At 60.3% G+C, this 111,727-nt stretch carries 108 protein-coding genes and 1 tRNA gene (2 of these 109 running past the window's edge); 49 read left to right on the top strand and 60 right to left on the bottom strand.

Annotated elements, in window-relative coordinates; genetic code table 11:
* The 10 genes from AC3ISR_RS17285 to AC3ISR_RS17240 form a co-directional block, all read left to right on the top strand.
* Positions 1–264 carry the 3' portion of an SfnB family sulfur acquisition oxidoreductase gene (locus tag AC3ISR_RS17285; protein WP_192296591.1) on the top strand. 933 nt of this gene lie to the left of the window's left edge, so the window shows 264 of its 1,197 coding nt (coding positions 934–1,197); its start codon lies beyond the left edge, outside the window; the stop codon is at positions 262–264.
* A gap of 11 nt (positions 265–275) precedes the next feature.
* A complete protein-coding gene (locus AC3ISR_RS17280) occupies positions 276–602 on the top strand; it encodes an acyl-CoA dehydrogenase (RefSeq protein ID WP_192296590.1) in 327 nt (108 codons plus the stop codon).
* On the top strand, positions 602–1,981 hold the full coding sequence (locus tag AC3ISR_RS17275; protein WP_192296589.1) for an LLM class flavin-dependent oxidoreductase: 1,380 nt from the start codon (positions 602–604) through the stop codon (positions 1,979–1,981). Before AC3ISR_RS17280 ends, AC3ISR_RS17275 begins: the two co-directional genes overlap by 1 nt.
* A 180-nt stretch (positions 1,982–2,161) precedes the next feature.
* Entirely contained in the window at positions 2,162–3,061 is a 900-nt protein-coding gene (locus AC3ISR_RS17270; RefSeq protein WP_463983568.1) for an AMP-binding protein, read from the top strand.
* Complete coding sequence (locus tag AC3ISR_RS17265; RefSeq protein ID WP_489324387.1) at positions 3,058–3,816, top strand: ABC transporter ATP-binding protein; 759 nt, start codon at positions 3,058–3,060, stop codon at positions 3,814–3,816. Before AC3ISR_RS17270 ends, AC3ISR_RS17265 begins: the two co-directional genes overlap by 4 nt.
* An 11-nt stretch (positions 3,817–3,827) precedes the next feature.
* Entirely contained in the window at positions 3,828–4,709 is an 882-nt protein-coding gene (locus AC3ISR_RS17260) for a branched-chain amino acid ABC transporter permease (protein WP_489324386.1), read from the top strand.
* Positions 4,710–4,713: 4 nt separating this feature from the next.
* A complete protein-coding gene (locus tag AC3ISR_RS17255; RefSeq protein ID WP_226456400.1) occupies positions 4,714–5,763 on the top strand; it encodes a branched-chain amino acid ABC transporter permease in 1,050 nt (349 codons plus the stop codon).
* 19 nt (positions 5,764–5,782) lie between these two features.
* Positions 5,783–7,123 (top strand): ABC transporter substrate-binding protein, encoded by a 1,341-nt coding sequence (locus tag AC3ISR_RS17250; protein ID WP_463983571.1) that lies wholly within the window; start codon positions 5,783–5,785, stop codon positions 7,121–7,123.
* Between the two features lie 3 nt (positions 7,124–7,126).
* Positions 7,127–7,894: an ABC transporter ATP-binding protein gene (locus tag AC3ISR_RS17245; protein ID WP_192296583.1), complete on the top strand. Its 768-nt coding sequence runs from the start codon at positions 7,127–7,129 to the stop codon at positions 7,892–7,894.
* A 12-nt stretch (positions 7,895–7,906) separates the two neighbouring features.
* A complete protein-coding gene (locus AC3ISR_RS17240; RefSeq protein ID WP_463983572.1) occupies positions 7,907–9,304 on the top strand; it encodes an FAD/NAD(P)-binding protein in 1,398 nt (465 codons plus the stop codon).
* A gap of 132 nt (positions 9,305–9,436) precedes the next feature.
* On the opposite strand, the gene AC3ISR_RS17235 is transcribed toward AC3ISR_RS17240, so the two are convergent.
* From AC3ISR_RS17235 to AC3ISR_RS17220, 4 genes are read right to left on the bottom strand one after another with little or no spacing between them, the layout of a single operon-like run.
* A complete protein-coding gene (locus tag AC3ISR_RS17235; RefSeq protein ID WP_489324385.1) occupies positions 9,437–10,672 on the bottom strand; it encodes an efflux RND transporter periplasmic adaptor subunit in 1,236 nt (411 codons plus the stop codon).
* Positions 10,662–12,125 carry a TolC family protein gene (locus tag AC3ISR_RS17230; protein ID WP_192296580.1) on the bottom strand — a complete coding sequence of 488 codons (1,464 nt, stop codon included), beginning with the start codon at positions 12,123–12,125 and terminating at the stop codon, positions 10,662–10,664. The genes AC3ISR_RS17235 and AC3ISR_RS17230 overlap by 11 nt, the downstream gene beginning before the upstream one ends.
* Entirely contained in the window at positions 12,118–13,317 is a 1,200-nt protein-coding gene (locus tag AC3ISR_RS17225; RefSeq protein WP_192296579.1) for an ABC transporter permease, read from the bottom strand. Before AC3ISR_RS17225 ends, AC3ISR_RS17230 begins: the two co-directional genes overlap by 8 nt.
* Entirely contained in the window at positions 13,314–14,021 is a 708-nt protein-coding gene (locus AC3ISR_RS17220; protein ID WP_463983573.1) for an ABC transporter ATP-binding protein, read from the bottom strand. Before AC3ISR_RS17220 ends, AC3ISR_RS17225 begins: the two co-directional genes overlap by 4 nt.
* A gap of 357 nt (positions 14,022–14,378) precedes the next feature.
* Between AC3ISR_RS17220 and AC3ISR_RS17215 the strand changes: the two genes are divergently transcribed.
* Both AC3ISR_RS17215 and AC3ISR_RS17210 read left to right on the top strand, forming a co-directional pair.
* Positions 14,379–15,131 (top strand): TetR/AcrR family transcriptional regulator, encoded by a 753-nt coding sequence (locus tag AC3ISR_RS17215; RefSeq protein ID WP_192296577.1) that lies wholly within the window; start codon positions 14,379–14,381, stop codon positions 15,129–15,131.
* A gap of 288 nt (positions 15,132–15,419) precedes the next feature.
* Positions 15,420–18,824 (top strand): immunoglobulin-like domain-containing protein, encoded by a 3,405-nt coding sequence (locus AC3ISR_RS17210; RefSeq protein ID WP_463983574.1) that lies wholly within the window; start codon positions 15,420–15,422, stop codon positions 18,822–18,824.
* Positions 18,825–18,876: 52 nt separating this feature from the next.
* On the opposite strand, the gene AC3ISR_RS17205 is transcribed toward AC3ISR_RS17210, so the two are convergent.
* A complete protein-coding gene (locus AC3ISR_RS17205; protein ID WP_463983575.1) occupies positions 18,877–19,938 on the bottom strand; it encodes an FUSC family protein in 1,062 nt (353 codons plus the stop codon).
* A 166-nt stretch (positions 19,939–20,104) separates the two neighbouring features.
* Positions 20,105–21,721: an NADP-dependent glyceraldehyde-3-phosphate dehydrogenase gene (locus AC3ISR_RS17200; RefSeq protein ID WP_192296574.1), complete on the bottom strand. Its 1,617-nt coding sequence runs from the start codon at positions 21,719–21,721 to the stop codon at positions 20,105–20,107.
* A gap of 139 nt (positions 21,722–21,860) precedes the next feature.
* Here AC3ISR_RS17200 and AC3ISR_RS17195 point away from each other — a divergent pair, with 139 nt between their 5' ends.
* The 3 genes from AC3ISR_RS17195 (at position 21,861) to AC3ISR_RS17185 (ending at position 25,377) form a co-directional block, all read left to right on the top strand.
* Positions 21,861–22,721, top strand: a complete 861-nt coding sequence (locus tag AC3ISR_RS17195) for a Dyp-type peroxidase (protein ID WP_463983576.1) — start codon at positions 21,861–21,863, stop codon at positions 22,719–22,721.
* Positions 22,722–22,823: 102 nt separating this feature from the next.
* The gene (locus AC3ISR_RS17190; protein WP_192296572.1) at positions 22,824–24,191 is read left to right on the top strand and encodes an MFS transporter; all 1,368 of its coding nucleotides are present in this window, start codon (positions 22,824–22,826) and stop codon (positions 24,189–24,191) included.
* A 67-nt stretch (positions 24,192–24,258) separates the two neighbouring features.
* Positions 24,259–25,377, top strand: coding sequence for an MFS transporter (locus AC3ISR_RS17185; RefSeq protein ID WP_192296571.1), 1,119 nt, complete (start codon positions 24,259–24,261; stop codon positions 25,375–25,377).
* A 1-nt stretch (position 25,378) separates the two neighbouring features.
* On the opposite strand, the gene AC3ISR_RS17180 is transcribed toward AC3ISR_RS17185, so the two are convergent.
* Both AC3ISR_RS17180 and AC3ISR_RS17175 read right to left on the bottom strand, forming a co-directional pair.
* Positions 25,379–25,900, bottom strand: a complete 522-nt coding sequence (locus AC3ISR_RS17180; RefSeq protein ID WP_192296570.1) for a DUF3087 family protein — start codon at positions 25,898–25,900, stop codon at positions 25,379–25,381.
* A gap of 79 nt (positions 25,901–25,979) precedes the next feature.
* Complete coding sequence (locus tag AC3ISR_RS17175; protein ID WP_135288835.1) at positions 25,980–26,216, bottom strand: DUF6555 family protein; 237 nt, start codon at positions 26,214–26,216, stop codon at positions 25,980–25,982.
* Between the two features lie 120 nt (positions 26,217–26,336).
* On the opposite strand from AC3ISR_RS17175, the gene AC3ISR_RS17170 reads away from it, so the two are divergent.
* Positions 26,337–27,164 carry an arylamine N-acetyltransferase family protein gene (locus AC3ISR_RS17170; protein WP_192296569.1) on the top strand — a complete coding sequence of 276 codons (828 nt, stop codon included), beginning with the start codon at positions 26,337–26,339 and terminating at the stop codon, positions 27,162–27,164.
* 133 nt (positions 27,165–27,297) lie between these two features.
* Entirely contained in the window at positions 27,298–28,050 is a 753-nt protein-coding gene (locus AC3ISR_RS17165) for an outer membrane beta-barrel protein (RefSeq protein ID WP_192296568.1), read from the top strand.
* A gap of 398 nt (positions 28,051–28,448) precedes the next feature.
* Here AC3ISR_RS17165 and nuoN read toward each other — a convergent pair whose 3' ends face one another.
* The 21 genes from nuoN to AC3ISR_RS17060 form a co-directional block, all read right to left on the bottom strand.
* The gene (nuoN, locus tag AC3ISR_RS17160; protein ID WP_192296567.1) at positions 28,449–29,912 is read right to left on the bottom strand and encodes an NADH-quinone oxidoreductase subunit NuoN; all 1,464 of its coding nucleotides are present in this window, start codon (positions 29,910–29,912) and stop codon (positions 28,449–28,451) included.
* A gap of 7 nt (positions 29,913–29,919) precedes the next feature.
* Positions 29,920–31,452: an NADH-quinone oxidoreductase subunit M gene (gene nuoM / locus AC3ISR_RS17155; RefSeq protein ID WP_010209575.1), complete on the bottom strand. Its 1,533-nt coding sequence runs from the start codon at positions 31,450–31,452 to the stop codon at positions 29,920–29,922.
* A gap of 49 nt (positions 31,453–31,501) precedes the next feature.
* The gene (gene nuoL / locus AC3ISR_RS17150) at positions 31,502–33,355 is read right to left on the bottom strand and encodes an NADH-quinone oxidoreductase subunit L (protein ID WP_095015610.1); all 1,854 of its coding nucleotides are present in this window, start codon (positions 33,353–33,355) and stop codon (positions 31,502–31,504) included.
* Positions 33,352–33,660, bottom strand: coding sequence for an NADH-quinone oxidoreductase subunit NuoK (gene nuoK / locus AC3ISR_RS17145; RefSeq protein WP_003174727.1), 309 nt, complete (start codon positions 33,658–33,660; stop codon positions 33,352–33,354). The genes nuoL and nuoK overlap by 4 nt, the downstream gene beginning before the upstream one ends.
* 2 nt (positions 33,661–33,662) lie before the next feature.
* Positions 33,663–34,166, bottom strand: coding sequence for an NADH-quinone oxidoreductase subunit J (nuoJ, locus tag AC3ISR_RS17140; protein ID WP_017527176.1), 504 nt, complete (start codon positions 34,164–34,166; stop codon positions 33,663–33,665).
* Positions 34,167–34,175: 9 nt separating this feature from the next.
* Positions 34,176–34,724 (bottom strand): NADH-quinone oxidoreductase subunit NuoI, encoded by a 549-nt coding sequence (gene nuoI, locus AC3ISR_RS17135; protein WP_003174725.1) that lies wholly within the window; start codon positions 34,722–34,724, stop codon positions 34,176–34,178.
* Between the two features lie 11 nt (positions 34,725–34,735).
* A complete protein-coding gene (nuoH, locus tag AC3ISR_RS17130; protein WP_017137518.1) occupies positions 34,736–35,743 on the bottom strand; it encodes an NADH-quinone oxidoreductase subunit NuoH in 1,008 nt (335 codons plus the stop codon).
* A complete protein-coding gene (gene nuoG / locus AC3ISR_RS17125; RefSeq protein WP_463983577.1) occupies positions 35,740–38,454 on the bottom strand; it encodes an NADH-quinone oxidoreductase subunit NuoG in 2,715 nt (904 codons plus the stop codon). Before nuoG ends, nuoH begins: the two co-directional genes overlap by 4 nt.
* A gap of 134 nt (positions 38,455–38,588) precedes the next feature.
* Positions 38,589–39,944, bottom strand: coding sequence for an NADH-quinone oxidoreductase subunit NuoF (gene nuoF / locus AC3ISR_RS17120; protein WP_135307454.1), 1,356 nt, complete (start codon positions 39,942–39,944; stop codon positions 38,589–38,591).
* Positions 39,941–40,438, bottom strand: coding sequence for an NADH-quinone oxidoreductase subunit NuoE (nuoE, locus tag AC3ISR_RS17115; protein ID WP_192296565.1), 498 nt, complete (start codon positions 40,436–40,438; stop codon positions 39,941–39,943). The genes nuoF and nuoE overlap by 4 nt, the downstream gene beginning before the upstream one ends.
* A gap of 2 nt (positions 40,439–40,440) precedes the next feature.
* Complete coding sequence (gene nuoC / locus AC3ISR_RS17110; protein WP_192296564.1) at positions 40,441–42,225, bottom strand: NADH-quinone oxidoreductase subunit C/D; 1,785 nt, start codon at positions 42,223–42,225, stop codon at positions 40,441–40,443.
* Positions 42,226–42,298: 73 nt separating this feature from the next.
* Entirely contained in the window at positions 42,299–42,973 is a 675-nt protein-coding gene (locus tag AC3ISR_RS17105; protein WP_012724951.1) for a NuoB/complex I 20 kDa subunit family protein, read from the bottom strand.
* A gap of 10 nt (positions 42,974–42,983) precedes the next feature.
* A complete protein-coding gene (locus AC3ISR_RS17100) occupies positions 42,984–43,397 on the bottom strand; it encodes an NADH-quinone oxidoreductase subunit A (protein WP_003219575.1) in 414 nt (137 codons plus the stop codon).
* Between the two features lie 598 nt (positions 43,398–43,995).
* A complete protein-coding gene (gene aceA / locus AC3ISR_RS17095; protein ID WP_192296563.1) occupies positions 43,996–45,321 on the bottom strand; it encodes an isocitrate lyase in 1,326 nt (441 codons plus the stop codon).
* A 490-nt stretch (positions 45,322–45,811) separates the two neighbouring features.
* Entirely contained in the window at positions 45,812–46,546 is a 735-nt protein-coding gene (locus AC3ISR_RS17090; RefSeq protein WP_463983578.1) for a secretin N-terminal domain-containing protein, read from the bottom strand.
* Positions 46,547–46,778: 232 nt separating this feature from the next.
* Positions 46,779–47,201 (bottom strand): GNAT family N-acetyltransferase, encoded by a 423-nt coding sequence (locus AC3ISR_RS17085; RefSeq protein WP_192296561.1) that lies wholly within the window; start codon positions 47,199–47,201, stop codon positions 46,779–46,781.
* On the bottom strand, positions 47,194–48,360 hold the full coding sequence (locus AC3ISR_RS17080) for a ribosomal protein uL16 3-hydroxylase (RefSeq protein ID WP_463983579.1): 1,167 nt from the start codon (positions 48,358–48,360) through the stop codon (positions 47,194–47,196). The genes AC3ISR_RS17085 and AC3ISR_RS17080 overlap by 8 nt, the downstream gene beginning before the upstream one ends.
* Before the next feature lie 84 nt (positions 48,361–48,444).
* On the bottom strand, positions 48,445–49,815 hold the full coding sequence (purB, locus tag AC3ISR_RS17075; protein ID WP_463983580.1) for an adenylosuccinate lyase: 1,371 nt from the start codon (positions 49,813–49,815) through the stop codon (positions 48,445–48,447).
* Between the two features lie 125 nt (positions 49,816–49,940).
* Entirely contained in the window at positions 49,941–50,564 is a 624-nt protein-coding gene (gene hflD / locus AC3ISR_RS17070) for a high frequency lysogenization protein HflD (protein ID WP_176999529.1), read from the bottom strand.
* Positions 50,561–51,685, bottom strand: a complete 1,125-nt coding sequence (gene mnmA / locus AC3ISR_RS17065; protein WP_192296559.1) for a tRNA 2-thiouridine(34) synthase MnmA — start codon at positions 51,683–51,685, stop codon at positions 50,561–50,563. Before mnmA ends, hflD begins: the two co-directional genes overlap by 4 nt.
* 59 nt (positions 51,686–51,744) lie before the next feature.
* Positions 51,745–52,191, bottom strand: a complete 447-nt coding sequence (locus tag AC3ISR_RS17060; protein WP_463983581.1) for an NUDIX hydrolase — start codon at positions 52,189–52,191, stop codon at positions 51,745–51,747.
* A 221-nt stretch (positions 52,192–52,412) separates the two neighbouring features.
* On the opposite strand from AC3ISR_RS17060, the gene AC3ISR_RS17055 reads away from it, so the two are divergent.
* The 5 genes from AC3ISR_RS17055 to AC3ISR_RS17035 all read left to right on the top strand — a co-directional run bounded on the left by AC3ISR_RS17055 (position 52,413) and on the right by AC3ISR_RS17035 (position 57,935).
* Positions 52,413–53,309: a DMT family transporter gene (locus tag AC3ISR_RS17055; RefSeq protein WP_489324384.1), complete on the top strand. Its 897-nt coding sequence runs from the start codon at positions 52,413–52,415 to the stop codon at positions 53,307–53,309.
* Positions 53,310–53,347: 38 nt separating this feature from the next.
* Positions 53,348–53,773 carry a cupin domain-containing protein gene (locus AC3ISR_RS17050; protein WP_463983583.1) on the top strand — a complete coding sequence of 142 codons (426 nt, stop codon included), beginning with the start codon at positions 53,348–53,350 and terminating at the stop codon, positions 53,771–53,773.
* A complete protein-coding gene (locus tag AC3ISR_RS17045) occupies positions 53,770–55,293 on the top strand; it encodes an acyl CoA:acetate/3-ketoacid CoA transferase (RefSeq protein WP_463983584.1) in 1,524 nt (507 codons plus the stop codon). Before AC3ISR_RS17050 ends, AC3ISR_RS17045 begins: the two co-directional genes overlap by 4 nt.
* A 66-nt stretch (positions 55,294–55,359) precedes the next feature.
* Positions 55,360–56,916, top strand: coding sequence for an FAD/NAD(P)-binding protein (locus AC3ISR_RS17040; RefSeq protein WP_463983585.1), 1,557 nt, complete (start codon positions 55,360–55,362; stop codon positions 56,914–56,916).
* Positions 56,917–57,056: 140 nt separating this feature from the next.
* Positions 57,057–57,935 carry a LysR family transcriptional regulator gene (locus tag AC3ISR_RS17035; protein ID WP_268945320.1) on the top strand — a complete coding sequence of 293 codons (879 nt, stop codon included), beginning with the start codon at positions 57,057–57,059 and terminating at the stop codon, positions 57,933–57,935.
* A gap of 69 nt (positions 57,936–58,004) precedes the next feature.
* Here the strand turns inward: AC3ISR_RS17035 and AC3ISR_RS17030 are convergent, their stop codons facing one another.
* Positions 58,005–60,230 carry an NADP-dependent isocitrate dehydrogenase gene (locus AC3ISR_RS17030; protein WP_192296557.1) on the bottom strand — a complete coding sequence of 742 codons (2,226 nt, stop codon included), beginning with the start codon at positions 60,228–60,230 and terminating at the stop codon, positions 58,005–58,007.
* A gap of 493 nt (positions 60,231–60,723) precedes the next feature.
* On the opposite strand from AC3ISR_RS17030, the gene icd reads away from it, so the two are divergent.
* On the top strand, positions 60,724–61,980 hold the full coding sequence (gene icd / locus AC3ISR_RS17025) for an NADP-dependent isocitrate dehydrogenase (protein WP_192296556.1): 1,257 nt from the start codon (positions 60,724–60,726) through the stop codon (positions 61,978–61,980).
* A gap of 82 nt (positions 61,981–62,062) precedes the next feature.
* Here the strand turns inward: icd and cspD are convergent, their stop codons facing one another.
* The gene (gene cspD / locus AC3ISR_RS17020; RefSeq protein WP_305391087.1) at positions 62,063–62,335 is read right to left on the bottom strand and encodes a cold shock domain-containing protein CspD; all 273 of its coding nucleotides are present in this window, start codon (positions 62,333–62,335) and stop codon (positions 62,063–62,065) included.
* A 218-nt stretch (positions 62,336–62,553) separates the two neighbouring features.
* Between cspD and clpS the strand changes: the two genes are divergently transcribed.
* Together clpS and clpA are read left to right on the top strand one after the other, a co-directional pair.
* On the top strand, positions 62,554–62,922 hold the full coding sequence (gene clpS, locus AC3ISR_RS17015; RefSeq protein ID WP_005789091.1) for an ATP-dependent Clp protease adapter ClpS: 369 nt from the start codon (positions 62,554–62,556) through the stop codon (positions 62,920–62,922).
* A 29-nt stretch (positions 62,923–62,951) separates the two neighbouring features.
* Positions 62,952–65,222 carry an ATP-dependent Clp protease ATP-binding subunit ClpA gene (clpA, locus tag AC3ISR_RS17010; RefSeq protein WP_192296554.1) on the top strand — a complete coding sequence of 757 codons (2,271 nt, stop codon included), beginning with the start codon at positions 62,952–62,954 and terminating at the stop codon, positions 65,220–65,222.
* Between the two features lie 203 nt (positions 65,223–65,425).
* Here clpA and infA read toward each other — a convergent pair whose 3' ends face one another.
* The 3 genes from infA to aat all read right to left on the bottom strand — a co-directional run bounded on the left by infA (position 65,426) and on the right by aat (position 67,192).
* The gene (gene infA / locus AC3ISR_RS17005; protein ID WP_002553999.1) at positions 65,426–65,644 is read right to left on the bottom strand and encodes a translation initiation factor IF-1; all 219 of its coding nucleotides are present in this window, start codon (positions 65,642–65,644) and stop codon (positions 65,426–65,428) included.
* Positions 65,645–65,744: 100 nt separating this feature from the next.
* Positions 65,745–66,452, bottom strand: a complete 708-nt coding sequence (locus AC3ISR_RS17000; protein WP_192296553.1) for an arginyltransferase — start codon at positions 66,450–66,452, stop codon at positions 65,745–65,747.
* 56 nt (positions 66,453–66,508) lie between these two features.
* Positions 66,509–67,192 (bottom strand): leucyl/phenylalanyl-tRNA--protein transferase, encoded by a 684-nt coding sequence (gene aat, locus AC3ISR_RS16995; protein WP_192296552.1) that lies wholly within the window; start codon positions 67,190–67,192, stop codon positions 66,509–66,511.
* Positions 67,193–67,690: 498 nt separating this feature from the next.
* Here aat and AC3ISR_RS16990 point away from each other — a divergent pair, with 498 nt between their 5' ends.
* Genes AC3ISR_RS16990 through cysG form a run of 6 tightly spaced genes read left to right on the top strand, consistent with a single transcriptional unit; the run spans position 67,691 to position 75,193 of the window.
* Positions 67,691–70,099: a DNA translocase FtsK gene (locus AC3ISR_RS16990; protein ID WP_489324383.1), complete on the top strand. Its 2,409-nt coding sequence runs from the start codon at positions 67,691–67,693 to the stop codon at positions 70,097–70,099.
* A gap of 54 nt (positions 70,100–70,153) precedes the next feature.
* The gene (gene lolA / locus AC3ISR_RS16985; RefSeq protein ID WP_192296550.1) at positions 70,154–70,777 is read left to right on the top strand and encodes an outer membrane lipoprotein periplasmic chaperone LolA; all 624 of its coding nucleotides are present in this window, start codon (positions 70,154–70,156) and stop codon (positions 70,775–70,777) included.
* 27 nt (positions 70,778–70,804) lie between these two features.
* Entirely contained in the window at positions 70,805–72,127 is a 1,323-nt protein-coding gene (locus AC3ISR_RS16980; protein WP_192296549.1) for a replication-associated recombination protein A, read from the top strand.
* Positions 72,127–72,501, top strand: coding sequence for a fluoride efflux transporter CrcB (crcB, locus tag AC3ISR_RS16975; protein WP_065872076.1), 375 nt, complete (start codon positions 72,127–72,129; stop codon positions 72,499–72,501). The genes AC3ISR_RS16980 and crcB overlap by 1 nt, the downstream gene beginning before the upstream one ends.
* Positions 72,502–72,517: 16 nt before the next feature.
* The gene (gene serS / locus AC3ISR_RS16970) at positions 72,518–73,798 is read left to right on the top strand and encodes a serine--tRNA ligase (protein WP_192296548.1); all 1,281 of its coding nucleotides are present in this window, start codon (positions 72,518–72,520) and stop codon (positions 73,796–73,798) included.
* Positions 73,799–75,193: a siroheme synthase CysG gene (cysG, locus tag AC3ISR_RS16965; protein ID WP_192296547.1), complete on the top strand. Its 1,395-nt coding sequence runs from the start codon at positions 73,799–73,801 to the stop codon at positions 75,191–75,193.
* A gap of 104 nt (positions 75,194–75,297) precedes the next feature.
* On the opposite strand, the gene AC3ISR_RS16960 is transcribed toward cysG, so the two are convergent.
* The 6 genes from AC3ISR_RS16960 to tusD form a co-directional block, all read right to left on the bottom strand.
* Entirely contained in the window at positions 75,298–76,293 is a 996-nt protein-coding gene (locus AC3ISR_RS16960; protein WP_226456370.1) for a glutathione S-transferase family protein, read from the bottom strand.
* Between the two features lie 88 nt (positions 76,294–76,381).
* Complete coding sequence (locus AC3ISR_RS16955; RefSeq protein ID WP_463983589.1) at positions 76,382–77,383, bottom strand: glycosyl transferase family protein; 1,002 nt, start codon at positions 77,381–77,383, stop codon at positions 76,382–76,384.
* A complete protein-coding gene (locus tag AC3ISR_RS16950; RefSeq protein WP_192296544.1) occupies positions 77,380–77,715 on the bottom strand; it encodes a TusE/DsrC/DsvC family sulfur relay protein in 336 nt (111 codons plus the stop codon). The genes AC3ISR_RS16955 and AC3ISR_RS16950 overlap by 4 nt, the downstream gene beginning before the upstream one ends.
* Positions 77,712–77,990, bottom strand: a complete 279-nt coding sequence (gene tusB, locus AC3ISR_RS16945) for a sulfurtransferase complex subunit TusB (RefSeq protein ID WP_192296543.1) — start codon at positions 77,988–77,990, stop codon at positions 77,712–77,714. Before tusB ends, AC3ISR_RS16950 begins: the two co-directional genes overlap by 4 nt.
* Entirely contained in the window at positions 77,990–78,340 is a 351-nt protein-coding gene (tusC, locus tag AC3ISR_RS16940; protein ID WP_122489804.1) for a sulfurtransferase complex subunit TusC, read from the bottom strand. The genes tusB and tusC overlap by 1 nt, the downstream gene beginning before the upstream one ends.
* Position 78,341: 1 nt before the next feature.
* A complete protein-coding gene (gene tusD, locus AC3ISR_RS16935; protein WP_463983590.1) occupies positions 78,342–78,734 on the bottom strand; it encodes a sulfurtransferase complex subunit TusD in 393 nt (130 codons plus the stop codon).
* Between the two features lie 157 nt (positions 78,735–78,891).
* On the opposite strand from tusD, the gene AC3ISR_RS16930 reads away from it, so the two are divergent.
* On the top strand, positions 78,892–80,073 hold the full coding sequence (locus AC3ISR_RS16930) for a CaiB/BaiF CoA transferase family protein (RefSeq protein WP_489324382.1): 1,182 nt from the start codon (positions 78,892–78,894) through the stop codon (positions 80,071–80,073).
* Between the two features lie 96 nt (positions 80,074–80,169).
* Here AC3ISR_RS16930 and AC3ISR_RS16925 read toward each other — a convergent pair whose 3' ends face one another.
* Together AC3ISR_RS16925 and AC3ISR_RS16920 are read right to left on the bottom strand one after the other, a co-directional pair.
* Positions 80,170–80,664, bottom strand: coding sequence for a SprT family zinc-dependent metalloprotease (locus AC3ISR_RS16925; RefSeq protein ID WP_192296540.1), 495 nt, complete (start codon positions 80,662–80,664; stop codon positions 80,170–80,172).
* Between the two features lie 128 nt (positions 80,665–80,792).
* On the bottom strand, positions 80,793–81,395 hold the full coding sequence (locus AC3ISR_RS16920; RefSeq protein WP_463983592.1) for a Yip1 family protein: 603 nt from the start codon (positions 81,393–81,395) through the stop codon (positions 80,793–80,795).
* Between the two features lie 313 nt (positions 81,396–81,708).
* On the opposite strand from AC3ISR_RS16920, the gene ttcA reads away from it, so the two are divergent.
* Positions 81,709–82,533: a tRNA 2-thiocytidine(32) synthetase TtcA gene (ttcA, locus tag AC3ISR_RS16915; RefSeq protein ID WP_489324381.1), complete on the top strand. Its 825-nt coding sequence runs from the start codon at positions 81,709–81,711 to the stop codon at positions 82,531–82,533.
* A 67-nt stretch (positions 82,534–82,600) separates the two neighbouring features.
* Complete coding sequence (locus AC3ISR_RS16910) at positions 82,601–83,272, top strand: DNA-3-methyladenine glycosylase I (RefSeq protein ID WP_192296537.1); 672 nt, start codon at positions 82,601–82,603, stop codon at positions 83,270–83,272.
* Positions 83,273–83,287: 15 nt separating this feature from the next.
* On the opposite strand, the gene AC3ISR_RS16905 is transcribed toward AC3ISR_RS16910, so the two are convergent.
* Genes AC3ISR_RS16905 through arsC form a run of 3 tightly spaced genes read right to left on the bottom strand, consistent with a single transcriptional unit; the run spans position 83,288 to position 84,640 of the window.
* Positions 83,288–83,692, bottom strand: coding sequence for a DUF2069 domain-containing protein (locus tag AC3ISR_RS16905; RefSeq protein ID WP_192296536.1), 405 nt, complete (start codon positions 83,690–83,692; stop codon positions 83,288–83,290).
* On the bottom strand, positions 83,676–84,290 hold the full coding sequence (gene wrbA / locus AC3ISR_RS16900; protein WP_192296535.1) for an NAD(P)H:quinone oxidoreductase: 615 nt from the start codon (positions 84,288–84,290) through the stop codon (positions 83,676–83,678). Before wrbA ends, AC3ISR_RS16905 begins: the two co-directional genes overlap by 17 nt.
* Positions 84,287–84,640: an arsenate reductase (glutaredoxin) gene (gene arsC / locus AC3ISR_RS16895; RefSeq protein WP_192296534.1), complete on the bottom strand. Its 354-nt coding sequence runs from the start codon at positions 84,638–84,640 to the stop codon at positions 84,287–84,289. The genes wrbA and arsC overlap by 4 nt, the downstream gene beginning before the upstream one ends.
* Positions 84,641–84,755: 115 nt before the next feature.
* On the opposite strand from arsC, the gene AC3ISR_RS16890 reads away from it, so the two are divergent.
* Positions 84,756–85,217: a TlpA family protein disulfide reductase gene (locus tag AC3ISR_RS16890; RefSeq protein WP_192296533.1), complete on the top strand. Its 462-nt coding sequence runs from the start codon at positions 84,756–84,758 to the stop codon at positions 85,215–85,217.
* A 141-nt stretch (positions 85,218–85,358) separates the two neighbouring features.
* Here AC3ISR_RS16890 and AC3ISR_RS16885 read toward each other — a convergent pair whose 3' ends face one another.
* The 4 genes from AC3ISR_RS16885 to AC3ISR_RS16870 form a co-directional block, all read right to left on the bottom strand.
* Positions 85,359–85,763, bottom strand: a complete 405-nt coding sequence (locus tag AC3ISR_RS16885) for an META domain-containing protein (protein WP_192296532.1) — start codon at positions 85,761–85,763, stop codon at positions 85,359–85,361.
* A complete protein-coding gene (locus tag AC3ISR_RS16880) occupies positions 85,760–86,200 on the bottom strand; it encodes a hypothetical protein (RefSeq protein ID WP_192296531.1) in 441 nt (146 codons plus the stop codon). Before AC3ISR_RS16880 ends, AC3ISR_RS16885 begins: the two co-directional genes overlap by 4 nt.
* Before the next feature lie 71 nt (positions 86,201–86,271).
* Positions 86,272–87,261 carry a 2-hydroxyacid dehydrogenase gene (locus tag AC3ISR_RS16875; protein ID WP_192296530.1) on the bottom strand — a complete coding sequence of 330 codons (990 nt, stop codon included), beginning with the start codon at positions 87,259–87,261 and terminating at the stop codon, positions 86,272–86,274.
* A 101-nt stretch (positions 87,262–87,362) separates the two neighbouring features.
* Positions 87,363–90,116 (bottom strand): response regulator, encoded by a 2,754-nt coding sequence (locus tag AC3ISR_RS16870; RefSeq protein WP_463983594.1) that lies wholly within the window; start codon positions 90,114–90,116, stop codon positions 87,363–87,365.
* Positions 90,117–90,321: 205 nt separating this feature from the next.
* Here AC3ISR_RS16870 and AC3ISR_RS16865 point away from each other — a divergent pair, with 205 nt between their 5' ends.
* Positions 90,322–91,050, top strand: coding sequence for a response regulator transcription factor (locus AC3ISR_RS16865; protein WP_463983595.1), 729 nt, complete (start codon positions 90,322–90,324; stop codon positions 91,048–91,050).
* Positions 91,037–92,425 carry a sensor histidine kinase gene (locus AC3ISR_RS16860; protein WP_192296527.1) on the top strand — a complete coding sequence of 463 codons (1,389 nt, stop codon included), beginning with the start codon at positions 91,037–91,039 and terminating at the stop codon, positions 92,423–92,425. Before AC3ISR_RS16865 ends, AC3ISR_RS16860 begins: the two co-directional genes overlap by 14 nt.
* On the opposite strand, the gene AC3ISR_RS16855 is transcribed toward AC3ISR_RS16860, so the two are convergent.
* Entirely contained in the window at positions 92,411–92,926 is a 516-nt protein-coding gene (locus AC3ISR_RS16855) for a DUF2062 domain-containing protein (RefSeq protein WP_192296526.1), read from the bottom strand. The genes AC3ISR_RS16860 and AC3ISR_RS16855 overlap by 15 nt on opposite strands.
* Positions 92,927–93,061: 135 nt before the next feature.
* Here AC3ISR_RS16855 and AC3ISR_RS16850 point away from each other — a divergent pair, with 135 nt between their 5' ends.
* From AC3ISR_RS16850 to murB, 8 genes are read left to right on the top strand one after another with little or no spacing between them, the layout of a single operon-like run.
* Positions 93,062–95,314, top strand: coding sequence for a DNA internalization-related competence protein ComEC/Rec2 (locus AC3ISR_RS16850; protein ID WP_463983596.1), 2,253 nt, complete (start codon positions 93,062–93,064; stop codon positions 95,312–95,314).
* A 47-nt stretch (positions 95,315–95,361) separates the two neighbouring features.
* Positions 95,362–95,997: a MotA/TolQ/ExbB proton channel family protein gene (locus AC3ISR_RS16845; protein ID WP_463983597.1), complete on the top strand. Its 636-nt coding sequence runs from the start codon at positions 95,362–95,364 to the stop codon at positions 95,995–95,997.
* Positions 95,994–96,422 carry an ExbD/TolR family protein gene (locus AC3ISR_RS16840; RefSeq protein WP_192296524.1) on the top strand — a complete coding sequence of 143 codons (429 nt, stop codon included), beginning with the start codon at positions 95,994–95,996 and terminating at the stop codon, positions 96,420–96,422. Before AC3ISR_RS16845 ends, AC3ISR_RS16840 begins: the two co-directional genes overlap by 4 nt.
* Positions 96,422–97,432 (top strand): tetraacyldisaccharide 4'-kinase, encoded by a 1,011-nt coding sequence (lpxK, locus tag AC3ISR_RS16835; RefSeq protein ID WP_463983598.1) that lies wholly within the window; start codon positions 96,422–96,424, stop codon positions 97,430–97,432. The genes AC3ISR_RS16840 and lpxK overlap by 1 nt, the downstream gene beginning before the upstream one ends.
* A gap of 24 nt (positions 97,433–97,456) precedes the next feature.
* Positions 97,457–97,642, top strand: a complete 186-nt coding sequence (locus tag AC3ISR_RS16830) for a Trm112 family protein (protein ID WP_192296522.1) — start codon at positions 97,457–97,459, stop codon at positions 97,640–97,642.
* The gene (kdsB, locus tag AC3ISR_RS16825; protein WP_192296521.1) at positions 97,639–98,403 is read left to right on the top strand and encodes a 3-deoxy-manno-octulosonate cytidylyltransferase; all 765 of its coding nucleotides are present in this window, start codon (positions 97,639–97,641) and stop codon (positions 98,401–98,403) included. Before AC3ISR_RS16830 ends, kdsB begins: the two co-directional genes overlap by 4 nt.
* The gene (locus AC3ISR_RS16820; protein ID WP_463983599.1) at positions 98,403–98,867 is read left to right on the top strand and encodes a low molecular weight protein-tyrosine-phosphatase; all 465 of its coding nucleotides are present in this window, start codon (positions 98,403–98,405) and stop codon (positions 98,865–98,867) included. The genes kdsB and AC3ISR_RS16820 overlap by 1 nt, the downstream gene beginning before the upstream one ends.
* Positions 98,864–99,883, top strand: a complete 1,020-nt coding sequence (gene murB, locus AC3ISR_RS16815) for a UDP-N-acetylmuramate dehydrogenase (RefSeq protein ID WP_192296519.1) — start codon at positions 98,864–98,866, stop codon at positions 99,881–99,883. Before AC3ISR_RS16820 ends, murB begins: the two co-directional genes overlap by 4 nt.
* Positions 99,884–99,945: 62 nt before the next feature.
* Here murB and AC3ISR_RS16810 read toward each other — a convergent pair whose 3' ends face one another.
* A complete protein-coding gene (locus AC3ISR_RS16810) occupies positions 99,946–100,617 on the bottom strand; it encodes a Bax inhibitor-1/YccA family protein (protein ID WP_192296518.1) in 672 nt (223 codons plus the stop codon).
* 152 nt (positions 100,618–100,769) lie between these two features.
* On the opposite strand from AC3ISR_RS16810, the gene AC3ISR_RS16805 reads away from it, so the two are divergent.
* Positions 100,770–100,860, top strand: a tRNA-Ser gene (locus tag AC3ISR_RS16805).
* 78 nt (positions 100,861–100,938) lie between these two features.
* Here the strand turns inward: AC3ISR_RS16805 and AC3ISR_RS16800 are convergent.
* From AC3ISR_RS16800 to AC3ISR_RS16790, 3 genes are all read right to left on the bottom strand, one after another.
* Positions 100,939–101,136, bottom strand: a complete 198-nt coding sequence (locus AC3ISR_RS16800) for a hypothetical protein (protein ID WP_192297245.1) — start codon at positions 101,134–101,136, stop codon at positions 100,939–100,941.
* Positions 101,137–101,189: 53 nt separating this feature from the next.
* Positions 101,190–101,729, bottom strand: a complete 540-nt coding sequence (locus tag AC3ISR_RS16795) for a hypothetical protein (protein ID WP_463983600.1) — start codon at positions 101,727–101,729, stop codon at positions 101,190–101,192.
* Between the two features lie 138 nt (positions 101,730–101,867).
* Positions 101,868–102,635: an ArsR/SmtB family transcription factor gene (locus AC3ISR_RS16790; protein ID WP_463983601.1), complete on the bottom strand. Its 768-nt coding sequence runs from the start codon at positions 102,633–102,635 to the stop codon at positions 101,868–101,870.
* A gap of 74 nt (positions 102,636–102,709) precedes the next feature.
* On the opposite strand from AC3ISR_RS16790, the gene AC3ISR_RS16785 reads away from it, so the two are divergent.
* Positions 102,710–103,870: a cytochrome P450 gene (locus AC3ISR_RS16785; RefSeq protein WP_463983602.1), complete on the top strand. Its 1,161-nt coding sequence runs from the start codon at positions 102,710–102,712 to the stop codon at positions 103,868–103,870.
* A 57-nt stretch (positions 103,871–103,927) separates the two neighbouring features.
* Here the strand turns inward: AC3ISR_RS16785 and uraH are convergent, their stop codons facing one another.
* A complete protein-coding gene (uraH, locus tag AC3ISR_RS16780) occupies positions 103,928–104,338 on the bottom strand; it encodes a hydroxyisourate hydrolase (RefSeq protein WP_463983603.1) in 411 nt (136 codons plus the stop codon).
* Between the two features lie 10 nt (positions 104,339–104,348).
* A complete protein-coding gene (locus tag AC3ISR_RS16775; protein ID WP_192296467.1) occupies positions 104,349–104,852 on the bottom strand; it encodes a GlcG/HbpS family heme-binding protein in 504 nt (167 codons plus the stop codon).
* 147 nt (positions 104,853–104,999) lie between these two features.
* Between AC3ISR_RS16775 and AC3ISR_RS16770 the strand changes: the two genes are divergently transcribed.
* Complete coding sequence (locus AC3ISR_RS16770; protein ID WP_192296466.1) at positions 105,000–105,671, top strand: heavy metal response regulator transcription factor; 672 nt, start codon at positions 105,000–105,002, stop codon at positions 105,669–105,671.
* The gene (locus AC3ISR_RS16765; RefSeq protein WP_463983615.1) at positions 105,668–107,071 is read left to right on the top strand and encodes a heavy metal sensor histidine kinase; all 1,404 of its coding nucleotides are present in this window, start codon (positions 105,668–105,670) and stop codon (positions 107,069–107,071) included. The genes AC3ISR_RS16770 and AC3ISR_RS16765 overlap by 4 nt, the downstream gene beginning before the upstream one ends.
* 91 nt (positions 107,072–107,162) lie before the next feature.
* Here the strand turns inward: AC3ISR_RS16765 and AC3ISR_RS16760 are convergent, their stop codons facing one another.
* The 4 genes from AC3ISR_RS16760 to AC3ISR_RS16745 all read right to left on the bottom strand — a co-directional run.
* A complete protein-coding gene (locus tag AC3ISR_RS16760) occupies positions 107,163–109,127 on the bottom strand; it encodes an avidin/streptavidin family protein (protein WP_489324380.1) in 1,965 nt (654 codons plus the stop codon).
* A 142-nt stretch (positions 109,128–109,269) separates the two neighbouring features.
* Positions 109,270–110,613, bottom strand: coding sequence for an MFS transporter (locus AC3ISR_RS16755; RefSeq protein WP_192296464.1), 1,344 nt, complete (start codon positions 110,611–110,613; stop codon positions 109,270–109,272).
* A gap of 21 nt (positions 110,614–110,634) precedes the next feature.
* Positions 110,635–111,456 (bottom strand): aspartate/glutamate racemase family protein, encoded by an 822-nt coding sequence (locus tag AC3ISR_RS16750; protein WP_192296463.1) that lies wholly within the window; start codon positions 111,454–111,456, stop codon positions 110,635–110,637.
* Positions 111,457–111,489: 33 nt separating this feature from the next.
* A protein-coding gene (locus tag AC3ISR_RS16745) for a hypothetical protein (protein ID WP_463983605.1) crosses the window boundary here: on the bottom strand, positions 111,490–111,727 show its 3' end. It continues 653 nt past the right edge of the window; the window shows 238 of its 891 coding nt (coding positions 654–891); its start codon lies off the right edge, out of view; its stop codon occupies positions 111,490–111,492.

The following is a 111,727-nucleotide window of genomic DNA, read 5'->3' as shown; positions in this document are numbered from 1 at the left end:
GCCGAACCCAGCGAAGACAGCGTCGCCCACGCCTCGCTGGTCGTCGCCCAGGCCAAAGTGCTGTCCGCCGAAACCGCCTTGCTGGCCAGCAGCAAACTGTTCGAACTGGCCGGCACCCGCTCGGTCACTGGCAAGCACAACCTCGACCGCTTCTGGCGCAACGCCCGCACCCACACCCTGCACGACCCGGCCCGCTGGAAATACCACCTGATCGGCAACTTCGTGCTCAACGGCGTGAAACCTGCGCGCCACGCCTGGAACTGAGGAACTCACCCATGACCGCATTGAACCTTGCGCGCCAACTGCTGGACAGCACCCGCCGCCATGTCGAGAAAAGCGAAGACCCTTATGTGATCAGCCGCTTCGGCGACTTGCAGATCCGCGTGGACGTGGCTGCCGCCTTGCTGGAACGCGCCGAAACCCATCCCGGCCCGGTGGCGGCCACCGAAGCGCAGATCGCCGCCGCCGAAGCCTTGATCGCCGCGAGCAACGCCGAATTCGAACTCACCGGCCAACGCACCGCGCTGCCCTCGACCCTGGATGATCCGTTGCGCGCGAAGTACCAGATCGTCGGCAACTACCACCTCAACGGAGTGCTGTGATGTCCCGTGAAATCCGCTTGAATGCCTTCGACATGAACTGCGTCGGCCACCAGTCTCCCGGTTTGTGGGCGCACCCGCGTGACCGTTCGTGGCAGTACAAGGACCTGGAATACTGGACCGACCTGGCCAAGATCCTTGAGCGCGGCAAGTTCGACGGCCTGTTCATCGCCGACGTGCTGGGGATCTACGACGTGTACCAGGGCAACGGTGAAGCGGCGATCCGCCAGGCCACCCAAGTGCCGGTCAACGACCCCCTGTCGCTGATCGCGCCGATGGCCCTGGTCACTGAACACCTGGGGTTTGGCCTTACGGCCTCGCTGTCCTTTGAGCACCCGTATCCGTTTGCGCGGCGTCTCTCCACCCTCGATCACCTGACCAAGGGCCGTATCGGCTGGAACATCGTCACCTCCTACCTGGAAAGCGGCGCCAAGAACCTCGGCCAGAAAGCCCAGACCGAGCACGACGCCCGCTACGACTACGCCGAGGAATACCTGGAGGTTTGCTACAAACTCTGGGAAGGCAGTTGGGAGGAGGGTGCGGTGTTGCGCGACCGCGAGCGGCGGATCTTCAGCGACCCGAGCAAAATCCATGAGATCCGCCATGTCGGCAAACACTTCCAGGTGCCCGGCATTCACCTGTGCGAGCCGTCGCCGCAGCGCACGCCGGTGCTCTACCAGGCCGGTGCGTCCAGTCGCGGCAAGCAGTTTGCCGCCGAACAGGCCGAATGCGTATTTGTCGCTGCGCCGTCCAAGGTGCTGCTGAAAAAGACCGTCGCCGACATCCGCCGCCGTGCCGCAGAAGCCGGGCGTGATCCGAAGAAAATCCTGATCTTCAACTTGCAGACGGTGATCGTCGGCGAGACCGATGCCAAGGCCAAGGCCAAGTTCGACGAATACAAATCCTACGTCAGCTACGAAGGCGCGATGGCGCTGATCTCCGGCTGGACCGGTATCGACTTCAGCCAGTTCAAGCCGGATGAGCCGCTCAAGCACGTGCACACCAACGCCATTCAATCGGCGGTTGAAGCCTTCTCCACCGCCGACCCGAACAAGGTCTGGACGCCCAATGAACTGGCTGATTGGGTTGGCATTGGTGGCTTTGGCCCGTTGTTTGTCGGCGGCCCCGAGACCGTGGCGGACCTGTTGCAGGAGTGGGTGGAAGAGACCGATGTGGACGGCTTCAACCTGGCCTATGCGCTGACCCACGAAACCTTTATCGACGCCGTGGAGTTGCTGGTGCCGGAGTTGCAGAAGCGCGGTGTGTACAAGACCGAATATGCCCAGGGCACGCTGCGCGAAAAGCTGTTTGGCGACGGCGCGCGGTTGGGCGCCAACCACCCCGGCGCCAGCTACCGCGATCTCAAGGCCACCACCCTCTAACAGACACACCCCGATCCCTGTGGGAGCTGGCTTGCCTGCGATAGCGGTGGGTCAGCTACAAATGCATCGACTGACAGTCTGCCATCGCAGGCAAGCCAGCTCCCACAGTTGATCTTCATTGTTTGATCCATATCGGCCAGCGGACCACCGCACGCTTGACTACCAATAGGAGTAATCCCTATGAGCGTGCATGAACTAAAACGCCCGCTGGCCGTGGAATGGCCTGCCGAGCTGCTCGGCAACCTGCCCAAGGCCCTTGAACAACTGCAGCACTGGGCACAGATCACACCGCTGCATACGGCCTTGCGCCACAAGCGCCTGGGCCAGTGGCATGCGTGGCGCTGGATCGACGCGTTGCGCGATGTCGAGCGTCTGGCGGACGGCTTGCGCCAACAGGGCTTCAGCGAACAGTCGCGCCTGGCCTTGAGCGGCGCGTTCGAGCCGAACCTGTTGCTGCTGGCCCTGGCTGCCCAGTCCATCGGCGGGCAAGTCTTGACCCTGGCCGATGACCTGGAGCCCGACGCGGTGCAGCAACAGCTGTGGCGTATCCGTCCCACCCATGTGTATGCACCCGGTCGCCAGCAACGGCATTGGGCATCGTTCAATCCGCTGGACTTCGCGCAACTGCTCGGCCCGGTCGATCCGGCGCAACACCTCACGCGCTGGTGGCAACCCAGCGGTGAAACCGCGTTGTGGAGCGAAGAGGGCACCCATTGGCAGGGCGGCCTGACCGTGGTGCTGGAGCAATGGCTGAACAGTGGTCATGGCCTGGCTTTCCCGGAAAGCCTGGCCTCGGCGCAACGTGATCGGCGCGAAGTGGCGCCCACCGGCCTGTTGCTGTCTGCCACCTGCTTGCAACTGCTGGCCGATGAAATCGAAAGCCGCCTGGCGCCCCACGGCACCTGGCGTCGACGCTTGTGCGAGTGGGCCATCGCGCACCCGCAAAGCGGCCTGCGCCGGCTGCTGAAAAACCGCGTGCGCAAGCTGCTCGGTTTCCAGCGCCTGGCCTACATCTGGCAACCCCTCAAAGCCACCGCTTCGCCTACGTGGCTGGCTGAATTCAAACGGGACATCGCATGAGCCAAACCATTCTCCAGGTACGCGACATCTCGCTGTCGTTCAAAGGGGTCAAGGCGATCAATGCCTTGTCCTTTGACGTGCAGCGCGGTGAGATCTGCGCGTTGATCGGGCCCAACGGCGCGGGCAAGAGTTCGTTGCTCAATGTGCTCAACGGCGTGTATCGCTTCGATGCCGGCGAGATCGTCTTCGAAGACCGGCACTTTCACCGCATCGACCCATTGGGTGCGGCGCGCCGCGGCATTGGCCGCACCTTTCAGAACAACGCGCTGTTCAAGAAGATGAGCGTGCTCGACAACATCCTCACCGGCCTCTCGCGGCATATGCACAGCACGTTCATTGAGCAAGCCCTGGGCCTGCCCCGCGCACGCCGCGAGGCCGAAACGTTCCGCCGGCGCGCCCAGAGCATGCTCGAATTTCTCGAACTGCAAGCCCACCGCGATGTGCTGGTGGGCAACCTGTCCTACGGCCTGCAAAAGCGCGTGGAGTTGGGCCGGGCGCTGATCGCCGGGCCCAGTCTGTTGCTGCTCGACGAGCCCATGGCCGGCATGAACGCCGAGGAAAAACAGGAGATGGCACGTTTCGTCGCCGACGTTAACCGTGACCTGGGCACCACCGTGGTGTTGATCGAACACGACATCGGCGTGGTGATGGGCCTGTCCCACCACGTGGTGGTGCTCGACTACGGACGTAAGGTCGGCGACGGCACGCCCGCGCAAGTGCAAGCCAACCCCGAAGTGATCGCGGCCTACCTGTGAGCGGCGCACTGATGACGTTCTTCTTCGAAACCCTGCTCGGCGGCCTGCTCGCCGGCACCATGTACTCGCTGGTCGCCATCGGCTTTGTGCTGATCTACAAGGCCAGCGGCGTGTTCAACTTTGCCCAGGGCGCGATGCTGCTGTTCGCCGCGCTGACCTTCGTCAGCCTGCATGATCAGGGGGTGCCGTTTGCCCTGGCGTTGCTGCTCACGGTGATCGTGATGGGCCTCGGTGCGCTGCTGATCGAGCGCCTGGTGCTGCGGCCCTTGGTGAACCGTTCGCAGATCACCTTGTTCATGGCCACGCTCGGCCTCTCGTTCATCATCGAAGGCCTCGCCCAGGGCCTGATGGGCTCGCAGGTGCGCGCTCTGGATCTGGGCATCGACGATGTGCCGCTGTTCGTCGGCCCGCTGATGCTCAGCCAGTTTGACCTGATCGCGGCGGCGGTGGCGGTGGTGCTGGTGACGGTGTTGGCGCTGTTGTTCAACAAGACCCGCATCGGTGTGTCGTTGCGCGCGGTGGCGGATGACACCACGGCGGCGCTGTCCATCGGTATCAACCTCAACCGCATCTGGCAGATCGTCTGGGCCGTGGCCGGGGTGGTCGGGCTGGTCGCCGGGCTGTTGTGGGGCGCGCGCCAGGGCGTGCAGTTTTCGCTGTCGCTGGTGGTGCTCAAGGCCCTGCCGGTGCTGATCATCGGCGGCTTTACCTCGATTGGCGGGGCAATTGTCGGCGGGCTGATCGTCGGTGCCGCGGAGAACCTCGCCGAGGTGTATATCGGCCCGTTGATCGGCGGCGGCATCACGCCGTGGTTTGCCTACGTATTGGCCCTGGCCTTCCTGTATATCCGTCCCGCCGGCCTGTTCGGCGAGCGCGCCATCGAGCGAGTCTGAAACCATGTCGATTCCTGTTGCGCAACACTGCGCGCCGTTGGTGCTGATCCAGCGGCGCCTCCCTTGGGGCCTGATCGGCCTGTTGGCGCTGGCGTTTATCGTGGTGCCGTTGTGGGGCAATGACTACTGGCTGAACGCGATCCTGATTCCGTTCCTGGTGTTGTCGCTGGCCGGGCTTGGCCTGAACTTGCTGACCGGCTACACCGGGCAAACTTCGGTGGGCGCGGCGGGTTTCATGGCCGTCGGCGCGTTTGCCACCTATGGCTTTCTGCTGCGTCTGCCGGAACTGGGCTTGCCGGTGGCGCTGCTGGGCGGTGGGATTATCAGCGCGCTGGTCGGGCTGTTGTTCGGCCTGCCCAGCGCGCGGATCAAGGGCTTCTATTTGATGGTCACCACCTTGGCCGCGCAGTTTTTCCTGGAGTGGCTGTTCGTCAAATTCCCCTGGTTCTACAACTACGGGTCCTCCGGGACCATCTCCGCGCCAAAGCTTGCGCTGTTCGGCCATGACCTCAACACGCCGCTGGGCCGCTATCTGCTGACGCTGGTGACGGTGGTGGTGTTGACCTGGACCGCGATCAACCTGGTGCGCAGCCAGGTCGGACGCAACTGGATGGCGATCCGCGACATGGACACCGCCGCCGCCGTGGTGGGCATCCCGGTGGTGCGCTACAAGCGCCTGGCGTTTGCCGTCAGTTCGTTCTACCTCGGCATCGCCGGTGCGCTGTGGGCCTTTGCCTACCTGGGCACGGCGAGCGCCAGCAGTTTCGACATCAATCGCTCATTCCAGATCCTGTTCATCATCATTATCGGCGGCATGGGCAGCATCGCCGGCAACTTTGTCGGTGCGGCCTTTATCAGTTTGCTGCCGATTTTCCTCAGTCATGCCGGGCAGGCGCTGTTCGGCGGCGCGGTGGATGCGGGGCAGTTGCAGAACCTGCAAAAAATCATCTTTGGCGTGTTGATCATCGTGTTCCTGATCAAGGAACCCGAGGGCTTGATTCGCTTGTTGCACAACCTGCGTGACCGTGTGCGGCAGTGGCCGCTGCGCTTCTAACTTCCCAAGAGAATCCTTCATGCGTGCATCCTTGAAACGTTCTTTCGCCGGTGCTGCCTTTGCACTGGCGGCATTGGCCGGTGCTGTGCCCCAGGCCGTGGCGTCGGCCGATCAGCAATTTATTCCCCTGGCGACCTATCGCGTCGGCGCCTATGCGTCCAGCGGCGTGCAGGTGTGGGCCGGGATGATCGACTATCTGCGCTATATCAACGAGGTCGAAGGCGGTATCAACGGCGTCAAGCTGGTGTGGCAAGAGTGCGAGACCGAGTGGACGGCGGAGAAAGGCATCGAGTGCTACGAGCGCTTCAAGAACGGCCTGGATGGCGCGCCGGTGGCGGTGTACCAGCCCAACGGCGCACCGGCGGCGTATGCCCTGAGCGAGCGTGCGGAAGTGGACAAGATCCCGCTGATCACCCTCGGCTACGGGCGCACCGAGGCCACCGACGGCACGGTGTTCCCGTACAACTTCCCGGTGATGCTGACCTTTTACAGCGAGGCGTCGACGCTGGTGAACTACATTGCTCAGCGCGAGGGCGGCTTCGACAAACTCAAGGGCAAGAAGATCGCCACCGTCTACCACGACTCGGCCTATGGTCGCGAAACCCTCGGCCCGCTGAAGCTGCTCGCCGAGAAGTACGGCTTTGAAAATATCCAGATCCCGGTGGCCGACCCAGGCAACGAGCAATCGGCACAATGGCGCCAGGTGCGCCAGGCCAACCCGGACTGGGTGTTCCTGCGCACCTGGGGCGTCTCCACCCCGGTGGCGGTGAAGACTGCCGCACGCTTCGGCTTTCCGGTCGACCACATCATCGGCGACATCTGGGCCAGTTCCAGCGAAGACGTGTTACCCGCTGGCAGCTCAGCCAAAGGCTACCTGGCGCTGACGCCTTACCCGGCCGGTGCCGACTTCGAGATCCACAAACGCCTCAAGCAATACATCCTCGACAAGGGCCACAGCGACCTCAAGGACCTGAAAAACTTCGGCAGCGTCTACTACAACTCGGGCCTGGTGAACGCCGCCGTGGCGGTGGAAGCCATACGTACCGCCCAGGCCAAGTTCGGCAAGCGCCCGCTCAACGGCGAAGAAGGCCGCTGGGGCCTGGAGCACTTGAATATCGACGACGCTCGCCTCAAGGACATGGGCTACCTGGGCCTGATGCAAAACCTCAAGCTGTCGTGCCGTGACCACGAAGGCGGCGGTTCGGCGCGGGTACAGCAATGGGACGGCGCCAACTGGACGTTGGTCAGTGAATGGATCCCGGCCGACCGTGCACTGTTGCGGCCGTTGATCGACGAAAAATCCGCGGCCTTCGCCAAGGAAAAAGGCCTGACGCCGCGCACCTGCACCGGGGATGAATAAACCATGCACCAGCCCGCCGCTGCATCCGCCACCCCGTCGCTGCTGACGGTCAACGACATCGAAGTGATCTACGACGGTGCGATCCTGGCGGTGGCCGGGGTTTCGCTGCACGTGCCCAAGGGTGCTATCGTCGCCTTGCTCGGCGCCAATGGCGCAGGCAAGAGCACCACGCTCAAGGCGATTTCCGGCCTGGTGCGCGCCGAGCGCGCCGAAGTCAGCCGGGGGGTGATTGAGTACGCCGGCGCCGACCTGGCCGGTGTCGACCCCAGCCAGCGCGTGCGCCAAGGCATGGTTCACGTCCTGGAGGGCCGCCATGTGTTCGGCCAACTGAGCGTGGAAGACAACCTGCGCAGCGGCGGCTTTGTGCGGCGCCTGAGTCGCCAGGACATGGAACACGACCTGGAGCGTATCTACAGCTGGTTTCCCCGGCTCAAGACCAAGCGCCACACCCGCGCCGGGCTGACCTCCGGTGGCGAGCAGCAGATGGTCGCCATCGGCCGGGCGTTGATGACCCGTCCTACTTTGGTACTGCTCGACGAGCCGTCCATGGGTTTGGCGCCTATGATCGTGCAGGAGATTTTCGCGATCATCGCCCAGCTCAACCGCGAGCAGCAGGTGAGCTTCCTGATCGCCGAGCAGAACATCAACGTCGCGCTCACCTATGCGTCCCACGGTTACGTGCTGGATACTGGCCGCGTGGCCTTGAGTGGCAACGCGGCGCAGCTGCTGGCGCGAGGCGACTTGCACGACATTTATCTGGGTAAACAGTAAAGGCGAACAGGCATGACTGACTCCATCCGCAACGCCGATGTTTTGATCATCGGCGGCGGGCTAAGTGGCACGATGCTCGCGGTGCAACTACTGCGCCGGCCGGGCCAGCGGCGGATTCTGGTGATCGAACCGCGCGCCGAACTCGGCCGTGGCGAGGCCTACAGCGCAGTTGAGCTGGGCCACACGTTGAACGGCAACGCCGCGCGCATGAGCGTCGACCCGGACAACGCCGATGACCTGACCCAATGGCTCACCGACTACATCGGTGCCGGTGGCTGGCCGCAGGCGCACCAGCAGCGCGTGCCGATCAGCGAATTGTTCCCGCCACGCGGGATCTTTGGCTTGTATGCGCAGCAGCGGTTGGCGCAGGCCCAGGCGTTGTCGGCGTCGACGGTCGAGCATGTGCGCGGCGAAGTGGTCGACGTGCAAGTGGATGAAGCGGCGACGTTGTTGACCCTGGATAACGGCCAGCAACTGCGCGGCGCCTTTGCGGTGCTGGCCACCGGAATGTTTCCGGCGGCGCGTACGCCGCAGACCGAGTCCAGCGGTTTGAACGCGGCGGCGGTTGACCCATGGGACGTGAGTAGCATGACCCAGATTGACCCGCAGGCCACCGTGCTGATCATCGGCTCCGGGCTGACCATGGTCGACGCCGTGGTGTCCCTGGAACTGGCCGGGCATCGCGGGCCTATCGAGGTTTTTTCACGGCATGGGTTGTTGCCCCATGTGCGTCGGCAGCCGCCGGGCTGGGTGGATTTTCTCGCCGAAGACCCTAGCCTGCGCAGCCCTCGGCAACTGCTGCGCGAGGTGCGCCGCCAATGCCGGATCGCACAGGCCCAGGGCATCGATTGGCAAGCGCCGCTGGACACCGTGCGTGCGCATATCGGCCGGTTGTGGAGCCAGGCCAGTGAGCGGCAAAAGCGTCAGTTCGTGAGGCATGTGCGGCCGTGGTGGGAGAGTCATCACCACCGCTCACCGCCGTTGAGCGCGCAGTTGGTGGCGCGCTTGCATGAAGCGGGGCGCCTGCGTATTCAGGCGGCGTCGTACAAAGGCCTGGAGCCGTCGGTAGATGGCGTTTGCATTCGCGTGCGCTATCGCGGCGAGCAGGCAATCACTCGGGTTCGGGGGGCGGCGCTGATCAACTCCAGCGGCATCGAATATGACTGGCGCCGCGTGGCCCGGCCGCTGCCACAGCAATTGCTCAAGCGCGGCTTGATCCGGCCCGGGCCATTGGCGCTGGGGATTGCGGCAGATGCGGGTGGGGCGGTGGTGGACTCGCAAGGGCAAGTCAGCAGCCGTTTGTTCGCCATGGGCCCGCCGTTGCGGGGGCTGTGGTGGGAAAGCACGGCTGTCACCGACGTGGCACTCCAAGCCAAAGCCCTCGCCGCAAAACTGACCCCGACCTTGTAGTGAGCGGGCTTGCCCGCGCTGGGGGGCGAAGCCGCCCCAAAACGCTCCGCCGCGGTGTATCAGGAAGACCGAGGTGCCGGGATTTGGGGCGGCTTCGCCCCCCAGCGCGGGGCAAGCCCGCTCACTACAGGGTTATCTGGGGGTTTTGATAAAGCCGGGTTTTAGGCCGAAGACCTCGACCCCTTGCGCCGTCGCTTGCCCGGTCGTGACCTTGACCCGTTCCACCGGCTTGTCCATCGCCTCCCGGTATTCCACTTCACCGCCAACGAGCGCCTGCGCCGGCACCACGATCGCCTGTGCATTGTTGTAAGTGACAATGGTCAACCGCGCACTCATGCCCAATCGCACCCGCTGCAACTGCTGTGGCGTGAGCTTGGGAATCGACAAGCTCACCGCAAACTGCGCGCTGCCCTGGCTGTCACCGGCAATCGCCAAGCCGCTGACCACGCTGACCACGCCGTTGAGCCGTTCGCCATCAAACCCGTCGCCGAGCACCTCCACGGCCTGGCCCTGATGCAACCTGTTGATGTCCAACTCCGAGACCTTGGCGACGATCTTCAACCGCTCGATATTCGCCAGGCCAAACAACACCTGGCCCTGGTTGACCTTGCTGCCGGCCTGCACCGGCGCGTTGTTGCTGCCTGGCGTCGAGGTATTGCCGGGGGCGGGCACCACGATTCCGGAGAACGGCGCCTTGACCTCGCGGCCTGCCAGCAGCGTGCGCAGGGCGTCGTATTTGACCGTGGCGTTGGTCAGTTCCATGTCGGCGATCTGGCGGTATTCGCCCTTGCCCTGGTCGATGGCCTGTTGCAGCTCGCTGCGGGCCGCGGCGAGATCGAGTTGTTGCTGGCGGGTCTGTTGCTTGAGGTCGTCCAGTTCGTTGCGCGGGATGATGCCGCGCTGGAACAGGTTTTCGCTTTCACTGAGTTTGCGTTGGGTGTTGCCCGCGTTCATTTCGGCGGTGCGCAGGCTGCGCCGCGCGCGGCTGACGGCAGGGCTGCTGTCCCAGTCCTGCATCTCCTGCACGGTGCGACGTGCCTTGAGTTGGGCAGCGAGGGCTTCGCGCAGTTGCACTTCGAGGGTTGCCGGGTCCATGCGCAGCAACACCTGGCCGGCGTCGCCCCGTTGGCCTTGCTCCACCAGGTTCGCCTCGACATTGCCATCGAAGGGCGCGGTGAGGATGAGGGTGGTGTCGGGCTCGATCTTGCCCACCAGGCCGATCTGATGCACCAGCGGCTCGGGGTTCACCGCCAGCCATTGCTCGGTGGCGGTGGCCGGGCTTTCGGCGGTGCTGCGCCAGGTCAGCCCGGCGCCGACCAACAGCACGATCAACCCGGCGCCCAGCAGGCGTTTTTGATTAGTAGTCATTGAGGGCGATTTCCCAACTTTCCAGCGTCATGCCCAGGGTCAAGTCGAGCTGGGTCTGGGCGTTCAGATAAGCGATCAGCGCATTGAGCTGCGCGTTTTCGGCATTGCGCAAATCGGCCTCGAAACTCAGCACCTGGAAGTTGGTGGAGCGCCCGGCGCTGAGTTTTTCCCGTTCGATCTCGATCTTGCGCCGCGACAGCTCCACGGCGCGTTGGGAGATTTCATATTGGCGCCAGCGGGTGCCGAGGTCGCGCACCACATCGTTGACACTGCGCTCCAGGGCCTGGCGGGCGTCGGTGATGCGGATCTGCTGGTCTTCCACGTTCACCCGCGCGCGCACTTCGGCCTGGCGCGTGCTGATGTCGCCGATGGGGATCTGCACCTGCACCCCGGCGTAGCTGTCCCAGGTGCGGTTGTTGCGGCTGCCGGCGTCGTTGTTATAGGCGTCACGGATCTGGTTGGCGCCGGCGACCAGGTCCACTTGCCAGCGTCCGGAGTCCTTGGCGATCACCAGGTTGAGGTCGGCCTGTTGGCTGCCGAGCAGGGCGGCGAGGTATTCCGGCTGCTGGTTTTGCGCGAGGTTGAAGGCCTGGCCCTTGTCGATCTGCATGGGGCTGGCCTCGAGGGCTTCTGTGGCGCGAATCGGCGTGGACAGGTCCAGGGCCAGTAGGCGCAGCAACGCCAGGCGGGTGGTGTCGAGCTGGTTCCGGGCTTCTTCGACGCCCAGTTGCTGGGTGGCGATGTCGGCTTCGGTCTGCACGATTTCGAACTCGGCCATGCGCCCGGCACTGATCAGTGCTTTGTTCACTTCCAGCAGGGTGCCGGAGCGTTTGAGCGCATCTTGCACGATGCTCAGTTGTTCCTGGGCGCGCAGCAGTTCGCGGTAGGTGGCGATGATCTGGCTGATGGTCTGCGCCACGGTGGCCTTGAGGTTGAGGCGGTTGGCCTGTTCCGCCAGGCGCGACAGGCGCAGCGGGGCGGTGGTGGCGTCCCAGCCGGCACCGCGCATCAGCGGCTGGATCAGCGCCAGGTCGAGGCCGTCGCTGCGGTAGCGGCCGGCGCGGTTGGCGTTGTTCAGTTGCTGGGTCCAGGCCATGCTCAGGCGCGTGCCGTACTCGCCGAGCAGGCTGGTGGCCGGCGCCACGTTGGCGTTGCGTGCGTTGTCGGCCGAACCGCGGGTGCTGCGGTAGTAGCTGTTGAGGGTGAGCTTGGGGCTGAAGACGTCTTCGGCCACGCGCAGGTCGAACTTCTGCGCCACCCGTTGCAGGTACGCGCTGCGGATCGCCGGATTGTTGCGCAGGCCCAGGTACACCGCATCGCCCAGGGTCAGGGCGGTGACCTGGGCATTCAACGAGACGCTGCGGGCGCTGCTGGGCGCCGAAGGGTTGATCAGCACGTCGGCGGCCATGCACGGCAGGCTGATCAGGGCGACGACGGCGAGCCATTTATTCATCGCGCAAGGCCTCCACCGGCTGCAACCGCGAGGCCGAGACCGCCGGGTAGATACCAAAGAACAGACCCACCAACAACGTACTGCCGACCCCAAGGGGCAGGGCGGCGACGGCCAGGGCAAACTCCCAGCCGGACAGCCAGGCGTACAGCCACGCGGCGCCCATGCCCAGCACCGCACCGCACAGCGCGCCGACGGCGGTGAGGGTCACGGCTTCGAGCAGGAACAGGTTGCGGATGTCCCGCTGACGCGCGCCGAGGGCCATGCGGATGCCGATTTCGCGGCGGCGCTGCGACACGTTCATCAGCATCACGTTCATCACGCCGACCCCGCCGCCCACCAGGGAGATCGCCCCCAGCGCCAGTAGCAGGTAGGCGAAGGTGCGGCTTTGCCGGGTCATGCCGTCGATCATTTGCTGGGGCACGGTGATGTCCACGCTGTGTTCGCTGAGCTGCGGTTGCAGCGCGGCGCTGGCGGCTGCGGCCATGTGCTCCATGTCCTGGCCGGGCGCGGCACGGATCACCACGTTGTTGATCTGCGGGGTGGCGTAGATGCGGCGCATGCCTTCGGCCGGGATAAACAGCGATTCGCCGCCCTGCACCGGCATCAACATCGCACGTGGTTGGCGCTGCAGAATGCCGACGATCAGGAACAGGTAATCATTGATGCGTACCCGATCTCCCACTTGCAGCGGGTCGCCGGGGGCACTCAGGGCCTGCACGAGCTGGTCGCCGATTACCGCGTAGGTTTCATTGGCGTCGAACGCCGACAGGAAACGCCCTTCGGCCAGGCTCAAACGCATCGCGTCTTGCAGGCCCGGTGTGCTGCCGACGTAGTTGGCGTTGGTGGTGCGGCCATGGAACACGACGGGCCCGCTGAACAGGCTGAGCGCGCCGATATGCGCGATGCCCGGCACGGCCTGGCGGACGGCGTCGAGGTCGAGGCGTGCGCGCATAGTCACCGCGTTGCTGCCCTTGGGCGGGAACCCGGCGATCAGGGTGTCGGTGCCCATGTCCTTGAAGATCATCGCGGCATCCACCGCCGCGTTGTGGCCGATATTGATCAATGCCACCACCGAGGAGCTGCCGATCACGATGCCGAGCAACGCCAGCACCGAGCGCTTGCCCAGGGTGCGCAGGCTGAGGAACGCTTCATGCAGCAGTTGGCTCAGGCTCTGCTCGACCCGCAGGCTCATGGGTGCGCGGCCTCTTGCACCACGCCGTTGCGCACCAGGATCTTGCGCTCCAGGCGTGCGGCGATCTGCGGGTCATGGGTGACGATGATCAGGGTGACGTGCTGCTCGCGGTTGAGGGCCAGGAGCAGGTCCATGATGTCCTGGGCGGTGCTGCTGTCGAGGTTGCCGGTAGGTTCGTCGGCGAGGATCACCGAGGGGTTGCCCACCAGCGCCCGGGCGATGGCGACCCGTTGGCGCTGGCCGCCGGAGAGGTCGGCGGGGCGGTGGTGGGCACGGTCGGCCAGGCCGACCTGTTCAAGCATGCGCAGCGCCTGCGCCACCGATTCATGGCGGGACATGCCGCGATAACTCAGGGGCAGGGCGACGTTATCGAGGGCACTGAGGCGCGGCAGCAGGTTGAAACTCTGGAACACAAAACCGATCTGCTGGTTGCGGATCGCGGCCAGTTCATCGGGCGTGGCGTTGAAGATGTCGTGGCCGGCGAAGTGGTACCTGCCGCAGTTGGGCAAGTCGAGCAGGCCGAGGATATTGAGCAGGGTGCTTTTGCCGGAACCGGAGGCGCCGAGAATACCGCAGCTGTCGCCACGGGCGACGGACAGGCACACATCATTGAGAATGGACAGTGGCTGCCCGGCCAACTGGTAGCGTTTGCCGATGCCTTGCAGGGAGATCAAGCCTGGGTGCGCGGGGGTATCTGTCATCATGACTACGCCTTCAGTCTCGACGCTACCCCGTACTCCCGGTAAAGCCTTGTAACAAGATCGGGTGCTGCCGGGTAGGCGTCATGGACCGGTTTTATTTCTTGTTTTTAAAATATTCTTTGAATAGTAACCGCGTTCAATGCGCTTCGCCAGCCATGGATGTAGAGCGGTTTTACCCTTTGAAACGAAGTCCCCGCCGGCCTTTTCGAGCCCCCATCAACCCCTTTGACCCGCCTCCATGTCCCCGTTTTCAAAGGCTTTGGATAGCATGGCGGTGTGTCACTACTTGCTTTCGACGGGCGGCCCCGGTATAAAAAATCAAATTATTTTTTAAAACAATATTTCCGCCGTGGAACTCTTATGGTCGCGAAGAAACTCAGCGCTCCAAACGTTACCAAAACTCGATTGCTGGATGCGACTGAGGCCCTCTTTATCAAGTACGGATATGACGCGGTTTTGTTACGCCAGATTACCGAACGTGCCCAAGTCAACCTGGCCGCCGTGAACTATCACTTCGGGGACAAGGATTCCCTGATGAAAACCCTGTTGATGCAACGCCTGGAGCCGCTCAACGAGCAGCGCCTGGAGCTGCTGGCCCGCTGCGAGGCCGAATCCGACGGCCCGCTCGATTGCGACACCCTGCTCGGCGTGCTGTTCGCCCCGGCCATGGGCCTGGAACGCAGTGATCCGGCCAGTGGCGAAGGCCGCTCGTTCATCCGTTTCCTCGGCCGGGTCTACAGCGACACCTCGCCGTTCATCCAGGAATACCTCAAGGTGCATTACCAGCCGGTGTTCCAGCGCTTCTTCGAAGCCTTCGCCCTGGCCCTGCCGGACCTGCCGCGCAACGAACTCGGCGTGCGTCTGCAATTTGCCCTCAAGGCGATTTCCGGGGTGATGGCCGGCACGGAATTGCGCCTGCTGATGAACTCCATGAGCCTGGGCCGCCCCGCGACGGATGCCGAGGTGATGGCCAAGTTGATCACGCTGGTGTCGGCGGCCATTCGTGTCCCGCAACAGAGCCCCGAGGCTGAAACCGCGTTGGCGCGGGTATTGGATACCCAGCGTGCGATTCGTGAACAGGCGGCGGCGCCGGTCGCCAAGGCTTCGCGTTAAAGCAGATCCGAGGCAAAAAAAAGCCCGCTGGGGCGGCGGGCTTGATATGCAACATTTGTAACGGATGAGGCTTCACACTACGGCTGCAGATGTGAATAAATCGTGAAAAATATGTAGGAAAAGATGTAAACCCACATGCAAAGCGCGGATGTCACTCTCGCAAGGTGACCACGCAATGCAGTACCACTCGTCGTGACTGTCAGTTCTGACAGGTAGACGCTAAGACTCCCCAGGAGTCTGATTTCCTTGTCTCGTGGCCTTGAAGGCCCGCGTTCAAGGAGTTCAATCATGTCTAAAGAACCAGCGGTGCGGTCGCATCTGCCTGTTTGTTACCAGCGTTCCACGCGCGTCAATGATCTTGAACCGCCGATTTTTTCCAACCCGGTGCTAGGTGTAGTGGGGGCAGATATAGGCTTGGGCGCACGCCATCTTCAGCCCTATTTGCTTGTCACGCTCTCCCGATGGACCGGATTAGGCGTCGGCGATACTTTTGAGATTTATGCGGTGGACGATGTCATACCGCTAGCATCGGATTTTGTCAGGCCCGGCGAGCAAACCAATAACTTCTTCCGGCTTGTCATAGAGGAAGAACGGTTTCCGCGTGGCTTTATATTTCCGGTGTTTTCACGAGTCGTGCGAAATGGCTCCGGCACCACGAGTACCTCGGACGATCTGACGGTTTTCGCCAAGTCGGAAAGGCCTGGTTTGGATGAACAGCCTTCGCTGGGGTATCACGATAAACTGCGGATATTTTTGCCCGATGACCTTGCCGCCCCTGGTGCAATCCTGACCCCGGAGCGTGCGGCGCTAGGTGTGAAGTTGACGATTGATTACCCCGGTAAACGTGTGCGCGATAGGGTGTATCTGTACTGGGACACAATCATTAATTTGGTGATCTTTGAGCTCGATGATGATCATGCTTCAGGCGCGAAACCGATTGAGGTGGAGGTCGGCCCTGCGATCATTGGGACCAGCAGCGGGCTTATCGCTATCCGCTATCAGGTTTTTGATGAGGTGGAAAATCGCTCGGGGCATGTTGAACACTTTTCTCAAGCCGTGAACCTGCAAGCCGAGCTAGATCCAGACCTGCTTGAACGCGCGTACTTCCAAGTCAACTTTGTGGACGCGACATCCGTCAACTATGACGAAGAAGCGGGAAGCAATTTCCGGGTCGAGGTTGTTACTCCTCGTCGGCTGCCAGATGGAAGCTCGACGCCTGCGGGAGCTCGTATCGTAGTGACGTTGAATGGTACCCGGGGCGATGGTTCCAGTTTGCAGGTGGAGTTGCCCGATGCCGTGGTAAATCCGGGGCGGTCGAGTTTTTTCAATGTGGATGAGGACATTATCAAGCAGTTGATCCAGGGCTCGATGAGGATTACCTGGCGGCTGGAGTTCCCACTGGGCACGGTATTAGCCACCTCCCAGTCGTTGACGATCCTGATCTCCGGCACTATTGCGAATATGCCGGCGGTCAATGTGGTGCAAGCCCTGGGGGGCGTGGTAGACCCCAGCGAACCTTTCGTCACCGTTGAGTATCCCAACCCGTCCTTCACCCCCTACGACCCCGGCTTCCTGGTCACCCTCTGTATGGAGGCTTACTTGCCGGGCGGGGGGATTGTCTCCTATGAAGTCAGCCACATCGCAGGCGATCCACCGCCGCCAACGCGTTTTCGCACGGTCTCTAACGCCATTTTTTCGCGGTTCATTGGATTGGGCCCAGTGAGGGTTTTCTATAAGGTCGACGATGGTGTGATCCGCCTGCTGGGGGCGGGCACGCAAACCGTTCGCGAGTCCGAATCGACGTTCGTGGAGTTCGGCCCTCGATTAGCTGAAATGCCACGGCCGGAAATCGATAGGGTCGATGATCAGGACAACTTGGACCCGCGTGACCTGTTTGGTCAGCTCGATATCACACTGCCTTATCTGAGGACCGCCGTCGGCGACCTCTTTCAATGGCGCCTGGTAGGAAGCGCTCCGACCGGCAGTACCAACGATGAAATCCGTCTCAGCGCAGCGACAGCGGGTAGACCTGTTCTATTTTCACTGGACAGGCACTACGCAGACGTCAATCTCGGCGGGACTATCCGCTTGAGTTACTCCCTGATTCCTGCGAATGGCTCGCGTGCGTTGCATTCTGAAGTACTTGAAGTAACCGTTGGTGCGGCGATAGGCACGTTGCTCCGCCCAGAGGTGCTGCAAGCGCAGAAAGACCCCGACAAGTTGCAAGCAGAGGCGGCACTGAACGGCGCGACGGTCCGGGTTTCGACGCCGCAGATCCTGCCCTCTGATGACATTAAAATGTGTTTCACCGGTGATGACGGCGTCGGGACCTATTGCGAAACCAAGCCCGGCAATACATTCAAAACGGTTGACTTCGATGTGCCGGCCGAAACGGTGGGGGCCAACATTCAAGCGGGTGGAAGGTTCATCACGGTGCAGTACTGGTTGATCCGCGGCGCACGGCACACACCGTCGCCAGCACTGAACCTGGAGCTATTGCCACCGACGTTTGCGCAGCCGGTTATCCAAGGGCAAAACGGCGCTACGCTCAACACGGGCTCACTGGTCGGCACGGAACGGGTGATGGTAAACCCCTGGCACTTTGCCCACGCTTCGCAACGGGTTTGGCTGGAGTATCACGGCAAAAAAACTGATGACCCCGACTACATGCGCGTGTTGTTGGACGGTGCACTTGTGGGTGAAGACGGAGTGACGAATGGCATTGATACCGCGGCATTGGTGTCTGAATTGCGTGCGCTCGAGGATGCTTCGGAACTGAAGATAATGTTCTGGGTCAGCTTCGACCGCAGCGCCGACAAGACCGACGCCGTGATGTTTCCCGTGCGCACATACACCGTTCAGCATCTGGCTTTCATTGCGCCGACTCTGACCGTACATGACTCGCGGGGGCAACTGGCCAACAATGCGACGACCTACGACACTAGCGTGACGCTTAAAGGCAAAGCCACGGCCAACCAGCAAGTCCGGCTATACGAAAACAACGTTCATCTGATTGATCGCCCAGTGGGCCCGACTGGCGACTGGAGCTATCCTCGCGCTCTTGCTCAGGTTCGTAGTTATGCCTTCCGGGCAGTAGGGCTATATGGCACCCAGCCTTCGTCAGGCACCACGACCATTCACCGGGGGGCTGCCCTCTCGATCAATACCAGCGCAGTTACCCTGAACCAACGTATCTGGATATGGCGCGATGACGCGAACTATCCGCCTCACAGTGGCCCAGGTGTCTTTACGCGGGCGGCCACTGGCGGGCGCCTCCCTTACACCTACCGATCAAACAATGAAGCGTGTGCGAGGGTAAATGCGCAGACCGGAGCGGTCAGCATCCGTGGCAATGGAAGCGCGTACATCACGGTGACCGATGCCAATAACAAGGTACTGGGGTATACCGTCAGCGTAGGGGGTGTGAAGTACTTCATGGACTTTGGCGGTGGTGGTGGTTATCAGGAGAGTGTCAAGCAAGCGAGTGGCCGAGGTGGGCGGTTGCCGAGCTTGGGTGAGCTTCGGGAAATCTATGATGTTTATGGTGGTGCGAGCTGGCGCGGGCAAGCTCACCAAGCGTTCTGGTCAACTGACAGTTCCGGCTTCCTGGCTCGTTACGGTAAGAGTCTTTATACCGGGGGTGAAGTCAGTGCGTCCGAATTGGGGTATCTGTTGACGTTTGTTATTTTCTGATAGGTGGCGAACCGGAGCAGATGCTTGTGTATCTGTTCCGGTCTTCGCTCGTTTAGATGCTCCATCGGATCGCCGTTTTTGCTAGCCGCGCACGCATCGCATCGACATTGTTCAATAACTGCAACGTCAACAACCGATACCCATCCAGAGCACCGTAGACCGATGTATCCAGCACAGGCTCTGCTGCCGTGATATTGCCGTGCCGCTCCAGCCGCTCTGTCATCCCCGACTTCAACGCCCGCGCCATCCCCACCAACTGCACCCGAATCTGCCGATGTTCGGCCTTTAGCATCAACTGCATGCGCGCCATGGCCTGTTCATCCCGAGGATCGGGTCGCGTGTTTCCAAGAATCTCCAGGGTGCTGATGCACAGGCGCAGGTGGCGCTGGATCGCATCCAGCTCCGTCATGGACATCCGTACTTCCTTGGACACCGATGGCATCAGTGACCGTAATTGCAGCATCGCCGCGTTCAGGCGATTGAGCAGTTTGAAGTGCTCATCATCGGTGACCGATCGCCCGCTGATGATCCGGCTATAGATCTCGGCGCAATCACGCAACGCACTGGCCAGGTTGTAGCGCCAGGAATACACCGCATACAACGGCAGGGCGAACGAGAAGGCCAGGGCCAGCACGATGCCAATGAGGATGTCGACGGTGCGCCACAAGCCATCCGATATTGGGTTGTCGCCATGCCCGGCGACGATAAACACGGTGATCGCCGACAGCAGCGCGATGTACCCACCCTTGCCAATGGCGTGATAGGAAAAGAACCCGCACACCACGGACATCAGCAGGTAGGTCAGCAACGGCTGGCCCAACCAGGCCTGTTGCAGCACCAGCGCCAGGCCGACACTGGCGCCGATCAAGGTGCCGTAGGCACGCTCCACGGCTTTTTTGCCGATATTGCCATGGTGCTGCAAACCGCCGATCACGATAAGCATGGTCACCGAGGCCCATTCGCCGTGGGGCAGGTTGATGCCGGTGGTCAGCAGGATCGTCGCCAGCAGGCCGATGGACACGCGCACGGCGTGGATCAGTTTGGCGTGACGATAGCGGCGGTACGGGTCGAGCAGCGGGCGCAGCAGGCGCCGGGCGAACAGGGGCAGGTTCATTGGTACTAAAATGGCCTCAATAGTCAGGACGCGTGCAGTCAACTGTGGGAGCTGGCTTGCCTGCGATTGCATCACCCTGGCCTGACTGAAAGACCGAGGTGCCTGCATCGCAGGCAAGCCAGCTCCCACAAAAGCCAGCCCCACACAAGACTGGCCAGCGGTGTGTTTAGAAGATGTAGTCGGTCGTCAGGAAGCTGGAGTCACGGTTTTTCAGGATATCGCTGACCAACGCCTTGTTGCTCTCCTGGAACTTGGTCGCCACCAATGTGCGGATCGAGAACACGCGCAACGCGTCATGCACCGACAGTGTGCCCTCGGCCGAGTTTTTGCGCCCGTTGAAGGGGAAGGTGTCCGGCCCGCGCTGGCACTGGGCGTTGATATTGATGCGGCCGACCTGGTTGGCGAAGGTGTCCACCAGCTTGCCGACAGCCTCGGGATTGGTGCCGAAGATGCTCAGTTGCTGGCCGAAATCCGAATCCAGCACGTAGTCGATCACGGTCTCCAGGTCGCGGTAGGGCACGATCGGCACCACCGGGCCGAACTGTTCTTCGTGGTACACGCGCATCTGCGGGTTCACCGGGTACAGCACCGCCGGGTAGAAGAACGAACCGCGGCTTTCACCGCCGTGCTCATTGACCACCTGGGCGCCGTGCTGTGCGGCATCGGCCACCAGCCCGTCGAGGTATTCGACTTTGCCGGCTTCCGGCAGCGGTGTCAGGGATACACCCTCTTCCCAAGGCATGCCAGGCTTGAGCGTGGCCAGTTTCTTGTTGAATTTTTCGATAAAGCCTGCCACCACATCTTCATGCACAAACAGGATTTTCAACGCGGTGCAGCGCTGGCCGTTGAACGACAGGGAGCCGGTGACGGCTTCGCTGACGGCGTTGTCGAGGTCGACCTCGGGCAGCACGATGCCGGGGTTTTTCGCATCCAGGCCCAGGGCTGCGCGCAGGCGGTGCGGCTTGGGGTGCAGCTTTTTCAAATCACTGGCGGCCTTGTTGGTGCCGATAAACGCGAAGATGTCGATCTTGCCGCTGGCCATCAGCGCGCTGACGGTCTCGCGGCCACTGCCGTAGATCACATTGATCACCCCGGCCGGGAAGCTGTCGCGGAAGGCTTCGAGCAAGGGCCGGATCAACAGCACGCCAAGCTTGGCCGGCTTGAACACCACGGTATTGCCCATGATCAGCGCCGGGATCAGCGTGGTGAACGTCTCGTTGAGCGGGTAGTTGTAAGGGCCCATGCACAGCGCTACACCCAGCGGTACGCGGCGGATCTGGCCGAGGGTGTCCTGCTCCAGTTCGAAGCGGCTGGAGCGGCGGTCGAGTTCCTTGAGGGCGTTGATGGTGTCGGTGATGTAGTCGCAGGTGCGGTCGAATTCTTTCTGCGAGTCCTTGAGGTTCTTGCCGATTTCCCACATCAGCAGCTTGACCACCACGTCGCGCTGCTCGCGCATGCGGTGCAAAAACGCTTCGACGTGCCTGATGCGCTCGACCACGCGCATCGTCGGCCACTCACCCTGGCCACGGTTGTAGGCGCGCACGGCGGCCTCGAGGGCGGTGAGGGCGGTATCGGCATCCAGCAACGGCGTGCTGCCGATATGCACGCGTTTTTCACCCAGTTGCACCGGGCTCTGCACCTGGGCGAGCGGCCCGTTCCAGATCCGCAACTGGCCATCGACCAGATACTCACGCTGTTCAATAGGCGCCGCCAGGCGGTATTGCTCGGGAATCTCGGCGGCGGAGGCGGGAAACAGCTGGGCGAGCAGGTTGCTGGTGGTCATGTCGCTACCCCTGGAATAGTTGCAAAACATGACTAGAGAGTCACCCATCAACAGGCTCTAAGGCAAGGCTTGTGCGCATTCTTGTACTCACGCTTGCGCGCGGCGGTTAAACTGCGCGCCTTATTTTGAAGGAGTTCACATGAGTCAGTACCAGCCGGGCATTCTTGCCGCACCGGTGCCTTTGCAGGCCCGTCATCTGTTCTTTGCCGTGGCCTCCCTGGAGGCTGTGCCCGTTGCCCTGGACGCACTGGTGCAGACGACGGATTCGGCGGTGGTCGGTTTCGGTGAGCCGCTGGTGACTGCGCTCGGCGCGCAAATCGATGGCCTGCGTACGTTCCCGGTCGTCAGCGGCCCGGGCGCCCACAACCCGTCCACTCAGCACGCGCTGTGGGTCTGGCTGCATGGCGTGGATCGCGGTGAACTGCTGTTGCGCAGCCGCGTGCTGGAAAAAGCCCTGGCCCCGGCGTTCAGCCTGGTGCAGTCGACTGAAGGCTTCCGCTACAAGACCGGCTTTGACCTCACCGACTACGAAGACGGTACCGAAAACCCCCACGACGACGCTGCCGTCGAGGCCGCCTTGACCGACAGCGGCGCCAGCTTCGCCGCAATCCAGCAATGGCAGCACGACCTCGATGGCTTCGCCGCGTTGCCGGCCCAGGAGCGCGACCACATCATCGGTCGCCGCCATGGTGACAACGAAGAACTCGACGACGCCCCGGAATCTGCCCACACCAAACGCACCGCCCAGGAAAGCTTCACCCCGGAAGCCTTCGTGGTCCGCCGCTCGATGCCTTGGGCCGAGAACGGCCAGGCGGGTTTGATGTTCCTCGCGTTCGGCCATTCTTTCGATGCGTTTGAAGTGCAACTGCGCCGCATGAGCGGCCTGGAAGACGGGATTGTCGACGGCCTGTACCGCATCAGCACGCCGTTGACCGGCGGTTATTACTGGTGCCCGCCGATCAACGAAGGGCGTTTGGACCTGAGCGCGCTGGCGCGTTGAGCACGGCTTAACATGAAAATGCTGACAGCCCTGTAATCAGCCACTGAAAAAACTCCGCGCAGCCCTTACTCTAGACACCTTTGTCACCTGCGCGGATCGTTCATGTCTTCTGTTGCCGATGGGTTGCCCCTCAATAAACGCCTACCGGCCGTGATCGCGATTTCCCTGGGGATCGGCATGGCCACCCTGGATACGGCCATCGTCAATACCGCGTTACCGACTTTGGCGCAGGGCATCGGCACGGATTCCGCGTCGGTGATCTGGGTGGTCAACGCCTACCAACTGGCGATCATCGCCACCGTGCTGCCGTTCGCGTCGCTGAGCGATGTGCTGGGGCACCGCCGGGTGTATCTCGGTGGCTTGCTGCTGTTTATCGTCTCGTCACTGTTCTGCGGCCTGGCCGGTTCGCTGGCGACCCTGACCGCCGCGCGGGTGGTGCAGGGCCTGGGCGCCGCGGCGATCATGAGCGTGAATACCGCGTTGCTGCGGCATATCTACCCGTCCAACATGCTTGGCCGCGGCCTGGGCTATAACTCGCTGGTGGTGGGGCTGGCGTTTACCCTCGGGCCGACGGCGGCGTCGGCGATTTTGTCGGTCACCACCTGGCACTGGCTGTACCTGATCAATGTGCCGCTGGGGGTGTTGGCCCTGGCCTTGGGCCTGCGTTCGTTGCCCACCTTGCCGATGACCGGGCACGCGTTCGACCGCCTCGCGGCGTTGTTGTGTGCTGGATTGTTCGCCCTGTTGGTGCTTGGCCTGGGCACGGCGGTGCATGGTGCCCAGGGGGCGTTGACGCTGGGGTTGATTGCGTTGGCACTGGTCTGCGGGGCGTTACTGCTGCGGCGTCAGGCCGGGCATCCCGCGCCGATGCTGGCCCTGGATCTGTTCAAGCGGCCGCTGTTTGCCTTGTCGTCCCTGACGGCGATCTGCGCCTTTAGTGCCCAAGGCCTGGCCTTTGTGTCGTTGCCTTTCCTGCTCCAGGCGGTGTTGGGCCATAGCCAGGTGCAAACCGGTTTCCTGATGACGCCTTGGCCGGCAGTGGTCGCGGTGATGGCACTGTTGGCCGGACGCTTGGCGGACCGGGTGTCACTGGGGCTGTTGTGCGGCATTGGCCTGTTGCTGCTCAGTGCCGGTATGGCCGCATTGGCCAGCCTGGGCGATGGAGCGTCGGCGTTCGATATTGGCTGGCGGATGGCGTTGTGTGGCGCCGGTTTTGGCTTCTTCCAGTCACCCAACCTCAAGGCCTTGATGACCAGTGCGCCGTTGGCCCGCAGCGGCGGCGCCAGTGGCATCGTGGCGATTTCACGCTTGCTTGGGCAGACGTTGGGCGCGTCGTTGGTGGCATTGTGTTTTCACCTGTTCGTCGACAGCGGCCCGCAAGTCGCATTGTGGCTGGGCTGTGGCTTTGCCTTGGTGGGGGCGGTGGCCAGCGGCCTGCGTCTGTTGCCCTACGGAAAAAAGGCCGGGTAGGGCGTTGTAAAACACGCGTGTGGAAGGCTACCGTGGCGACCTGGATATTTCGGGATGTTTCAGTTTTATGACCAGCCTGGCCCAACGTACTGCTGACACGACCTCTCGCCGGGCTGCACTGACCCTCGCTTTCTGCCTGCCCAGTGACGTGCTGCTGTACTTGTTGCTGCCAATGGAATCCCAAGCGTTTGGCATCACCCTGGCCCAGGCCGGGGTGTTGCTGGCGGCCAATCGCCTGGTGCGGATTTTCGGTTACCGGCATGTGCTGAATTTCTACGCACGCAACGGCGACCGTCTGACTTGCATGATCGCCGCCGCTGCGGCGACGCTGTGCGCCCTGGGCAATTCAATGCTGTCGGGCTTCGCCGCCTTGTTGGGGCTGCGGCTGATCTGGGGCCTGTGTTTTGCCGCGCTGAACCTGTCGACCCAAGTACTCGCCACCTCAGAGCCCGCCGGTGCCGCACGCCGTGCCGGGCGCTCGCGGGCGGTGATCGCCCTGGGGCCGATGCTGGCGCTGCCACTGGGCGGTTGGCTGACGCTGTGGGCCGGGCCGCGGCCGATCTTCCTTATTCTTGCTGGCGCCTGCCTGGTGGGCCTGTGGATGGCGCGCGGCTTGCCCACTGCGGGCCATGATCTGCACAGCACCGGGCGCCGCTTCAAGTGGCCCGACAGTGTGGCGATGTGGTCGTTTATCGAAGGCGTGGCGTTGGATGGGTTGTTTATTTTCGGTCTGTCGATCCAGGCGCAGAAGATTCTCGGCGGCGACGCGGTACTGATCGCCGGTGGCTTGATGGCGCTGCGTTATCTCTCGGAAATGCTCCTGAGCCCGTTGGGCGGTCGCGCGGCCCAGCGATTTGGCGCGACCTCGATGTTGCTGCTGTTTTCGTTCCTGAGTGCCTTGGCCCTGACGGCGTTTTCCAGCTACTGGGTGATTGCGGGCGCGGCCGCGGTGCTGGTGCTGCGTGCGCTGCAACTGCCGTTGGTGACCACCCTGGTGGCCGAGCGCAACCCGGGGTCGATGCGCGTCTCGGCGCTCGCGTCGAATGCCGTGTGGCGTGACATCGGCGCGGGCCTCGGACCGTTGCTGGCGGGTTTACTGCTGCCGGTAGCCTCGGCACCGCTGGTGTTTGGCCTGGCCGGTGCGGCGATTGCGCTGAGTGCGTTGTTTTGCTGGCGGGCGCGCTGACTCAGGCTGCCTTGACGTGGTCCAACCAGGCCGGATCGAGACGGGTTTGTTCGGTATCCATCCCCAGTGCCTGCATCTTCGCCTTATGCGCCTCGATCTCGCCGATCAACTGCACTTGCGCGCTGGAGTTGGCATCCAGTGCATGCATTTGCGTCAGGCCCAGATGGTAGAAACGCAGCAGCTTGATTGCGCTGGGGTCATTCGCCTGCACGCGTTCCGTGACCTTGTGCATCACGTTGGTCACGCTCATCAGGCTGCGCTTGAGTTGCCAGCCATATACGGCCGGTGCAAGCCAGGTTTGGCTCCAGAAAGGACCGCGCACCAGTGCCAGGGTGATCAGTACGCCGGCAAACACGCCGCCGACGTTGAAGCGAAAGTTGTCGCCGCCGGGTTCGCCGAACAGCATCACCGCGAGGCTGGACAAGAGCATCGCCAGGGCCAGGAACAGCACCGCCACAATCAGTGTGCTGCGGCGGGTTTGGCGGCGGTAGGTGACGGGGTCGCAGGGTTTGAGCTCGAACATCCGGGGGCAGTCTCCAGTGGCTTAGGCGGGCATCTTCGCACACTGCACAGAAAGAGCCCCGCTTCAGCGGGGCTTTTACTTACTTCGGCGCGATCCATGTCACCTCGGTGATGCCGAACTTTTCCGCCCAAGGGCGTGTGGTCTTTTTCACCTGTTCATGTCCGACCCGGCCGACACGACTGACATGGGCAATATCGGCATCCACTGCCGCCCAGTGCCAGGCCTCGGCGTTGTTCATCACTTCGGCACGCACCACAAAGGATTTCGGTTGGCCGTGTAGCTGATAGTTGATGGTGTAGATTTTTGCGGTACTCATGTTGCCTCCCTGTGTTGTTATAAATGGATAGGGCGGCGTTCCAAAAGGTTCATTCAAAATGACAATCCGCCGTTCGGCGCGGCATAGTGACGCTTCTGCCACGTGCCCAAGGAGTGCGCCATGTCCCACCTGAGTCATCGACAGTTGTACCTGCAACGCCTGGGCTACGACAGGCCACCCGCGCCGACCCTGCAAACTCTGCGTGACCTGCAGTTGCGCCATGTGTGCACGTTTGCCTTTGAAAGCCTGTCGACCTTGCTGCGCCTGCCGGTGCCCATCGATCTGGCGAGTGTCGAGCAGAAGGTGTTGATCGATGGGCGGGGTGGTTATTGCTATGAGTTGAACCAGATGTTCCTGTTGCTGTTGCAGGAACTCGGTTTCGACGCACGCGGCATTACCGGCCGGGTGGTGATGGGTGGGCCGCCGGATGCGCGCACCGCACGCACCCATCGCTTGAGCCTGGTGACCGTGGATGGCGTGCGCTACATCACCGATGTCGGCTTTGGCGGCATGGTGCCCAGCAGCCCATTGCAGTTGGACAGCGAGGCCGTGCAGGCCACGGCGCACGAGCCGTATCGGCTGACGCACAATGCAGACGGCAGCTACACGTTATGGGCCGAAGTCGCGGGGCAATGGCGTGGTTTGTATGTGTTCGACCTGCAGGTGCAGGCGGACATCGACTACGAAATCGGCAACTGGTACGTGTCCACTCATCCGGGGTCGCCGTTCGTGGGCCAGTTGAAGGCGGCGCTGTTGGCCGTGGGCAAACGCTATACGCTGAACAACGGCCACTACGCGGTGCATTACCTGGATAGGTCGAGCGAAAAACAGGTGGTCGCCAGCGCTGATGAGTTGCTGACGTTGCTGCATGAGACCTTTGGCATTCGCTTGCCAGTGCATCCGCAACTTCGCCCGGTACTTGAGGGCCTGGTGTTGGCGGGTTGCTGAAAATATTGAAATAGAGCCTTCGCTGAACCGTTTTATCTCCAGATTCGAGCAAATCAATTCGAACCTTTTTCCTACATTCAGGTTCGAATCTGTTCCGGAATGATTTGTTCAAATGACAAGGAGATGTAAAACGATGTCCAGGCTATTCGGAACGATCCTCAAGAACACCTCGGTATTCGCGCTAGTCGCAGCGCCGGCCGTGGTGTTTGCCGCACCACCCACAGCACCGATTTCCACTTTCGGCCTGCTGGGCAGCTATAACGATTTCAAGCTTGAAGGCGGCAGCCGCAGTGACAAGGACGACATGCCCGAAGTGGGCCTGTTCTATAACTTCGGCAACAAGCTCACCGCTGAATCCGGCTTCATCTACCAAGCCGGAGTCGAAGCCAAATACGGCAAAAAAAGCGATAACAAGCTCAAGGAAGGCCAGGCCGACCTCGATCTCGGCTGGCGTGCCGCGCTGGATGCGCGCAACTCGGTCGACGTGATCGTCGGTGGCGGCTACAGCTGGACCCGCTATGAGCTGGACTCCAATGACTACGACCTGGAACTGACCAGCAAATCGCCATTTGCCAAGGCCGCCCTGGGCTATAACCACCAGTTCAACGACATGACCTTGCGCGTTGAAGCCGGTGCCCGTCATACCCTCGACGGCCGCGCCAAGATCAAGGTGGACGGCCTTGGCAGCGATACCGTGGACCTCAAGGATCGCACCAACCCTTATGCGGAGGTCAGCCTGCTGATGAACCAGAAGGGCGACCTGCCGGTGGTTGCTGGCCTGTACTACACCCGTACCGAGTACAAGCTGGATGACGATTCGGAACTGGCAGATAACACCAGGCTCAAGCGTGACGAGTATGGAGTGAAGGTCGGTATCGCGTTCTAACGCCACACCGAGTCCCCCCTGTGGGAGCACCGACCTGTGTGGGAGATTCTATGGTGGAGGGCAATATCTCCACCAACAGTGCCACCGCCTTCGCAGTCTCGCTAAAGCTCGACAGCTCTCACAGGGCATTACCTACTGCGCATCAACACCGACCAACTGTGGGAGCGGGCTTGCCCGCGAAAGCGTCAGATCAGTCGAAGTATCTGTGACTGACACTGCGCCTTCGCGGGCAAGCCCGCTCCCACATTTTTGACCGCATTCGTCAGAACAATCCGTTCAAGTGTCGGAGGGCCGTGTGACGATTCGGGCACAGGAATGCCTATTGGAATGCACTCACTGCTAAAAACGCAAAACGGCGCCCGAAGGCGCCGTTTTGTTTACCGCATCTTGCTAAGCGATCAAACGCCCAACACCGCGTGCTGCACCAGAGTGAGCAACGGTTGTGGGTACACGCCCAGGAAGAACGCGAGCAGGGCGATGGCCAACAGCATCACGCCGCCTGCCTTCTGTTCCCAATGCAGCTCGGCATCCACGCGACGCAGGTTTGGCTCGATCAGGTACAGGGTGACCATCACGCGCAGGTAGTAGAACACGCCGATGGCGCTGCCCAGTACCAGCGAGGCAACCAACCACCACTGGTGGGCTTCAACGCCGGTGGCGACGATGTAGAACTTGCCGATGAAGCCTGCAGTCAGCGGGATACCGGCCAGGGACAGCATCATCACGGTGAGTACGGCGGTCAGGTACGGACGGCGCCAGAACAGGCCGCGGTATTCGTACAGGGCGTCGGCGTCACGGCCTTTGAACGGCGAGGACATCAGGGTGATCACGCCGAACGCACCAAGGCTGGTGATCACGTAGGTGACCAGATACACGCCCATGGCTTCCACGGCCAGGCCTTTGCTCGCCACCAGGGCGATCAGCAGGTAGCCGAAGTGTGCGATGGACGAGTAACCCAGCAGACGCTTGAGGTTGTTCTGGGTCAGTGCCAGCAGGTTACCGAACAGGATCGACGCGATGGCGATCACGGTCAGTACGTCGCTCAGGACGCCGGTGTTGGCGGCAGGGGAGATCTGGAACAGACGCACCATCACGGCAAACACGGCGACTTTCGACGCGGTAGCCAGGAACGCAGCCACCGGCGCCGGGGCGCCTTCGTACACGTCCGGGGTCCACAGGTGGAACGGCACCAGCGACAGCTTGAACGCCAGGCCGATCAGCATCATGGCCAGGCCCAGTTGGGCAATCGGCGCAGGCATGCTGGTGGTGGCCAGGGCATGACCGATACCAGTGAAGCTCAGGCTGCCGGCTTCGGCGTACAGCAGGGCCATACCAAACAACAGGAACGCGGAACCGGCGGCCGACAGCACCATGTACTTGATGCCGGCTTCCAGGGAACGCTTGTTGAAGAAGGCGTAGGCCACCAGGCCGTAGGTCGGGATCGACAGCAGTTCCAGGCCGATGAACAGGCCCGCCAGGTGCTGTGCGCTGACCAGCACGATGCCACCGGCCGCAGCCAGCAGGATCAGCAGGTACAGCTCTTCGCGGTTGCCTGGGTAGCCGGTGCCGCCTTCGCCGAGGTAGGCGTGGGCGAGGGTGACGCAGGCCAGTGTCGCCACCAGGATCAGTGCGATGTACAGCAGGGCAAAGTCATCGACCATCATCAGTGGCGTTACGGCCAGTGGCGCGACCTTGAGGGCCGGGATGATCGACAGCAGGGCCAGGTTCAGACCGGCACAGGACAGCAGGAACGTTTGTGAGTGATTGCGGCGCCAGGCGATAGCCAGCATCACCACCACGATGGTGAGGCTGGTAATCAGCAGCGGCGCAAGCGCGATAAAGTGTTGGATCGTGAATTCCATAGCGCTCTTACCGGGCCGAAGCGAGTTGAGAGAAGGCGGTGCCGAACCACTGCTGCACGCCATGCATCGTTGCGGCAGAAGTGTCCAGGAACGGTTGCGGGTACACGCCGATGTAGATCAGCAGTACCGCAAGGCCGAGCACCATGATCAGTTCGCGAGCATCCATCCCTTGCAGGACGGTGTCGGACTTGGCCGGGCCGAAGTAGGCGCGGTGGATCATGATCAACGAGTAGACCGAACCGAACACCAGGCCGGACGTTGCGATGGCGCTGATCCATGGCGTCTGCACGAAGGCCCCCATCAGGATCAGGAACTCGCCGATGAAGTTGCCGGTACCCGGCAAGCCCAGGGACGCGGCGGCGAAGAACAGGCTGATCGCCGGCAGGTAGGCGATGCGCGACCACACGCCACCCATTTCACGCATGTCACGGGTGTGCAGGCGCTCGTACAGCTGGCCACTCAGGATAAACAGGGCAGCGGCCGAGACACCGTGGGCCAGCATCTGGATCACCGCGCCTTGCAGCGCCAGTTGGCTGCCGGAGTAGATGCCGATCAGTACGAAACCCATGTGGGAAACGGACGAGAAGGCAATCAGGCGCTTGATGTCGGTTTGGGCGAAGGCGAGGAACGCACCGTAGAAGATCCCGATCAGACCCAGGGTCATGGCGATCGGCGCGAACTCGGCCGAGGCATTCGGGAACAGCGGCAGGGCGAAACGCAGCAGGCCGTAAGCGGCAGTCTTCAACAAGATACCGGCCAGGTCCACGGAACCCGCGGTCGGTGCCTGGGCGTGAGCGTCAGGCAACCAGGAGTGGAACGGCACCACTGGCAGCTTCACCGCGAAGGCGATGAAGAAGCCCAGCATCAGGATGTACTCGGTGGTCAGGGACATCTTGGTTTTCAACAGGTCGGCGTAGTTGAAGGTAATCACGCCGGTGTTGTTGAAGTTGACCAGTACCAGACCCAGGATCGCCACCAACATGATCAGGCCGGAAGCCTGGGTGAAGATGAAGAACTTGGTCGCCGCATAGATCCGGGTTTTCTTGCCGTCCGAAGAACTGTGACCCCAGAGCGCGATGAGGAAGTACATCGGCACCAGCATCATTTCCCAGAAGAAGAAGAACATGAACAGGTCGAGGGCGAGGAACACGCCAACCACACCGCCCAGGATCCACATCAGGTTCAGGTGGAAGAAGCCCACGTGACGCTGGATCTCTTTCCAGGAGCAGAGTACCGAAAGGATACCCAGCAGGCCGGTCAGCAGGATCATCAACAGCGACAGGCCGTCGAGGGCCAGGTGCACGTTGATGCCGAAGCGCTGGATCCACACATGCTTGAATTCAAGCGCGAAGGTGGGATCGACGCCCGGTGCCGGAGCAAATGAATAGTCGCCATGGGCCCACAGCCAGAGGCCGAGAGCGAGTTCCAGGGACATGGTCAGCAACGCAATCCAGCGGGGGAGGGTGGCGCCGAAGCGTTCACCCATCCAGCAGAGCAGGCCGCCGATAAAGGGGATCAGGATTAGCCAGGGCAGAATCATGACAGGCTCGTTTCCTTTCGCAAGTTCGCAAAGTTGGCAGTGTTCATAATCAGACCGCTACCACGACGATGGCACCAATAACCAGCACAGCACCGGCAGCCATGGAAGCGGCATACCAACGCAGTTGACCGGTTTCGCTGCGGCTCAGGGCGGTGTGACCGGCCTTGGCGGCGCGCGGGATCAAACCGATGGTCTGGTCGAGCGGGTCTTTGCGCAGTACATGGCTGATGGCCAGGTAAGGCTTGACGAACAGTTTGTCGTAGATCCAGTCGAAGCCCCAGGCAGCGAACCACCAGGCGGACAGGAAGCGGCCAATGCCACTGTTGGCCACGGCCGTCACAAAGCGACGCTTGCCGAGGAACAACAGGGCTGCCAGCAGGATACCGGCGATGGCGATGGCGCCCGAGGCGATTTCCAGGCTGTGCTGGGCTTCGCCGCCGGCATGGCCGACGCTTTGCGGCAGTACACCGTGCAGGGGCGGGGTGATCATGGCGCCGACGAAGGTCGACAGCACGATCAGCACCGACAATGGCAGCCAGTGGGAGATGCCGTGGCCTGCGTGTGCTTCGGTCTTGGCTTCACCGTGGAAGGTGATGAAGATCAAGCGGAAGGTGTACAGCGAGGTCATGAACGCACCCACCAGGCCTGCGTACAGCAGGTTCTGGTTACCGCTGGCAAAGGCTTCCCAGAGGATTTCATCCTTGGAGTAGAAACCGGCGGTCACCAACGGCAGGGCGGCCAGGGCGGCACCACCGACGATGAAGCTGGCGTAGGCCAGTGGCAGTTTCTTCCACAGGCCGCCCATCTTGAAGATGTTCTGCTCATGGTGGCAGGCAACGATCACCGCACCGGAAGCAAGGAACAGCAGGGCCTTGAAGAAAGCGTGGGTCATCAGGTGGAAGATCGCCGCGTCCCAGGCACCAACGCCCAGGGCCAGGAACATGTAGCCGATCTGGCTCATGGTCGAGTAGGCGAGGATCCGCTTGATGTCGGTCTGTACCAGCGCGGCGAAGCCGGCCAGTACCAGGGTCACGCCACCAACGATGCCCACCAGGTGCAGGATGTCCGGCGCCAGGGTGAACAGGCCGTGGGTACGGGCGATCAGGTAGACACCGGCGGTGACCATGGTTGCGGCGTGGATCAGTGCGGAAACCGGGGTAGGACCGGCCATCGCATCCGCCAGCCAGGTTTGCAATGGCAGTTGCGCGGATTTACCCACGGCGCCGCCCAGCAGCATCAGGGTAGCGAGGGTGATCCAGAAGTCGCCGACCTGGAATTTCTGCGGCGCCAGTACCAGCAGTTCCTGGATGTTCAGCGTGCCCACCTGTTGGAACAGGATGAACAGGCCGATGGCCATGAACACGTCGCCGATACGGGTGACGATAAAGGCCTTGAGTGCCGCGTTGCCGTTGTTGCGGTTGCTGTAGTAGAAACCGATCAACAGGTACGAGCACAGGCCTACGCCTTCCCAGCCGAAGTACAGGAACAACAGGTTATCGCCCAGCACCAGGAACAGCATGCTGGCGATAAACAGGTTGGTGTACGAGAAGAAGCGCGAGTAGCCCGCTTCACCGCGCATGTACCAGGACGCGAACAGGTGGATCAGGAAGCCCACGCCGACGACCACGCCAAGCATGGTGATCGACAGGCCGTCGACGTAGAGGGCGAAGTTGGGCTTGAAGCCCTCCACCGACATCCACTGCCACAGCACCAGGGTGTAGTGACCACCTTCCGGCGGCGCCACATTGAATTGCCAGATGACATAGGCGGCGACGATCGCCGACAGGCCAATGGAACCCACGCCCACCAGGGCCGAGAGGTTTTCCGACCAGCGTCCGCGAGAGAACGACAGCAGCAGGAAACCGATCAGGGGAAATACGAAAGTCAGAAAGATCATGTTCATCCGCGCATCTCACTGGCAGCGTCGATATCAAGCGTGTGGAAGCGACGATACAGTTGCAGCAGGATCGCCAGGCCAATACTGGCCTCGGCGGCTGCCAGGCTGATCACCAGGATGAACATGACTTGTCCATCCGGCTGGCCCCAACGTGCACCGGCAACGATGAAGGCCAGTGCCGCAGCGTTCATCATGATTTCCAGGCTCATCAACACGAACAGAATGTTACGGCGGACCATCAGGCCGACCAGGCCAAGGCAGAACAGGATGCCGGCGACCGCCAGACCATGCTCCAAAGGGATAGCAGGCATCGTCATTGCTCCTTGGCTTCGTTGCGGCCCAAGTGGAAGGCGGTGATGGCTGCAGCGAGCAGCAGCATCGAAGCCAGTTCGACCACCAGCAGGTATGGGCCGAACAGGCTGACGCCCACGGCCTTGGCGTCTACGGTGGTGTGGCCGATGGCCTGGCCGCTCTGGTGAGCGAACAGCACATACAGCAGTTCACCCAGCAGCAAGGCTGCCAGTACGACCGGGCCGAGCCAGATGCCGGGTTTGAGCCAGACGCGTTCCTGGGCGACCGAAGCCGGCCCGAGGTTGAGCATCATCACCACAAACACGAACAGCACCATGATGGCGCCAGCGTAGGCGATCACTTCCAGTACACCGGCGAACGGCGCGCCGAGGCTGAAGAAGGTCATGGCCACGGCGATCAACGAAATGATCAGGTAGAGCAGGGCGTGCACAGGATTGGTGTTGGTGATCACGCGAAGCGTGGACACCACTGCAATACCGGACGCGAAATAGAAAGCGAATTCCATCTTTCTTCCTTAAGGCAGCAAGCTCTTCACGTTGATCGGCTCGGCTTCGTTTTGTGCGGCGCCTTTCGGCTTACCGGCAACGGCCATACCTGCAACACGATAGAAGTTGTAATCAGGGTTTTTACCGGGACCAGAGATCAGAAGATCTTCTTTCTCGTACACCAGGTCCTGACGTTTGAACTCGGCCATCTCGAAATCCGGGGTCAGCTGGATTGCGGTGGTCGGGCAAGCTTCCTCGCAGAGGCCGCAGAAAATGCAGCGCGAGAAGTTGATGCGGAAGAAGTCCGGGTACCAGCGACCGTCTTCGGTTTCAGCTTTCTGCAGGGAGATGCAACCCACCGGGCACGCCACGGCGCACAGGTTGCAGGCTACGCAACGCTCTTCGCCATCGGGGTCGCGGGTCAGTACGATACGGCCGCGATAGCGCGGCGGCAGGTACACCGCTTCTTCCGGGTATTGCAGGGTGTCGCGTTTTCGAAAGCCGTGACCGAACACCATCACCAGGCTTCGCAACTGGGTACCGGTACCCTTAACGATGTCGCCAATATATTTGAACATGGGTCAAATCCTCACTGAACCGCGCCGGCGGGCGTGTTCAACAACACAACGGCAGCCGTCACCAGCAAATTGATCAGGGTCAGCGGCAGGCAGAAGCGCCAGCTGAAATCCATCACCTGGTCGTATCGTGGACGCGGAATGGAAGCGCGCAGCAGGATAAACAACATGATGAAGAACGCGGTCTTCAGGAAGAACCAGAAGAACGCCAACTGCGGCAGGATGCCGAACGGACCGTGCCAGCCGCCGAAGAACAGCGTGACCAGCAGGGCCGAGATCAAGATGATGCCGATGTACTCACCAACGAAGAACATGCCCCATTTCATGCCGGCGTATTCGATGTGGTAGCCGTCGGCCAGTTCCTGTTCCGCTTCCGGCTGGTCGAACGGGTGACGGTGAGTCACGGCGACGCCAGCGATGAAGAAGGTACAGAAGCCGAAGAACTGCGGAATGATGAACCACAGGTTCTGCGCCTGGTACTCGACGATGTCGCGCATGTTGAACGAGCCGACCTGCACCACGATGCCCATCAGCGCGAGGCCCATGAACACTTCGTAGGACACGGTCTGGGCCGAGGCCCGCAAGCTGCCCAGCAGGGCGAACTTGTTGTTGCTCGACCAACCGGCGAACAGCACCGCGTAGACCGACAAACCGGCCATGGCAAAGAAGAACAGCAAGCCGATGTTCAGGTCCGCCACGCCCCAGGTCGGGGTGATCGGGATGATCGCGAAGGCGATCAGCAAGGCGCTCATGGCCACCACCGGTGCCAGGGTGAAGATCACCTTGTCGGCGAACGGCGGGGTCCAGTCTTCCTTGAAGAACATCTTCAGCATGTCGGCCGCGATCTGGAACATGCCGAACGGGCCAACGCGGTTCGGACCGTAACGGTCCTGCCACCAGCCCAGCAGGCGACGTTCGACGAAGCTGAGCAGGGCGCCCGCAACGACCACGGCCAACAGGATCACGATGGCCTTGACCACCGAGATGATCACGTCGATCACTTCAGGAGTGAACCAAGTCATTGCGCTGCCTCCTGCAGACCGTCAACGGTTTTGCCGAAGATCGCCGCTGGAATGCCGGCGATGCCTTTAGGCAGTGCAACCAGGCCAGCGCCCAGCTCTTCATTGATGCGCAGCGGCAGACGCAGGGTCTGGCCGGCCACGTTCAGGCTGAGCAGGGCACCGTCGTTGACGCCCAGGCGGTCGGCTTCGGACTTGGCCAGCGACACGTAGGCTTCAGGAATGCGACTTAGCACCGGCGCGGCTTTGGAAGAGTTCTCTTCGCTGCCGAACAGGTGGAAGAACGGCACAACCTGCCAGGTGCCCTGGGCCGGGTTGAACGGACGCGGGACGGCGGCGAACCAGTTCAGCGAATCACCGGTGCTTTCGATCAGGCGGGTGCCCGGGTCGCCAGCGCGGATATGACCACCGACTTCGTCCTGGAACTTGTTCCAGGCCTGCGGCGAGTTCCAGCCCGGCGACCAGGCGAATGGCACCTGCTGACGCGGTTCGGCCGACCCCGAGTAACCTTCCATGGAGAAGGCGAACGCGGTATCCGTGTCTTGCGGAGTACGCGGTTCGTGCACGCTGATGTTGGCGCGCATGGCGGTACGACCGGAGTAACGCAGCGGCTCACGGGCCAGTTTCATGCCCTTGATGCGGAACGCGGCGGACGGCGCGGCGTCGACGATGCGGGCCAGTTGCGGCGCGCTCGCGGCGGTGGCAGCGGTCACGTGGTCGAGCTGGGTCCAGTCGATCGGCTGGTTCAGCAGGGTGGCGCGCAGGGCATGCAGCCAGCGCCAGCCTTCGTGAACCAGGATGCTGGCGTCCATGTACTTCGGATCGAACACCTGGAAGAAGCGCTGGGCACGGCCTTCCTGGCTGACCAGGGTACCGTCGCCTTCGGCGAAGGTGGCGGCTGGCAGCACCAGGTCGGCACGGTCGCTGGTGGCGGTCTTTTGGTGATCGGCGACGATCAGGACCTTGGCAGCGTCCAGTGCCGCGTCAACCTTGGCGGCATCGGTGCGGGTGTACAGGTCGTTTTCCAGCACCACGATGGCGTCGGCGTTGCCGTCGATCACCGCTTGCAGGCCGGCGTCCAGGGACTCGCCACCGAGCATTGCCAGGCCAAGGCTGTTGGCTTCCGGCACGATCAGGCTGATGGAACCGTTCTTGTCGCGCAGCTTCAAGGCCTTGGCGATGTTGGCGGCGGCTTCGATCAGCGCCTTGGAACCCAACGAGGTGCCGGCAATGATCAATGGACGCTTGGCGGCCAGCAGGGCGTCGGCGATACGCTGGGCCAGTGCGACGGCTTCGCTGTCCAGGCCTTCGACGGCAGGCGCGCTGGCGTCGAGGGCGTGGGCCACGGCAAAACCGATGCGGGCCAGGTCGTCTGGTGCGGCGTGCACACATTCTTCGGCGATGTCGTCGAGCTTGGTTTCAGCCAGGCTGGCAATAAACAGCGGGTTCAGCGCGTGCTGGCCGATGTTTTTCACCGCCGCGTCGAGCCATGGCTGGACGCGCATGGCGTCGGCCATTTCTTCGGCCTTGCCCTTGACCGACTGACGCAGCGACAGGGCCACGCGGGCAGCGGTCTGGGTCAGGTCTTCGCCGAGCACGAAAATCGCGTCGTGGTCTTCGATGTCGCGCATGTTCGGGACTGGCAGCGGGCTGTCGTTCAGCACTTGCAGGACCAGGCGGATGCGCTCCAGCTCAGCGGCTTCGATACCGCTGTAGAAGTGCTCGGCACCGACCAGTTCGCGCAACGCGAAGTTGCTTTCGAGGCTGGCGCGGGGCGAACCGATACCGACGATATTGCGGCCGCGCAGCAGGTCGGCGGCTTTATCCAGCGCTTCGTCCAGGCTCAGCTTGCCGCCGTTGGCCAGCAGTGGCTGGCGTGGGCGGTCTTCGCGGTTGACGTAGCCATAGCCGAAACGGCCACGGTCGCACAGGAAGTACTGGTTGACCGAACCGTTGAAGCGGTTTTCGATCCGACGCAGTTCGCCGTAGCGCTCGCCCGGGGAGATGTTGCAACCGCTGGAGCAGCCATGGCAGATGCTCGGGGCGAACTGCATGTCCCACTTGCGGTTGTAGCGCTCGGAGTGAGTCTTGTCGGTGAATACACCGGTCGGGCAGACCTCGGTGAGGTTGCCGGAGAACTCGCTTTCGAGCACGCCATCTTCAACGCGACCGAAGTACACGTTGTCGTGGGCGCCGAACACGCCGAGGTCGGTGCCGCCGGCGTAGTCTTTATAGAAGCGCACGCAACGATAGCAGGCGATGCAGCGGTTCATTTCGTGGGAAATGAACGGGCCGAGGTCCTGGTTCTGGTGGGTACGCTTGGTGAAGCGATAACGGCGCTCGTTGTGGCCGGTCATCACTGTCATGTCTTGCAGGTGGCAGTGACCGCCTTCCTCACAGACCGGGCAGTCGTGGGGGTGGTTGGTCATCAGCCATTCGACGACACTGGCGCGGAACGCCTTGGATTCCTCATCATCGATGGAAATCCAGGTGTTGTCGGTGGCTGGGGTCATGCAGGACATGACGATACGACCACGGGTGTCGTTTTCGTCGGTGTATTGCTTGACCGCGCACTGGCGACAGGCACCGACGCTACCAAGTGCGGGGTGCCAGCAGAAATACGGAATATCGAGGCCGAGTGACAGACACGCCTGTAACAGGTTGTCTGCCCCATCGACTTCGAGCGCTTTGCCGTCTACGTGGATAGTGGCCATGGTTCAAAGTTCTTCGTTGGCCCGTTGTCAGCGGGCGTGGCTAATGGAATCTTGTTATTCATGTGCATCTACACAGCCATCAAGGCGTCAGCACATGAGAAAGCGAAGGGCACGGACCCTTCGCTTTTTAAGCGTTACGCGCCGACTACGATCGGCTTCGCCAGAGGCGGGACGGCGGCGCTGGTAGGCGCGATACCGGCTTCGAACTCCGAGCGGAAGTACTTGATTGCGCTGCCCAATGGCTCTACGGCGCCCGGTGCGTGAGCACAGAAGGTCTTGCCCGGGCCGAGGAAACCGACCAGACCCAGCAGGGTCTCGATGTCACCCTCGCGGCCTTCGCCTTTTTCCAGGGCCATCAGCAGCTTGACGCTCCACGGCAGGCCATCGCGGCATGGGGTGCAGAAGCCGCAGGATTCACGGGCAAAGAACTGCTCCATGTTGCGCAGCAGCGAGACCATGTTCACGGTGTTGTCCACCGCCATCGCCAGGCCCGTACCCATCCGGGTGCCGACCTTGCCGATACCGCCGGCATACATCTGGGCGTCGAGGTGCTCGGGCAGCAGGAAACCGGTGCCGGCGCCGCCTGGTTGCCAGGCTTTCAAGGTGTAGCCGTCGCGCATGCCGCCGGCGTAGTCCTCGAACAGCTCGCGTGCGGTCACGCCGAACGGCAGTTCCCACAGGCCAGGGTTCTTGACCTTGCCGGAGAAGCCCATGAGCTTGGTGCCCATGTCTTCGCTGCCTTCGCGAGCCAACGATTTGTACCAGTCCACGCCGTCGGCGATGATCGCCGGCACGTTGCACAGGGTTTCTACGTTGTTCACACAGGTCGGCTTGCCCCACACGCCTACGGCGGCAGGGAAGGGCGGCTTGGAGCGCGGGTTGGCGCGGCGGCCTTCGAGGGAGTTGATCAGTGCGGTCTCTTCACCGCAGATGTAACGCCCGGCGCCGGTGTGCACGAACAGTTCGAAGTCAAAGCCCGAACCGAGGATGTTCTTGCCCAGCAGGCCCGCGGCCTTGGCTTCTTCCACGGCACGGTTGAGGTGCTTGGCGGCGGTGGTGTACTCGCCACGCAGGAAGATATAGCCGCGGTAGGTTTTCAGTGCGCGGGCACTGATCAGCATGCCTTCGATCAGCAGATGGGGCAGTTGCTCCATCAGCATGCGGTCTTTCCAGGTGTTCGGCTCCATTTCATCCGCGTTGCACAGCAGGTAGCGGATGTTGATGGATTCGTCCTTGGGCATCAGGCCCCACTTGACCCCCGTGGGGAAGCCTGCACCGCCGCGACCTTTGAGGCCGGCGTCCTTCACGGTCTGGACAATGTCGTCCTGGGCCATGTCGGCGAAGGCTTTGCGCGCTGCCGCGTAACCGTTCTTGGCCTGGTACTCGTCGAGCCATACCGGCTCGGCATCGTCACGCAGGCGCCAGGTCAGCGGGTGGGTTTCAGGCGAACGCTTGATCAGGTTGGCCGGGCCGAAAGATGTCAGGGTCATGGGTAGCCCTCGAGCAATTGGGTCACGCCAGCTGCCTGTACGTCACCGAATGTGTCGTCGTCGATCATCAACGCCGGCGCCTTGTCGCAGTTGCCCAGGCAGCACACCGGCAGCAGGGTGAAGCGCCCGTCTGCAGTGGTCTGGCCGAGGCCGATGCCGAGTTTGGTCTGGATCGCGTCGACCACCGACTCGTGGCCGCCGATGTAGCAGACCATGCTGTCGCACACGCGAATGATGTGGCGGCCCACTGGCTGGCGGAAGATCTGGCTGTAGAACGTAGCCACGCCTTCAACGTCGCTGGCAGGGATGCCGAGGATCTCGCCGATGGCGTAGAGGGCGCCGTCCGGCACCCAGCCACGTTCCTTCTGGACGATCTTCAAGGCTTCGATCGACGCCGCGCGCGGGTCTTCGTAGTGATGCAGCTCGTGCTCGATGGCCGAGCGCTCGGTTTCACTGAGGGTGAAACGGTCTGTCTGGATAAGCGTGCTGTTCATGCTTAGCGGTCCACGTCGGCCATAACGAAATCGATACTACCCAGGTACGCAATCAAGTCCGCGACCATCTCGCCTTTGATCACCGAAGGGATCTGCTGCAAGTGGGCAAAGCTTGGGGTACGGATCCGGGTGCGGTAGCTCATGGTGCCGCCATCGCTCGTCAGGTAATAACTGTTGATACCCTTGGTCGCTTCGATCATCTGGAAGGATTCGTTGGCCGGCATGACCGGACCCCACGAAACCTGCAGGAAGTGCGTGATCAGGGTTTCGATGTGCTGCAGCGTGCGCTCTTTCGGCGGCGGCGTGGTCAGCGGGTGATCCGCCTTGTACGGACCTGCCGGCATGTTGCGCATGCACTGCTCGATGATCTTCAGGCTCTGGCGCATTTCTTCGACGCGCACGATGCAACGGTCGTAGGCGTCGCCATTGGCTGCCAGCGGTACTTCGAACTCGAAGTTCTCATAGCCGGAGTACGGGCGGGCTTTACGCACGTCGAAATCGCAGCCGGTGGAACGCAGGCCAGCACCAGTGACACCCCACTCCAGGGCCTCCTTGGTGTTGTACTGGGCGACGCCGATGGTACGGCCCTTGAGAATGCTGTTGTCCAGCGCGGCCTTTTGGTACTCGTCCAGACGCTTTGGCATCCAGTCGATGAACTCTTTAACCAGGCGTTCCCAGCCGTTCGGCAGGTCGTGGGCCACGCCACCGATGCGATACCAGGCCGGGTGCAGGCGGAAACCGGTGATGGCTTCGATGACCTTGTAGGCGCGTTGACGGTCGGTGAAGGTGAAGAACACCGGGGTCATGGCGCCGACGTCCTGGATGTAGGTACCCAGGAACAGCAGGTGGCTGGTGATCCGGAAGAACTCGGCCATCATGATGCGGATGGTGTCGACGCGGTCTGGCACCTTGATGCCGGCCAGTTTCTCCACCGAGAGCACATACGGCAGGTTGTTCATCACGCCGCCGAGGTAGTCGATACGGTCGGTGTACGGGATGAAGCTGTGCCACGACTGACGTTCGGCCATCTTCTCGGCACCACGGTGGTGGTAGCCGATGTCTGGTACGCAGTCGACGATTTCTTCGCCGTCCAGTTGCAGGATGATACGGAAGGCACCGTGGGCCGAAGGGTGGTTCGGGCCCAGGTTGAGGAACATATAGTCCTCGTTGGTGCCGGAGCGTTTCATGCCCCAGTCTTCCGGACGGAAGCGCGCGGCCTCTTCTTCAAGCTGTTGCTTGGCGAGGTTGAGACTGAACGGGTCGAATTCGGTGGCGCGGGCAGGGAAGTCCTTGCGCAGCGGGTGACCTTCCCACGTTGGCGGCATCATGATGCGCGTCAGGTGCGGGTGGCCGGGGAAGTCGATACCGAACATGTCCCAGACTTCACGCTCGTACCAACTGGCGTTCGGCCAGATACCGGTTACGGTCGGGACGCTCAGGTCGCTTTCGGACAGCGCGACCTTGATCATCACGTCGCTGTTACGCTCCAGCGACATCAAGTGGTAGAACACGGTGAAATCGGCGCCGCTCGGCAGCCCTTGACGCTTGGTGCGCAGACGTTCGTCCACGCCATGCAGGTCATAGAGCATGACGTACGGCTTGGGCAGGTTACGCAGGAAGGTCAGGACTTCGACGAGCTTGGCGCGCGCCACCCACAGCACCGGCATGCCGGTACGTGTGGCCTGGGCGGTGAAAGCGTCAGGGCCAAAACGGTTATTGAGTTCGACGACCACATCCTGGTCGTCTGCCTTATAAGGCGGGATGTACAGAGCGCTGCCTGTAGTCATGGTTTTTTTATCGCTTTCGGTCAACGTAAAGAATGAAGCCAGGGTTTCGTTCTATAAAAGAAGCGGTGCTGGATCAGACTTCGTCAGGGCTGCGCAGGTTGGTGACTGCGATTCGCTGTTCGCGGCGCTGTTCCTTTTGCGAAGGCATCTCGGCGCGATACACGCCTTGATCTCCGACAACCCAGGACAGTGGGCGACGTTCCTTGCCTATCGATTCCTGCAACAGCATCAAGCCTTGCAAGAACGCTTCAGGGCGAGGCGGGCAGCCAGGCACGTAGACATCCACGGGCAGGAACTTGTCCACCCCTTGGACTACGGAGTAGATGTCGTACATGCCACCGGAGTTGGCGCACGAACCCATGGAGATCACCCACTTGGGTTCAAGCATTTGCTCGTAGAGGCGCTGGATGATCGGCGCCATCTTGATGAAGCAGGTGCCGGCGATAACCATGAAATCCGCCTGGCGCGGTGATGCCCGGATAACCTCGGCGCCGAAGCGCGCGATGTCATGGGGAGCCGTGAAGGCGGTGGTCATCTCCACGTAGCAGCACGAAAGACCGAAGTTGTACGGCCACAGGGAGTTCTTACGCCCCCAGTTGACCGCGCCACTCAGCACGTCTTCCAGCTTGCCCATGTAGATGTTTTTGTGGACTTGATCTTCTAACGGATCGGAGACGGTTTCCCGTTCGCCGATGGGGTACTGATCGTTAGGAGCATCCGGGTCGATCCTGGTGAGATTGTATTGCATCGCCAAAGCCTCATTGTTTCAGCTTCGCTTGCCGCTTACGACGAGCTTCCGGAGCCCAATCAAGGGCGCCCACTCGGAATAGGTAGACAAGGCCTGCCAACAGAATTGCTATGAAAACGAGAGCTTCGACGAATCCGGTCCAGCCGCTTTCGCGGACGGACACAGACCAGGCAAAGAGAAAGAGGGCTTCGATATCGAAGATCACGAACAGCATCGCGACCAGATAGAATTTGGCTGAGAGCCGCAAGCGGGCGCCACCTGTAGGCAGCATGCCGGACTCGAACGGTTCATTCTTGCTGCGGCCCCAGGCTTTTGACCCGAGGAGGCTGGAGACGCCGAGCATGAAGGCGCAGAGGCCGACAACACCGAGGAGGAAAATGGCAAAGCCCCAGTTGTGGGCCATGAGTCCTGTCGCTTCGGTCATGCTGGAAATCCTTAACAGAGAGCAAAGGTCTCTGAGCTCGAAAAAGTAACGATGCAGTGACGATATGTCGCACTGCAATCAATCGCGGTGATTTTATGGCTAAACACCGGGCAAGTAAAATTCCTATGGCGAAATTATTCGATGGAATAAGGACATAGTGCACCTCGATGGGGCTGTAGCCCTTGTGTAGCGGGCATTAGCGGGCATTTTATCAAATGTGTTTTGTTTAGCCTGTAACGAAGTTTTTATGCGCCAAATGATAATGAATATTGTTTGCGTGGGGTTTAAGCGAATGTTTCTCGTGCGGCGCGGAAAGTTAGCGTTACTTGCTTGATTGTCGCTTAGTTGTCGGCGGGGATCTTTTAACCGTTTTTTCGCGCGCAAATACCGCTCTGGGTCAATGTTTTGCCGAAAATCTCCGGGCTGAATGCATTTCCCTTGTGGGAGCAGGCAAGCCAGCTCCCACATTTTGATCTGTGTTGTGTCAGTCGGATTTTCAACTGTGCAAAAAAAACGCCCCGAACAGGTCGGGGCGTGATCTTTGTGCGGCACTGCGGTTAGGTCTTACTTCGGGCTGCAGTGGCCGTGTACGCGGTGCTTAGTGGAACTGCTCTTCTTCGGTCGAGCCGGTCAGTGCGGTCACGGACGAGGTGCCGCCCTGGATCACGGTGGTCATGTCGTCGAAGTAGCCGGTGCCCACTTCCTGCTGGTGCGCCACGAAAGTGTAACCCTTGGCGGCGTCAGCGAATTCCTGCTCCTGCAGCTTCACGTAGGCAGTCATGTCGTTGCGGGCGTAGTCGTGCGCCAGGTTGAACATGCTGTGCCACATGTTGTGGATGCCGGCCAGGGTAATGAACTGGTGCTTGTAGCCCATGGCGGACAGTTCGCGCTGGAACTTGGCGATGGTCGCGTCGTCCAGGTTCTTCTTCCAGTTGAAAGAAGGCGAGCAGTTGTAGGACAGCAGTTGGTCCGGGTATTCCTTCTTGATCGCTTCAGCGAAGCGACGGGCTTCGTCCAGGTCCGGCTTGGCGGTTTCGCACCAGATCAGGTCGGCATACGGGGCGTAGGCCAGGCCGCGGGCAATGGCTTGGTCCAGGCCAGCGCGGACTTTGTAGAAGCCTTCCTGGGTACGTTCGCCGGTGACGAACGGTTTGTCGTACGGGTCGCAATCCGATGTCAGCAAGTCAGCCGCGTTGGCGTCGGTACGCGCCAGGATGATGGTTGGCGTGCCGGCAACGTCAGCCGCCAGACGGGCAGCGGTCAGCTTCTGTACGGCTTCCTGGGTTGGGACCAGTACCTTGCCGCCCATGTGGCCGCATTTCTTCACCGAAGCCAGTTGGTCTTCGAAGTGCACGCCCGCAGCGCCAGCCTCGATCATGCTCTTCATCAGCTCGTAGGCGTTCAGTACGCCGCCGAAGCCGGCTTCTGCGTCAGCCACGATAGGTGCGAAGTAGTCGATGTAGCCTGCGTCGCCCGGGTTCTTGCCGGCTTTCCACTGGATCTGGTCGGCACGACGGAACGAGTTGTTGATGCGCTTGACCACGGTTGGAACCGAGTCCACCGGGTACAGCGATTGGTCGGGGTACATGGATTCAGCGGAGTTGTTGTCCGCTGCCACTTGCCAGCCGGACAGGTAGATCGCCTGGATACCGGCTTTTACCTGTTGGACTGCCTGGCCGCCAGTGAGGGCGCCCATGCAGTTGACGAAATCTTTGTCGGGACGGAAGGAAGGCTTGGCCCCTTGGGTGACCAGGTTCCACAGCTTCTCGGCGCCGAGTTTTGCAAAGGTGTGCTCAGGTTGAACCGAGCCACGCAGGCGGACGACGTCAGCAGCGGAATAAGCGCGGGTCACGCCTTTCCAGCGTGGGTTTTCAGCCCAGTCTTTTTCGAGGGCTGCAATTTGCTGTTCGCGTGTCAGTGCCATGGGAGTAAACCTCGTCGCGTCTTGTTTAGAAGATCCGTTTTCCAGCCGTGCATTCAATGCATGGGCAGGGCTGCTCGCTGACCAGAAGCCTAGGCGGTCATGTCGGGTCTGGCGGGGGAATGCGACGGGATGAACGATTGACTCAAGGAGGAGTTGAGCAGGTAGAGGCGAACTGCGGGCGGTCTTCGGGCGTCGTGGGCCTTTGTACGATCCATCAGTGTATTGCCGGGTTACCTGGTTGGCTTCCGTCCCTCGGGACAACTTCGTTCCAGTCGCAACCTCGTCAAACACACCTTGTGGGCGGTACAGACACGAATCGGCTCGGGTGGGTAGCTTGGAGCGCGATCCGAAGGCCCTTGCCAGGGCCCCTGATTAGCGGGAGCGAGGCCATCATGCCCATGCTTTTTTGGATCGTCAAATGTTTTGTAGTGCTATTTTTCAAGCACTACATCTTTAGCCTAAGACGACTCATCAGTCAGTTTTTGGTGCTTCAGTTCAGGGTGTCGACCTTGACCCGCAAAGTCAGGTCATCGCGGCCCTGAGTAGAGTAGGTGCGGGTTGTGGAGGATTTGTCGGCCTGGGTCTCGCGGTTGATGCCGGCCAGGGTGATCCACTCACCCAGGCGCCCGCTGACAGTTGTGTCGGTACTTTGTACGTTCACTACATCGGGACGTTCTTGGCTCATGCGGTCACGGTTGGTACTGATCGCCAGGTGCACGGTGTCGCCGGTGACGCTGGCGGTCACGTAGAAGCCCTGGGTTACGTTGCGGTATTGGGTCTGGTTTTGCGGGCGGCCATAGGCATCCGGCTGGGTCGTGGTCAGCGGAACGCTCTGGCCGACCTGGATCAGTGCGGGTACACCTTCGCTGGCTTGGATCTGCTGCACGCCGCCTTCACGGCTGGCGGTGCCGTAGCTGATGATGCGGGTCTGGTTGTCGCCGCTCTGCTGGTTGTTCTCGTTGGTGTCGACGGTGATCAGCAGGCGCTTGGCCGGGGTGTCGAGCTGCGAGAGCAGGGCGCGCAGGTCCTGGATCTTGGCGGGGTCTGCCTTGACGATCAGTTGGTTACCGTAGGCGCTCACGGTGCCGTCCTTGCCAATGAAATTCTGCGCCACTGGCAGCAGGTCGGCGCTGGTACGGTTGCTCAGGTTGACGACTTCGGTGTCGGCCATGGCCGTGACGCTGGCGGTCAGGAGCAGGGCGGTGAGCAGGGTGCGTAGGGACATGTCCGTTATCTCTGCGAGTCATTTAGGCTGGATAGTGCCAGTTTGTCGGCTGGATGGGGTGCTTGTTGAATCGTAGACGGCAAAATGCCCTGGCAGTGCAGGGCATTTGTAGTGCGGCTGATATCGCTTTCGCGAGCAAGCCCGCTCGCACATTTTGACCGCATTCCAAGGGGAGGCCTCGGTCAAATGTGGGGGGCTGGCTTGCCTGCGATGCAGGCGGCGCGGTCTGGAGTCAGCCCTCGCGCACCATATCCACATGCGGAATCCCGACTTCAAGAAACTCGTCACTGACGATCTTGAAGCCCAGCCGCTCGTAAAACGGCGCCGCATACACCTGCGCACTGAGGAACTGCTTGGTCTGGCCACGTTTCTCGGCTTCGCCGATCACCGCTTCCATCAGCTTGTCGCCGACTTTCAGCCCGCGCCAGTCCTTGAGTACCGAGACGCGGCCAATCTCGCCGCTGGGCAGCAGGCGAGCGGTGCCAATCGGAAAGTCGCCTTCAAATGCGAGGAAATGCACCGCATCAGCGTCGTCCGCGTCCCATTCCAGCTCAGGTGGAACCGATTGCTCAGCGATAAATACCGCTTCACGAATGCGCCGTATCTCAGCGATGTCCTTTTGCCAGTCCGCGACACTTACGTGAATCTTATTCATCGGCAAACCCCAGGCTCCCTTGCTTGACCAGTTCGCACAGCAGATCGCGGCCGTCTTCGTCGGCCAGCCATGGGCCGAGGTTCTCGGCGTGCAGGGCGTCGGCGGAGCACACCAGTTTCAGCAGCTCGCGCAGTTTGCCCGGCAGGTAACGGCTCTGGCCGCTGGCGAACAGCAGTACATCGTCGTCCACTTCCGACCAGGCCATGCGCGCGCTCGGGTTGCGCACCAGGATCGCACCGTCTTGCAGGGCTCTGATGAAGTCTTCTTCGCCCAGTTCCTCACCGGCAACCAGTTCAGGGTAGCGCGGCTCGGTCATGAACTGGCCGAACCAGGTCAGCAGCATGCGCTCATCACTCATGTGCTCGGCCAGCAGGCTTTTCAGGCGGTCGAGGGCGTCGCTCTGGATCTGGTGCGGATCGCTGACCGGCTGGGCATCGGCGTCGGTGTAGCGCTCTTCGTCGGTCAGGTATTGGGCGAGGAAGTCGGTGAAGTGGGTCAGCACTTCGGCGGCACTTGGTGCGCGGAAGCCGACCGAGTAGGTCATGCAGTCATCTTCGGCGATGCCGAAGTGCGCCAGGCGCGGTGGCAGGTAGAGCATATCGCCCGGCTCCAGCACCCACTCGGCGCTTTCTTCGAATTCGGCGAGGATGCGCAGGTCAGCGTGCTGCAGCAGCGGACTTTCGGAGCTGCACATCTGGCCGATCTTCCAGTTGCGCTTGCCCTGGGCTTGCAGCAGGAACACGTCGTAGTTGTCGAAGTGCGGGCCGACGCTGCCACCCGGCGCGGCGAAGCTGATCATCACGTCGTCGATGCGCCAGCTTGGCAGGAAGCGGAACTGCTCCAGCAGCTCGGCGACTTCCGGTACGAACTGGTCAACCGCTTGCACCAGCAGGGTCCACTCGCGCTCGGGCAGGGTGCTGAAGGCATCTTCGGCGAACGGGCCGCGACGCAGCTCCCACGGACGCTCGCCGTGTTCGATCACCAGGCGCGACTCGACTTCTTCTTCAAGGGCCAGGCCGGCCAGTTCGTCGGCGTCGATCGGGCTTTCGAAATCAGGGATGGCCTGGCGGATCAGCAGCGGCTTTTTCTGCCAGTAATCGCGCAGGAATTCCCGTGCCGTGATGCCGCCCAGAAGTTGAAGAGGGATGTCAGGATTCATGTGTAACCTATTGAAATAAAGCACTTTTCAGACTGGAATAAAAACGCCCGGCGCGGCCGGGCGTCTCAAAGGGTCTTGCGATGATCAGATGCGCTTGGCTTGCTCTACAGCGCTGCCGATGTAGTTGGCCGGGGTGAGCAGTTTCAGCTCGGCCTTGGCGGCGGCTGGCATGTCCAGGCCGTCGATGAAAGTTTGCAGCGCTTCAGGGCTGATGCCCTTGCCACGCGTCAACTCTTTCAGCTTCTCGTACGGGTTTTCGATGTTGTAACGGCGCATCACGGTCTGGATCGGCTCGGCCAGCACTTCCCAGCAGGCATCCAGGTCAGCGGCGATTTTCTGCTCGTTGAGTTCCAGTTTGCTGATGCCTTTGAGGCTGGCTTCGTACGCGATCACGCTGTGAGCGAAGCCCACACCGAGGTTGCGCAGTACGGTGGAGTCGGTCAGGTCGCGCTGCCAGCGGGAGATCGGCAACTTGCTGGCCAGGTGCTGGAACAGGGCGTTGGCGATGCCGAGGTTGCCTTCGGAGTTTTCGAAGTCGATCGGGTTGACCTTGTGCGGCATGGTCGACGAACCGATTTCACCGGCAATGGTGCGCTGCTTGAAGTAACCCAGGGAGATGTAGCCCCAGATGTCGCGATCGAAGTCGATCAGGATGGTGTTGAAGCGCGCGATCGCGTCGAACAGCTCGGCAATGTAGTCGTGCGGTTCGATCTGCGTGGTGTACGGGTTGAAACCCAGGCCCAGCTCATCTTCGATGAAGGCGCGGGCGTTGGCTTCCCAGTCGATCTCCGGGTAGGCCGAGAGGTGGGCGTTGTAGTTGCCTACGGCGCCGTTGATCTTGCCCAGCAACGGCACGGCTGCGACCTGAGCGATCTGACGCTCCAGGCGGTACACCACGTTGGCCAGTTCTTTACCCAGGGTCGTCGGCGAAGCCGGCTGGCCGTGGGTGCGCGACAGCATCGGCACGTCGGCGAAGCGGATCGCCAGCTCACGGATGGCATTGGCGGTCTGGCGCATCAGCGGCAGCATCACGTCATCACGGCCCTCGCGCAGCATCAGTGCGTGGGACAGGTTGTTGATGTCCTCGCTGGTGCAGGCAAAGTGGATGAACTCGCTGACCTGGGCCAGCTCTGGCAGCTTGGCCGCTTGCTCTTTGAGCAGGTATTCGATGGCTTTTACGTCGTGGTTGGTGGTGCGCTCGATCTCTTTCACGCGCTCGGCGTGCTCCAGGGAGAAGTTTTCCGCCAGGGTGTTCAATACAGCGTTGGCTTCGGCGGAGAACGCCGGCACTTCGCTGATGGCAGGGTGAGCGGCCAGGCGCTGGAGCCAGCGCACTTCAACCAGGACGCGAGCACGGATCAAGCCGTATTCGCTGAAAATAGGGCGCAGGGCCTGGGTTTTGCCGGCGTAGCGGCCGTCAACAGGGGAAACCGCAGTGAGCGAAGAGAGCTGCATGGGGTGTTCTCGGACAGTCGGGCAACGAAATGGGGCGCGTATCATACATGAAAAAATCCGCCGGTCCGTCGCCAACTGACCGGCGTATTACGCGTAACGGCTTGAAAAACGCTTGTTGCTGCGACTTATTCGTTGCGCATCAACGGGTAAAGCTCTTTGAGCAATTTGCGACGGCTGATGACCAACTGCCAACGATGACCGCCCAACTGGCGCCACAGTCGCGCCGAACGAATACCGGCCAGGAGCAGGGCGCGGATTTTCGAGGCGTTGTTCGGTTGTTGCAGGTTGCGCATGTCGCCGTGCACCTGGATCCGCTGGCGCAAGGTGCTCAAGGTGTCCTGGTACAGCGCACCACAGGCCGCGATCACGTTTTCGTGGGCGGGGCCGAAGTGTTCCACCTGGGACTGAATCTGCGGCAGGCGCTTGCCGATGATCTCCAGCATATCCTCGCGCTTGGCCAGTTGACGCTCCAGCCCGAGCATCGACAGGGCGTAGCGCAGCGGTTCGCGCTGCAGGGTGCTGGGGTCGCGTTCCAGGGCGCCGATCAGCGCGCGATAACCTTCGCGCAGTGCCAGGTCGTCGCCACCGTAGACTTCCAGGGTGTCCTTGGGGTCGCGGATCAGCAGGCTGCCGAGCATGCAGGTCAGGCCGGCCTCGGTGACCTGGCCGGTCTTGGCGATCTTGTCCACCAATACAGCGGCGAGGAAAACCCCGCCCAGTGCCGTCAATTGCTCCTGGGTCGGGCTCATGCCTTTTGGCTCCAGGCTTCGGCGATTTCAATCACGCCGCCGCCCAGGCAGATTTCGCCGTCATAGAACACCACGGATTGGCCTGGAGTGACCGCGCGCTGCGGGTCATCGAAGGTTGCGCGGTAGCCTGTAGCGGTTTTTTCCAGGGTGCATGGCTGGTCGCTCTGGCGATAGCGCACTTTGGCGGTCAGGCGGCGTGGGGTGCTCAGGTCGATCGGGTTGACCCAGTAGATTTCCGAAGCGAGCAGGGCGCCGGAGAACAGCAATGGATGTTCATTGCCCTGGCCCACGATCAGCTCGTTGTGCTCCAGGTCTTTGATCAGCACGTACCACGGCTCTTCGCCGGCGTCTTTCAGGCCGCCGATGCCCAGGCCCTGGCGCTGGCCGATGGTGTGGTACATCAGGCCGTGGTGGCGGCCGATCACTTCACCGTCGGTGGTTTTGATTTCGCCAGGTTGTGCTGGCAGGTATTGCTTGAGGAAGTCACTGAAGCGGCGCTCGCCGATAAAGCAGATCCCGGTGGAATCCTTCTTCTTGGCGGTGGCCAGGCCGTGTTGCTCGGCGATCTTGCGCACTTCGGGCTTTTCCAGCTCACCCACCGGGAACAGGGTCTTGGCGATCTGTTCGCCGCCGACGGCGTGCAGGAAGTAGCTCTGGTCCTTGTTTGGGTCCAGGCCCTTGAGCAGTTCGGTGCGGCCGTCGACATCGCGGCGGCGCACGTAGTGGCCAGTGGCAATCAGATCGGCGCCAAGCATCATGGCGTAGTCGAGGAACGCCTTGAACTTGATTTCGCGGTTGCACAGGATGTCCGGGTTCGGCGTGCGACCGGCCTTGTATTCAGCCAGGAAGTGCTCGAACACGTTGTCCCAGTACTCGGCGGCGAAGTTGGCGGTGTGCAGCTTGATGCCGATCTTGTCGCACACGGCCTGGGCGTCCGCCAGGTCGTCCATGGCGGTGCAATATTCCGTTCCATCGTCTTCTTCCCAGTTCTTCATGAACAGGCCTTCCACCTCATAACCCTGCTCCATGAGCAGAACGGCGGAAACGGAAGAATCCACGCCGCCGGACATGCCGACGATGACGCGCTTCTTTTGTGTGTCAGAAGGGGCTGGATCACGCATAGGGTTTCAACGGGTGTCTTGAAAAAGGACGCGATTCTATCAGGCTCGGGCCTTCAAGGCTAAAGAGAAGGGCGGATCAATTCGAGACTGTGACGCTGGCCGGCCAGATAATCATCAATACAGCGGATGATCAGCTCGCTGCGCCAGTCGTCGCGCACGGCCAGCAGTTCGTCACGGCTCAGCCAGCGGGCACGCAGGATGCCTTCGTCGAGTGGGTAGTCGGGGTGGTGTTTGAGAGCCTTGGCGATGAAGCAAACCCGCTGATAGGTCACGCCGTTGCTCGGCGCGGTGTACAGGTAGATGCCGACGATGCCGGTGGCTTCGACATCCCAGCCGGTTTCTTCGAGGGTTTCGCGCACAGCGGCTTCGGTGAGGGTTTCGTGCGGGTCGAGATGGCCGGCGGGTTGGTTGAGCACGGCGCGGCCGTTTTTGAGTTCTTCGACCATAAGGAAGCGGCCGTTGTCTTCGACGATGGTGGCGACGGTGATGTGGGGTTGCCAGGTCATGGAATGCCTCGATTTGAATGTGCGACGCGGTCTACCGGCAGGATCGTAGTCAATGTGGGAGTGGGCAAGTGCGATCGGCGCACCGCCGCTCCCGCATGTGGATCGGGTTTCCTCAGGGGGGGGCATAAGCAATCTGCATGACACGCCCGACATTTTATGATTTTACCCCGATGTGCCAGCGGCGCAGTTTACCTCTCCAGAACCTTCACTGGAGAAATCTCATGAATCCGATTGCCCACAAAAGCTACGAAGTGCGCCTTACATCGCCGTTGCCGATTGCCTTCATCCTGTTGTGGAGTTCCGGTTATATCGGTGGTGCGTTCGGTGTGCGCTATGGCGAGCCCTTCACCATGACGTTCTACCGATTTGCCCTGGCTGCCTTGGTTTTCCTGGGCGTGGCGCTCGCGATCAAGGCCGAGTGGCCTAGGCGGCTTACACCCTACCTTCACGCGGCTGCCGTGGGGTTGCTCTTGCAGGCTCTGCAGTTTGGCGGCCTCTACACCGGGATAAGTCAGGGCGTCCCGGCTGGGCAAGCTGCGCTGATTGTTGGGCTGATGCCGGTATTTGTGGTGATAGGCGCCTATTTCTGTTTAGGCGAGCAATTGAGTTGGCGCGACTTGCCAGGCTCGATCCTGGGCGTAGGCGGCGTGGCTATTGTGGTAGGCAGCAGTTTTTTTGGTACCGAGGCGTCAATCGGCGGTTATGGCGCGGTAGGGCTGGCGCTGCTAGGCATCACCCTTGGCACGCTTTATCAGAAGCGTTTTCTCGGCGGCGTCAACCTGTGGGTGGGCTGTTTTGTTCAGATGGTCACCGCGTCGCTGGTCATGTTGCTGCTGGCCTATGCCACCGAGACCATGCAGGTGACGCAGTGGGGGCCCTTCGCTGCCTCTGTGGCGTGGATCACTGTAATGAACTCGGTCGGCGCGCTGACCCTGCTTTACCTGATGATTCGGCGGGGGGAGGCGAGTAAGGCGACTAACTTGTTTCATGTTATTCCGGCTGTCACTCAGATCATGGCGTCGTTGATGTTGGGTGAAGTACCGAGTGTGGTGGTGATTGTAGGTTTCATTGTGTCGGGGGGGGGAGTTTATTTGATGAATCATTCGAGAGCAAAGTAAGCGTCGAATATTGAAGGCTGCTTATCAGGAGAATGCTAATGTTTAAGCACGAAATGGCTGATGAGAAATTATATAGCGATGACATTTGCCGGTCTGGAGGTGGACTGCACGTTGACGATATTGATTATCTGAATTTTGAACCTTATGAAGTGGAAGGGCGCAAAGGGATTTCAATATTTTACCTTTATGATGCGCGGGATAATGCGCAAGGGCCAGTTGCCGCATTGGTTCGTTATGCTGTCGGAGCTTTAACGCCGAGACACAGGCATCAGGGATGGGAATTAGTGTTGGTGGTCGATGGTGAACTAGTCGATGACAGGGGGCGACATACTGCAGGTGCGCTGCAAATTTACCCGCCGGGCTCTACTCACCAACTTTCTTCTGCTACGGGTTGTACGTTTCTAGTCGTTTGGGAGCAACCCGTTCAGCCCGCTCCACCTCAGGATTCCGAGGCCGCAGCATGAAAGTTATCAACGAACAGCAAGCGGCAGAATTGATTGAAGACGGATGGACAATCGTTCCGGGAGGGTTTGGAAGTTGCGGGCATCCTGATGGACTTACTCGAGCAATCAGTGAGCGTTTCAAGCGGGAGGGACGGCCTCGTGAGCTGGGTTTGCTATTCACTTCTGCCTCTGGAGATCTTGACAAAAGGGGGGTGGACGTTTTGGCCCAGAGTGGGCTGGTGGCCAAGGCAATTGGAGGGTTCTGGGGACTCGTGCCGCGATTGGGAAATATGGCGCGTTTAGGAGAGATAGAGGCGCATAACTGGCCGCAGGGGGTTATCAGCCAGCTATTCCGTGCAATCGCGGCGAAGAAGCCTGGTGTGATCTCAAATGTTGGCCTTAACACTTTCGTTGATCCTGATTATGAGGGGGCGTGCTTGAATAGCAGGGGCGCAGGCACACTGGTTCAGAAAATTATTATTAATGGAGAGTGGACGCTATTTTATCCTGCACTTAAGGTGGATTGCGCGTTACTAAGAGGGACATCTTGTGATCCTTCGGGCAATATTTCGATTGAACGGGAAGTGTCTAATAGTGATGTGCTTGCGCAGGCCATGGCAGTCAAGAACTCCGGTGGAATAGTGATTGTGCAGGTTGAAAGTTTGGTGGGACTACACGATATTGAACCGCAGCATGTAATAGTGCCTGGGTTGTTGGTGGATTATGTGACGGTGTCGCGCCCTCATGAACATCCTCAAACGTATGGCGTGGCAAGTAATTCAGCATTTACGCGTCCGGGAGTTCTCACGCCTAGTGAGAGGCCGATTTCGTGCGCGGAGAGAATTATTGCTAAAAGAGCTTTGCAGGAAATTCGACGTGAAAATGCGAGGGTTATCAATCTTGGTATTGGTATACCGGTCGTCGTTGCTCAGGTGGCTGAAGAGTTAGGTTGTGCGGAGTCGATGAACTTTACTGTTGAATCCGGCGTTATAGGTGGTCGGCCAGCAACTGGATTGTCATTTGGGGCTAGCTATCGTCCGGTTAGTATCATTGAGCAGGCAGCTTTGTTTGATTTTTACGAAGGTGGTGGGATTGATGTGGCGTGCTTGGGTTTTGCCGAAATGGATAGTTTTGGCAATGTCAATGTGTCGCAGTTTGGTCGTAAGTTGCAAGGCGCGGGTGGCTTCATAAACATCTCACAGTCGGCGCGATGCATTGTATTTTGTGGGACTTTTACAGCTGCAGGGTTGGTTGTGAGTGTAAGTGAAGGGGAGGTTCATATAGTTCGGGAAGGTCGAGTAAATAAATTTGTTCGCCAGGTCTCGCAATTGACATTTAACGGTGGCTATTCTCAATTGTTGGGCCAACGAGTTATTTTTGTTACGGAGCGTGCAGTTTTTGCACTGAAAAATGGAGTGGTCTATTTGGAGGAGATCGCTCCGGGTATAAGTATCGAGCAGGATATTATCCCATTCATAGAGGGTGGTTTTGTCGTGTCTGGGAACTGCAGGCCTATGTCGGAGCACATATTTGTATTGTAAGTATGTTGTTTGAAGCTTTTAAAAAATAAGCATGTTTCATGCAGAAAAAAATAGTGGGAGGTTGTTATGTCTGGCAGCGTAATCACGATAATTGGGGGTGGAGCCTCAAGTGTCTCTTTTATCTACGCGATTTTGAATGGTTTAGGGCGATATGGCTGCCATTCGGATGTGTCGATATTTTTGGTGGACAAACAATCTCAATGTGGTCGAGGGTTTGCCTACTCGGAAGACTGCTCCACAAATATTTTAAATACACGAGCGGAATTTATTTCGCCTTTTCCTGATCAGCCTGGACATTTTTACGGATGGTTGGTGGCTAATCGTGGGGTTTGGGAAGATGACTTCCCTGACATTGAACTGTGCCCACATGCATTTTTGCCTCGGCCCCTGTTCGGGTTATATCTTGCGCACATGATTCAATCTCTAGTCAAAAAAGCTGTAGAACTCGGTTGTCAATTGATTCCAGTCCATGACGAGGTTGTAAATATAAGCTTCTCCCATGACGGAACGGTCGTGGTTTCAACAAAAGGGAATCTATCGTTCCCCAGTGATCATGTGGTGTTGAGTTGTGGTAATGCACGCAGTCTCGAATACCAGCACCTGGAGGGTACGCAGGGTTTCTTCTCCAGTCCTTATCCTATAAAGCGCACAAGCCGGCTGATTCAAAAGCAGGCGAGTGTTGCAATTGTCGGTTCAAGATTGAGTGCGATCGATGCAGTTATAGGGCTGACTGCTAATGGCCATGAAGGGCCCATTACATTGCATTCCCGCACGGGAGCTCTGCCTAGTGTCAGGGGGAGTCAGGGGCGCTATCAACCCACGATATTGACGCCGGAAACAGTCAGGTCTTGTATTTCTCGATCTGGCGTAGTCCGACTTGACGACGTTATTCGTTGGATGACGCAAGAATTGGCCTTGGAGGGTAAGCGGATTGGCATGGCTGATTGGACTGCAATGTGTTCCCAGAGACCGGCAGCGGAATTTCTTGAGGCTGAAATAGCGGCTGCCCAACACCCTCGGTTTTGGCAATCCGTTCTCTACTCGACAAATGCTGTACTTGATTTGATTTGGCCTGCAATGCCGGATGAGGATAAGCATATATTTCTGGGTTACTCAAGCTGGTGGATGGCCTACCGTGTTTCTATTCCGATGGAGAATGCATTGAAAATTAGATCATTACTCGAGTCTGGGCAGCTATCAATTATAAAGGGTGGGCTTGAGGCGATTGAATACAATAAGCGGTTTTGCTTAAAGGTAGTTAATCGATCGCTTAAGAGTTGCCACAATTATGACTCCGTTGTACTGGCCACGGGTACTCCTCGGGATGCGAGTAAGTTTGATAACCCTTTGGTGCAGAATATTCTCCAGCGAGGAATTGGGTGCGTCGACCCATTTGGCGGAGTGAAGGTGTCTACTGAAACGGGTGGTTTGATAAATCATCTGGGGCATGTAGATGACAGAATCACTGTTTTGGGGGAGCTGACAAGCGGTGCGTTCTTTTTTACTAGTGCTTTAGAAATCAACGCTCGACATTCGACTATGCGTGCAGAGTCTGTTTTGGCGAGGTTGGCATTAACCTCCGGTATGTACTTTAATGCCTCTAAGGCTCGCCTATCAGCTTAGGATGACAGGAGAATCTCTAATTAAACATTTTGTTGCATGTTTTCATACGTAATTTTGCCCCTTACCTATCCGAATGGTCAGTGGTGGATGAAGTGTTGATTTGCCACAATCAGAATATTAATTTCGATAGGTGGCGTGTTATGAGAGTCAATCTTGATGTTCAGTCGTTGCGGAGCTTTATCAAAGTAGGTGAGACCAAAAGTTTTACGCGAGCGGCTGAAGCTCTAAGTTTGACTCAGCCTGCTATCAGTCAGCAGATTAAAAGGTTAGAGGATTTATTGGGTGTGGTGCTGTTTGCGAGGGAAAATCGACAGGTATTGCTGACATTGGAGGGAGAAAAGCTTTTGGGTTATGCCAAAGATATAGTCATTTGTAACGATAAAGTTGGCAGGCTGTTTGAGAGAGTTGAAAGAAGAGAAACGATCATAGTGGGTATGCCAGAGCATTTTTGTGAGAGGGTGCTCCCAAAGATTATTTCCAGCATGGCTACTCACTTTCCAACCATACAGATGGTGGTGAAGGTCGCTAGGTCTGGTTTGCTATTGGACGCGGTAAGTGAGGGTAGGATCGACCTATGTCTTGTGATAGATGAACTGGAAAAGATGCACGAGCGTCCTTGGCACACATTATCGGTCAGATGGTTTGCTGGCGATAGCGCTGACGTGGTCGATAAGCCACACGATGTCCCGCTCGCTTTGTTCAAGCCACCCTGTGGGTTTCGCAGTCTAGCGATCCGGAGTCTAGAGGAGTGCGGTATAAAATGGCATTGCGTTTACGAGTCGGAAGACTTGATGTCGCTGCGGTCTGCAGTGCAAGCAGGAGTTGGCATTACATTACTGCCTTTTGTCGCGCAGGTTTCGGGTTTAAGGAGTCTTGAAGGCATTTCCAGTTTGCCGGTACTGCCTCAATTTGCTGTGGTGTCTAAAGAGCGGGACGGTTGGAATCCTGTTTACAGGTGTGAGGTGCTTGAGTTGATTCGCTCCGTTTGGACTTCAGAGTACGTCAATGCTTCCCTGTGAATAAACTTGAATTCGCTGAAAACACAAACCCCGGCACCAGGCCGGGGTTTGTGATGTCACCTCACAACCTTACTTCAACTTGGCAATCGCCGCGTTGAGGGTGTTGCTTGGGCGCATGGCCTTGCTGGTCAGTTCCGGGCTCGGCGCGTAGTAGCCGCCGATGTCCACTGGCTTGCCCTGTACGGCGTTGAGCTCGGCAACGATGGTCGCTTCGTTCTCGGTCAGGGTCTTGGCCAGTTCGCCGAACTGCGCTTGCAGTGCGGTGTCTTCGGTCTGGGCTGCCAGGGCTTGAGCCCAGTACAGTGCCAGGTAGAAGTGGCTGCCGCGGTTGTCTATGTTGCCGACTTTGCGCGATGGCGACTTGTTGTTGTCGAGGAACTGGCCGGTGGCCTGGTCCAGGGTCTTGGACAGTACCAGGGCTTTCGGGTTGTTGTACGTCACACCCAAATGCTCAAGGGAGGCCGCCAGGGCCAGGAACTCACCCAGGGAATCCCAGCGCAGGAAGTTTTCTTCCACCAGCTGTTGCACGTGTTTCGGGGCCGAGCCGCCGGCGCCGGTTTCGAACAGGCCTCCACCGTTCATCAGTGGCACGATGGACAGCATCTTGGCGCTGGTGCCCAGTTCCATGATCGGGAACAGGTCGGTCAGGTAGTCGCGCAGCACGTTGCCGGTCACCGAGATGGTGTCCAGGCCCTTGCGGGTGCGCTCCAGGGTGAACTTCATCGCGTCGACCGGCGACATGATGCGGATGTCCAGGCCTTCGGTGTTGTGGTCTTTCAGGTAGGTCTGGACTTTTTCGATCACGGCGCCGTCGTGCGCGCGCTGTGGGTCCAGCCAGAAGATCGCTGGAGTGGCGCTGGCGCGGGCGCGGTTGACGGCCAGTTTGACCCAGTCCTGGATCGGCGCGTCTTTGGTCTGGCACATGCGGAAGATGTCGCCGGCTTCGACTTTCTGTTCCATCAGCAGGTTGCCCTTGCTGTCGGTGACGCGGACTACGCCGTCGGCCTTGATCTGGAAGGTCTTGTCGTGGGAGCCGTACTCTTCGGCTTTCTTCGCCATCAGGCCAACGTTTGGCACGCTGCCCATGGTGGTCGGGTCGAAAGCGCCATGGGCCTTGCAGTCTTCGATGACGGCCTGGTAGATGGTGGCGTAGCAGCGATCCGGGATCACGGCCTTGGTGTCGTGCAGCTGGCCGTCGGTGCCCCACATTTTGCCGGAGTCACGGATCATGGCTGGCATCGAGGCGTCGACGATCACGTCGCTCGGCACGTGCAGGTTGGTGATGCCTTTATCGGAGTTGACCATCGCCAGGGAAGGACGAGCGGCATAGACCGCCTGGATGTCAGCTTCGATCTGTGCCTGCTGGTCGGCCGGCAGGGCCTTGATGCGAGCGTACAGGTCGCCGATGCCGTTGTTCAGGTTGAAGCCGATCTGTTCCAGCACGGTGGCGTGCTTGGCCAGGGCGTCTTTATAGAACTCGGCAACGATCTGGCCGAACATGATCGGGTCGGAGACCTTCATCATGGTGGCTTTGAGGTGGACCGACAGCAGCACGCCTTGTTTCTTGGCGTCTTCGATTTCAGCGGCGATGAACGAACGCAGTGCATTCTTGCTCAATACGGCGCTGTCGATGATTTCGCCGGCCTGTACCGAAGTCTTTTCCTTCAGGACAGTGGCGGTGCCGTCCTGGGCGATCAGCTCGATTTTGACAGCATCGGCGCCTTCGATCTGTACGGCTTTTTCGCTGCCGTAGAAGTCGCCACTGTTCATGTGGGCAACGTGCGACTTGGAGTCGGCAGCCCAGGCGCCCATTTTGTGCGGGTGCTTGCGTGCGTAGTTCTTGACCGACAGCGGTGCGCGGCGGTCGGAGTTGCCTTCGCGCAGTACCGGGTTCACGGCGCTGCCCTTGACCTTGTCGTAACGTGCGCGGGTTTCTTTTTCCGCGTCGGTGGTTACGGTTTCCGGGTAGTCCGGCAGGGCGTAGCCCTGGGCCTGCAGTTCCTTGATCGCGGCTTGCAGCTGCGGGGTCGAGGCGCTGATGTTAGGCAGCTTGATGATGTTGGCTTCAGGCGTAACGGCCAGGTCGCCCAGTTCGGCGAGGTGGTCCGGGATGGCCTTGGCGCCCAATTGCTCGGGGAAGCTTGCGAGGATGCGCGCGGCGAGGGAGATGTCGCGGGTTTCCACGGCAATATCAGCGGAAGCGGTGAAGGCCTCTACGATAGGCAGCAGTGAATAGGTGGCGAGGGCCGGGGCTTCGTCGGTGAAGGTGTAGATGATCTTCGAGCGGGTGGGCATATTCGGATTAACTCTCTTCTTTGCTGAAAGCGTGCGCAGAAACTCGAGATGCGCCGGGTGGAGCGCGTTCGTTCAAAGTCATCCATGAGCGAAATGTCGAGGTTTCTTCGCGGTGATGTTGGGTTGCATCAGTCGAGCGTCAAGCGGGTGGGCTATTGTAATAGTCCTGCTTTGTAGCGGAAGGCTGTGTTCTAGAGCGGTCCGCCGTCGTGACTCTTGGGTCAGCGGCGGCATTATACATAGGTCGCTATGCTTACGCCGAGCCTTCATACAAAAGGTGTGTCGTCCATTGGTCTAAAGGTCGCAGGTACCCCATTGCGCCCAAAGTCGTATGGCGTGCTCAAGATTGGCGAATTTGCCTTAGATTTCAGGCTTGTAGACGACTAAATGTGCTGTTTTCGACGCAAATGACCGTGGCGTGAGGTTTCAGTCGTCATGTATCTGGAGTAGGCTCGAGCGCAGCCAGATGTTCAATCCAAAGATGGAGTTCAGCATGGGATACAAGAAGATTCAGGTTCCAGCCGTCGGCGACAAAATCACCGTCAATGCAGACCATTCTCTCAATGTTCCTAATAACCCGATCATCCCTTTTATCGAGGGTGATGGTATCGGCGTCGACATCAGCCCGGTGATGATCAAGGTGGTCGACGCAGCTGTTGAAAAGGCCTACGGCGGCAAGCGCAAGATCTCGTGGATGGAGGTTTATGCCGGCGAGAAGGCGACTCAAGTCTACGACCAGGACACCTGGCTGCCCCAGGAGACCCTGGATGCGGTCAAGGATTACGTGGTTTCCATCAAGGGGCCGTTGACCACGCCGGTCGGCGGTGGCATCCGTTCGCTGAACGTGGCCTTGCGCCAACAGCTCGACCTGTATGTGTGCCTGCGTCCGGTGCGCTGGTTCGAAGGCGTGCCGAGCCCGGTCAAGAAGCCAGGAGATGTGGACATGACCATCTTCCGCGAGAACTCCGAGGACATTTACGCCGGTATCGAGTGGAAGGCCGGTTCTCCGGAAGCGATCAAGGTCATCAAGTTCCTCAAGGAGGAAATGGGCGTTACCAAGATCCGTTTCGACCAGGATTGCGGGATCGGTGTGAAGCCGGTGTCCAAAGAGGGCACCAAGCGTCTGGCGCGTAAAGCGCTTCAGTATGTCGTGGATAACGACCGCGACTCCCTGACCATCGTGCATAAAGGCAACATCATGAAGTTCACCGAGGGGGCCTTCAAGGAGTGGGCCTATGAAGTGGCAGCTGAGGAGTTTGGTGCCACGCTGCTCGATGGCGGCCCGTGGATGCAGTTCAAGAATCCAAAGACTGGCAAGAATGTCGTGGTTAAAGATGCCATTGCCGACGCCATGCTTCAGCAGATCCTGCTGCGCCCGGCTGAGTACGATGTGATTGCCACGCTTAACCTGAACGGCGATTACTTGTCCGACGCCCTGGCGGCAGAGGTGGGCGGTATCGGTATTGCGCCGGGCGCCAACCTGTCCGATACCGTGGCGATGTTCGAAGCCACCCACGGCACCGCGCCCAAGTACGCGGGCAAGGATCAGGTCAACCCGGGGTCGCTGATCCTGTCGGCGGAAATGATGTTGCGCCACATGGGCTGGACGGAAGCAGCAGACCTGATCATCAAGGGGACCAATGGTGCGATTTCGGCCAAGACTGTGACCTATGATTTCGAGCGCTTGATGGAAGGGGCGAAGTTGGTGTCGTCGTCGGGCTTTGGCGATGCGTTGATTTCGCATATGTAAAAGGCTGGCATACAAAAAACGGCCATCCCGGTTTGAGTGGGATGGCCGTTTTTTTTACTGCAACCTCCAGGCTCAGTGGCGGTTAGGCCGTTAATTTCTTTTCTTTATGAGCCGTGGTTGTTGCAGGTTTTGCAGGGGTATCCGCCGTAACCGCAGAGATGTTTACGGCGTGCAGCCCTTTAGGTCCTTGAATTATGTCAAAACTCACAGGTTGGCCGGCTTTCAGCGTTTTATAACCTTCCATGGTGATTGCTGAGTAATGGGCAAAAAGATCGTCACTCTTGCCCTCTTCGTTGACGAAGCCGTATCCCTTGGCATTGTTGAACCACTTGACCTTACCGCTTGCCATCTCCATATCCCTCTGCACCAGACTCCATCACTGGAGTATCATCCAGTTTATCCGTCCTAACCCGAATAAATAAGGTTGACTGCGCGGACCTTTTTTACCCACTGTGGGTTCTATTGGTTGTAACACCGATTTGCCGATAGTCAAGGCGACCAGTCGGTCAGAGTTGAAATTCTGACAGGTCGCCCCCACCACTGTATTTGAACCACTGACGAACCTTTCTTTCCATGCATGCAAACAGCCAGATTCGACTAACATTCAATCAGGATCGCCCGGATCAGGAACATGACGACGACGGTTCTGCAGGCATTGCTGTTCAGGAGGCCAAGCCTGCTCTACAGGCGCCGCCGATGTACAAGGTGGTTTTGTTCAATGATGACTACACACCGATGGATTTCGTCGTCGAAGTGCTCGAGGTGTTTTTTAACCTGAACCGCGAGTTGGCGACCAAGGTAATGCTGGCCGTTCATACAGAAGGACGGGCAGTATGTGGAGTGTTTACCCGCGACATCGCCGAGACAAAGGCCATGCAGGTCAACCAGTACGCCAGGGAAAGCCAGCATCCGCTACTCTGTGAAATCGAGAAGGACGGTTAACGCCGACCACTTGGGTATGAGGTGAAGCTATGTTAAACCGCGAGCTCGAAGTCACCCTCAATCTTGCCTTCAAGGAGGCTCGTTCGAAACGTCATGAATTCATGACCGTCGAACACCTGCTGCTGGCACTTTTGGATAACGAAGCTGCCGCCACCGTCTTGCGTGCGTGCGGCGCCAACCTCGACAAACTCAAGCATGACCTGCAGGAGTTTATCGACTCCACAACGCCACTTATTCCAGTCCACGATGAAGACCGTGAAACCCAGCCGACCCTGGGCTTCCAGCGGGTGCTTCAGCGTGCGGTTTTCCACGTGCAGAGCTCCGGTAAGCGTGAGGTCACGGGCGCCAATGTGCTTGTGGCGATCTTCAGCGAACAGGAAAGCCAGGCAGTGTTCCTGCTCAAGCAGCAGAGCGTTGCCCGTATTGATGTCGTCAACTACATCGCCCACGGTATCTCCAAGGTGCCTGGGCACGGCGATCATTCCGAGGGTGAGCAGGATATGCAGGACGACGAGGGCGGTGAGTCTTCTTCTTCGGGCAATCCACTGGATGCCTATGCCAGCAATCTCAACGAACTGGCGCGCCAGGGGCGGATCGATCCGCTGGTGGGGCGTGAGCTTGAAGTCGAGCGCGTAGCGCAGATCCTCGCGCGTCGTCGCAAGAACAATCCGTTGCTGGTGGGCGAGGCGGGCGTGGGTAAAACCGCGATTGCCGAGGGCCTGGCCAAGCGTATCGTCGATAACCAGGTGCCGGACCTGCTGGCCAATAGCGTCGTCTACTCCCTGGACCTGGGCGCATTGCTCGCCGGGACCAAGTACCGTGGCGATTTCGAGAAGCGTTTCAAGGCATTGCTCGGCGAACTGAAGAAACGCCCGCAAGCGATCCTGTTCATCGATGAGATCCACACCATCATTGGTGCCGGTGCGGCGTCGGGTGGCGTGATGGATGCCTCCAACCTGCTCAAGCCGCTGCTGTCCTCGGGTGATATCCGTTGCATCGGCTCGACCACCTTCCAGGAATTCCGCGGCATCTTCGAAAAAGACCGCGCCCTGGCGCGTCGCTTCCAGAAAGTCGACGTGTCCGAGCCTTCGGTTGAAGACACCATTGGCATCCTGCGCGGGCTCAAGGGGCGTTTCGAGGCGCACCACGGCATCGAATACACCGATGAGGCGCTGCGTGCGGCGGCCGAACTGGCGTCGCGCTACATCAATGATCGGCACATGCCGGACAAGGCTATCGATGTGATCGACGAGGCGGGTGCCTATCAGCGCCTGCAACCGGTCGAGAAACGTGTGAAGCGCATTGATGTGGCTCAGGTTGAGGACATCGTCGCGAAAATCGCGCGGATTCCGCCTAAGCACGTCAACAGTTCCGACAAGGAGCTGCTGCGTAACCTGGAGCGCGACCTCAAGCTCACTGTGTTTGGCCAGGATGCTGCCATTGACGCGCTGTCCACGGCGATCAAGTTGTCCCGTGCGGGCCTCAAGTCGCCGGACAAGCCGGTTGGCTCGTTCCTGTTCGCCGGCCCTACCGGCGTCGGCAAGACCGAAGCGGCGCGGCAGTTGGCCAAGGCCATGGGGATCGAGCTGGTGCGTTTCGACATGTCCGAATACATGGAGCGTCACACCGTGTCGCGCTTGATCGGTGCACCGCCGGGTTATGTCGGGTTCGACCAGGGCGGCCTGTTGACCGAAGCGATCACCAAGCAACCGCATTGCGTATTGCTGCTCGATGAAATCGAAAAGGCCCACCCGGAAGTCTTCAACCTGCTGTTGCAGGTCATGGACCACGGGACCCTGACCGACAACAACGGGCGCAAGGCGGATTTCCGCAACGTGATCGTGATCATGACCACCAACGCCGGTGCTGAAACGGCCGCGCGGGCTTCGATCGGCTTCAGCCATCAGGATCACTCTTCCGATGCGATGGAAGTGATCAAGAAGAGCTTCACGCCGGAGTTCCGCAACCGCCTGGACACCATTATCCAGTTTGGTCGCCTCAGTCACGAGGTCATCAAAAGCGTGGTGGACAAGTTCCTTACCGAGTTGCAGGCGCAGTTGGAAGACAAGCGCGTGCAGTTGGAAGTGACCGATGCGGCGCGCAGTTGGCTGGCCGAAGGTGGCTACGACGCGGCAATGGGCGCACGCCCGATGGCGCGTCTGATCCAGGACAAGATCAAACGGCCGTTGGCCGAAGAGATCCTGTTCGGCGAACTGTCCGACCACGGCGGTGTGGTGCACATCGACTTGAAGGATGGCGAGCTGACCTTCGAGTTCGAAACCACGGCTGAAATGGCCTGATCGATAGCTGCAATAAAACAAAAAGGCGCCGAAAGGCGCCTTTTTGCTGTCTTGAAAACCATGAGGAGCAAATGTGGGAACGGGCTTGCTCGCGAATGCGCAGTGTCAGTCAACAGATTCATTGGCTGATCCGCCGCATTCGCGAGCAAGCCCGCTCGCACACAAAAACGCCCGGCATAACCGGGCGTTTTGTATTGACTTGCTTAGCGAGCGCGGTAAGTGATGCGCCCTTTGCTCAAGTCATAGGGCGTCAGCTCGACGCGCACTTTGTCACCGGTAAGAATACGAATGTAGTTCTTGCGCATCTTGCCGGAGATATGCGCGGTTACGACGTGCCCATTTTCCAACTCCACACGAAACATGGTGTTGGGCAGGGTGTCGACGACAGTGCCTTCCATTTCGAAGCTGTCTTCTTTCGACATGCAGTAAAGCCCTCGGTATCCAGTGAATGGCCCGGTGCAACTGCGCCAGGCAAAAGCGGCGTGCATTGTGCCCGAAAAAGGGTGTTTAAGCCAAGGGGTTCTAGTTAAGCGTGACCCATCTTTGATTAATCAGCAGTTCTATGGGGCGATATTGGGTCTTGTAGTTCATCTTTTTGCAGTTTTTGATCCAGTAACCGAGGTACACCGCCTCCAGTTCCAGGCGCAGGGCTTCGCCGATTTGCCACAGGATTGCAAAGCGCCCCAGGCTGCGGCGCTCTTCTGCCGGCTCGTAGAAGGTGTAGACCGCCGAGAGGCCGTTAGGCAGCAGGTCGGTCACGGCGACAGCCAGCAGCTGGCCGTCGAGGCGGAACTCGTAGAAACGCGAAAACGGCAGGTCGCGCACCAGGAACGTGGAAAACTGGTCGCGGCTGGGCGGAAACATGTCGCCGTCGGCATGGCGTTGTTCGATGTAGCGTTGGTAAAGATCAAAATACTCTTCACTGAAACGCGGCTTGGTCGCTGTGACCGTCAGGTCGGCATTGCGCTTGAGGATGCGCTTCTGATTGCGATCCGGCAAAAACTGCCCCACAGGAATGCGTGCAGGTACGCAGGCATTGCAGTTCTGGCAATGGGGGCGGTACAGATGATCACCGCTGCGGCGAAACCCCATTTCCGAAAGGTCGGCGTACACGTGCACGTCCATCGGCTGACTGGGGTCGAGGAACAGAGTGGTAGCCTGCTCGTTGGGCAGGTAGCTGCAAGAGTGGGCTTGAGTGGCATAGAACTTCAAGCGTGCCAGCTCGGTCATGATCAACCCTCGGGATAGCCTTTGAAACAAGTGTAAGCCACGTGCGCGAAAGTCGCCTAGGAAACCACCCAGGGTCCGCTGTTGGGTTGGTCCAAGTGGTTGCGCAGGAAATCTGCGAACTCACTGCGCGGTATGGCGCGGGCGCCCAGGCTGTGCAGGTGATCGTTGGGCATCTGGCAGTCGATCAGTACAAAGCCCCAAGCCTGCAATTGCCGGGTAAGCGTGGCGAAGCCAAACTTCGATGCATTGTCGGCGCGACTGAACATGGACTCGCCAAAGAACAGTTGCCCCATCGCCAGGCCGTACAGGCCGCCCACCAGTTCGCCAGCGTCCCACACCTCGACCGAGTGCGCGTAACCGCGCCTGTGCAGCTCCAGGTAGGCGCTCTGGATGCCTTGGGTGATCCAGGTGCCATCGGCATAGGCGCGCGGCGCCGCGCAGGCCTGGATCACGGCGGCGAAGTCCTGGTCGAAGGTCACTGTGTAACGTTGTTGGCGCAGCAGTTTGCCCAGGCTGCGGGATACATGCAGCTCTTCAGGGAAAATCACCGTGCGCGGGTCCGGCGACCACCAGAGAATCGGCTGGCCATCCGAAAACCACGGAAAACAACCGTGCCGATAGGCCTGCACCAGCCGTTCGGCCGACAAGTCTCCACCGGCGGCCAGCAGGCCATTGGGTTCGCGCATGGCCTTGGCCAATGGCGGGAAAGTCAGGGAATCGCGTTGCAACCAGGTCAGCATGGCATCCAGGCTTATGGAAGGGGAGGGGAGTGGCAGGTATGACACCTGCCGCACGTGGCGGTGATTATTGTCGACGCAGCGCCTCAGGGCCAGCCCGAATCGGGTGGCGGTCGGGATTAGCGTGAGCAGGTGTTTCTGCAACTCTCTGCCGGGGATGTGGTCGTAATCGGGTCGGCGCCATGCAGGCCATTTGCCAAGCTTGCGCTGATTGGTAAAAACAACCCATAAGCCTTTGTCAGCAAAGACAATGCATGCTCAAATTGACCCTGATGTGACACTTCAATTGTCTATGCTGCTGGGGGAAGGGCAAGGGCGTGGCATCGGGGACACAAACCCGTACAATGCGGCCATTGTGGCGTTATCGCCGTTTCATCGATCCATCACCCAGTGTTAAACGTAGAATCAACGACGTTCGTTCATTTTTCAGCTGCTCGGATTGGGCAGTAGTTGCAGTCATTCAATAGATGGACGCGCCAAAGGCGCAGGAAAAGACCCGTTTTGAAGAAATCCGCCGCAACACCCAAAGCAGCAGTCGTGCCGGCCTGGCGCCAGCACCTGCATTACCGCCTCAAGGAAGGCGCGCTGATCGCTATCGGCGCGCTGTGCCTGTTCCTGATGATGGCCTTGCTCACCTATGGCAAGGACGATCCGGGCTGGAGCCACAACAGCAAGATCGACGACGTGCAGAACTTCGGCGGACCTGCCGGCTCCTACAGCGCCGACATCCTGTTCATGGTGCTGGGTTACTTCGCGTATATCTTCCCATTGCTGCTGGCGATCAAGACCTGGCAGATCTTCCGCCAGCGCCACGATCCGTGGCAGTGGAGCGGCTGGCTGTTCTCCTGGCGCCTGATCGGCCTGGTGTTCCTGGTGCTGTCCGGCGCGGCGCTGGCGCATATCCATTTCCATGCGCCTACCGGCCTGCCGGCGGGCGCGGGCGGGGCGCTGGGCGAAAGCCTCGGTGACCTGGCGCGCAAGACCCTGAATATCCAGGGCAGCACCCTGATGTTTATCGCACTGTTTCTGTTCGGCCTCACGGTGTTCACCGACCTGTCGTGGTTCAAGGTGATGGATGTGACCGGCAAGATCACTCTCGACCTGCTGGAGCTGTTCCAGGGCGCCGCCAATCGCTGGTGGGCTGCCCGGGTCGAGCGCAAGCGCATGGTGGCCCAGTTGCGTGAGGTGGACACGCGCGTCAACGAAGTGGTGGCGCCAAGCACGCCTGACCGCCGCGAGCAGGCCAAGGTCAAGGAGCGCCTGATCGAGCGCGAACAGGCCCTGAGCAAGCACATGTCGGACCGCGAGAAGCAGGTGCCGCCGGTGATCGCTCCAGTGCCGACCAAGGCCCCCGAGCCGAGCGCTCGTGTACAGAAAGAGAAACAGGCGCCGCTGTTTGTCGACAGCGCCGTCGAAGGCACCTTGCCGCCGATCTCGATCCTCGACCCGGCCGAAAAGAAACAGCTCAACTATTCCCCGGAGTCGCTGGCTGCTGTCGGCCATCTGCTGGAAATCAAACTGAAGGAATTCGGCGTCGAAGTGACGGTGGACTCGATCCACCCCGGCCCCGTCATTACCCGTTACGAAATTCAGCCGGCCGCTGGCGTCAAGGTCAGCCGCATCTCCAACCTGGCGAAAGACCTGGCCCGTTCCCTGGCCGTGACCAGCGTCCGCGTGGTGGAGGTGATTCCCGGCAAGACCACCGTGGGTATCGAGATTCCCAACGAAGACCGCCAGATCGTGCGCTTCTCCGAAGTGCTGTCGACGCCGGAATACGACAACTTCAAGTCGCCGGTCACCCTGGCCCTGGGCCACGACATCGGCGGCAAGCCGGTGATCACCGACCTGGCGAAGATGCCGCACCTGCTGGTCGCCGGTACTACCGGCTCGGGTAAGTCGGTGGGTGTGAACGCGATGATCCTGTCGATCCTGTTCAAGTCCGGCCCGGATGACGCCAAGCTGATCATGATCGACCCGAAGATGTTGGAGTTGTCGATCTACGAGGGCATCCCGCACCTGCTGTGCCCGGTTGTCACCGACATGAAGGACGCCGCCAATGCCCTGCGCTGGAGCGTCGCCGAGATGGAGCGCCGCTACAAGCTGATGGCGAAGATGGGCGTGCGTAACCTGTCGGGCTTCAACGCCAAGGTCAAGGAAGCCCAGGACGCCGGCACTCCGCTGGCCGACCCGCTGTACAAGCGCGAAAGCATCCACGACGAAGCACCGCTGCTGACCAAGCTGCCGACCATCGTGGTGGTGGTCGACGAATTTGCCGACATGATGATGATCGTCGGCAAGAAAGTTGAAGAACTCATCGCCCGTATCGCCCAGAAAGCCCGTGCGGCCGGTATTCACTTGATCCTTGCAACCCAGCGTCCGTCGGTGGATGTGATCACCGGTCTGATCAAGGCCAACATCCCGACGCGCATGGCGTTCCAGGTATCGAGCAAGATCGACTCGCGGACCATCATCGACCAGGGTGGCGCCGAACAACTGCTGGGCCACGGTGACATGCTCTACATGCCACCGGGCACCAGTCTGCCGATCCGTGTACACGGCGCCTTTGTCTCCGATGATGAAGTGCACCGTGTGGTGGAAGCCTGGAAACTGCGTGGCGCCCCGGAATACAACGACGACATCCTCAACGGCGTCGAAGAAGCCGGCAGCGGCTTCGAGAGCGGCGGCGGTGGCGGTGACGACGATGCGGAAACCGACGCCCTCTACGACGAAGCCGTGGCCTTTGTACTGGAAAGCCGCCGCGCCTCCATTTCTGCCGTGCAGCGTAAATTGAAAATCGGCTACAACCGCGCCGCCCGCATGATCGAAGCCATGGAAATGGCCGGCGTCGTGACCGCGATGAACACTAACGGCTCGCGTGAAATCATCGCCCCCGGGCAGATGCGCGACTGATCCCGTGCCGTGTGGCAGCACACGGCGCGCCCTGACTACTCAATGAGGACTCCCATGCGTCTTATCCGCATGCTGTTGTTGCCGGCACTGGCCCTGACTGCTGTTTCGGCGCACGCCGATCCGGCCTCGGTCGCCAGCCTGACCAACCTGTTGGACAAATCCAAGACCCTGACCGCGCGTTTCTCCCAGCTGACCCTGGACGGCGGCGGCACCCAATTGCAGGAAACCGCTGGCGAAATGGCCGTGCAGCGTCCTGGCCTGTTCTTCTGGAAAACCGACGCGCCGAACGAGCAGACCATTGTCTCCGACGGCCAGAAAGTCACCCTGTGGGACCCGGACCTGGAGCAGGTAACCATCAAGAAGCTCGACCCGCGCCTGAACCAGACCCCGGCGCTGCTGTTGTCGGGCGATGTGTCGAAGATCAGCGACAGCTTCGAGATCACCTCCAAGCAGACCAGCAACGTGATCGAGTTCACCCTCAAGCCAAAATCCAAGGACACGCTGTTCGACAGCCTGCACCTGTCGTTCGGCAACGGCGTGATCAACAACATGCGTCTGATCGACAGCGTCGGCCAGCGCACCGACATCCTGTTCTCCGGGGTCAAGGCCAACGAGCCGGTCGCCGCATCCAAGTTCAAGTTCGACATCCCCAAGGGTGCCGACGTGATCCAGGAATAATCTGCCCAGAGGTTTCAAACGCTGCCCATGGACTTGTTTCGAAGTGACCCGATTGCTCAACCCCTGGCCGCGCGCTTGCGCTCGACCAACCTGGATGAGTACGTCGGCCAGGAACACCTGCTCGCTCGCGGCAAGCCCCTGCGCGAAGCCCTGGAGCAAGGTGCGCTGCATTCGATGATCTTCTGGGGCCCGCCAGGGGTGGGTAAGACCACCCTGGCGCGGTTGCTGGCGAAAGTCTCGGATGCGCACTTCGAAACGGTCTCGGCGGTACTCGCCGGGGTCAAGGAGATCCGCCAGGCCGTCGACGTCGCCAAACAGCAGGCCGGGCAATACGGCAAGCGCACCATCCTGTTCGTCGACGAAGTGCATCGCTTCAACAAGTCGCAGCAGGACGCGTTCCTGCCATATGTGGAAGACGGCACGCTGATCTTTATCGGCGCCACCACCGAGAACCCTTCATTCGAATTGAACAATGCCTTGCTGTCGCGGGCGCGGGTCTATGTGCTCAAGAGCCTGGACGAAGCGGCGATGCAAAAGCTGCTGCACCGTGCCTTGAGCGAAGACAAGGGCCTGGGTAAGCGCCGGCTGAGTGTCAGCGACGAAGGCTTCAAGATCCTGCTCACTGCCGCCGATGGTGATGGGCGCCGTTTCCTCAACCTGCTGGAAAACGCCTCCGACCTGGCCGAAGACGGCAGCGAGATTGGCGTCGACCTGCTGCAAAGCCTGCTCGGCGACACGCGCCGACGCTTCGATAAGGGCGGTGAAGCGTTCTACGACCAGATTTCCGCGCTGCATAAATCCGTACGCGGTTCCAACCCGGACGGTGCGCTGTACTGGTTCGCGCGCATGATCGACGGTGGTTGCGACCCGTTGTACCTCGCGCGTCGCGTCGTGCGCATGGCCAGTGAAGACATCGGCAACGCCGACCCGCGGGCGCTGAGCTTGTGTCTGGCGGCGTGGGAGGTGCAGGAGCGCCTCGGCAGCCCGGAAGGCGAGCTGGCGGTGGCCCAGGCCATCACCTACCTGGCCTGTGCGCCAAAAAGCAACGCGGTGTATATGGGCTTCAAGTCCGCCCTGCGCGCCGCCGCCGAATACGGCTCCCTGGAAGTGCCGCTGCACCTGCGCAACGCGCCGACCAAGCTGATGAAACAATTGGGCTACGGTGATGAATACCGCTACGCCCATGATGAGCCAGACGCCTATGCGGCCGGCGAAGATTACTTCCCCGACGCGCTTGAACCGCTGGCGCTCTATCAGCCGGTGCCCCGTGGCCTGGAGCTGAAGATCGGGGAAAAGCTCAATCACCTCGCCCAACTTGATCGACTCAGCCCCAAACAGCGGAGAAAGTAGTGCTCAAGACGATTCTTGCCGTGTCCGCAGCCGGCATCGCTGGTACATTATTGCGTTTCGCCACCAGCACTTGGGTCAGCGCCAACTGGCCGAAGCATTTTTATGCGGCGACCCTGGCGGTCAATCTGGTCGGCTGCTTGATTATCGGGCTGTTGTACGGCTGGTTCCTGTTGCGCCCGGAAGTACCGATTGAAATTCGCGCCGGCTTGATTGTCGGCTTTGTAGGCGGTCTGACGACCTTTTCATCCTTTTCACTGGATACGCTGCGCTTGCTGGAAAGCGGGCAGGCCCTGGTAGCCTTCGGTTACCTGGGTATCAGCGTGTTCGGCGGGCTGCTCGCCACCTGGGCCGGCCTGTCCTTGACCAAACTTTGATAAACGAGAGACCGACATGCTCGATTCCAAACTGTTACGTAGCAACCTTCAGGACGTAGCGGACCGCCTGGCATCCCGTGGCTTTGCCTTGGATGTTGCGCGCATCGAAGCGCTGGAAGAACAGCGCAAGACCGTCCAGACCCGCACCGAAGCACTGCAGGCTGAGCGTAATGCGCGTTCCAAATCCATCGGTCAGGCCAAACAGCGCGGCGAAGACATTGCGCCGTTGATGGCGGACGTCGAGCGTATGGGCACTGAGCTGTCCGAGGGTAAAGTCGAGTTGGACAAGATCCAGACCGAACTGGACTCGATCCTGCTGGGCATCCCCAATATCCCGCATGAATCCGTGCCGGTGGGCGAAGACGAAGACGGCAACGTTGAAGTGCGCCGCTGGGGTACGCCAAAAGCCTTCGATTTCGAGATCAAGGACCACGTCGCCCTGGGCGAACTGACCGGCGGCCTGGACTTTGAAACCGCCGCGAAGATGTCCGGCGCGCGATTCTCGTTGCTGCGCGGCCCCGTGGCCCGCCTGCACCGCGCCCTGGCGCAGTTCATGATCAACCTGCACACCGCCGAGCACGGCTACGAAGAAGCCTACACGCCGTACCTGGTGCAGGCACCGGCGCTGATGGGCACCAGCCAGCTGCCGAAATTCGAAGAAGACCTGTTCAAGATCAGCCGCGAAGGCGAAGCCGACCTGTACCTGATCCCGACGGCCGAAGTGTCGCTGACCAACATCGTGTCCGGCGAGATCCTCGACGCCAAAGCGCTGCCACTGAAGTTCGTCGCCCACTCGCCGTGCTTTCGCAGCGAAGCCGGTGCATCGGGTCGCGACACCCGCGGCATGATCCGCCAGCACCAGTTCGACAAGGTCGAGATGGTGCAGATCGTCGAGCCGTCGACCTCGATGGAAGCCCTCGAAGGCCTGACTGCCAACGCCGAGCGCGTCCTGCAACTGCTGGAGCTGCCGTACCGTGTACTCGCGTTGTGCACCGGCGACATGGGGTTCAGCGCCGTGAAGACCTACGACCTCGAAGTGTGGGTGCCGAGCCAGGACAAGTACCGCGAGATCTCGTCGTGCTCCAACTGCGGCGATTTCCAGGCCCGCCGCATGCAGGCGCGTTTCCGCAACCCGGAAACCGGCAAGCCGGAGCTGGTGCACACCCTCAACGGTTCGGGCCTGGCGGTAGGCCGTACCCTGGTGGCCGTGTTGGAAAACTACCAGCAGGCAGACGGTTCCATCCGCGTACCCGAGGTGCTCAAGCCTTATATGGCGGGCGTTGAGGTCATCGGCTAAATGGAATTTCTGCCGCTGTTTCATAACCTGCGCGGCAGTCGTGTGTTGGTCGTCGGTGGCGGGGAGATTGCCTTGCGCAAATCCCGGCTGCTGGCCGACGCCGGTGCGTTGCTGCGGGTGGTTGCTCCCCAGATCGAAGACCAACTCCGCGAGTTGGTACTGGGCAGTGGCGGGGAACTGATTTTGCGCGGTTATCAGGAGGCCGACCTCGACGGTTGCACCCTGATCATCGCGGCAACGGACGACGAGCCACTGAACGCGCAAGTGTCCAGCGACGCCAAGCGCCGTTGCGTGCCGGTCAATGTGGTGGACGCGCCGGCCTTGTGCAGCGTGATCTTCCCGGCGATTGTCGACCGCTCGCCCTTGGTGATCGCGGTGTCCAGTGGCGGCGATGCGCCGGTACTGGCGCGGCTGATCCGGGCCAAGCTGGAAACCTGGATTCCGTCCACCTACGGCCAATTGGCCGGGTTGGCGGCGCGCTTTCGTGCCCAGGTCAAAGGTTTGTACCCGGATGTACAGCAACGTCGCGCGTTCTGGGAAGAGGTGTTCCAGGGCCCGATTGCCGATCGCCAATTGGCCGGGCAGGGTGCTGAAGCCGAGCGTTTGTTGGTGGAGAAAGTCAACGGCAAGCCGCCCCATGCGCCGGGTGAGGTTTACCTGGTGGGCGCCGGTCCTGGTGACCCGGACCTGTTGACCTTCCGCGCACTGCGCCTGATGCAGCAAGCCGATGTGGTGCTGTACGACCGCCTCGTCGCGCCAGCGATTCTCGAACTGTGCCGCCGTGATGCCGAGCGTGTTTACGTCGGCAAGCGTCGCGCTGACCACGCCGTGCCCCAGGACCAGATCAACCAGCAATTGGTGGACCTGGCCAAGCAAGGCAAGCGCGTGTTGCGCCTTAAAGGTGGCGACCCGTTCATCTTTGGCCGTGGTGGCGAAGAAATCGAAGAATTGGCGGCCCACGGCATCCCGTTCCAAGTGGTGCCGGGCATCACGGCGGCCAGCGGTTGCGCGGCGTATGCCGGGATTCCGCTGACTCACCGCGACTATGCGCAATCGGTACGCTTCATCACCGGGCATTTGAAGGACGGAACTTCGGACCTGCCCTGGCATGACCTGGTGGGGCCGTCGCAGACCCTGGTGTTCTACATGGGCTTGATCGGCTTGCCGATCATCTGCGAACAGTTGATCAAGCATGGACGCGCAGCCGATACCCCGGCGGCGTTGATCCAGCAAGGCACAACGTCCAACCAGCGGGTGTTTACCGGCACCCTGGCCGACTTGCCGCGCATGGTGGCGGAGCATGAAGTGCATGCGCCGACACTGGTGATCGTCGGTGAAGTGGTGGTGTTGCGCGAGAAGCTCAAGTGGTTTGAAGGCGCCCAGTCCCAGGTCTGAAACCTAAAAGCATCGCGGGCAAGCCCGCTCCCACAGGGGATCGCATTCCATGTGGGAGCGGGCTTGCCCGCGATGAGGCCTTCAAGTTCAGCGAGCAGCCCGGATCAGCTCCAAACTGCGTTGCCCTTCAATTTCAAGCGATCATGCGGGGTATCAAATGCTTGCAACGGGCCTTTGGGCACAATCCCCGTCGGATTGATCGTGCGGTGACTGGCGTAGTAATGCCCCTTGATATGCGCAAAATCCACCGTCTCGGCCACTCCCGGCCACTGATACAACTCCCGCAGCCAGTTCGACAAGTTCGGATAATCCGCAATCCGCCGCAGATTGCATTTGAAGTGCCCGTAATACACCGCATCAAAACGGATCAGCGTGGTAAACAGGCGCACATCCGCTTCGGTCAGGAACTCGCCGGCCAGGTAGCGATGGTCGCTCAGGTGCTGCTCCAGATGATCCAATTCGGCAAACACATCATCAAACGCACTTTCGTATGCCTGCTGCGAAGTGGCAAAGCCTGCGCGATACACGCCGTTGTTCACGGCCGGATAGATGCGTTCGTTCAGTGCGTCGATGCTCGGGCGTAGCGCCTCGGGGTAGAAGTCCAGGGTGTTGCCGGTCAGCCCATTGAACGCGCTGTTGAACATGCGGATGATTTCCGCCGATTCATTACTGACGATACGCTTGAGCTTCTTATCCCACAGAACGGGCACCGTCACCCGGCCGGTGTAGTCGGCGGTATCGGCGGTGTAGCGCTGATGCATGAAGGCAAAACCGTCGAGGGCGTCGCCGCTGGAGCCGTGGGCCTTGTCGAAGGTCCAGCCGTTTTCCAGCATCAACCAGCTGACCACGGACACATCGATCAGGCTTTCCAGGCCCTTGAGCTTGCGCATGATCAGGGTGCGATGGGCCCAAGGGCAGGCGAGGGACACGTAGAGGTGGTAGCGACCGGCTTCGGCCTTGAATCCACCCTCGCCACTCGGCCCGGGCGAACCGTCGGCAGTCACCCAGTGGCGGCGCTGCGCCTGTTCACGCTGGAAAGCGCCATCTGCGCTACTTTCGTACCACTGGTCTTTCCAGCGTCCTTCGATCAGCAAACCCATGACTGGCTCCTCAACTAATAAGCGTTGGAGCCCAGTCTAAAGGGATGGGTTCGATTTAAAAGCGCAAAGACTGCGGGTGAATTATCGATTAAATCGATTTGTCCCGTGCGTCCCAGTATTGCTGGGCCAACACGAAAGCCTGCTCCCGCGAATGGCCAAGACCACGCAAGGCCAGCGCCATGGTGGCGATCAGCGCCAGTTGCGGGTAGCTGTCCTCGACTTCACCGCGCCACAACGCCTTCAAATGCTCAGGCTCCAGGGTCGCCGGTTTGACGTGGCGTTGGGCGGAGAGGGCGGGCCACTCCTCGTCCCAGCTCTTGCCGCCGGTGGTGCCGTAGAGGTGGCTGGCGCTGTCGGGGTTGATCTCGATCTCGCCGCCGTCGCCCTTCACCACGATCACATTGTCGCCGAGCAGGCCGCTGGCATCGCGGTGCACGCCCTGGTAGCCGGGGTGGAAAATGCTTTGCAGGCCCAGGCGTGCATTCAGCGGGTTGAGCAGACGCGCCAGGGAGTGGATCGGCGAACGCAGGCCGAGGGTGTTGCGCAGGTCGATCATGCGTTGCAGTTGTGGCGCCCAGTCGCCTAGCGGGATAAATGCCAGGTTCCCGCGTTGGTAAGCGCTTTCGACCTGCTGCCAGTTGCGGCAGAGCGGGATCTGCAAGGTTGCCAGCAGTTGCTCGGTGTACAACCGGCCCGCGGTATGCGCGCCGCCGCCGTGCATGAGGATGCGTACGCCATTTTGTGCGAGGCACTTGGCCGCCAGCAGAAACCACGGCAGGTGGCGCTTCTTGCCGGCGTAGGTCGGCCAGTCCACGTCGACGTTCAGCGCCGGGGCGTTGAGGCGTTCGCGCACGGCTTCGGTGAAACCGGCGAGTTCTTCCGGGCTTTCTTCCTTGTGGCGCAGCAACATCAGGAACGCGCCGAGCTGGGTGTCTTCGACTTTTTCGTCGAGCAGCATGCCCATGGCTTCGCGGGCTTCCTCACGGGTGAGATTGCGCGCGCCGCGCTTGCCTTTGCCCAGGATGCGCACGAATGGCGCAAATGGGTGTTCGGCGGGAGTTTCGAGGGTCAGCGGGGCAAAGTCGGTCATAAGCAATTCGTCGGCCTGGGCAGGCCCGCCAGCTTGGCGGCGAGTTTGGCGGGAGTGCCGTTGAACAGTTTGTTGAGGTGCAGGCTGTTGCCCTTTTCCGGGCCCAGCTTCAAGGCGGTGTACTTGATCAGCGGGCGCGTGGCCGGGGACAGTTGGAACTCGGCGTAGAAGCCGCGCAGCAATTCGAGGATTTCCCAGTGGTCGGGCGTCAGATCGAGCGCTTCGGCGGCAGCCAGGGCGCTGGCGACTTCTGTGGACCAGTCGTTCAAGTCGACGAGGTAGCCGTCCTTGTCCAACTCATAGGTGCGTTCGCCTACGGTCAAGGTGTTCATAGCCAGCTGTTGACCTTGTCATAGTCGATAGACAGTTGCACGAAGCCGGGATAGTCCACGCTGTCGGCCCAGTCGGGTAATGGCAGGTTGCGCGCCTGCATGTCTTCGGCCAGCACAAACACCTTCACACCCTTGGTGTGCAGGGCGGGGGCGTGCAGCCCGTAGGCGCCATCGCCGCACAGCAAGATCGCGTCCTCGGCGCCGCAGATGCGCAGGCAGCTGTCGAGGCGACTGTCGGAAAACGGCGAGTGAGATACCACATGTAAAGTCGACATCAGAGGGTAATCACCTGGTCGTAACGGTCAATCAATTGGGAAATCGCCTCGTTGCTCAATGGTTGCGCCTCGGTGGGCGGCGTCAGGCCACGCACGGCCATGCTGTGGCGGCAGACAAATACATCGTCGATACCGAACAGCCCCAAGGCCTGCAGGTTGGCACTGAGGTCCTTTTGTTGCACGGCCTTGGCGTTCTGGTGCGGTGCGAGCTGGAACACGCCGTCATCCATGAACAACAAACCGATGGGCAAATCGAACGCGCCACCGGCCAGCACGATATCCAGCGCTTCCCGTGCACTCGGCCCGGACCACGGTGCCTGGCGGCTGATCACCAACAGGGATTTGGACATCTCACGGCCCTCCAAAGCAGATCAGGCGGTCGGCGGTTTGTGCGGCGTCGTGCAGTTGCCCAAGGCCAGACAACGCCCACGGTGCATCGAGGTTGACCGCGCTGCGCTGATAACGCATGGCCTCCTCGGTGTTGAGCACCCCGCGACGCAGGGCGGCGGCGATGCATACCACGCCGTCGAGCTGGTGCTGGCTGACAAACTCACGCCATTGGCGGGCGATGTCCTGCTCATCCTGCGGGGTGACGATGTTATTGGACGCGCTGTACACGCCGTCCTGGTAGAAAAACAGCCGCACAATCTCATGCCCACCGGCCAACGCCGCCTGGGCGAACAGCAAGGCGCGGCGCGAGGAGGGCGCGTGGGCCGCGGAAAACAGGGCTATCGCAAACTTCATGGCACACTCGGCAAGCAAACGTGGGCCAATGATAAAGCCGCCGCCAGGAAAAAGCCCGCCGTGATCAAAACGGTCACTGTTGCTGATCGTTCTGACGATTGCCCGTAGGAACAAGGCTGCCTAGTCTGTGGGCAATCGAAACGGAATTGGAGTGCCCATGTCAGGTCCCTTGGCGTCCCTCAAAGTGTTGGATTTCTCCACCTTGCTGCCTGGCCCGTTTGCATCCTTGATGCTCGCGGACATGGGCGCCGAGGTGCTGCGCATCGAATCGCCAACGCGCATGGACTTGCTGCGGGTGCTGCCGCCCCATGACCGGGGGACTTCGGCGAGCCACGCCTACCTCAATCGCAATAAGCGCAGCCTGGCCCTGGACCTCAAGCAAGCCGAGGCGCTGGAGATCGTGCGGGCGCTGGTCAAGGACTACGACATTGTCCTCGAACAGTTCCGCCCCGGGGTCATGGAGCGCCTGGGCCTGGGGTATGAAGCGCTGAAGGCGATCAACCCCCGGCTGATTTATGTGTCGATCACTGGCTACGGTCAGACCGGCCCCTACAAGGACCGCGCCGGGCATGACATCAACTACCTGGCGTTGTCCGGTGTGGCCAGCTACACCGGGCGCCAGGACAGTGGCCCGCTGCCGTTGGGCGTGCAGTTGGCGGATGTGGGCGGTGGCTCGTTGCATGCGGTGGTGGGGTTGCTCGCGGCAGTGATTGCGCGGCAGCAGAGCGGGGTGGGGCAATATCTGGACGTGAGCATGACCGATTGCTCCTTCAGCCTGAACGCCATGGCGGCAGCGGGCTACCTGGTGTGCGGGGTGGAGCCGGCGTGGGAAAACCACGTGCTCAACGGTGGCAGTTTCTACGATTACTATCGGACCCGGGATGGGCGATGGATGTCGGTGGGCAGTCTGGAGCCGGCTTTCATGCAGTCGCTGTGTACGGCGCTGGGACGGCCGGAGTTGGCGGCGCAAGGCTTGTCGCCGGAGCCGGAGCGGCAAAAAGTGCTCAAGCAGGCTTTGCAGGTTGAGTTTGAGAAACGCAGTTTTGAGGAGCTGTGCGCGTTATTTGCCGAGGTGGATGCCTGCGTCGAACCCGTGTTGAGTTTGAGTGAGGCGCTTGAGCATCCCCAGTTGAAGGCGCGGGAATTGTTGAGCCAGGTGCCCCGGGGCGATGGTTCGACCCAGCTGCAGTTGGCGTGTCCGTTGAAGTTCTCTGAGGGGTTGCCAGCGCCTCGGCATATTGGCGGGGCGGTGGGCGCGCACAGCGATGAAGTGTTGGCTGAGTTGGGCTTCAGTATTCAGCGTATTGAGGCTTTGCGGCAGGCCAGGGTTATTGGTTGACTGATCCGACGCCTTCGCGGGCAAGCCCACATTTGGCCGGGTTGTCATGTCGATCACCGATCCAATGTGGGAGCTGGCTTGCCTGCGAAGAGGCCTTCACTCCACCCGCGTCTCCCCGGTAAACACCAAGGTCTGCCGACAGCGCCGACACAAATACCGCCGCCCCTGAGCCACCAGCCCATGGCGCTGTGACGAAAAGGGAAAGTCACTGTCCGCACACGGGCAGCGGTAGATATACCGCGTCACCTGACGCCGCTTTACCGCATACGTATGGCAACGGTCCGGCGGCAGTTCGTACACCCCGCGCATGATCAATTGCCATTCTTCGCCATGGGGCTGAATGCGTTCGCCAAACAATTGATGGGCAATCAGGTGCGCCACTTCATGGGCCACCGTCTGTTTCAGGAAATGCTGGCTGTTTTCACGGTACAGTTGGGGGTTGAAGCGCAGCAGGTTCTCGTGCAAATGCGCGACACCGGCCTTCTGGCCCCGCAGCTTGAGGCTGACCTGGGGGCGTTTGAAGCTTCGTTTGAAAAAGGATTCGGCTTGCAGGAAACAATCTTCGACGCGGGTATTGAGTTGCTCGGGCATGCTGTACCTATCTCCAGAGGCGCCCAGTATGCCGCAACGCTGTGTGTTTCCGAATGGTTCAGGCGCCGAATGGTCATGCATAACGCACAAAGCCACCTTGCGGTGGCCTTGCTCACGGTCGCAAACGCTCAATTGGTATAGATAGGCCCAACGCCCAAGCCCCAGACGATCACGGTAAACGCCATGATTGCCACCAGCACCACCAGGCCCACGGCCAGCACCGAGCTGGAAAACAGGAAGCCCTCGTCCGGATCGATGCTCATGAACGTCGGCAGCCCCACATACAGCAGGTACACCGTGTAGCAGATCGCCGCCGTGCCCACGACCATGCCCAGCCACATGTGCGGGTACAGCGCCGCCAGCCCGCCGATAAACAGCGGTGTCGCGGTATAGGTGGCAAACGCGACGCAGCGCGACATGCTGGGGTTGGCGTCGTAGGTACGGGCCATCCAATGGATGAAGGCGCCCATCACCGCCACGCCGGCGAGCATGGCCGCGTACGACATGATGGTCATCCACAGGGCGCTTTCCTGAGTCAACATCACGGGCGAGCGGTTGCCGATGACCCAGCCGACCCGGGTGGTGCCGATAAAGGCTGATACGGCGGGGATCGCCGCGAGAATCAGCGTGTGAGTGAGGTACATGTGGCCGATGCTTTCTTCTTTATCGCCACGGATTTCCCGCCATTCCTGGTCAGGATGGGTAAACAGCCCCACGACGTGATGGATCATGCCAGTCACTCCTGTTGTTATTACCATCGCCCCCCATCGGAGCGCCCACGGGCCAATTGGCCTGAAAGGTCTGGATATATATGTGCGACCTCAAGTCGCAGTATAGGAAGGGATGACCGGAATAACTGTAAGGCCTTTAGAGCAAATCGCGCTGTAAACATTGGCCCTAATCGCGGTGAAGTCTGTCGGAACTGCCATGGTCGGTGTGGGAGCAGGCAAGCCAGCCCCCACATTGGATCGGCGTCGCCCATTGAAGCATTTTTGCGTAAAATGCTGCGCTTTTCGTCACACACCTTTTGCGGATTCAAGCGCCATGGGCACTCTTACAGTCAACCAGAACAAACTGCAGAAACGCCTGCGTCGCCTGGCCGGTGAAGCGGTCGCCGATTTCAACATGATCGAGGACGGCGACAAGGTCATGGTCTGCCTCTCCGGCGGCAAAGACAGCTACACCATGCTCGACGTGCTGCTGCACCTGCAAAAGGTCGCGCCGATCAAGTTCGAGATCGTTGCCGTCAACATGGACCAGAAACAACCGGGCTTCCCCGAGCATGTGCTGCCGGCCTACCTCAAAGAGCTGGGTGTCGAGTATCACATCGTCGAAAAAGACACTTATTCGGTGGTCAAGGAATTGATTCCGGAAGGCAAGACCACCTGCTCGCTGTGCTCGCGCCTGCGCCGGGGCACGCTCTACACCTTTGCCGATGAAATCGGTGCGACCAAAATGGCCCTGGGCCATCACCGCGACGACATCGTCGAGACCTTCTTCCTCAATATGTTCTTCAACGGTTCGCTCAAGGCCATGCCGCCCAAGCTGCGCGCGGATGACGGGCGCAACGTGGTGATTCGCCCGCTGGCGTATTGCAACGAGAAGGACATCCAGGCCTACTCCGACCTCAAGCAATTCCCGATCATCCCGTGCAACCTCTGCGGCTCCCAGGAAAACCTGCAACGCCAGGTGGTCAAGGAAATGCTGGTGGAGTGGGAACGCAAGACACCGGGCCGCACCGAGAGCATCTTCCGCAGCCTGCAGAACGTGCAGCCGTCGCAGTTGGCCGACCGCAACCTGTTCGATTTCACCAGTCTCAAGATCGACGAAAGCGCCGCTTCGCGTTTCGTCAATATAGTGAACCTCTAAGCGACTTCAATGCTCTGACACACGGCGCTCGCGGGCGCCGTTTTCAATTCGAATCCCGGGAGAGGGCATGCGCGATTACAAGTGGCTGCACGAATACTGTCTGAACCGCTTCGGTTCGGCGGCCGAGCTGGAAGCCCACCTACCCGTACCGAATACTGCGGCGCAGTTGCGCCAGATCAGCGACGACCGCTACCTGTCGACCCTGGCCCTGCGGGTGTTCCGTGCGGGCTTGAAACACAGCGTGGTGGATGCCAAGTGGCCGGCATTCGAGAAAGTGTTCTTCGGCTTCGACCCGGAAAAAGTCGTGCTGATGGGCGCCGAGCACCTGGAGCGGCTGATGCAGGACACCAGCATCATCCGCCACCTGGGCAAGCTCAAGAGTGTGCCGCGCAATGCGCAGATGATCCTGGACATCGCCCATGAACACGGCAGCTTCGGCGCGTTTATCGCCGATTGGCCGGTGACCGACATCGTTGGGCTGTGGAAGTACCTGAGCAAGCACGGCCACCAGTTGGGCGGGCTATCGGCACCGCGCTTTTTGCGCATGGTCGGCAAGGATACGTTCGTGCCGAGTTTTGACGTGGTGGCGGCGTTGAACGCACAGAAGATCGTCGACAAGGCACCCACCAGCCTGCGGGACCTGGCGACGGTGCAGGCGGCGTTCAACGAGTGGCATGCCGAGAGTGGGCGGCCGATGTGCCAGTTGTCGATGATGCTGGCCTACACCGTCAATCACTAGCCCGCTCACTACAGGTCAAGGTGCGAGCTGTCGGTTGAGCTGATGCCGCCAGCGCACATACAGCAAGGCCGTACAAAACACCGCCAGGCTCGCCAGCATCTCCAGCACCCCGAACCACTGGCGGTTCGGGTCATACGCCGCCAGCGCGCCCTTGATGAAATACAGGTTCACCGCAAAGCACATCCACGAATGCCCGCGCGCACTGCCCAGCAGCATTCCCGGTGCGAGCAACAGCAGCGGCACCAGTTCGATCAGCAGGATCACCCACGGCCGTGCGCCGTGCAGGTCGGCGACGAACAGGTAATAGCCGCACAGCAACCCCACCAGCCCAAAGAACGCCAGCAGGCTCAACGCCCGTGCAACCTTGACCCGTGGCTCCAACCACGCCTGGGGCGGCAAGACCTTAGGCTTTCTGGCCACGGCCGCTCTCCAGCAATGTGGCGGTGTTCGCCAGGCGCAAGCCCAGGGCGCGGCACAGGGCGATCTCATGTTGATCGAGCAGGCGCTTGCCGTCCGGCCCGGCGTGGTGGCTGGCGCCGTAGGGCGTGCCGCCGCCTTGGGTGTCGAGCAATGCCTGTTCGCTGTAGGGCAAGCCGGTGATCAACATGCCGTGGTGCAGCAATGGCAGCAGCATCGACATCAACGTGGTTTCCTGGCCGCCGTGCAGGCTGGCAGTGGAAGTGAACACCCCGGCCGGTTTGCCGACGAGGGCGCCGGTCAGCCACAGGTTGCTGGTGCCATCGATGAAGTACTTGAGCGGCGCGGCCATGTTGCCGAAGCGGGTCGGGCTGCCCAGGGCCAGGCCCGAGCAGTGCTTCAGGTCGTCGAGGCTGGCATACAGCGCGCCTTCCTCCGGGATGCTCGGCGCCACGGCTTCGCACTCGGTGGAGATCGCTGGAACGGTGCGCAGGCGCGCTTCCATGCCGCCTTGCTCGATACCCCGGGCGATCTGCCGGGCCATTTCGCTGACCGAGCCGTTGCGGCTGTAATACAGCACCAGCACATACGGTGTGGTCACGGCAGGATCTCCAGCACGTTTTCTGGCGGGCGGCCGATGATGGCTTTGTCGGCGGTTTCCAGGATCGGCCGTTCCATCAACTTGGGGTGCGCGGCGATGGCGGCGATCAGTTGTGCTTCGCTGAGGCTGGCGTCGGCCAGGTTGAGGGTCTTGTATTCGTCTTCGCCGGTGCGCAGCAATTGGCGTGCGCTCAGGCCCAGCTTGGCGAGCAAGGCCTTCAGTTGCGCGGCGTCCAGCGGGGTTTCCAGGTAACGCACCACGGTCGGGGTGAGGCCACGGGCTTCGAGCAGTTCAAGCGCACCGCGGGATTTCGAGCAGCGCGGGTTGTGATAAAGCGTCAGATCGGTCATGTGCGGGTCGCATCTTGCGTAAGGTGGCAGGTATTCTACCTGCGCAGCGTCCCGTCCTTAAACCGTAAGAGGCGATAGGTCGCAGCCAACGTTCATTTTTACGAAGGATTACCCCATGACAAGTCGACTGATCGGTGCATTGGCGATCATCACAACCCTGCTACTCAGCGGCTGCGGCAATGACTACGGCGTTGACCAGTACGGCAAGAAAGTCGCGGCTGAACGCTTGGATAAACAATGGGTCGTGGTCAATTACTGGGCCGAATGGTGTGGCCCGTGCCGTACCGAGATCCCTGAGCTGAACGCCCTGGCGGATCAGTTGAAAGGGCAGAACGTCGGGGTGTTCGGGGTCAATTTCGACAATGTGCAGGGTGAGGAATTGAAGGCCGCCAGCGAGAAGCTGGGGATCAAGTTCACGGTGCTGGCGCAGAACCCGGAAGGGATCTTTGATATACCGCGCAGCGAGGCGCTGCCGGTAACTTACATTATTGATGACAAGGGCAAGGTGCGTGAACAGTTGATGGGGGAGCAGACGGCGGAAGGCGTGATCGCAAAGCTGAAGGCACTACGCGGTTAAAGCAACAACACCAAACCAATGTGGGAGCGGGCTTGCTCGCGAAAGCGGCTGATCAGACAACACATCTGTGACTGATCCACCGCTTTCGCGAGCAAGCCCGCTCCCACATTTTGACCTCGTTCAATCCTGAAATGGTTGCTGTCAGCCTTCTTCCAGCCACAGGCGGATCGGCTTGCCTTCTGCCGGCCAGAAACGCGTTTGCTCGATCGGCGAGATGTCCCAGCGCTGCACGCCTTGCAGGGCCTGGAAGAAGCGGTGTTCCTGCTCCATCAAGGCCTCGGCGCAGAGTTTGCGGGTGCTGCCGATCTGGCCGAAGCTAAGCTTGTCGCCCTCGAGGGTGTACGGTGCGAACCAATGGTTGCAGCCGCCGTTGCCATAGGCACGACCGTCCTCGCCGAGGGTGACCGTCAGGTGCGCGTAGTCCATCAGTGGCCGCTCACCGATCCATTCCACCACGTAGCTGTGATCCTGCTTGAGCTTGGCCGTATCAGCGGCGCAACCCGTGAGGGCCGCACCTGCGGCGGCGAGCAGAAGCAGGCCTTTCATTGTGCGGCCTGCTGGCATTTCGGGCAGCGGTGCTTGTCGCCCTGGCTGGCCCAGCCCAGCTCCTTGATGCGCGCATTGGCGGCCGGTTGCAGCGGCTCTTTGCTCAGCTTGGTTTCCACTGCGAATTCAAACTCCAGCACGGTGTCGCAGCTGTCGCAGTTGACCTTCCAGGTGTGAATTTCCAATTCGCCGAATTTCGGCCCGTGGGCCATGGCGACCCATTGACCCGCCGGGCGGATGGAGTAGCGCGCGTCGCCTTCGACGGTGAGGCGCATCGACAGGGTTTTGCTGCCGCGCAGGGTGACGATCAGCACGTCGCCGTGCTTGATCGAACCACCGTTGCCGGTGATCTGGTAACGGCCCGGCACCAGGGCGCGGCATTCGATCAGGGTGTGTTGCGGGCTCAGCAAGCTGAAGCGGAAATCGTGTTCGGCCATGGATCCTCCAAATAGGCGCGGCATCCTATCACGGGTGCCGGCCCATCATGAGCCTGGTATGTGACCGCTGATCATCCTTCAACGAGGTTCTGCGTGCGGCCCTCGGCCCACGCGGCGATGTTGGCGAGGGTCGTGCATGCAATCGCCGACAGCGCCTCGCGGGTAAGAAACGCCTGGTGTGCGGTGATGATCACATTGGGGAAGGTCAACAGGCGTGCGAGTACGTCGTCTTGCAGGGGCAGGTCGGAGCGGTCCTCGAAGAACAATTGCGCCTCTTCCTCGTACACATCCAGCCCCAGGTAACCGAGCTGGCCATCCTTGAGCGCTTCGATCAGTGCCGGGGTGTCGACCAGGCCGCCGCGCCCGGTATTGATCAGCATCGCGCCTGGCTGCATGTGCGCCAGGGAGTTGGCGTTGATCAGGTGTTTGCTGTCGGCTGTCAGCGGGCAATGCAGGCTGATGATCTGCGCTTGGGCCAGCAGTTCGGGCAGGCTCACGTAGCGGGCGCCGAGGGCCAGCACCTGCGGGTTGGGGTACGGATCGTAGGCGAGCAACTGGCAGCCGAAACCGGCCATGATCTTGGCGAACGTCGCACCGATCTGTCCGGTGCCGACCACTCCGACGGTCTTGCCGACCAGATCGAAGCCGGTCAGGCCGTGCAGGCTGAAATCGCCATCGCGGGTGCGGTTGTAGGCGCGGTGCAGGCGGCGGTTGAGGGCGAGGATCAGCGCCACCGCATGTTCGGCGACGGCGTGCGGCGAATAGGCGGGCACGCGCACGATGGTCAGGCCCAGGCGCTTGGCGGCGGCCAGGTCGACATGGTTGTAACCGGCCGAGCGCAGCGCGATCAGGCGGGTGCCGCCTTTGGCCAGGTGTTCCAGCACCGGGGCGCTGAGGTCATCGTTGATAAAGGGGCAAACCACTTCGTGGTGTTCGGCCAGTGCCACGGTGTCGAGGTTGAGGCGGGCGGGTTGGAATTGCAGCTCCACGCCGGAGGGTAGCGCCTCGCCGAGGAAGCTGTCGCGGTCGTAGGCCTGGCTGCTGAAAAGTATGACGCGCATAAAAAATGCTCCCTGCGATTAATCATTTGAAAACACATGACCCTTGTGGGAGCGGGCTCCCACACAAGCCCGCACATAAGGCGGTTTCCTGAAGCGTTGCTTCAGGCGCTGACCCGCGCTTCGCTCGCCAACCGCGCAATCGCCATGTCCAGTTCGTCCAGGGCATGCAAGGCCTTTGCATCGTCCTGTTTAAGCAAGGTCTCGGCACGTTGGCAGGCGGCGCGCAGTTGCGGCACGCCGCAATAACGGGTGGCGCCGTGCAGGCGGTGGACGCGTTCGATCAGCGCGTTGTGGTCCTTGGCTTCGCGGGCCACGGTGATGGCCAGGCGGTCGGCTTCCAGTGAGGCCAGCAACATGGCCAGCATGTCGGCGGCCAGGTCGGTCTTGCCGGCGGCCAGGCGCAGGCCTTCTTCATGATCCAGCACCAGCAGCTTCACGGCTGGGGCGAGGCCGTCGGTGGCACGCTCCGGTACCTGGTTGCGCAGGGCCAGGCCGGTCCATTTGAGCACCACCTGGGCCAACTGCCGCTCGCTGATCGGTTTGGTCAGGTAGTCATCCATGCCGCTTTGCAGCAGGGCACGTTTTTCGTTGGCCATGGCGTGGGCGGTGAGGGCGACCACCGGCAGCGGCGTACCGTGGCGCTCGCTTTCCCACTGGCGAATCGCCTCGGTGCTCTGGCGTCCGTCCATGCCGGGCATCTGCACGTCCATCAGCACCAGGTCGAAGGTTTCCCGTTTGACCGCGTCAATGGCGGCGAACCCGCTTTCTACCGCTTGGACCTTGGCGCCCATGTCTTCCAGCAGGGTCTGCACCAGCAGCAGGTTGGCCGGGTTGTCGTCCACGCACAGCACCCGTGGCGCGCGGCTGGACAGCGGCTCGCCGGGCTCGCTGCGCGAGGGCCGCGGGCTGATCAGGTCGGCCAGGGCACGGCGCAGTTTGCGGGTGCAGGCGGGCTTGGCCTGCAGCTGGCTGTTGGGGTTGGGTACCGACTGGGTGAACAGCATCTGTTCGGTGGTCGGGCACAGCACCAGAACCTTGCAACCCAGGTGCTCAAGGTCCCACAGGTGCTGGTTGAGGCGCTCCGGTGGGATGTCATTGGCGGTGATGCCAAGTACGGCGAGGTCGATGGCCTGCTCGGTCTGATGGGCGCTGGTGATGCCGTTGGTCAGGCTTTCCAGGCTGTTGAACGGCGTGACTTCCAGGCCGCAGTCTTCCAGCTGATGCTGCAGGGCCTGGCGCGCCAGTTCGTGGTTCTCCAGCACCGCCACGCGGCGCCCGAGCAATGGCGCAGAGGGCAGGTCTTCGAGGTCGTCACGGGTTTTGGGCAGGTTCAGGCTGATCCAGAATTCCGAGCCTTCCCCAGGCGTGCTGTCGACACCGATTTCACCGCCCATCTGTTCAATCAAACGCTTGGAAATCACCAGGCCCAGGCCGGTGCCGCCAGGCTGGCGCGACAGCGAGTTATCGGCCTGGCTGAAGGCCTGGAACAACGCGCGCACATCCTGGCTGGACAGGCCGATGCCGGTGTCCTGCACGCTGATGCGCAGTTGCACGCTGTCTTCCTGTTCGTCTTCGATCATTGCCCGGGCGACGATGGTGCCTTCGCGAGTGAACTTGATCGCGTTGCTGATCAGGTTGGTCAGGATCTGTTTAAGGCGCAGCGGGTCGCCCACCAACGCCAGCGGGGTGTCGCGGTAGACCAGGCTGACCAGCTCCAACTGTTTGGCATGGGCCGCAGGAGCGAGGATGGTCAGGGTGTCCTGCAGCAGATCCCGCAGGTTGAAGGGCACGCTGTCGAGCACCAGTTTGCCGGCCTCGATCTTCGAGAAATCGAGGATTTCGTTGATGATGCCCAGCAGGTTGTCGGCGGATTTTTCGATGGTGCCCAGGTAGTCCAGCTGGCGCGGCGACAATTCGCTTTTTTGCAGCAGATGGGTGAAACCAAGGATGCCGTTGAGCGGAGTGCGGATTTCATGGCTCATGTTGGCCAGGAACTCGGACTTGATGCGGCTGGCCTCCAGGGCCTCCTTGCGCGCCAGGTCCAGCTCGATGTTCTGGATCTCGATGGTTTCCAGGTTCTGGCGCACGTCTTCGGTGGCCTGGTCGATGCTGTGCTGCAGTTCTTCCCTGGCGTTTTGCAGGGTTTCGGCCATGCGGTTGATGCCCGAAGCGAGCTGGTCCAATTCCTGGCTGCCCAGCGGCGGCAGGCGGGTTTCCAGGTTGCCGTCCTTGAGCTGGGCTACGGCTTGCTTGATCAGGCCAATCGGCGAGTTGATGGTGCGGCTGATGCGCAGGGCCAGGGCTGCGGTGCAGATCAGCCCGATGGCGATCAACAGCAGGCTGGCGAACAGGCTGCGATAGCCACGCAGCAACATGCCGTTGTGGGACAGTTCGACTTCGACCCAGCCCAGCAGGCGGTCAGCTTCGTCGGGGATCAACTCGCCCGCGAGGTTGCGATGACGGCCAAAGACTGGCAGCAGGTAACGCGTTGCATCGTTGCCGGTGCGTTGCAGCAGGTGCGAACTGTTGCCGATGGGCGGCTGGTTGAGCATGGTCGGGCCGGCGTGGGCTTGGGGCGTGCGGTCCGGGCTGAGGAACGACACGGCGCGCACGTCCTGCTGCTCCAGTGACTGGGTGGCGATGCGCTCCAGCAGCTCGGTGTTCTTCGCGCTCAGGGCCGGGGCGACCAGCGGCGCCAGTTGCTCGGCGATCATTTCGCCGCGTTGCAGCAATTGGGTCTGCAATTCCGACAGTTGCATCCAGGTGAAATAGCCCCCCAACAACAGGGCCATCAGACTGGTCGGTAATAAGGTCAGCAACAGTACGCGGCCTTTTATCCCCATTCTTCTAAGCACGCCACTCTCCTGCTACCACACTGTTATCGATAAACCACGCCAGCATCCGGGCCGCGCCACCTGCGCAGTGTAGCCATTTGCGCGGCGTCGGATCTTGCAAATTAATGATATGAGGCAATCTTCGGGCCATTGGGGGGCGGATGGCGATTGCCTGCGGCGGGTTAATCTTGAATAATCGGCCATTGAGAATGACTTGCAGACGCTAATGAATCCCGCAGCAGTTGGCCTACCCAGTATCCTGAGCATTGAAGATGACCCTGTGCTCGGCGCCTATGTCCACGAGCATTTGGGGCGCTGTGGTTTCCAGGTGACGTGGTGCCAGAACGGTCAGCAGGGCTTGCAAATGGCCCGTGACCAAGCGTTCGACGTGGTGCTGATGGATATTCTGCTGCCGGGGATGGATGGCTTGTCGATCCTCACGCATTTGCGCCAGAGCCACTCGATCCCGGTCATCCTGATGTCGGCCCTGGGCGCCGAGGCCGATCGTATCAGTGGCTTTCGCCTGGGGGCGGACGACTACCTGCCCAAGCCGTTCAGTATGGTCGAATTGCGCGTGCGCATCGAAGCCATCCTGCGCCGGGTGGCCCTCGACCGCCGGCCTTTGCCGAGCCTTTCACCGCCGCGCGACGATGCGCCCACCCTGCGTTTTGACGACGAGCTGTGCGACGTTCTCTATCAGGGGCAGTGGGCCGGGCTGACGCGCAGCGAATACCGCTTGCTGGAAACCCTGCACCGCAACGGTGAAGAAGTCCTCAGTAAAGCCTTCCTTTATCAGCACGTGTTGCAGCGCGGCTATGCGCCCCATGATCGCAGCCTCGACATGCACATCAGCCAGATCCGCCGCAAGCTCAAGGCCGTTGGCTACGGCGAGCGCGAAGTACGCACGGTGTGGGGCAAGGGCTATGTGCTGAGCGGTGCCGATGACAGCCTTTGAACGTCCGTTGCAGCGGTTGCCGGGCAAGCACTCGTTATTCTGGAAACTGGCGTGCCTGTTGATCGCCTTCTGTTTGTTGATGATCTGGCTCAGTTGGTCCTGGGGTCGGTACATGGAGCAGAAGAACCAGTACCTGTCCGACGAAGCGAGGATCACCTTGAGTGGTTACGCGGTCAGTGCCGAGCAGGCCTGGAACCGCGGTGGGCACGCTGGGGTTGATGCGTGGCTGCAGCAGATGGGCACGCGTGAGCGCACCTGGATCGGGGTGATCGGCAATGACTTGCAGTCCTTGAGCAGCTACCCGTTGAGCGACAAGGAAAGCCAGCGCCTGACGTTCCTGCGTGGGCTGGACTGGCCGGTCAGCCGGCATGTGAAAGGCTTGCCGTGGTTGAAAATTCCCTTCCCGGTGAACCCGGAGGCGGGTTCGCTGGTGATCGAGTTGCCGCAACGTTTTATGCCGGGGCGCTACCAGGTGTTCTGGCGAGTGGTGACCAATGGGGTTATCCCCGGTTTATTCACGTTGCTGCTGTGCATCGGGCTCTATCGCCTGCTGATCATGCCCCTCAATCAACTGCGTGAGCAGGCCAATGCCTGGCGCGCCGACCAGTTGAATACACGGTTGTCCCAGGCGGCCATCAGTCGCCAGGATGAGCTGGGCGAATTGGGGCGTGCGTTTGATCACATGTCCGAACGCCTGCAGGGCACGGTGGTCTTGCAGCAACAACTGCTGCGGGACATGTCCCATGAACTGCGCACCCCGCTGAGCCGGCTGCGGGTGGCGTGCGACAGCGAACAGGATCTGACGCAACTGCGTGAGCGCTTGAGCCGGGAGATCGACGCAATGCAGCGCCTGGTGGAGGACAGTCTGCAACTCGCCTGGCTGGATACCGAGCGTGCGCCGCTGCCCCGGGAAGACATTCAGGTGCAGGCGTTGTGGGACATGTTGCGTGAGAACGCCTGTTTTGAAAGTGATTGGCCGGCATCGCGCCTGCCGTGCCTGCTGGGCGCCGATTGCTGGGTGCGCGGCAACCTCAACGCGTTGGCCCAGGCCCTGGAGAATATCCTGCGCAATGCCATACGCCATTCGCCCGTCGAAGGTGCAGTGAGCCTGGATGGGCGGCGCGAGGGGGATTACTGGCACTTGTGGCTGGAGGATCAGGGCGGTGGTATCGATGAGCGCGATCTGGAGCGTATCTTTGCGCCGTTCACCCGCCTGGATGGCTCGCGGCCCGGCGACGGCGGCTTTGGCCTGGGCCTGAGCATCGCGCGCAACGCCGTGCAGCGTCAGGACGGCAGCCTGTGGGCGCAAAACACCGGACAAGGCCTGCGCATTCACCTGCGCCTGCAGGCGCGCCAGGCCTCAAGCGCGACGTAGCCTGCGCTTCTTCCATTGGTGGGCCACCCACCAGCGCCAGTAGCCCATGGTCAGGCAATAGGCCAGCGCGCCCAACACCAACCCCAACACCACTGAACCCAGCAGGAACGGCTGCCACAGGGTGCTCAGCTGGCCGCTGATCCACTCCCAGGTCAGGTCATCGGGCAGGCTGCGTGGCGGCACATTCATCAGCCAGGCGCCGGTCAAATAGGTGCAGAAGAACACCACCGGCATGGTGATCGGGTTGGTCAGCCACACCAGGCTGACGGCGATGGGCATGTTGCCGCGCACCGTGATCGACAGGACCGCCGCCAACAACATCTGCAACGGAATCGGGATAAACGCCGCGAATAAACCCACGGCCATGGCCCGTGCCACCGAGTGCCGGTTGAGATGCCAGAGGTTGGGGTCATGCAGCAACGTGCCGAGGAATCGTAAGGACTTGTGTTCCCTGATACTGCTGGGGTCGGGCATGTACCGTTTGAATAAGCGCCGAGGCATAAGGCTTCCAGATCAGATCGAGGGGCAAGTATGCCCACATTCTATAAACAGAAAATTCAGACTTTGTGACAAAACATCAAAGGCAGCACCGGGCGCTCGGCTAAGACTGAATGGATCACTTGAAAGGGATGATCCATGAGAGCAGGGATGTTCGCGTTTGCACTGGGGTTGTTGACCCTGCGCTTTTTACCGGTGTTGCCGCCGGTCGGCCTGCTGCTGGCCATGCCAGTGGTGGCGTTGATGTTGTTGCCATTTCGCACCTATTGCCTGGCGTTCTTTCTATTTGGCTTGAGTTGGGCGTGCCTGAGTGCGCAGTGGGCGCTGGATGATCGCCTTAGGCCGGCACTGGATGGGCAGACACGCTGGCTGGAAGGGCGTGTCGTCGGGTTGCCGCAGCAGACTGGCAGCGGTGTACGGTTCGAGCTGGCCGACAGTCGCTCGCGCAATACCCGGTTGCCCAAGCGTATCCAAGTGTCCTGGCACGCTGGGCCGGCGGTGCACAGCGGTGAACGCTGGCGCGTGGCGGTCACGCTCAAGCGGCCGGCGGGGTTGCTTAATTTTCATGGCTTTGACCGCGAGGCCTGGTTGCTTGCCCATCGTATAGGCGCCACAGGCTCGGTAAAGGATGGCATGCGCCTGTCGCCTGCGCGTAACGCCTGGCGCGACAGCGTGCGCCAACGCCTGTTGAGCGTGGATGCCCAGGGGCGCGAGGCCGGGTTGGCGGCGTTGGTGCTGGGGGACGGTTCGGCACTGGCGCCCCAGGATTGGCAGGTGTTGCAAGCCACCGGCACGGTGCACCTGCTGGTGATTTCCGGCCAACACATTGGTTTGCTCTCGGGGTTGATCTACGCGCTGGTCGCCGGGTTGGCGCGCTACGGCTATTGGCCGCGGGCCCTGCCTTGGCTGCCGTGGGCGTGTGGCTTGGCGTTTGCCGCTGCGCTGGGCTATGGCTTGCTGGCAGGGTTCGGTGTGCCCGTGCAGCGTGCCTGCGTGATGGTCGGGCTGGTGCTGCTGTGGCGCTTGCGGTTTCGCCATCTGGGTGCCTGGTGGCCGCTGCTGCTCGCGCTCAATGGGGTATTGGTGCTGGAGCCGTTGGCCAGTTTGCAGCCTGGATTCTGGTTGTCGTTCGCGGCCGTTGCCGTGTTGGTGCTGGCGTTCAGCGGGCGCTTGGGCGCTTGGAGTGTGTGGCAGGCGTGGACCCGCGCGCAGTGGCTCATTGCACTCGGTTTGTTTCCGGTATTGCTGGCGCTGGGGCTGCCGATCAGCCTGAGCGCGCCGTTGGCCAACCTGTTCGCGGTGCCCTGGATCAGCCTGGTGGTGTTGCCGTTGGCGCTGCTCGGGACTGCACTCTTGCCGCTGCCATGGGTGGGCGAGCATCTATTGTGGCTGGCCGGTGCTGCGTTGGACGGACTGTTTCGCGGCCTCGCGTTGCTGGCGGAACAACTGCCGGCCTGGACTCCGGCCGAGGTGCCGCTGGGCTGCTGGCTGATCAGCCTGTCGGGCGCGGTGTTGTTGCTGTTGCCCAAGGGCGTGCCGTTGCGCCTGCTGGGCTGGCCGATGCTGTTGCTGGCGGTGTTTCCACCCAGGGAATCAGTGCCCCATGGGCAGGTCGAGGTGCTGCAGTTGGATGTCGGGCAGGGTCAGGCATTGATCCTGCGCACCCGTCGGCACACCCTGCTTTACGATGCGGGGCCGCGTTCGGGAGCGTCCGATCTGGGCGCCAGCGTGGTGTTGCCAGCGTTGAAAAAGCTCGGGGTAGGGCGGTTGGACATGCTGCTGCTGAGCCATGCCGACGTCGACCACGCCGGTGGGGCCGCCGCGGTTGCCCGTGGGTTGGCCATCCGCCGGGTAGTGGGCGGCGAGACCGAAAGGTTGCCGACATTTCTCGGGACCCAGCCATGTGTGAGCGGCGAGCGTTGGGAGTGGGACGGCGTGGTGTTTGAGTTGTGGCAATGGTCGGACGCGGTTGAAGGCAACGCGAAGTCCTGTGTGTTGCAGGTCCAGGCCAATGGCGAGCGCCTGTTGCTGACCGGCGATATTGACCGCGCCGCCGAGCGGGCCTTGCTTGAGTCGCCCCTGGCGGTGGCGACCGACTGGCTGCAGGCACCCCACCATGGCAGTCGCAGTTCTTCGTCCTGGCCCTTTGTACAAAGGCTTTCGCCCCGCTCGGTGTTGATCTCCCGCGGCCGTGGCAATGCGTTTGGCCATCCTCATCCGCAAGTGCTGGAGCGCTACCAGGCGCTGGGTAGCCGGATCTACGACAGCGCCGAGCAAGGGGCCGTGCGTCTGCGACTGGGCGCCTTCGCACCGCCGATTGTTGCGCGCAGTCAACGTCGTTTCTGGCGTGATGCATTACCCTTTGAGCCTGAGGTCGGCGAACCCCGCTGACGAACCGATATGGTAAAGTGGCGCACTTTTTCGAGGGGACATTCACTGTGTGGGAATTGGTCAAATCCGGTGGTTGGATGATGTTGCCGATCATCATGAGCTCCATCGCCGCACTCGGCATCATCGCCGAACGCCTGTGGACCCTGCGCGCCAGTCGCGTCACCCCCGAACATCTGCTGGGGCAGGTGTGGGGCTGGATCAAGAACAAGCAGCTCGACAAGGAAAAACTCAAGGAACTGCGCGCCAACTCACCTCTAGGTGAAATCCTCGCCGCCGGCCTGGCCAATTCCAAGCATGGTCGCGAGATCATGAAGGAGTGCATCGAGGAGGCCGCCGCCCGGGTCATTCATGAGCTGGAGCGCTATATCAATGCCCTCGGCACCATTGCCGCCATGGCCCCGTTGCTCGGTTTGCTGGGCACCGTGCTGGGCATGATCGACATCTTCAGTTCGTTCATGGGCTCGGGCATGACCACCAACGCTGCCGTACTGGCCGGTGGTATTTCCAAGGCACTGATAACCACGGCCGCCGGCCTGATGGTCGGGATTCCTTCGGTGTTCTTCCACCGTTTCCTGCAACGGCGCATCGATGAATTGGTGGTGGGCATGGAGCAGGAGGCGATCAAGCTGGTGGAAGTGGTACAGGGCGACCGTGATGTGGATCTGGTCGAGGGTCGAGCGTGAAATTTCGCCGCAAGCAACGGGAAAACGTCGACATCAACCTCGCGTCGTTGATCGACGTAGTGTTTATCCTGCTGCTGTTTTTTGTAGTCACCACCACCTTCACCAGGCAGACCGAGCTGCGCGTCGACTTGCCCGAAGCGGTCAGCGGCTCGCCGGCAGAAGACCAGCAGGTCAAGCAACTGGACATCGCCATCAGTGCCGAGGGGGTGTTTTCGGTGAATAACCAGGTGCTGGAGAAAAACGACCTGGCCAGCCTAATGGATGCCTTGCAGCGAGAATCCGGCGGCGATACCAAGATGCCGCTGTCGATCAGTGCCGATGGCAAGACCCAGCATCAGGCGGTGATCACGGCGATGGACGCTGCTGGCAAGCTCGGTTTCAGCCATCTGCGCATGAGTACCGTCGAGGCGGCGAGCCAACCCTGATGGCCATGTCCGATCGTTTACTCAAGGCCTGGTATGAAGGGCACCCGGCGCTGTCGCTGTTGCGCCCGCTGGAGTCGCTGTATCGCCGCGTCGTGCAGGGCAAGCGCGCACGCTTCCTGGCGGGCGAGGGCGAGATCTATCAATCGCCGGTGCCGGTGGTGGTGGTCGGCAATATCACGGTGGGCGGCACCGGCAAGACGCCGTTGATCCTGTGGTTGATCGAGCACTGCCGTCGCAGCGGGTTGCGTGTGGGGGTGGTCAGCCGGGGTTATGGCGCCAAGCCGCCGCAGTTGCCGTGGCGGGTCGAGGCCAGCCACAGTGCTGCAGTGGCTGGCGATGAGCCACTGCTGATCGTGCAGCGTTGTGGCGTGCCGCTGATGATCGATCCCGACCGCAGCCGTGCAGTCAAGGCGCTGCTGGCCAGTGAAACCCTGGACTTGATCCTGTCCGATGACGGCCTGCAACACTATCGCCTGGCCCGCGACCTGGAACTGGTGCTGATCGACGCCGCGCGCGGCCTTGGCAACCGCCGCTGCCTGCCTGCCGGGCCGTTGCGCGAGCCAGTTGAGCGTCTTGAGAGCGTGGATGCGCTGCTCTATAACGGCGCCGCCGCTGATCGCGAAGATGGCTTTGCCTTCCGTCTACAGCCCACGGCGTTGATCAACTTGAAGACCGGTGAGCGTCAATCGGTCGAGTATTTTTCGTCTGGCCAGCAGGTTCACGCGGTTGCCGGCATCGGCAACCCGCAACGTTTCTTCAACACGCTTGAATCGCTACACTGGCAGCCGATCCCCCATGCTTTTGCCGACCATGCGCCCTACAGCGCAGAGGTCTTGAATTTCACGCCATCATTGCCGCTGGTCATGACCGAGAAGGACGCGGTCAAGTGCCGCGCCTTTGCCCGGCCCGACTGGTGGTATCTTGCGGTGGATGCGGTGCCGTCGCCGGCGTTCGTCGCCTGGTTCGACACGCAACTGATGCGACTGTTGCCCGCCCGTCTCTTGCCTTAAAACGCTTCTTTCCAGGAAACACTCATGGACACCAAACTGCTCGACATCCTCGCTTGCCCTATCTGCAAAGGCCCGCTCAAGCTCAGCGCCGACAAAACCGAGCTGATCAGCAAAGGCGCCGGCCTGGCTTTCCCGATCCGTGATGGCATTCCGGTCATGCTGGAAAGCGAAGCCCGTACCCTGACCTCCGATGAGCGCCTGGATAAATGACCACCGCCTTTACCGTTGTCATTCCTTCGCGCTTTGCCTCGACCCGCTTGCCGGGCAAACCGCTGCAACTGATCGGCAACAAGCCGATGATCCAGCTGGTGTGGGAGCAGGCCTGCAAGAGCAGCGCGGAGCGGGTGGTGGTGGCCACCGACGACCCACGCATCATCGAAGCCTGCCAAGGCTTCGGCGCCGAAGCAGTGCTGACCCGCGAAGACCACAACTCCGGCACCGACCGTTTGGCCGAAGTGGCCACGCAGCTGGGCCTGGCGCCCGATGCCATCGTGGTCAACGTACAAGGCGACGAGCCGCTGATCCCGCCAAGCGTCATCGACCAGGTGGCTGCCAACCTCGCTGCCCACGGCGAAGCACGCATGGCGACGCTGGCTGAGCCGATTGAAGACATCGCTACGCTGTTCAACCCGAACGTGGTGAAAGTGGTCAGCGACATCAACGGCCTGGCACTAACCTTCAGCCGCTCGACCTTGCCTTGGGCGCGCGACGCCTTCGCCAAGCATCCTGACGCGTTGCCGGAGGGTGTGCCGTATCGCCGCCACATCGGCATCTACGCCTACCGCGCCGGATTCCTGCATGACTTCGTCAGCTGGGGCCCCTGCTGGCTGGAAAACACCGAATCCCTGGAACAACTGCGTGCCTTGTGGCATGGCGTGCGCATCCACGTCGGCGACGCCCTGGAAGCGCCGCCCGCCGGTGTTGACACGCCGGAAGACCTTGAGCGCGTCCGTCGCCTGTTGGGGGCCTGATGGAAGTCCTGTTCGTCTGCCTGGGCAACATCTGCCGCTCGCCAACGGCCGAGGGCGTGTTGCGCCAGAAGTTGCGCGATGCGGGGCTGGCCGGGCAGGTTGAAGTCGCGTCCGCCGGCACTGGTGACTGGCATGTCGGCAACCCGCCGGACCAGCGCAGCCAGCGTGCGGCGCTGGCGCGCGGCTACGACCTTTCGGCGCAGCGTGCGCAGCAGGTCGGTCGAGCCGACTTCGCGCGCTACGACCTGATCCTGGCCATGGATCACAGCAACCTGCGCAACCTCAAGGCGCTGCAGCCGGGGCAGGGCAAGGCAGAGCTGGACTTGTTCCTGCGCCGCTATGGCGCTGAGGTCGACGAGGTGCCAGACCCATACTACGAAGGCGAACAAGGCTTTGAGCGGGTCCTTGACCTGATCGAGCACGCCTGTGACCTATTGGTGATCGAAATTAAGGGGCGGTTATGACCTTGCACGTGCTTGCGCAGGTATCGCTCAAGCCCTTCAACAGCTTTGGCATCGACGTGCGCGCGCGACTGTTCGCCGAAGCCCGCAGTGACGCCGATGTTCGTGAGGCCCTGGCCTACGCCGCCGCACAGGCGCTGCCACTGCTGGTGATTGGCGGCGGCAGCAATTTGCTGCTGACCCAGGACCTACCGGCATTGGTGTTGCGCATGGCCACCCAAGGTATTCGGGTGTTGCAGGACGATGGTCAGCAGGTGATCGTTGAAGCCGAAGCAGGCGAGGCCTGGCACCCCTTTGTGCTCTGGACCCTGGAGCAAGGCTTTTGTGGCCTGGAAAACCTCAGCCTGATCCCCGGCACCGTCGGTGCCGCGCCGATGCAGAATATCGGCGCCTATGGCGTAGAAATCAAAGACGTATTCGCCGGCCTGACCGCCCTGGATCGCCAAACCGGCGAGCTGCGGGATTTCAGCCTGGAGGAATGCAACTTCGCCTATCGTGACAGCCTGTTCAAACACGAAATCGGGCGCTGGCTGATCCTGCGCGTGCGTTTCGCCCTGAGCCGCGTCAGCCACCTGAAACTCGACTACGGCCCGGTGCAGCAGCGCCTGGCCGGGCAGGGGATCACCGAGGCGACACCGAGCGATGTGAGCCGCGCCATTTGCAGCATCCGCCGCGAAAAACTGCCAGACCCGGCAGAGCTCGGCAATGCTGGCAGCTTCTTCAAGAACCCGTTGGTCTCCCAAGCCCTTGCGGCTGAACTGCAAGCCTTATACCCCGATCTTGTGGCCTACCCGCAGGCAGATGGGCAGATGAAACTCGCTGCCGGTTGGCTGATCGACAAGGCTGGCTGGAAGGGCTTTCGGGATGGCGATGCGGGCGTGCACAAGCTGCAGGCGCTGGTGCTGGTCAACTATGGTGCCGCCACCGGGCACGATATTGCAGACCTGGCGCTACGTATCCAGCGCGACATTGCCGAACGCTTCAAGGTGGACCTGGAGATGGAACCCAACCAGTACTGATCCCTTGAAAACAAGAAAGCCCCGCATCTTTCGATACGGGGCTTTTTTTGTGTCGGCTGAAATCAGTCGTCGCGGCTCATGATGCCGAAGATCTGCAACAGGCTGATAAACAGGTTGTAGATCGACACATACAGGCTGATGGTCGCCATGATGTAGTTACGCTCACCGCCGTGGATGATCGCACTGGTCTGGAACAGGATGCACACCGAGGAGAACAGCACAAAACCCGCGCTGATCGCCAACTGCAGGCCGCTGATCTGGAAGAACATGCCGGCTACCACAGCCGCCAGCAGCACGAAGAAGCCTGCGGTGATGAAACCGCCCAGGAAACTCATGTCCTTACGGGTGACCAGCACGTAGGCCGACAGGCCACCAAACACCAGTGCAGTCATGGCAAACGCCGAACTGACCACTTGCGCACCGCCGGCCATGCCGAGGTAGCGGTTAAGGATCGGGCCGAGGATAAAACCCATGAAACCGGTCAAGGCAAACGCCGATACCAGGCCCCAGGCCGAATCGCGCAGTTTGTTGGTCAGGAAAAACAGACCGTAGAAGCCGATCAGCACGACAAAAATGTTCGGATAACCAACACGCATCTGCTGCGCCACGAACGCCATCACGCCGCTGAATGCGAGGGTAAGGGCGAGCAAGCCGTACGTGTTGCGCAATACGCGGCTGACTTCAAGCTGCTCAGCCTGCGCGTTGCCATTCACTGCGTAATTCTGTTCGCGCATGGCGACACTCCTTGAGTTTTGAAACGTTCAGTCGCAAAGATCATAACAGACGCTCTGTAACAAGCGATGGCGAGAGTTTGACAGTGTGTTTCATTCGGGTATTATGGCGCCCGCTGAGACGGGATGGTCTATTCTAATCCTGTGATGCAAAAGGGAAATTGGCAGAGTGGTTGAATGCACCGGTCTTGAAAACCGGCGAACGTTAATAGCGTTCCCAGGGTTCGAATCCCTGGTTTCCCGCCAAGATTCATACGAAAGCCCCGTTCTTACGGGGCTTTCGTGTTTCTGGCATTCGGGAAGCGGGAAGCGGGAGGCGTCTTTTCATAGGTATTCCATAACTATTGTGGACGTGTTCCAGAACTTTTCTATTTTGACGGCTTCGCGGTCGCGCCGATCCTCCTGTAAACCCGCTTGGTAATTTCCTGTCCGCTGTGCCAGCAGCAGGTTCGCGTCGCCAATAATCAACGTCATCGCCTCGCTCTGCTCAGTAATGCCAGACCACTCCATCAGATCGACCAAGGGCTAGCGTATTCCAAGTCTGACACGGCATCGATGATGCAAAGTGTCACTGCTTATTCTTCCTTAAAACAGTAGATCGGAGGCTGATCTTTGGGAGTGATTATGAAGGACGGGAAATCGGTGATTGTTACCGTCTTGTATAGCCTTAGATCGCTTCCAGTAGGGGGGAGAGTACTGCGCATTTTGTTCGCCACAATGGACTCGCTAGCTGGATTTGAAGGGCTGAATGAGACAGTTAGGCTATCTGGGTCAATATCAACTAACTCACCGTCATCTTCCATGGTTGCTCGCGACTGGTAATTCACGGTCATTGTGGTGGTTGATGATCCCTGCGGGACAAACGTTACGCTCACATCAGTACGGGTCAGGTTCCCCGATCTTTCTTTGATGTGCGCGCGAGTTTTCAGGAGCGTTGGCAATAAATTTTTCCCGTTTCCTTCAAGCCGCGTCTCACAGCTAATAACACTACCGGGCGGGTATGCGGCATTGAGCTTGAGCATTTCTTCCCGCGTTATAGCTTCGACATTCATCGAGCACAACACCGCAATACCGATACCCGTAGGTAGTAGAAACGTTTTGTAGATGTGATTCATATCCCTATCCTTCGATGTTGAAGCTCCGGTGGTGCTTAAATCCAGAAAAAGGTAGGCGTCCCGCCAATACACCTTGATTTTCGATATGGCACGCGAAGCAATGCCTGCTTCTTGATAGGTGCTTAAAGGAATAAGTAATTATCCTCCCGGCAGAGCCGGTTCGGCGGGTGGTGTCGCATTCCGCGCGACTGATCTCTCCCTCTCATTGTTTTCCAAAATGATCCCGAATAGGCCAGACAGCTCCTTTCGTCCCTTGGATGTCAATGCGAGTGCCCGGCTATCAAGGTCTTGGATAACCCACTTGCGGCTTATGACCGTCTGTAGAAAAGCCGCTCCGAGTGCTCCGGCAAGATGAGGGCGCCGCATGCTCCAGTCCAAGCAGGAGCACGCGAAACGACGCCGCTGTGCCCTTACCTTTTCTATCTCGATACCGAGCCCGGTCATGGCTTTTTCGCCGCTCATCGTAAGCTGATACAACTCCCCGGAAACTGGCACGGTCAACCAGCCTGACTCCACGAAATGATCGTGCAGTTGTACAGCCAGTGTTCCTGCCATGTGGTCATAACAGGTACGCGCGAACTGCAGTCGGGTTGGGGTCGTGGACACATATCGTGTAGGTGCGTTTTGGCTGATCACCATGAGGGCCTCAATAGCCTGGGCCACTTGCGCGTCAGCCAGACTGTAGTAACGATGCCTGCCTTGCGTGTGCAACTTTACCAACCCGTCCTCTTTTAGTCTTGCCAAATGCGCGCTCGCCGTGGACGCACTGACGTCGGCGATGACGGCCATTTCGGTGCTGGTACGGGCGTGGCCGTCCATCAGCGAACACAGCATTTTCGTCCTCGCTGGTTCGGCAATAGCGCCGGCTACCCGAGAAATCGCGGTGTCATTGCTTCGAGCGTCCATATTTCGTTCCTGAGCGAATCGTCACCATGAGGGATGCTCGATAGTAGCCGTTCTTTGTGAACAGGACTTACGCAATGACGCCTTTTGAAGCCGCTACCCATACTGATCCCTACGTTTATTACTCAGGTCTCAGGCGACAAAACGGCCTGCTATTCGATGCAGATCTTCGTTTATGGATTGCAAGTAGTGCCGAAGCTGTCGAAGCCATTCTGGGGCATCCAGACTGTCGGGTGCGTCCGTTAAACGAGCCGATACCTCCTGCCATTGCGCAAGGCGTGGCAGGAATGATTTTCGGTCGTTTGATGCGCATGAACGAAGGCCCACAGCACCTGTGCCCCAGGATGATTATCGAACCTGCCTTGGCCTCTGTCCAAACAGATAGCATCGCAGACATCGTGTCACGTGTGGTCGAGACCCTCGATAACCCGGTCGAAAACCCAGATGAGTTGATGTTCACGTTACCGGTTTCCGTTATTGCCGCTTTGATAGGCTTTCCATCCAGCCGGCTACAGGAAGTAGCGAGGCTGACGCGGGATTTTGTCGCCTGCCTGTCGCCGTTAAGCGACGAAATTCAACTCGGTGAAGCTAATTCCGGGGCCACCCGACTTAGTCAATTAGTCAGCGCGCTGCTGAGCAACGACGATGAAAGTAGCCGCTTCTTGAGCCATATCTGGAGTGGATGCGAAGCCACCGCCTGGAGAGATCATGATGAATTGATCGCTAACCTGATCGGCCTGTTGTCACAGACCTGCGAAGCCACCGCAGGCCTGATCGGCAATACCCTTGTAGCGCTCCATCGTAACCCTGATCTGATTAAAGACATGCTACCTACGCAGATGCTCGTTGCAGACTTGGTGGAAGAGGTAGCGCGCTACGACTCGCCCGTGCAAAACACCCGGCGATTCGTTGCTAAGCGATGCACTATCGGGGGCAGCGTCTTGGAGGCGGGCGATACCGTTCTAGTGTTACTCGCTTCAGCCAATAGGGATCCCTACGCGAACCCAGACCCCGATAGACTCCTGGTCAAACGAACGCAACGACGAACCTTCAGCTTCGGATCAGGACGACATGAATGTCCAGGCCAGCAACTTGCATTGACTATCGCCGCTGAGGCGATTTTGGCATGGCTGCATCGACAACCAGCCTCCTCTGCGCGTCCTTATCGGTGGAGTTATTTGCCCTCCCTTAATGGTCGCATACCTCATTTTTATCGTGATCGGGAAACTCAGCAATGAACCGCCCCGGATTCTCTAGACACCTTGCAAGCTCATTGCACTGCCCCCGTTAGAGGCTCAGTTACCTCTGTAGGTAGAGAAACCATAGGGGCTGAGCAGTAATGGAATGTGGTAGTGCGCAACGGCACCGTCTACCTCAAAGATTACCGGTACCTCAGGGAAGAAACTTGAAATCTTATGCGCTTTGAACCACTCGCCTGTCTTGAAGGTTACACGGTAGATGCCTTTCTCCAGAGCCTGACCTTCGGGGTATAGCCCGGGAATACGACCTTGTTCATTTGTCGAAGCGCTGTTGAGCATGTCCCAGTTCTTACCGTCTTGTTTTTCCAATGTGACATTGATACCAGGGGAGGGCAGGCCATCTTGTAAGTTGAGGACATGCACGCTCAGCGGGTTTCCTGCCGCTGATGCCAGTGACGATGCGACACTCAATACAACGCCAGCGAAGATTGTTTTCAATCCAGTCATGATGATGTCCTTAGTTTTTGACAGTAGGTAAAATTTTGTTGATAGCGGCCAATGCGCAACCTTCATCGTTTGCTGCTCCGCCGGCACCGGCCACTCCGATCGCGCCAATGACTTGCCCTTCAAACATCAACGGCACGCCGCCGCCTAGCAGCAATAGCTCATGCAGGGTGTTGAGGTTTTCCGCATCGGGGGTACTGCGAGCACGCTCTGCCAACAGTCGTGTAGGCGTCTTGGTCGATAGGGCGGTATAGGCTTTGCGTTGGGCGGCTAATGTATTGTGTGGGCCCACGTTATCGTCGCGCTGCAAGGCGACTAGATTTGCGCCACTGTCGACAATTGCAGCAACACCTGTGCGGCCTTCGGCGTGACACGCTGCCAGCGCGGTAGTTAGCAAATCATTGGCCATTGCCAATGAAACGTCGTTGCGCTGCACAACTTGACCCGGGGCTGCAACGGCGAGCGCAGAGCTCATTGCAAGTGAGCTGAGCAATGAAGCTGACAGGCGTATACGCATGCTTTTTTCCTTTGTTTTGTCTGGCTGAGTCATCGCCAGGCATGATGCCCCGTGCGCACCGTCAGAATGATTGCCTCATGATTACCAAGATGTAATGTGCCAAAACGGCCAAGCGCGCTAGCCTATGCTCCAATTCTGGAGGAAAAGATGCGTATCCTGGTCGTTGAAGATGAAGCGAAAACAGCGGATTACCTCCACAAAGCCCTGACTGAATCGGGCTACGTGGTCGAGGTCGCCTTAGATGGCCTGGAGGGCCAGTATCTGGCGCAGGAAAGTGAGTTCGACTTGATCATCCTGGATGTCATGCTGCCGGGCCTGGACGGTTGGCAATTGCTTCAGATTATTCGACGCAAGTGGCAAACCCCGGTGCTTTTTCTTACTGCTAGGGACTCCGTGGAGGATCGGGTCAAGGGGCTTGAATCAGGGGCCGATGATTACCTGGTCAAACCCTTTTCCTATGCCGAGTTATTGGCACGCGTACGTACTCTCCTGCGCAGGGGGCCGCCCCGTGAGGTCGAACAGTTCCTGGTTGCCGACCTGAGCGTGGATCTGTTGAGCCGTAAGGTCACGCGCCAGGGTGAACGCCTGACCCTGACCAACAAGGAGTTTGCTCTGTTGCACCTGTTAGTCAGTAGGGAAGGAGAGGTGCTATCGCGCTCCTCGATTGCTTCGCAAATCTGGCAGATGAACTTTGACAGTGATACCAATGTGGTCGATGTCGCCATCCGACGACTGCGCGCCAAGGTTGACGATCCTTACCCACTAAAGTTGATACACACAGTGCGTGGCATCGGTTACATGCTTGAGGTGCAATCCTGAAACTGTTTGTGCGTAACCTGAGCTTGCGCCTGGCGCTTATGTTCGCGTTAGTCAGTGCGCTGCTGCTAGGGTCCATTGGTTTTTATCTTTATCAGTCGTTACAGCGAGAAATCGCCTGGCGCGATGACCAGGCCCTGCTCGGGCGCCTGGAGCGCATGCATGCGTTGATCAACGACAGTATCAGCGTCGAGCAACTCAGAGATCGGCCCAAGCTATACGAAAATATGCTGGGCAATCGCGACAACTTGCTGTGGATCATCGATGACGCAGGTCAGGTGCTGATCGAAATCAACCCCGTCGGCATGAGCTTGCCCGCGTTACCGGCTGTAGCCCAGGCTCAGTTGAGTGACGGTAACTCTTCGGTGGCAGTGCGCTTTGCCTGGCAGCATGTCATGCAAGGTGATCGCGGCTTGACCCTGATTGCTGGCAAGTTGTTGAGCGAGCGCGAGCAGATGCTGGGGGCTTACCGACTCAAGCTCTGGCTCGCGATGTCGGTCGGTGCGCTGCTGGCTTTTGTGCTCGGCGGGTGGGTAAGTCAGCGAGGCTTACGACCTGTGCGCTTACTGGCGAAGCGCGCTGCCGCAATTGATGTACACCATCTGCATCTGCGGCTGGATGAGTTCAACGAACTGAGTGAACTACAAGCACTCAGCCAAGCGCTTAATCAGATGCTTGCACGCCTCGAAGAGGGGTTCGCCCAGCTATCACGATTCTCGGAGGATCTCGCCCATGAGATGCGCACCCCGCTCACCAATCTGATGGGGCACACCCAGCAGGCCCTGAGGCATTGTCGTTCAATCGAAGACTATCAAAACTTGCTGGTTTCGAATCAGGAAGAGTATGAGCGTCTAGCGCGAATGGTCGATAGCATGCTGTTTCTCGCGCGCACCGAGCAGTCGCACGCATGTGTCAGTGATGAACTCATCAACCTGCACGATCTGGTGGAGCAACTGTGTGAGTATTTTGAAGGTGTTGCACAAGAACGTGATGTCGCGCTGATCAATCAGGCCCATGATCAATTGCGTGCTGATCCTGCTTTGATCCGCAGAGCACTGGCCAACTTGCTGGCCAATGCGCTGCGTTATGGCTCTCCTGCTACGCCAGTAACCATTAGCAGTATGGCTTTAGGGGACAGGATTGACATTATTGTGCATAACCAAGGCCAGCCGATTTCAGCGCAGCATCTGCCTCGACTGTTTGAGCGCTTCTACCGGTGCGATCCGTCACGTAGTCAGCCGGACGACTCTGGCGGGCTGGGTTTGGCCATCGTTCGCTCAATTATGCAGTTGCATGGTGGTCGGGTCAGCGTAGACAGCAATTCATCCGGAACGAGCTTTCGTTTGGAGTTTCCTCCAATGGGCCCGGTAGCAAGCCAGGTTGAATCCAAGCGGATTATTTAGTGAGGCGACGGATGAGTCCTGGGTGACCAGATTCCTCACACTGGACTGCCCTCGGCACCATAGACCTCTCCAGCCTACGGTGATTGCTTGGTTATATTTCATTGGCACCCGCGCCGAGCGTCCTCCTGAACATGATCGACTGGACCTGTGTTTGCACATAACGTTGTGACGCTGTTGTGGAGGACGTGAGCAGCGCCAGCAAGGTCAATTCATCCACTTGAAGATCCAGCGAACCGGCCAGGGCCAGTACCGCTTCACCGCTCTTTTGCGGTGCGGCGAGGCTTACCGATTGCCGTGACAGCCCGCCCGAGTTCGCGTTGATGTCAGTAAAACCGGATACCTCGACCCGCCCGGTAGGCGTCGTCAACGTGCCGCTGACACAACCTAAAGCATGCTGGCTTGACGCTCTAACGTGCAGTTTCAGGTTATATCCTTGCGCTGCCATCCAACTGCCATTTAACCGGTTGTCGTGCTCCGAAGCCAAGATGGGGGTGATAGGACGTAGTTCTATGGCCTCATCTGCAACCCGTCGATAGCTCAGTTTGTCCAGATACGCTCCTTGTTTAGCCAGATCGGGAAAATCCCCGGTGGCGATGAGCACGTGCGATAGATTGAGCCGATCCTCGCCTGCGATCCGATGGAGCTGTCCGCACAACCCCGACACCCAATGCCAACTCGGGTCGGCCTGCTGCTCATCCAGCGAGTGCCAGTCTATAGCCAATGCCACAGGCAGCCCTTTTTCCCGTGAAGGGCTTGTACTCGCTTGATAACCCGTCACCGCGTATCGGCCCGTTGAGCCCGTGGATGACTGATACGAACCAGTAATGACATTGCCGGTGACCGTCAACGTCATTGCCGAGCCGTAGTCATTTTTCCAGGTGCCGGCGGCGCAAAGCGGCGGCGCTGTATGGGCAGTCGCTAGGGGCGGGCGGAGCACCAGCTTTCCACTGACAAGCGTGCGCGGCTTTGCCTCAAAGCGCCGTGAAGAGGAGCGGCTGATAATCTGGGGCCCCTGCGGGCGATTAAACAGCCATATCCCAACCGGCGCGAGTGAGTAAGTGCCCGCTCGACATTGCACCACACGATATTCATAGACGGTGTAGCAATACTCCATCACCAGCGAACCCACCAACACCAGGTCGGTCAGTCCCAGCGGCTCGAATTGAGGAAGGGTTTTACCCTTGTCTGGACCGTCCTCGATCAAAACGTTGTACAGGTCGGCACCCAGGGTGATTTCGCCATCGGCGAAGCCCAGGACGACCGTTGGGCTGCCGCCCTGGGCAATACGCTCAAGGGTCTGGCGCATCAGCCGGTCATCCCCTTTGAATTGGGATGAGCCAGAGTCCAGCGCGAAGGTTACGTTCCTGGCCAAGACGTCGCCGCCTACGGTGTAGGACGCCAGCGGGGTCGACCAGATGTATTCCACACCACGCACTTTGCTGTAGAGCGACCACGGAAGAAACAGGTGCGGACCACGGGTTTTAGCCGCATCCACTGCCCCCATCTGGCACACGCCCCGACGCGAAGCAGGGTCCCAGTCGAAGGCAACGAAGGGTTGATGGGGATCGATTTTTCCAGCATTCATCAACGCCTGAAACACAAACGAGCTTTTCCCGTCGACATAGGCGCTGCTGCTGGGCAAGCCCATGCCGCCGTCCCAGTCCAATTGGCGAAACTGCGTTCCGGTGTAGTCTGCCGCCAGTAGAAGTTGAATGGGCAATGGGGTGTTATTCAGAGTCAATACATCCGAACCGGATTCTACCTGCATCGTGCCCCAGGGCCCGAAGCTGTAGGGCCGTTGCAGGCAATCCGTGAAGGTGAAGGTGCTGGACGCCTGATGGTCAAACCGGCCTGCGCTGAAGTGCTGGCATCGGTCGGGCGAACACAGGCTGGAGGTTATCCAGGTGATATTGGTTCCGGTGTCCATCGACACCTTCAGGGATTGCCCTGGTGTGCCTACCTGTACACGGGTGTACCAAGGTGTGGCGCCGTTGTTCTGAAAGGGACCGCGTTGCATGGTGAAGGTGACTCCGTCACTCCATTGTTGACTGTCCATAGTGAATTCCGTGTCTGCAATTTGATGGGGCATCCGGTTGGATGACCCGCTCGAGGTCTGGGGTTATTCAAACGCAGGGGGCAGGGCGTGGGCTGTCAGTCACGATGGATCACATATGCCTGAAAGCACGATGGGCATTGTGCTAATCCAACGCCTTGCCCTCGGTTTCAGGAATGAACAGTGCGAGCAACACGGTTACCAGCATGAAGGCATTGATAAAGGTGGTGGTCATATTGAAGGAGGCGCCGTAAGCCACCAGTGCGCCGATCAAAGACGGTGCCAGAATATTGGCCACGCGTTGCGCAAAAATCGCCCACCCGTAACCGATGGTACGCAATGGGGTCGGGTACAGCTCGGCGATCCAGGTGCCCCACACCCCCCATGCCCCCAGGCTGAAGAACGCCAGGGCGAAGTTGCTCAGGTACAGCATTTCCAGGCTTTGAGCGTTGGCAAAGCCGTAGCCAGCGAGCACCGAGGCACTGATGAAACCGATAATGACGTGTTTGCGGCCATAACGATGGGTGAGCCACGACGCCGCCATGTAGCCGGGGATCATGCACAGTGCCGACAGTGCAATAAAACCGTAGCTTTGCGGCAGGCTCAGCCCGCGTTGTTGCAACAGCGTCGGCAGCCAGGTCTGCAAGCCCCAGTAACCCCAGGAGAACGTAAAATTCACCAGGATCTGCAACGCACTGATCCTCAACAGCGCCGGTGAAAACAGCTCCCGCTGGCGCCCTGACGTCGTTTGGTCCACTTGCAGCAGGCAATCCTCAGGCACTTGCACGGTGCCTCGACTTAATCGCGTGATGACCGCTCGGGCCTGCGCTTGGCGCTTGGCGTTGGCCAGCCAGTACGGCGACTCCGGCACCCAGAGCGCCACCACCAAAGCCCACAACCCACCCAGTGAACTCACCGCAATGATTGTGCGCCAACCATAGGGCATCAGCCATACGGTCGCCCCCAGTGCCAGTAGCATGCCGATTGGCCATCCCGAGGCCAGGTACACGGTCAGCGCGCCGCGATGGCGCACGGGCAATAGCTCCTGATAGTGAGCAAACGTCACCACCATCATGCCAACTGCGGCCACGCCCGAGAACAGCCGTAACGCGTAGAGCGAGGCGTAGTCGGGGGCAAACGCACTCGCCAACGAGATCACGCCGTAAATGGCCAGGCTCCAGACCACCGCGCCCTTGCGGCCGATACGTTCGGCGAGCTTGCCCCAGACTAACGAGCCCAACAGCATGCCGATGAACATGGCGCCGATCAGGTGGCCGACGGCAAGTGCATCCAGGGAAAAATCCTGGGCGATCAGCGGCGCGGTGTAGACGATGATCATCATCTCCCACGCCTCAATGGCGAACACAAAAAACAGCGCCAAGCAGCACTTGAGGTGCTCGCGGGTCAGGGGTACGTCTCTGAATACATCGCCCACTTGCCGAGTGGAGGTGTAGTTGGCTTGTGCGGGCATTGGCGTGACGTCGCTCATAGGGATTGCTCCAAGTAAGGGCTAGGCTTGCACACGGTTACCGATGGGCACCGGGCCCTGAAACAGGCCAAAGGCTTTGATTTCGGCTTCCGGTGGAGGCTCGCAACTGCCGACACGGCTGGGGCTCCAGCCGAAGCGCTGCTTCATCCCCGCCATGGCTTCGGCCATCTTGAACGCGGCGACCACCGGGTCGATCACGGGTACGCCGACCTCACGCTGCACCTGTTCGAAGAAACCGAATTCGATGGTGCAGCCCAAAATGATCGCTTCCGCGCCATCTTCCTCGACCGCCAAAAACGCTTGTTCAATGATTCGGCGTCGGGTGAGGGCCGGGTCTTTCTGGAACTCATCGACGCCCATGCCCAGCGCGCGCATAGAGGCGAGTCGATCCGCCGAGCCGTAGCCGCGAACGCGCTCGCGCATTTGCTCCATCCATTTATCTCGCCCTACGATGATCGAATAACGGTTAGCCAGTTGGTCGGCGATCTGCAGGCTGGCCTGGCAGGGAGCAACCACCAGGCAGTTGCCGGAGATTTCCCGGGCATCCTCCAGGGCCGGATCGTAGAAGCAGCCGATCACCAGGGCATCGATGTTTTGCTGGGCGCAATCGCGGGCAATGCGTACCGTGCGCTCGTAGGTCATTGCCTCGTAGGCCCGGTACTCCAGGTGTGTCGGGCTGGGCTGCATATCGAACGACACCACTTCCAGGTGTGTCGAGGGGTGCTTGATGCCGTGCAGCAAGTCGGCGATCGGTGCGTCGAACATTGAGCAACCAATCGGGTTGAGCCAGCGCACTGTCACCGGCACATCGTGTGGTGGGGGAGTGGGGGTTGGGGTTTGCATAAGTTATTTCCTCGGATAGGGGGCCAATTGGCGCTAGAAAAACTTCACCAGCGCCATGGTCAGCTCATTGGAATGGGGCAGGTTGGCGCTGTGGTAGTAGTCGAAATTCAGATTTGCAGACAGGTAGAGTCCCTGTTGGGAAAAGCCTGTGTAGGTCATCGACGGTCCGATTTTTCCAACCCGCGACTCGGCATAGTCCGAGGCTGTTCGATTGTTGATGTGGTAGACGTGATGCGCGCCCAGCCACAGGTCATCGGTGACGAGGTAGCCG

It is taken from the genome of Pseudomonas sp. GL_117 (assembly GCF_057835125.1).
The sequence above is the reverse complement of the archived record's forward strand: the minus strand, read 5'-3'. Positions and strand labels throughout refer to the sequence as shown.

Excerpts from the sequence above, each read along its gene's own strand:
- AC3ISR_RS17225 (WP_192296579.1), bottom strand. The coding sequence starts at position 13,317 with ATGAGCCTGCGGGTCGAGCAGAGCCTGAGCCAACTGCTGCATGAAGCG.
- clpA (WP_192296554.1), top strand. The coding sequence starts at position 62,952 with ATGTTAAACCGCGAGCTCGAAGTCACCCTCAATCTTGCCTTCAAGGAG.
- AC3ISR_RS17255 (WP_226456400.1), top strand. The coding sequence starts at position 4,714 with ATGTCGATTCCTGTTGCGCAACACTGCGCGCCGTTGGTGCTGATCCAG.
- mnmA (WP_192296559.1), bottom strand. The coding sequence starts at position 51,685 with ATGCGTGATCCAGCCCCTTCTGACACACAAAAGAAGCGCGTCATCGTC.
- uraH (WP_463983603.1), bottom strand. The coding sequence starts at position 104,338 with ATGACTGGATTGAAAACAATCTTCGCTGGCGTTGTATTGAGTGTCGCA.
- AC3ISR_RS17180 (WP_192296570.1), bottom strand. The coding sequence starts at position 25,900 with ATGTTCGAGCTCAAACCCTGCGACCCCGTCACCTACCGCCGCCAAACC.
- aceA (WP_192296563.1), bottom strand. The coding sequence starts at position 45,321 with ATGGCACTGACACGCGAACAGCAAATTGCAGCCCTCGAAAAAGACTGG.
- clpS (WP_005789091.1), top strand. The coding sequence starts at position 62,554 with ATGCATGCAAACAGCCAGATTCGACTAACATTCAATCAGGATCGCCCG.
- AC3ISR_RS17185 (WP_192296571.1), top strand. The coding sequence starts at position 24,259 with ATGACCAGCCTGGCCCAACGTACTGCTGACACGACCTCTCGCCGGGCT.
- AC3ISR_RS16795 (WP_463983600.1), bottom strand. The coding sequence starts at position 101,729 with ATGAATCACATCTACAAAACGTTTCTACTACCTACGGGTATCGGTATT.
- AC3ISR_RS16960 (WP_226456370.1), bottom strand. The coding sequence starts at position 76,293 with ATGGGTTTGCTGATCGAAGGACGCTGGAAAGACCAGTGGTACGAAAGT.
- AC3ISR_RS16890 (WP_192296533.1), top strand. The coding sequence starts at position 84,756 with ATGACAAGTCGACTGATCGGTGCATTGGCGATCATCACAACCCTGCTA.
- ttcA (WP_489324381.1), top strand. The coding sequence starts at position 81,709 with ATGGGCACTCTTACAGTCAACCAGAACAAACTGCAGAAACGCCTGCGT.
- nuoF (WP_135307454.1), bottom strand. The coding sequence starts at position 39,944 with ATGACCCTGACATCTTTCGGCCCGGCCAACCTGATCAAGCGTTCGCCT.
- AC3ISR_RS16955 (WP_463983589.1), bottom strand. The coding sequence starts at position 77,383 with ATGACCGACTTTGCCCCGCTGACCCTCGAAACTCCCGCCGAACACCCA.
- AC3ISR_RS17080 (WP_463983579.1), bottom strand. The coding sequence starts at position 48,360 with ATGAATCCTGACATCCCTCTTCAACTTCTGGGCGGCATCACGGCACGG.
- cysG (WP_192296547.1), top strand. The coding sequence starts at position 73,799 with ATGGAATTTCTGCCGCTGTTTCATAACCTGCGCGGCAGTCGTGTGTTG.
- AC3ISR_RS16750 (WP_192296463.1), bottom strand. The coding sequence starts at position 111,456 with ATGCAAACCCCAACCCCCACTCCCCCACCACACGATGTGCCGGTGACA.
- AC3ISR_RS17210 (WP_463983574.1), top strand. The coding sequence starts at position 15,420 with ATGTCTAAAGAACCAGCGGTGCGGTCGCATCTGCCTGTTTGTTACCAG.
- lpxK (WP_463983598.1), top strand. The coding sequence starts at position 96,422 with ATGGCCATGTCCGATCGTTTACTCAAGGCCTGGTATGAAGGGCACCCG.
- AC3ISR_RS17190 (WP_192296572.1), top strand. The coding sequence starts at position 22,824 with ATGTCTTCTGTTGCCGATGGGTTGCCCCTCAATAAACGCCTACCGGCC.
- nuoE (WP_192296565.1), bottom strand. The coding sequence starts at position 40,438 with ATGAACAGCACGCTTATCCAGACAGACCGTTTCACCCTCAGTGAAACC.
- AC3ISR_RS17040 (WP_463983585.1), top strand. The coding sequence starts at position 55,360 with ATGTCTGGCAGCGTAATCACGATAATTGGGGGTGGAGCCTCAAGTGTC.
- AC3ISR_RS16830 (WP_192296522.1), top strand. The coding sequence starts at position 97,457 with ATGGACACCAAACTGCTCGACATCCTCGCTTGCCCTATCTGCAAAGGC.
- AC3ISR_RS17060 (WP_463983581.1), bottom strand. The coding sequence starts at position 52,191 with ATGACCTGGCAACCCCACATCACCGTCGCCACCATCGTCGAAGACAAC.
- AC3ISR_RS17275 (WP_192296589.1), top strand. The coding sequence starts at position 602 with ATGTCCCGTGAAATCCGCTTGAATGCCTTCGACATGAACTGCGTCGGC.
- AC3ISR_RS16755 (WP_192296464.1), bottom strand. The coding sequence starts at position 110,613 with ATGAGCGACGTCACGCCAATGCCCGCACAAGCCAACTACACCTCCACT.
- nuoN (WP_192296567.1), bottom strand. The coding sequence starts at position 29,912 with ATGGAATTCACGATCCAACACTTTATCGCGCTTGCGCCGCTGCTGATT.
- AC3ISR_RS16920 (WP_463983592.1), bottom strand. The coding sequence starts at position 81,395 with ATGATCCATCACGTCGTGGGGCTGTTTACCCATCCTGACCAGGAATGG.
- AC3ISR_RS16850 (WP_463983596.1), top strand. The coding sequence starts at position 93,062 with ATGAGAGCAGGGATGTTCGCGTTTGCACTGGGGTTGTTGACCCTGCGC.
- AC3ISR_RS16885 (WP_192296532.1), bottom strand. The coding sequence starts at position 85,763 with ATGAAAGGCCTGCTTCTGCTCGCCGCCGCAGGTGCGGCCCTCACGGGT.
- nuoK (WP_003174727.1), bottom strand. The coding sequence starts at position 33,660 with ATGCCTGCTATCCCTTTGGAGCATGGTCTGGCGGTCGCCGGCATCCTG.
- AC3ISR_RS16790 (WP_463983601.1), bottom strand. The coding sequence starts at position 102,635 with ATGGACGCTCGAAGCAATGACACCGCGATTTCTCGGGTAGCCGGCGCT.
- AC3ISR_RS16930 (WP_489324382.1), top strand. The coding sequence starts at position 78,892 with ATGTCAGGTCCCTTGGCGTCCCTCAAAGTGTTGGATTTCTCCACCTTG.
- AC3ISR_RS17050 (WP_463983583.1), top strand. The coding sequence starts at position 53,348 with ATGTTTAAGCACGAAATGGCTGATGAGAAATTATATAGCGATGACATT.
- nuoL (WP_095015610.1), bottom strand. The coding sequence starts at position 33,355 with ATGAACATGATCTTTCTGACTTTCGTATTTCCCCTGATCGGTTTCCTG.
- AC3ISR_RS16865 (WP_463983595.1), top strand. The coding sequence starts at position 90,322 with ATGAATCCCGCAGCAGTTGGCCTACCCAGTATCCTGAGCATTGAAGAT.
- AC3ISR_RS16775 (WP_192296467.1), bottom strand. The coding sequence starts at position 104,852 with ATGCGTATACGCCTGTCAGCTTCATTGCTCAGCTCACTTGCAATGAGC.
- AC3ISR_RS17000 (WP_192296553.1), bottom strand. The coding sequence starts at position 66,452 with ATGACCGAGCTGGCACGCTTGAAGTTCTATGCCACTCAAGCCCACTCT.
- AC3ISR_RS16910 (WP_192296537.1), top strand. The coding sequence starts at position 82,601 with ATGCGCGATTACAAGTGGCTGCACGAATACTGTCTGAACCGCTTCGGT.
- AC3ISR_RS17215 (WP_192296577.1), top strand. The coding sequence starts at position 14,379 with ATGGTCGCGAAGAAACTCAGCGCTCCAAACGTTACCAAAACTCGATTG.
- AC3ISR_RS17105 (WP_012724951.1), bottom strand. The coding sequence starts at position 42,973 with ATGCAATACAATCTCACCAGGATCGACCCGGATGCTCCTAACGATCAG.
- nuoG (WP_463983577.1), bottom strand. The coding sequence starts at position 38,454 with ATGGCCACTATCCACGTAGACGGCAAAGCGCTCGAAGTCGATGGGGCA.
- tusC (WP_122489804.1), bottom strand. The coding sequence starts at position 78,340 with ATGTCCAAATCCCTGTTGGTGATCAGCCGCCAGGCACCGTGGTCCGGG.
- arsC (WP_192296534.1), bottom strand. The coding sequence starts at position 84,640 with ATGACCGATCTGACGCTTTATCACAACCCGCGCTGCTCGAAATCCCGC.
- murB (WP_192296519.1), top strand. The coding sequence starts at position 98,864 with ATGACCTTGCACGTGCTTGCGCAGGTATCGCTCAAGCCCTTCAACAGC.
- AC3ISR_RS16875 (WP_192296530.1), bottom strand. The coding sequence starts at position 87,261 with ATGCGCGTCATACTTTTCAGCAGCCAGGCCTACGACCGCGACAGCTTC.
- AC3ISR_RS17205 (WP_463983575.1), bottom strand. The coding sequence starts at position 19,938 with ATGAACCTGCCCCTGTTCGCCCGGCGCCTGCTGCGCCCGCTGCTCGAC.
- AC3ISR_RS16785 (WP_463983602.1), top strand. The coding sequence starts at position 102,710 with ATGACGCCTTTTGAAGCCGCTACCCATACTGATCCCTACGTTTATTAC.
- AC3ISR_RS17200 (WP_192296574.1), bottom strand. The coding sequence starts at position 21,721 with ATGACCACCAGCAACCTGCTCGCCCAGCTGTTTCCCGCCTCCGCCGCC.
- AC3ISR_RS16770 (WP_192296466.1), top strand. The coding sequence starts at position 105,000 with ATGCGTATCCTGGTCGTTGAAGATGAAGCGAAAACAGCGGATTACCTC.
- nuoH (WP_017137518.1), bottom strand. The coding sequence starts at position 35,743 with ATGACTTGGTTCACTCCTGAAGTGATCGACGTGATCATCTCGGTGGTC.
- AC3ISR_RS17085 (WP_192296561.1), bottom strand. The coding sequence starts at position 47,201 with ATGAATAAGATTCACGTAAGTGTCGCGGACTGGCAAAAGGACATCGCT.
- AC3ISR_RS16810 (WP_192296518.1), bottom strand. The coding sequence starts at position 100,617 with ATGCGCGAACAGAATTACGCAGTGAATGGCAACGCGCAGGCTGAGCAG.
- AC3ISR_RS17220 (WP_463983573.1), bottom strand. The coding sequence starts at position 14,021 with ATGATGACAGATACCCCCGCGCACCCAGGCTTGATCTCCCTGCAAGGC.
- AC3ISR_RS17045 (WP_463983584.1), top strand. The coding sequence starts at position 53,770 with ATGAAAGTTATCAACGAACAGCAAGCGGCAGAATTGATTGAAGACGGA.
- AC3ISR_RS17195 (WP_463983576.1), top strand. The coding sequence starts at position 21,861 with ATGAGTCAGTACCAGCCGGGCATTCTTGCCGCACCGGTGCCTTTGCAG.
- icd (WP_192296556.1), top strand. The coding sequence starts at position 60,724 with ATGGGATACAAGAAGATTCAGGTTCCAGCCGTCGGCGACAAAATCACC.
- AC3ISR_RS17165 (WP_192296568.1), top strand. The coding sequence starts at position 27,298 with ATGTCCAGGCTATTCGGAACGATCCTCAAGAACACCTCGGTATTCGCG.
- AC3ISR_RS16925 (WP_192296540.1), bottom strand. The coding sequence starts at position 80,664 with ATGCCCGAGCAACTCAATACCCGCGTCGAAGATTGTTTCCTGCAAGCC.
- kdsB (WP_192296521.1), top strand. The coding sequence starts at position 97,639 with ATGACCACCGCCTTTACCGTTGTCATTCCTTCGCGCTTTGCCTCGACC.
- AC3ISR_RS17260 (WP_489324386.1), top strand. The coding sequence starts at position 3,828 with ATGACGTTCTTCTTCGAAACCCTGCTCGGCGGCCTGCTCGCCGGCACC.
- hflD (WP_176999529.1), bottom strand. The coding sequence starts at position 50,564 with ATGAGCCCGACCCAGGAGCAATTGACGGCACTGGGCGGGGTTTTCCTC.
- nuoM (WP_010209575.1), bottom strand. The coding sequence starts at position 31,452 with ATGATTCTGCCCTGGCTAATCCTGATCCCCTTTATCGGCGGCCTGCTC.
- AC3ISR_RS17280 (WP_192296590.1), top strand. The coding sequence starts at position 276 with ATGACCGCATTGAACCTTGCGCGCCAACTGCTGGACAGCACCCGCCGC.
- AC3ISR_RS16950 (WP_192296544.1), bottom strand. The coding sequence starts at position 77,715 with ATGAACACCTTGACCGTAGGCGAACGCACCTATGAGTTGGACAAGGAC.
- lolA (WP_192296550.1), top strand. The coding sequence starts at position 70,154 with ATGCGTCTTATCCGCATGCTGTTGTTGCCGGCACTGGCCCTGACTGCT.
- AC3ISR_RS16820 (WP_463983599.1), top strand. The coding sequence starts at position 98,403 with ATGGAAGTCCTGTTCGTCTGCCTGGGCAACATCTGCCGCTCGCCAACG.
- AC3ISR_RS16855 (WP_192296526.1), bottom strand. The coding sequence starts at position 92,926 with ATGCCTCGGCGCTTATTCAAACGGTACATGCCCGACCCCAGCAGTATC.
- AC3ISR_RS17240 (WP_463983572.1), top strand. The coding sequence starts at position 7,907 with ATGACTGACTCCATCCGCAACGCCGATGTTTTGATCATCGGCGGCGGG.
- nuoC (WP_192296564.1), bottom strand. The coding sequence starts at position 42,225 with ATGACTACAGGCAGCGCTCTGTACATCCCGCCTTATAAGGCAGACGAC.
- AC3ISR_RS17055 (WP_489324384.1), top strand. The coding sequence starts at position 52,413 with ATGAATCCGATTGCCCACAAAAGCTACGAAGTGCGCCTTACATCGCCG.
- AC3ISR_RS17030 (WP_192296557.1), bottom strand. The coding sequence starts at position 60,230 with ATGCCCACCCGCTCGAAGATCATCTACACCTTCACCGACGAAGCCCCG.
- cspD (WP_305391087.1), bottom strand. The coding sequence starts at position 62,335 with ATGGAGATGGCAAGCGGTAAGGTCAAGTGGTTCAACAATGCCAAGGGA.
- purB (WP_463983580.1), bottom strand. The coding sequence starts at position 49,815 with ATGCAGCTCTCTTCGCTCACTGCGGTTTCCCCTGTTGACGGCCGCTAC.
- tusB (WP_192296543.1), bottom strand. The coding sequence starts at position 77,990 with ATGTCGACTTTACATGTGGTATCTCACTCGCCGTTTTCCGACAGTCGC.
- AC3ISR_RS17245 (WP_192296583.1), top strand. The coding sequence starts at position 7,127 with ATGCACCAGCCCGCCGCTGCATCCGCCACCCCGTCGCTGCTGACGGTC.
- AC3ISR_RS16980 (WP_192296549.1), top strand. The coding sequence starts at position 70,805 with ATGGACTTGTTTCGAAGTGACCCGATTGCTCAACCCCTGGCCGCGCGC.
- AC3ISR_RS16760 (WP_489324380.1), bottom strand. The coding sequence starts at position 109,127 with ATGGACAGTCAACAATGGAGTGACGGAGTCACCTTCACCATGCAACGC.
- nuoJ (WP_017527176.1), bottom strand. The coding sequence starts at position 34,166 with ATGGAATTCGCTTTCTATTTCGCGTCCGGTATTGCAGTGGTGTCCACG.
- AC3ISR_RS17235 (WP_489324385.1), bottom strand. The coding sequence starts at position 10,672 with ATGACTACTAATCAAAAACGCCTGCTGGGCGCCGGGTTGATCGTGCTG.
- AC3ISR_RS17090 (WP_463983578.1), bottom strand. The coding sequence starts at position 46,546 with ATGTCCCTACGCACCCTGCTCACCGCCCTGCTCCTGACCGCCAGCGTC.
- aat (WP_192296552.1), bottom strand. The coding sequence starts at position 67,192 with ATGCTGACCTGGTTGCAACGCGATTCCCTGACTTTCCCGCCATTGGCC.
- tusD (WP_463983590.1), bottom strand. The coding sequence starts at position 78,734 with ATGAAGTTTGCGATAGCCCTGTTTTCCGCGGCCCACGCGCCCTCCTCG.
- infA (WP_002553999.1), bottom strand. The coding sequence starts at position 65,644 with ATGTCGAAAGAAGACAGCTTCGAAATGGAAGGCACTGTCGTCGACACC.
- AC3ISR_RS17035 (WP_268945320.1), top strand. The coding sequence starts at position 57,057 with ATGAGAGTCAATCTTGATGTTCAGTCGTTGCGGAGCTTTATCAAAGTA.
- AC3ISR_RS17100 (WP_003219575.1), bottom strand. The coding sequence starts at position 43,397 with ATGACCGAAGCGACAGGACTCATGGCCCACAACTGGGGCTTTGCCATT.
- AC3ISR_RS17250 (WP_463983571.1), top strand. The coding sequence starts at position 5,783 with ATGCGTGCATCCTTGAAACGTTCTTTCGCCGGTGCTGCCTTTGCACTG.
- nuoI (WP_003174725.1), bottom strand. The coding sequence starts at position 34,724 with ATGTTCAAATATATTGGCGACATCGTTAAGGGTACCGGTACCCAGTTG.
- AC3ISR_RS16860 (WP_192296527.1), top strand. The coding sequence starts at position 91,037 with ATGACAGCCTTTGAACGTCCGTTGCAGCGGTTGCCGGGCAAGCACTCG.
- AC3ISR_RS16880 (WP_192296531.1), bottom strand. The coding sequence starts at position 86,200 with ATGGCCGAACACGATTTCCGCTTCAGCTTGCTGAGCCCGCAACACACC.
- AC3ISR_RS17230 (WP_192296580.1), bottom strand. The coding sequence starts at position 12,125 with ATGAATAAATGGCTCGCCGTCGTCGCCCTGATCAGCCTGCCGTGCATG.
- AC3ISR_RS17270 (WP_463983568.1), top strand. The coding sequence starts at position 2,162 with ATGAGCGTGCATGAACTAAAACGCCCGCTGGCCGTGGAATGGCCTGCC.
- AC3ISR_RS17265 (WP_489324387.1), top strand. The coding sequence starts at position 3,058 with ATGAGCCAAACCATTCTCCAGGTACGCGACATCTCGCTGTCGTTCAAA.
- serS (WP_192296548.1), top strand. The coding sequence starts at position 72,518 with ATGCTCGATTCCAAACTGTTACGTAGCAACCTTCAGGACGTAGCGGAC.
- AC3ISR_RS17170 (WP_192296569.1), top strand. The coding sequence starts at position 26,337 with ATGTCCCACCTGAGTCATCGACAGTTGTACCTGCAACGCCTGGGCTAC.
- AC3ISR_RS17175 (WP_135288835.1), bottom strand. The coding sequence starts at position 26,216 with ATGAGTACCGCAAAAATCTACACCATCAACTATCAGCTACACGGCCAA.